Raw genomic sequence first — 113,379 nt, forward strand, 5'->3', positions numbered from 1 at the left:
GGCTGGGTGTGGAAGTGCGGCAACGCATGAAGCTTACCAGTACTAATCGTTCGATTGGCTTGATCGTTCCCATTGCTCATGCTCATCTCTAGATGAGCTAACGCGCCAAAAGGCGCGACGGCCTTTGGCCTTGCGGAGCTAACGCTCCGACACTGCCCAAAGCACCGTAAAGACGTGTTCAAAACAAAACGAAGCATAACGCTTCACCAGCTTCTCATTCGGTTTGCGTCCGCTAGACGCAAATCTTGCGCTTTGCCGACCTGGTGGTTCTGGCGGGGTGGCTGCACCCGTTCCCATTCCGAACACGGCCGTGAAACGCCCCAGCGCCGATGGTACTTCGTCTTAAGACGCGGGAGAGTAGGTCGCTGCCAGGTCTGCAAAACGCAAGATAAATTCCGAAACAAAACATCTTCTCGACACAAAACTCGGCCAAGCCGAAACGCAAGGGCCGCCAACAAGCGGCCCTTTTGTTTAGGTAAAATCGAGACAGACAACGGGATTTTGCTAAAGCAAAACCCGGAAGAGCGGATAAATCCCAAGGGGATTTACCGCGATGGCGCGGGGTGGAGCAGCCCGGTAGCTCGTCAGGCTCATAACCTGAAGGCCGCAGGTTCAAATCCTGCCCCCGCAACCAAATCATAAAAATAGCCCGCCAGACCGAGAGGTCGGCGGGCTTTTTTGCGTTCGGGCTTAATCAGACAACGCTAACCCGAATGTGTGCCCGAAACAAAGGCCAGGAAAACACGAACCTTCAAAGCTAGGTGAACGTGCGAACCGTAAACCCCATAAACATGCGTCAACGGTAACGACCAACCCGTCAGGACAGCAACAAGCGCGCCAGACGATAAATCCTCCCCAACGTAACCCCGCGGGATCACGCTCAAGCCTAAGCCACAAAGCAAAGCGTCCCGCACCGCAAGGCTTGATCCGACACGGTAACGACCATCGAAAACTTCGCCCTTCGTTCAATTCGTGCTTGCAGCTCTAGTCACTAGAGGTCGTAGCCTTGCGTCACGATATGCAAGGAGCAGGTCATGGCAGGCAATATTCGCGAAAACCGCTACAGGGTCGAGGGCATGGATTGTGCATCCTGCGCATCGAAGATCGACACCGCCGTCCGGCGCATGCCGGGTGTCGAGGATGTCACGGTCTCCGTTGCCGCGGGCACGATGACGGTCAAGCATGTCGACGATGAGGAGCTCGCCGGGAACATCGTCGGCAAGGTCGGAAAGCTTGGCTACCGGCTGCATCCGATCGCCGCCCACCAGAAGCCGCCGGTTGCGCCCATTCATACTTGCTTGGGCGATCACGACCATGATCATTCCCACGATCACGATCACGATCACGATCACGATCACGATCACGATCACGATCACGATCATGGGCATGGGCATGATCACGCCAAACATACGCATGCGGACCACGGTCATGATCGTACCGGCAACAGCAATGCTGTTCGCCCGGCTCCGTCGGCACCGGTGAATAGCCATGCCCACGAACATGGCCCGACGAATGGTCCATGGTGGCGGTCTGGCAAGGGTCGCCTGACGATCGCTTGCGCTCTGGCGCTCGCCGCCGCCTACGGTCTCGGCCACCTCGTCCCCGCCACGGAGCCCTGGATCTTCACGCTCGCCATGCTGGTCGGCCTCGTGCCGATCGCCCGGCGGTCCTTTGCCGCGGCGACCTCCGGAACGCCGTTTTCGATCGAGATGCTGATGACGATTGCAGCTGTGGGTGCCGTCTTCATCGGCGCGACCGAAGAAGCTGCGATGGTCGTGCTGCTCTTCCTCATCGGCGAGCTGCTCGAAGGCGTCGCCGCGGGAAAGGCGCGGGCGAGTATCCAGTCGCTGACCGCGCTTGTGCCGAAATCGGCCTATCTCGAGCACGACGGCCGCGTCGATGAAGTGCCGGCCGAAAGCCTGGCGGCCGGCTCCGTCATCCTGGTGCGTCCCGGCGACCGCGTCCCGGCGGACGGCATCATTCTTTCGGGGGAAAGCGCCGTCGACGAGGCACCGGTTACCGGCGAAAGCACGCCGGTGCACAAGGCGGTGGATGACGCGCTTGTCGCCGGAACGGTAAATGGCGACGGCGCCTTGCGGGTGCGCGTGACGGCTGCCGCCTCCGACAACACGATTGCCCGCATCGTCCGGCTGGTCGAAGAGGCACAGGAAAGCAAGGCGCCGACCGAGCGCTTCATCGATCGCTTTTCGCGCTACTACACACCCGGCGTCGTCGCCGTCGCAGCGCTCGTCGCGATCCTGCCGCCGCTGCTGGGTGGTGGCGACTGGAATGCGTGGATCTACAAGGGCCTGGCGATCCTGTTGATCGGTTGCCCCTGCGCGCTGGTGATTTCGACACCGGCAGCCATTGCCGCCAGCCTTTCGGCCGGCGCAAGGCGGGGCTTGCTTTTGAAGGGCGGCGCCGTTCTGGAAAATGTCGGCAAGATTACCGCCGCCGCCTTCGACAAGACCGGCACGCTGACGGAAGGCAAGCCCCGGGTTACCGATATCGTCGGTTTCGGACGCGGCGAGAATGAGGTGCTGGGCTTGGCCGCAGCGCTCGAGCAGGGATCGAGCCATCCGCTGGCGCGGGCGATCCTGCAGCGCGCCGGCGAGTTGAAGGTGCACGTCGCGGGCATTGCAACCGTTAAGGCCATCGGCGGCAAGGGCCTGGAAGGTATTGTCGGCACTGCCGCCGTGTTCCTCGGATCTCCCCAGGCTGCCAACGACCACGTGCCGATGTCGCCCGAACAGACCGCCCGCATCGCGGCGCTGAACGACGAGGGCAAGACGGTTTCGGTGCTGGTTGCCGACAAGGAGATCGTCGGTGCGATCGCCATGCGCGACGAGCCGCGCCCGGATGCCGCCGCAGGCATCAAGGCGCTGACCGACGCCGGTATCCGTGTGGTCATGCTGACCGGCGACAACCGCCGCACGGCCGAGGCGATCGGCCGGCAATTCGGCATGGAGGTACGTGCCGAGTTGCTGCCGGAGGACAAGCAGCGCATCGTCGGCGAATTGAAGACATCCGGCTTCAATGTCGCCAAGATCGGAGATGGCATCAACGATGCGCCGGCGCTAGCTGCGGCCGATGTCGGCATCGCCATGGGTGGCGGGACGGACGTTGCATTGGAGACGGCCGACGCGGCCGTGCTGCACGGCAGGGTTGGAGACGTCGCGGCAATGGTCGACCTTTCCCGTTCTACAATGCGAAACATTTTCCAGAATATCGCTATTGCGCTCGGGTTGAAGGCCGTTTTCCTCGTCACCACCATCATTGGCATCACCGGCCTGTGGCCGGCCATCCTGGCCGATACCGGCGCCACGGTGCTTGTGACTATGAACGCACTGCGCCTGTTGCGGCCTGTCAAAACGGCTTGAAGCGACAGCATAAAATTGAACCGGCGGCATCGAATGCCGCCGGTTTTTTGGTGCGGCGACCATTGATCTGCCTGTGTATATTCACGCTGGACTCTCATCAGCGATCCGGTGAGAGTATAAGGAGATCTCGATTGAGGGCTTCCGTGCCGGGAAATCGATGATAAACTTATACCAAATGGTAAAAAAATCGCCGGCACGGTTTCTGGGAAGAAGACCGAAGCGGGCCAGTTTGGGGATCGCAAGGCCAATATGGACAGTATTGCCATCGAACTGCGTGGGATCGACAAGAGTTTCGGTCCGGTTCACGCCAACAAGAACATCAATCTGAAAGTCCGCAAGGGTACGATCCACGGCGTCATCGGCGAAAACGGTGCGGGTAAATCGACCCTGATGTCGATCCTCTACGGCTTCTACCAGGCCGATAGCGGCGAAATCCACGTGGATGGCAAACAGGTTACGATCCGCGACCCGAATGCCGCGATCGCCGCCGGCATCGGCATGGTGCACCAGCATTTCATGCTGGTCGAGAACTTCACGGTGCTCGAAAACATCATGCTCGGCGCGGAAGAAAGCCAGATCCTCAACAAGGGCATTGCCAAGGCGCGCGACGAGCTGAAACGACTGGAGCGCGAATACGCCCTCGAGGTCAATCCGGACGCGGTGATCGAGGAATTGCCGGTCGGTCTGCAGCAACGCGTCGAGATCCTCAAGGCGCTCTACCGCCGCGCCGACATCCTGATCCTCGATGAGCCGACCGGCGTGTTGACGCCGGCCGAGGCCGACCATCTTTTCCGCGTTCTCGAACAGCTGAAGAGCCAGGGCAAGACCATCATTCTCATCACGCATAAGCTGCGCGAAATCATGGCGATCACCGACGAAGTCTCGGTGATGCGGCGCGGCGAGATGGTTGCGACGCGCACGACCGCGGAAACCTCGGTCGAGGAACTCGCCGAACTGATGGTCGGCCGCCGCGTGCTGCTGCGCGTCGAAAAGGGTGAGGCCAAGCCTGGCGACGTCAAGCTTTCCGTCAACGGCCTGACCGTCAAGGACGGCCGCGGCGTGACCATGGTCGACAATGTCTCGTTCAACTTGCGCGCCGGCGAGATCGTCGGCATCGCTGGCGTCGCCGGCAATGGCCAGTCGGAATTGCTGGAGGCGATCTCCGGTATCCGCCGCGCCGTTTCCGGCGAGGTGCTGCTCAACGGCAAGCCGATCAACGTCACCGGCCACGTCGACCCCAAGGACCTGCGTGATCGCGGTCTCGCCCACGTGCCGGAAGACCGGCATCATGTCGGCCTGGTACTGAAGTTCGAGGAATGCGAAAACGCCATCCTCGGCTATCACCACGACAAGCGTTACCTCAACGGCGTGTTCCTGAACGTCGATGCCATCCGCAAGGATGCCGAGCAGCGGATCGCCGAATACGACATCCGTCCGCCGAACGCCCGGTTGAAGACCGCCAATTTCTCCGGCGGCAATCAGCAGAAGATCGTTCTTGCCCGCGAGATGGAGCGGAGCCCGGACGTGCTGATCATTGGCCAACCGACCCGCGGCGTCGATGTCGGCGCCATCGAATTCATCCACAAACGGATCATCGAGATGCGCGATCAGGGCAAGGCTGTCCTGCTTGTTTCCGTCGAACTCGATGAAATCCGCGCCCTGTCGGACCGTATCCTGGTCATGTTTGCCGGCCGTGTGGTCGGCGAACGCGATCCCGACGCGACCGAGGGCGAGCTGGGCCTGTTGATGGCCGGCGTCGAAGGCCGCAAGGAGGCCGCAGAATGAGCAATCCCTATGCAAAGCTTCCGGGTTGGGTCGAATACGGCCTCATCCCGCTGGTCAATCTCGCCGTCGCCTTTCTCGTCGCCGGCCTCGTGGTTCTGCTCGTCGGCGAAAACCCGCTCGAGGCGGCCTATCACCTGATCAATGGTGCCTTCGGCCGCGGCGAATATATCGGCTTCACGCTCTACTACGCCACCACCTTCATCTTCACCGGCCTTGCGGTAGCAGTCGCCTTCCACGCCGGCCTTTTCAACATCGGCGGCGAAGGCCAGGCGTATGTCGGCGGCATCGGCGTCGCGCTCGCCTGCCTCTGGCTCGACCAGACGATGCCATGGTTCGTGGTCTTTCCGCTGGCGATCATCGGTTCGGCCTTCTTCGGCGCCGCCTGGGCGTTCTTGCCGGGCTGGCTTCAGGCCAAGCGTGGCAGCCACATCGTCATCACCACCATCATGTTCAATTTCATCGCCTCGAGCCTGATGGTCTACCTGCTGACCCGGGTGTTGAAGCCGCTCGGCTCGATGTCGCCGCAGACGCGCACCTTTGCCGAGGGTGGCCAGCTTCCCAAGCTCGATTGGCTCTTATCGATCTTCGGGCTCGATATTGGGACCGCACCGTTCAACGTCTCGTTCCTACTGGCGCTTGTCGCCGCCTTCGGTGTGTGGCTGTTGATCTGGCGCACCAAGCTCGGCTACGAGATGCGCACCATGGGCCACAGCCCGTCGGCCGCGCGCTATGCCGGCATGAGCGAGAGCCGCATCACCGTCATCACCATGATGATCTCGGGCGCGCTGGCCGGAATGATGGCACTCAACCCGATCATGGGGGAGCAGGGCCGCATGCAGCTCGATTTCGTCCAGGGGGCAGGCTTCGTCGGCATCGCTGTTGCCCTCATGGGCCGCTCGCATCCGGCAGGCATCATCCCCGCGGCGGTGCTCTTCGGCGTTCTCTACCAGGGCGGCGCGGAGATCTCGTTCGAAATGCCGTCGATCTCGCGCGACATGATCGTCATCATCCAGGGTCTCGTCATTCTGTTTGCCGGCGCCCTTGAAAACATGTTCCGGCCGGCGATTGCCCGGTTGTTTGCCACATCCAGCCGGCGCGCCGCGGTCGTTGCCCAGACCAAGGGAGCTTGAGCCATGGATTTCTTCCACGTCATCGTCGTGCTCCTCGAGTCCACCATCCGCGTCTCCGTTCCGCTGATTTTCGCGGCGCTTGCCGGGCTCTTCACCGAGCGTGCCGGTATCTTCGATATCGGCCTTGAAGGCAAAATGCTCGGCGCCGCCTTTGCCGCCGGCGCGGTCGCGGCCATCACCCAGTCCGTCTGGCTTGGGCTGCTCGCCGCCATCCTGATCTCGGTTGCCCTGTCTCTGGTCCACGGCTATGCCTCGATCACCCAGCGCGGTAACCAGATCGTCTCCGGTGTCGCCATCAACTTCATCGTCGCCGGTTCCACGGTCATCTTGGGCGAAGCCTGGTTCCGTCAGGGCGGGCGTACGCCGGCACTGGCCGAAGGCGCCCGGTTCCAGACGATCAACTTTCCCTTCGCGGACACCATTCGCGAGGTTCCCTTCATCGGACCCATCTACGCCGATCTGCTGTCGGGGCATTTCATCCTGACCTATCTGGCCTTCGCCATGGTGCCGCTCAGCTGGTGGATCCTCTATCGCACCCGCTTCGGCCTTCGGTTGCGCGCCGTCGGCGAAAACCCGGGTGCCGTCGACACAGCCGGCATTTCGGTGATCTGGATGCGCTATCGCGCCGTCATCTGCTGCGGCATCCTGTGTGGCTTTGCCGGCGCCTACCTGTCGCTGGCGATGACCGCCGGCTTCGTCAAGGGCATGACAGCCGGCAAGGGCTACATTGCTCTTGCCGCGCTGATCTTTGCCAAGTGGCGGCCGTTCAACATCATGCTTGCCTGCCTGCTCTTCGGCTTCCTCGACGCGTTCGCGATCCGTCTGCAGGGCAACCCGCTGCCGCTGATCGGCCAGGTGCCGGTGCAGCTGATGCAGGCGCTACCCTATATTCTCACCGTCATCTTGCTTGCCGGCTTCATCGGCAAGGCCATTCCGCCGAAAGCCGGCGGTGTCCCATACGTGAAGGAGCGGTAAGACCATGGAAAACGAGCTCTTCGAGGCCGCCCGCGAGGCGATGGCCAAGGCGCACGCCCCCTATTCCAAGTTTCCAGTGGGTGCCGCGATCCGTGCTGAAGACGGCCAGATCTACACCGGCGCCAACATCGAAAACCTGTCGTTTCCGGAGGGGTGGTGCGCCGAAACCACGGCCATCAGCCACATGGTCATGGCCGGCCAGCGCAAGATCATGGAAGTTGCCGTGATTGCCGAGAAGCTGGCGCTCTGCCCGCCTTGCGGCGGCTGCCGGCAGCGGCTTGCGGAATTCTCCGGCGCCAGTACCCGGATCTATCTCTGCGACGAGACGGGCGTGAAGAAGACGCTCGCTCTGTCGGATCTGCTGCCGCACAGCTTCGAGACCGAGATCCTCGGATGAGCAGCGCTGCGGAATTTCTGCGGGACAGGCTCGGTGGCCTGTCTCCACGCTATGGCATTGTCCTCGGGTCCGGACTTGGCACACTTGTCGAAGCAGTCAGTGGCGCGACCCGCATTTCCTACGCCGACATTCCCAGTTTCCCCGTCAGCAGCGTTTCCGGCCATGCCGGCGAGCTCGTCGCAGGTTTGCTTGGCGATGTTCCGGTCGTGATGCTGTCCGGCCGGGTGCACTACTACGAGAGTGGTGACGCCAACGCCATGCGCGTGCCGCTCCAAACCCTGAAGGACCTCGGCGTCGAAAACCTGCTGCTCACCAACTCCGCGGGCTCGCTCAGGGACGATCTGCCGCCCGGATCGGTCATGCGGATTTCAGACCACATCAATTTTTCCGGCTACAATCCGCTGATCGGCGTCGAAAGCGACGATCGTTTCGTCGGCATGACCAGTGCCTACGACGCCGCGCTTGCCACGCGCATGCAGGCCGCAGCCGAAAGGTTGGGAATTCCTCTGCAGGCCGGTGTCTACATGTGGTTCTCCGGGCCTAGCTTCGAAACGCCGGCGGAAATTCGCATGGCGCGCGTGCTCGGAGCCGATGCCGTGGGCATGTCGACCGTGCCGGAAGTCATTCTGGCGCGGTTCATGGGCCTCAAGGTTGCGGCAGCCTCGGTCATCACCAATTTCGGCGCCGGCATGACCGGTGGCGAACTCAGCCATCACGAGACCAAGGACATGGCCCCCGTCGGCGGCAAGCGCCTAGCGGCCATTCTCAAGGAGATGATTTCCTCGGACGCGGTGGCCAGCTGAGCATGCTTCCCCAGGAGATCATCCGTCGCAAGCGAAATGGCGAGAGCCTCGAAGCGGCAGACATTGCAGGCTTTGTCCGTGGTCTTTCCGATGGCTCGATCTCGGAGGGGCAGGTCGCGGCTTTGGCGATGGCCATCTGGTTTTCGGGCATGAGCCGTGACGAGACGGTAGCGTTGACGCTGGCGATGCGCGATTCCGGTGAAACGCTCGACTGGAGCCATGTCGGTCGCCCCATCGTCGACAAGCACTCGACCGGCGGTGTCGGCGACAACGTCTCGCTGATGCTCGCTCCGATCGTGGCCGCATGCGGCCTGGCCGTGCCGATGATTTCGGGACGGGGCCTGGGACACACGGGCGGTACGCTCGACAAGCTCGAATCCATACCCGGCTATGATATCCAGCCATCGGCCGCAGTGTTTCGAAGGACGGTGGACGAGATCGGTTGCGCCATCATTGGCCAGACCGCCAATCTGGCACCGGCCGACAAACGGCTCTACGCCATCCGCGACGTCACCGCGACCGTCGATTCGGTTCCGTTGATTACGGCCTCGATCCTGTCGAAGAAGCTTGCCGCCGGCCTGCAATCGCTGGTGCTCGACGTCAAGGTCGGCAATGGCTCGTTCATGAGCGATGCCGGCGAGGCGGAGGTTCTGGCGCGATCGCTGGTCGATGTCGCCAATGGTGCTGGCGTGCGCACCTCGGCGCTGCTGACGGACATGAACGAACCCTTAGCCGATGCCGCAGGCAACGCGCTTGAAATCTGGAACTGCCTTGGCTTCCTCAAGGGCGAGAAGAGCGGCACCCGCCTCGAAGCCGTGGTCATGGCATTTGCCGCCGAAATGCTGGTCGCGGCGGGCGTCGCCGCAACTCCGGTTGAGGGCGAGGCGCTAGCCCGCGCGGCGCTTGAAAAGGGTGCGGCCCTCGATCGGTTCGCCAGGATGGTGCATGCGCTCGGTGGTCCCACGGATTTCGTTGCTCGGCCGGGACAGTATCTTGCAGCGGCTCCGGTCATCCTGCCCGTGGCAGCCGAAAGTGACGGCTATCTCCAGTCCTGCCGGACCCGCGATCTCGGCATGGCGGTCATCGCGCTGGGTGGCGGACGGGCGCATCCGAACGATCAGATTGATCATCGCGTCGGTTTTTCCGCGCTGAAACCGCTGGGAACGTGGGTCGCCAAGGGCGAGCCGATCGCTTTTGTCCATGCGGTGGACGAGGATGCGGCAAAGCGGGCGCAGCAAGAGATCCGGTCAATCTATACGATCACCGACATGCAGCCGGAGCAGCGTGCGCCTGTCCTTTCAAGGATCACCTGACCAGGTGCAGAGCGCCGTCTTCGACGCGATAGGATGATAACCGGCTGAGGAAGCTCATGCCCACCAGCATTCCGGAAAGCGACTTGTCGGGCAGCACGAAGGCGTCGACGTCGCGCAGGGATATGCCACCGATTTCAACCCGGTTCAGTTTCGTCCGTGCTGCATCGACCTCCCCATTGGCCGTTCCCACCCGAACGTCGAATGTGAGCGTCGCCGGCGAAAAGCCGAGCCTGCGCGCGGTCGAGACATTGATCGCGATGGTGCTGGCGCCGGTATCGACCATGCCGCGTTCGGTGCGGCCGTTGATGCGGAAGGCGCCGAAGAAGTGGCCCGAGCGGTCGGCTTCAAGCACCACGCCTTTTCCAGCAGTATATTTTGCAGTCGTTGCTGGAACGACGCTGCTTGCCGCCGTCTCGCCTGTATCGGCGGGTTTGGAGCTTGAGAGATAGGAACTCGCAAGGTCTGGAATGACCAGGGCCGCAACCGCGATGCCGCCGGCAAATGTCAGCAGACGTCCGAACAATGGCCTGGCCTCCCGTGCTTTGGGCCGCACACATGCGTCCCGATCGAGCGTTCAGTAGAACAGGGGAAGGGCTAATAGGGCACAAAAAAACCGCCGGTTTGCCGGCGGTTTTTGGTCAAGTCTTCGCTCTGGTTAAGAAACGGAAAATTACTTCGTTCCGTACATGCGGTCGCCGGCATCGCCGAGCCCGGGCATGATGTAGCCGAGTTCGTTCAGATGGCTGTCGATCGATGCCGTGAAGATCGGCACATCCGGGTGTGCGGCCTGGAAGTTGCGGATGCCTTCTGGCGCTGCGAGCAGGCAGAGGAAGCGTAGGTTCTTCGCGCCGCGTTCCTTCAGCTTGTCGATCGCCGCGATCGAGGAGTTGCCGGTCGCAAGCATCGGATCGACGACGATGATCAGCCGCTCGGACAGGCTTTCGGGTGCCTTGAAGAAATACTCCACCGCTTCCAATGTATCGTGGTCGCGATAGACGCCGATATGGGAAACGCGGGCCGAAGGCACCAGTTCGAGCATGCCTTCCAGCAGACCGTTGCCGGCGCGCAGGATCGAAGCGAAGACAAGCTTCTTGCCTTCCAGCACCGGCGCGTCGATCTCCTGCATCGGCGTCTCGATGCGCTCCATCGTCAGTTCCAGATCGCGCGTTACCTCGTAGCAGAGCAGCGTCGAGATTTCCCGAAGCAGTCGCCGAAAACCCGCGGTCGAGGTTTCCTTCTTGCGCATGATGGTCAGCTTGTGTTGCACAAGCGGATGATCGATCACTGTTACGCCGTCCATGGCCACCTTCCCGGAAGTTTCTGTATCCGCCCTTTTTCCATGGATTGCTCCGCGGCCGCAAGGGCGTTGGGCGGCTCGTTGTGTTCATCCCCAGCCGCGCCATCCATCTTGGCCCGGCGCGGGCTTGGATCAGACCAGCGCAAGCAATTTCCGGCGTGTCGCCTCGTCGACGAAAGCCGCCTCGATAGCAGTCCTGGTCATGTCGTTGATGTCGTCGTCGGTGAACCCCATCACCGCCGAGGCGATGTCGTATTCCTGGGCAAGCGAGGTGTGGAAGAAGGGCGGGTCGTCGGAATTGAGCGTCACCCGAACGCCGGCCTCGTGCAGGGCTCGCAGGGGATGCGCGGCAAAATCCGGGAAGACCTGAAGCGAGATGTTGGATCCGGGGCAGACTTCCAGAACGACACCCTCGTCGGCGATCCGCTTGACGAGATCCGCATCCTCGATCGCGCGCACGCCGTGGCTGATGCGCGACGGCCTGACATGGTCGAGCGCATCGCGCACGCTGAAGGCGCCGGATAGCTCGCCGGCGTGGATCGTCAGGCCAAGGCCGGCATCGCGGGCGATATCGAAGGCTCGGGCAAAATCGGCGACGCTGTGCATGCGTTCCTCGCCCGCCAGATTGAAGCCGGTGACCAGAGCATGCTCTCTTTTGGCGGCAAACTCGGCCGTCTTGACCACCGATTCCGGGCCAAGATGGCGGATGCCGGTGATCAGCATGCGGGATTCGATCCCGGTTCTCGCCTTGGCGGCCTCCATGCCGGCAGCAAGGCCCTCGAGATAGGCGTCGGCGCCAAGCCCGATGGTGTTGCCGTGATCCGGCGAAACGATGATCTCGCTGTAGATTGTTCCGGCTTCCGCCAGTTCCGTGAGATAGGTTTCGGCAAGAAGCGCATAGTCTTCCTGCGAGCGAAACAGCGAGGCGACGCTGTCGTAGCATTTCACGAAGCTGGTAAAGTCCGCCCAGACATAGGCGCGATCAGTGATGATCTCGCTGGTGTCGAGCCCGTATTTTTCTGCCTGTAGCAGTGCCAGCTCCGGCGGTGTCGCGCCCTCGATGTGGCAGTGCAGTTCCGCCTTCTTCAGATGTGCGGTCAAATGAGGCTTCTCCCGTGTAGGCCCGGTGCGATCCCGAGATGTCTGGCGACCGTTTCGCCGATATGCGCGAAGGTGTTGGCAACGCCGAGAGAGCGGCTGCGTACGGCCGGGCCGAACATCAGCACCGGCACGCGCTCGCGTGTATGGTCCGTGCCGCGCCAGGTCGGATCGCAGCCGTGATCGGCCGTCAGGATGACGATATCGCCGGGTTTCAGCTTCCGGTCGAGATCGGGCAGCCGCGCGTCGAAGGCTTCAAGGGCTGCCGCATAACCGGCGACATCGCGGCGATGGCCGAAAAGCATGTCGAAATCGACGAAGTTGGTGAAGACGAGGTCGCCATCCTCCGCCTCGTCGATTGCAGCCAGGCTCGCGTCGAACAGCGCCATGTTGCCGTCGGCCTTGGTCAGCTTCGTCACGCCCTGGTGGGCGAAGATATCGCCGATCTTGCCGATCGCATGCACCGTACGCCCCGCTTGCGCCAGACGGTCGAGAACCGTCGGCTCCGGCGGCAGCACCGAGTAGTCGCGCCGGTTGCCGGTGCGGGTGAAAGTCTGCGCGCTGTGGCCGATGAAGGGGCGGGCGATGACGCGGCCGATATTGTAGTCGTCAAGCAGACGACGAACGGCCTGGCAGAACTCCAGCAGGCGTTCCAAGCCGAAAGTGTGCTCGTGGGCAGCAATCTGGAACACGCTGTCCGAGGAGGTGTAGCAGATCGGCTTGCCCGTGCGCATATGCTCCTCGCCGAGGCGGGCGATGATATCTGTGCCGGAAGCGTGGCAATTGCCGAGAATGCCGGGGATATTGCCCTCGCGACAGATCGCCTCGACCAACTCCGCGGGGAAAGCGTCGCCCTCGGCCGAAAAATAGCCCCAGTCGAACATGACGGGCGTTCCCGCGATCTCCCAATGGCCGGATGGCGTATCCTTGCCGCGCGAGACTTCGCTGGCAGCGCCATAGGCGCCGTAGACCCGGCCCGGCACCGGCATGCCTGCGGGCACACGGCCTGTGGCCAATTTCGCCGCGTGCACGAGCCCGAGTGCAGACATGTTGGGAAGATTGAGCGGCCCTTCGCGCAAGCCTGCGCGATCCGCCGCTCCGGTCGCGCAGAATTCGGCGATGTGGCCAAGCGTGTCCGCGCCCAGGTCGCCATAGGTCTCCGCATCCGGCGCACCGCCTATGCCGAAGGAATCGAGGACAAAGAGAAACGCGCGCGCCATGAACTATCCGGTAAGCCGGAGCGCGGGGCAAAGCCTACGGTCCGTTGCTGCAACGAGCGCGGACGCAGATGCCGCCAGCGCAATCCCGAAGGAATAGCGCCGGCGAAGTCGCATTGCAATTGGGTTCGCCTCTGCATGTTTCCTTAAGTCGTCGCCGATTCAAGGAACGAACATGCAGCAATTCAAAGTCCTACAGCGCTCTTTGCGCGTCTGAGAAGACGCGCGGCGCTGTAGGCTGCGATCAGCAGTCGGGGCACTTTATGATTTCGGCCTGGCGTGAGCGGAAATAGGCGGTCTTGGACAAATCCACCGTGTTGTTGCTGGAGGCGAGGCTCTGCGCGAACAACAGCACGCCATGCTTTACGACGAGTTCCGTTCGAATGACGAAGGCTTTGGTCCCAGTAAACTGGGCCGGAACGGTCGTGCTCGAATTTGCAGCGTAAGGCACTGCGCCATTCTGATCGCGCGACCAGATGACGGTCCCCTGGTTTGCTTCGTTGACCTCGATGCCTGAGATCTTGAGCGTGAAGTTGGAGCCCTCATAGGGCGCCAGGATGCTTCTTACAACATTCGACATGTTGTCGAGGTAGGTCTTGTTGACGTCGGGTTGCTGAGAAACCAGGTCGGCAACGGCGCTTGAGGCGCGCGCGGCCTTGCCTGCCACGGTGAAGCCCAGGGACAATTCGAATGCGCCGACGTAAATCATGATCAACAGCGGCGTGACGATGGCAAACTCGACGCCGCCGAGACCGCCGCGATCCTTTAGCAGTGAGCGAAAGCTCGAGAAGCTGGGGCGGACTGCCGATATCCAATGCATCGCTAAAATCCTCACGACGCGCCTCATTCGCTTTCGGTGCGGAAAGTGGTTGTCGAAACCATGAGATAGTCTTTCGGCATGCTCGCACCCGCAGGGCGCAGGTTGGTCACAAAGGGCCTGACGACGTCGGTGATCACGCTCCAGCGGTAGTATGCCCGCATGACATTGAAGGACCCCGGTCCACCTGGAGCGAACTTCAGGTCCGCCGTATTGAGATCAGACGACGATGAGACGCCCGTGCGTGGGATAAACACCGGGAATTGGGTGAGGTCCGTGACGCTTCGAACGTCGATGTAGAGCTTCGAGGCCAAGGTGGCCTCAGTCGCCGAGCATTTCATCAACACGGCAATCTCGTCGCAGAAGGCCTGGCGAAACTTGGCCTCGTCCATGTCCGTCGCCGGCTTGCCACGCTTGAAGGTAATCTCGCCGGTGCGGATCTTTCGGGCCATCGTCTCCGTTGCGTTTGCAAGGAGCTGGTCGCCATAGAAGGCGACGAAGGTTTCGATGGAAGCGAAAATCACCAGGAAAAACGGCAGTGCCAACATCGCGAACTCGATGCTCGCAGTACCCTTCCTGTCGCGGCCTAAGCGCGCCAAAATGCCTCGTGAAGGCTTTGCGCCTTTTTGGGGCTGCAGTGTTTCCTGCCCGATGCTCATCGCGCCGTCCCATCATGTTACGTCTGACGGAGAGGCAAAATAGGGAGCAACTGTTGATATTTCGTTTGCGATGATCGCGGGTATTTTAACGAATTTCCAACGTTTTGCGGAGGTTGCTCAGTTCCCGCTACTTGCAGTTTTGCGCTCTACATGTCGCTCACAACTTGGCGTACAGGAGAGTACTGTGCGCGATGTCTGCCGATAGACGCGCACAGTGTTGGCCTCGTCGATCGACACGAGAATTTGTTCATCGACGATGGCGTTTCCGTCCTGATCGAGAATGACGAGATTGGTCGTTCCGAAGCTGCGGCCGGTAATGACGATCGTGCGGGCGTCGGCGACGGTGGCATCCGCAACCTCAGCATTGCCGATGATGACCTTGCTCACAGGCCTGTCGAGTTTGAGCACGCGCGCGTGGTCCATATAGACGCGCATCATGTTGTCCTGCGCATTTGCGGTCGAAAGCGCTATGAGCGAAAGCATGCCGAAGATCGCAAGCGTCGGCATGGCGGTCCGGTTGGCCGCGAAGGGCAAAATCATGACAGGTCCCCGAGATGGTATTCCTCCCATCATCCGCACTCTTGGTGAATGAATCGTTAAGTCGAGGTCGTGTGCGTCAGGCAGGCACATTTGTCATTCGTTTACCCAAAAATCAGCGGTTGGCCGTTAATCTTTTGGTAGCTGTCTTCCTTAAGCCGTTAGCAATTCGCCAGGACTAGGTTGAGCTCATCCGATCAACGGCAACAGTTGGCGGACGTGCTGAACAACAAACGTGAAGTAGGAGAATCATCATGAAGAAGATTTTTGCCCGTCTGATGAAGGACGAGTCCGGCGCAACCGCCATCGAATACGGCCTGATCGCCGCTCTGATCTCCGTTGCCCTCATCGGCGGCGCGACGACGCTCGGTGGAAACCTCAACACTCTGTTTACGGACCTGAGCACCAAGATGGGAACGGCCGAAGGCAAGTTCTGAGTGCACGCAGCCTTCGAGTGCAATACTGGAGAGCCACTCCCACGGGGTGGCTTTCTTGTTTTTGACGGAAGCCGTCCAAAGCCGCATAATGCCCTAGGTTGCACCATCAGTCAGACAGGAGAAATCCATGCCAATGGCAGCTGTCTTTGTCGTTTTGCCTCTCTGCCTGGCTTATGCTGCGATCAGTGACGTGTTGACGATGACGATACCCAATCGTATTTCGGTCCTGTTGATCGTTGCTTTCCTCGCAACTGCGCCCCTGGTCGGTCTGGATCTGCGAGACATTGGGATTCACTTGGCTGCCGGCGGAGCCGTGTTTGGCGTCTGTTTTGTTCTGTTTGCACTTAACGTTATGGGTGGAGGGGACGCCAAGCTGTTGACATCAGTCGCAGTCTGGTTTGGTCTTGGTGGTTCGCTCGTCGCGTTTCTCGTCTATGTGGCTTTCTTTGGAGGTCTTCTGACGATAGCCATCTTGCTGCTCAGGATGCAGGAGAGCAGGATATTGGCGATTGGGATTCCAGTCCCGCGTCTGCTGTTCACGGCCAAGAAAATCCCTTACGGCGTTGCAATTGCCATCGGGGGACTGGTCGCCTATCCGGGGTCGCCGCTGGTGCTCAAGGCGCTTTCCCAGCTAAGCAGTTGACGCAGCCTAGTACCCATGCGGGGCGATCTCTGTAAGGCAGCCGTTAACTGTAGCTGTAAGCGATCTGTTAACCATAATTACACCAATTCCTGATCAATCTGATCCCGGCATATCTGCGGGGCACAGAAACGATCATGAAACCGGTTCGCATCATCATACTGACGGTGGCCGTCGCGTCGGCGGCGATGGCCGGGTTGTTGGCGATGAAGCTGACCCGCGGCCCTGCCCAGCTCACGGCCGAGCCCGTCATCGAGCGGGCTCCGACCGTCAATGTCCTCGTTGCCAGCAAGAGCTTGCCCGTCGGATCGCGGCTGGGTGGAGACGCCGTCCACTGGATGGCCTGGCCCAAGGACGGCGTTGTCGATGGCCTCATCACCGAAGAACACCGCCCATCGGCGATCGAAGACCTGACCGGCGCCGTCGTTCGGCTGCCGATTTTCAATGGCGAGCCGGTGCGCAGCGAGAAGGTTGCCGACTCCTCCAGTCGAATCATGTCGTCGCTCCTGCCTTCCGGCAAGCGCGCGGTTGCGACGGAAATTACCGTAGCGACAGGCGCCGGCGGTTTCATCCTGCCGAACGACCGGGTCGACGTCATCATGGTCCGCAAATCAGACAACGATGTTTTCCTGACGGAAACGGTGCTCAGCAACGTCCGCGTTCTGGCGATCGACCAGCAGGTCGAGGAGAAGGACGATGGCTCCAAATCCGTGGTCGGCACCACCGCGACCCTGGAGCTGACCCCTGACCAATCAAAGGTCATGACCGTCGCCCAACAGATGGCTGAGCGTATCTCGCTCGCCCTTCGCAGCGTCGCGGATGCGCAGGAGCCCGATACGAACGCCGCGGATTATCTTTTGAGTGGTGATGGCCAGCCCAGCATTCAGGTCATCAAGTCGGGCTCCATCGTCAAGGGCGACGGTTCAAGCCAGGGCCAGCAACAATGAGCGATCGAGTGGAGCACAAGGTGAAGCGGATCGGAAACAAGTTTCGGGCGTCTGTTGTGGCGTGCCTGTCGTTTTGCCTGACATTTTCGGGCATGGCGCTGCCAACGCTTCCGTCCGCCCATGCGGCTTCCTCCTCGGTCGTCAGAGTCGTCGAAAGCGGGCCGGGGGCGAAGAAGAAGGTCAGCCTGGGGCTGAACAAGGCCGTTGTCGTCGATCTGCCAGCCGATGCCCACGATATTCTCGTCGCCGACCCATCGCTCGCCGATGCCGTTACGCGCACATCCAGGCGGATCTATCTCTTTGGCAAATCCGTGGGGCAGACCAACATTTTCATCTTCGGGCCGAACGGCGAGGAGATCGTCAGTCTTGACGTCGAGGTCGAGCGCGACATCGCCAACCTGCAATCCAATCTGCGCCGCTTCATTCCAGATGCCGAAATCAACGTCGAAATCATCTCCGACAACATCGTCCTGACGGGCAACGTGCGCACACCACTCGATTCGACGCGCGCCGTCGACCTCGCCAAGGCCTTCCTCCAAGGCGGTGAAGCGACGACACGCAACATCACGGCGCAGGGCAACAATGGTGATGCCGATATCTTTGCCGAGGATCGACAAGTCTCGCAGATCGTCAACCTCTTGACCATCGATGGCGATGATCAGGTCACCCTGAAGGTGACAGTTGCCGAGGTCAGCCGCCAGGTCCTCAAGCAACTTGGCTTCAACGGCAGCGTCCGCGATGGCGACAGCGGCATCGGATTCCGCAACCCCGCCAACCTCGGAGACGCCATAGGTCTCGGCGCAAACGCGCTCATCAAAGGCTCGATCGGCGGAACGACGATCGCAAGCTACATCAATGCGATGGAGCAGGCCGGCGTGATGCGCACGCTGGCCGAGCCGAGCTTGACCGCGATTTCGGGTCAAGAGGCGAAATTCTACGTTGGCGGCGAGTTTCGGCTACCCGGCATGCAAGAGGTCGAATGGGACGCCACCACCAAACTGAACAAGGTCAAACGCGAGGTCAACGACGTCGAATACGGCATTCGCCTGAACTTCAAGCCGGTTGTTCTCGGCCCTGGCAGGATCAGTCTGCAGGTCCAGACCGAAGTGTCGGAGCCGACCTATGAAGGCAGTGTCGTTACCGGCAACGGCTCCAACGACATCCCAGGCAACACCTTCCTCGGCCTCCGCAGACGCGAGGCATCGACCAGCGTCGAGCTCCCCTCGGGCGGTTCGATCGTCATCGCCGGTTTGGTGCAGGACAATATCCGTCAGGCCATGTCAGGCGTCCCAGGCGCCTCGAAGATCCCGATCCTCGGAACGCTGTTCCGCAGCAAGGACTTCGTCCGCAACGAGACCGAACTCGTCATCATCGCAACACCCTATCTCGTGCGGCCTGTGGCCAGAAGCGCGATCTCCAGGCCTGATGACAATTTCAATGCAGCCAATGATTGGGACAGCTTCTTCCTTGGTCGGGTGAACCGGATCTACGGGCGCCCGGAGGCATCCGCTCCGGCTGGCCGCTACCACGGCAATGTAGGCTTCATCTACAAATAGGCTGGGTCATGCAAACGCGAAGCAGCTTCCACGAGAATTCTGAAAGGCCGAGTGCCATGCCCCTCAACAGAACCGGAATGCCCGCCCGTCATTTGCGGCATGCTGCAATCCTCGTCGTTGCCGCGGGGCTGCTTGCCGGCTGCGGCACCAAGGACAATCTTGCAACGGGCTCCATCCCGGATGACTACCGCACCCGCCACCCGATCGTGCTTGCCGAAGGTGAGCGTACGATCGATATCCCGATCGCCTCCGGCGATCGCCGGCTGACGCAGGGCACGCGCGACGTCATCAGCGGCTTTGCGGCCGACTATCGCAATTCGTCCACCGGTGTCGTCCAGATCATGCTGCCGCGCGGTTCGGCAAACAGCCACGCAGCGCAGGCCATGCGCAAGGAGATCCGCAGCGTTCTCGTTGCCGCAGGCGTTCCCGCCAAGCGGCTGATCGAGGCCGGCTACGAGGCCGGTCCGATGGGCGACGCTGCGCCTGTGCGCATAAGCTATGTGGCGATCACCGCCCAGACGACCCCCTGTGGTGAATGGCCTGAGGATGTTGCGCTCAACACGATCCAGAACCGCAACTACTACAATTTCGGCTGCGCATCGCAATCCAACCTGGCGGCCCAGATTTCCAATCCGACCGATCTGCTCGGCCCGCGCCAGATGTCGCCGATCGATGCGGAGCAGCGCGGCCAGGTCATCAAGGACTGGCGCGGAACCGAAAAGAGTGACGGACCCGTCATCATCGTCAATTGATATCGTTGGGATCATCAGATGAGCACCATTGAGTACAGGATCGAAACGGGCGCCGCGGCCGGCGACCTCGCCTTCGATACCGTGCAGCCGGGTGACCTCGAGCAGGTCCGCCCGCTGCCGCGCATCTCGATCCACGCGTTTTGCGAAACCGAGGCGATGCAGCGACTGATGGAGCGTTGCGGCCAGGATCGCCGTATGGCGAAGGTCAGCTTGCGCATCAACAACGGCGGCATCGATGCTGCGGCCAACATGTTTGCGAGCGTGTCGACGCCGAACCTGATCATTCTGGAAACATCGGCCGATCCCCGGTTCCTGCTGAGCGAGCTTGCGCCGCTGGCTGCGGTCTGCGATCCGACCACCAAGGTGATCCTCGTCGGAAAATACAACGATATCGGGCTTTATCGCGAGCTCATCCGCAACGGTATTTCGGAATACATGGTCGCGCCCGTGGCAATGCCGGAGGTTCTGTCCGCGGTCGCATCGATTTTCGTCGATCCCGACGCCGAGCCATTGGGACGCAGCCTGGCGTTTATCGGCGCCAAGGGCGGCAGCGGTTCGTCTGCCATCGCGCACAATTGTGCCTGGGGCATTTCGAATCTCTTTTCGACGGAGACCATCCTCGCCGATCTCGACTTGCCCTACGGCACAGCCAACATCGATTTCGATCAAGATCCCCCGCAGGGCATATCGGAGGCGGTTTTCGCGCCCGAGCGGCTCGACGAAGTCTTTCTCGATCGGCTTCTGACCAAATGCTCCGACCATCTTTCGTTGCTTGCGGCGCCATCGATGCTGGATCGCGCCTATGACTTCGAGGGCGGCGCCTTTCATCCGATCCTTGAGATCCTGCAACGCAGCGCGCCGGTTTCGGTGCTCGACATCCCGCATATGTGGACGGATTGGACGCGCTCGGTGCTGGGCGAAGCCGATGAAATCGTCATTACCGCTGTGCCGGATCTCGCAAGCCTTCGCAACACGAAGAACCTGCTCGATGCCTTGAAGAAAATTCGGCCGAACGACAAGCAACCCCACCTCGTCTTGAACCAGGTGGGCATGCCGAAACGTCCGGAGATCGCGGTGAACGAATTCTGCGAATCGCTGGAAATCGAAGCGGCAGCCATCATTTCGTTCGATGCTGTCCTGTTTGGCAATGCATCGAACAGCGGCCGCATGATCGCGGAGATCGACAAGAAGTCGGCGGCAGCCGAGACCTTCTCCCAGCTCGCGCATCTGCTCACAGGCCGCGCGTCGATGAAGAAGGCGCGGCGCGGCGGTCTCGGCAAGATGCTTGCGGCGCTCGGCAGAAAATAGACGGCGCAGAGAACGGACGGATCAGGAACATGTTCGGCAAACGCGGAAACGAAGGCTCTAGCAAGGGCGGCACAACAGGTGCTGCGATGCCGCCGATCGCCCCGATCACGCAAACGGCGGTGATCGAACGCGTCGCGGTGCCGGTGCTTGCCGACTCGCAACCATCCGCCTCACGCCCGCAATCTCCAGCTCCGGCACAAAGAAAGCGGCCCGCGCGCACCGAGGACTACTACGATACGAAATCACAGGTCTTCTCGGCTCTGATCGACACGATCGATCTGTCGCAGCTGGCCAAGCTCGATACGGAAAGCGCTCGCGAGGAAATTCGCGATATCGTCAACGACATCATCACGATCAAGAATTTCGCGATGTCGATTTCCGAGCAGGAAGAGCTGCTCGACGATATCTGCAACGACGTCCTTGGCTATGGACCGCTGGAACCGCTGCTCGCGCGCGACGACATCGCCGACATCATGGTCAACGGTGCCGGCCAAACCTTCATCGAAGTCGGCGGCAAGACCATCGAGTCTGAAGTTCGATTCCGCGACAACGCCCAGCTTCTCTCGATCTGCCAGCGGATCGTGGGGCAGGTGGGTCGGCGCGTCGACGAATCGAGCCCGATCTGCGACGCGCGCCTTCCCGACGGCTCGCGCGTCAACGTCATCGCGCCGCCGCTCGCCATCGACGGCACCGCGCTGACCATCCGCAAATTCAAGAAGGACAAGCTGAAGCTCGATCAGCTGGTGAAATTCGGGGCGATCACACCGGAAGGTGCCGTCCTTCTTCAAATCATCGGCCGCGTTCGCTGTAACATCGTCATTTCCGGCGGCACCGGTTCGGGCAAGACGACGCTCTTGAACTGCTTGACCGGCTTCATCGATCTCGACGAACGGGTCATCACCTGCGAAGACACGGCCGAACTGCAATTGCAGCAGCCGCACGTGGTTCGTCTCGAAACCCGGCCGCCGAATATCGAAGGCGAGGGTGAGATCACCATGCGGGATCTCATCAAGAACTGCCTGCGCATGCGGCCCGAGCGCATCATCGTCGGCGAAGTGCGTGGGCCTGAGGTGTTCGACCTTCTGCAGGCGATGAACACCGGTCATGACGGCTCCATGGGCACGATCCACGCCAATACGCCGCGCGAATGCCTCGCCCGCATGGAATCGATGATCGCCATGGGCGGCTTCACGCTGCCGGCCAAGACTGTCCGCGAGATCATATCCGGGTCCATCGACGTCATCATCCAGGCGGCGCGCCTGCGCGATGGTTCGCGCCGAATCACCCACATCACGGAAGTGGTCGGCATGGAAGGCGACGTCATCATCACGCAGGACCTGATGCGTTACGAAATCGAAGGCGAAGATGCCAACGGCCGCATTATCGGCCGCCACGTCTCGACCGGCATCGGGCGTCCGCATTTTTGGGACCGCGCCCGCTACTTCAACGAAGACAAGCGCCTGGCGGCGACACTCGACGCCATGGACAAGGGCTAGGATCCGCGATGTTCGGCATAGGCCTTCCCGTCCTCGCCTTGGCTGCCCTGGTCGCGATATCGGCCTCAGCGCTGGCGTATGGCGTGATGTATTCGCGCATCGAAAGCGAGAAGAAGACGGAAGGTCGCGTGCGCAGAGTGAGCGCGGCCGAAACAGATCGGGTCAAGGTCAAGGCCGCCCGCGATCGCGTCAACGAGATGTCGAAGCGGCGCAAGTCGGTCCAGGATTCGCTGAAGGAACTCGAGAAGAAGCAGCAGGAAAAATCGGCGAAAGCCGCGCCCTCGATGAAGGCCCGGCTGGCGCAGGCGAATCTGACGATCTCGCTGGCCAAGTTTTATGTTTTCAGCGCGCTGTTCGGTCTCTTTGCAGCCTTTGTCGCGTTGATCCTGGGTGCTGGTCTGGCCATAGCCGCGGGCATCGGCGTCATTGTCGCCGCAGGCCTGCCGCGTTGGCTGGTCAACTTCCTGATCAAGCGCCGTTGCAAGAAGTTCCTTGAAGAGTTCCCGAACGCGCTCGACATCATGGTTCGGTCGATCAAGTCCGGCCTGCCTTTGAACGACGCGCTGCGCCTCATCGCCAATGACGGGCAGGAACCGGTAAAGAGCGAATTCCGCAGGGTGGTGGAATCGCAGCAGGTCGGGCTGAGTGTCACCGAAGCCTGCGCCCGCATGATCAATCACATGCCGTTGTCGGAGGTCAATTTCTTCGCGATCGTGATCGGCATTCAGGCTCAGGCTGGCGGCAACCTGTCCGAAGCGCTTGGCAACCTGTCGAAGGTCCTGCGAGAGCGCAAGAAGATGAAGGCCAAGGTCAATGCCCTGTCGATGGAAGCCAAGGCTTCGGCCTGGATCATCGGTGCCTTGCCGTTCATCGTGTCGACCCTCGTCTATCTGACATCGCCTGACTACATGATGATCCTGTTCACCGATCAGCGCGGGCACCTGATCATCGGGGCCGGTCTCGTCTGGATGAGCATCGGCATCCTGATGATGCGCAATATGATCAACTTCGACATCTGAGGAAAAATTATGGGCGAAGGATTGGTCAAGACGTTCACGGATCCCAACATCATTCTTGCCGTTCTCGTCTCGTTTGCAGTGCTGGCGACCTTCTATTCGCTGGTGGTGCCATTCTTCGAGCGCGGAGATCTCGGCAAGCGGATGAAATCAGTGGCCACCGAGCGTGAGCAGATACGCGCGCGGGAACGCGCCCGCCTCGCCACGGAGGTCTCGAACAGCAAGGCCAGTTTGCGCGGACAGAACAACACGTCCGTTCGCCAGGTCGTCGAGCGGCTGAACCTGCGCAAGGCCCTCGTCGACGACAATACCGTCAACCGTCTCAAGACTGCGGGCTATCGCTCGCAGAATGCGCTCAACACGTTCCTTTTCGCGCGGTTCTGTCTTCCGTTCCTGTTTCTGGTCATCGCGATCGTCTACATCTTCGTGCTCGGCAATTTCGCCGAAAAGCCTTTCATGATGCGGTTCGCATTCGCCATCGGATTTGCCTATGTCGGGTTCTATGCGCCGAACATCTTTGTCGCCAACGCCATCGCCAAGCGACAGCATTCCATCCGTCGCGCCTGGCCGGATGCGCTGGACCTCCTCTTGATCTGCGTTGAATCCGGCGTGTCGATGGAGCTCGGCATGCGCCGCGTCGCCGACGAAATCGCCTCCCAGTCTCCGGCCCTGGCGGAGGAACTGGTGCTGACGACGGCCGAGCTTTCGTTTCTGCCCGAGCGTCGTGTTGCGCTTGAAAACCTTGGACAGCGCACAGGCCTTGATGACGTCAAGTCGGTGGTACAGGCGCTGATCCAGGCGGATCGCTATGGAACGCCGATCGCGCAGGCGCTGCGCGTGTTGGCGCAGGAAAGCCGCGACCAGCGCATGAACGCGGCGGAAAAGAAGGCGGCCGCATTGCCGCCCAAGCTCACCGTGCCGATGATCCTGTTCTTCCTGCCGGTTCTCGTCGCCGTCATCCTCGGTCCGGCCGGCATCCAGGTCGCCGACAAATTCTGACATCCCGGGCCGTCGGTAACGCAAGGGAATGGCGGGGGCAGGTGCAGCGCGCCAGGGCACTTTGAGTGCGTCAGCCGGCGATTTGGCGGCTGCCAACTGGCAAAGCTCAGTTGGTGTTCACGTCGTCCGCCTTGGCAAGCTGCTTCCATGCGCCCTGCTGTGACAGCATGGAGCGCAGATACGTTACATTTGCCTCGGCCTGCTCGCCGGACAGTTCCTGGCGGGCGATCGTTTCGGCCTCTTGAAAGCGTCCCTGCAGGCCCACGGCGAGCGCCAGGTTTTGCCGTACGCTGCTGTCGGCGCCCGGTTGGCCCGTTGCCGATTTCAGGTAGGTTTCGGCCGTGCGCAGGTCCTTGGTCAGAAGATAGGACATGCCGAGGTTGGAAAGCACGGAGGGTTCGTTGGGCCTGAGTTCCAGCGCTTCGCGGTAGCGCAGGCGCGCTTCCTGCGAGCGGCCGAGCTGGTCGAGGATTGCGCCTTCTGCCGATTTCAGCTTCCAGTCCGGCCGATCCGGCGTCTGGGCGCGGCTGATCGTGTTCAATGCCTGTTCCAGCTGGCCTGCGGCTGCCTGCGCCTTGCCGTAGGCGCCGAGAACTTCGCGGTCCTGCGGGTGGTTGATCGCGACCTGCTGCATGACGGCGAGGGCCTGTTCGTTGCGTCCGGTCATACGCAGGAGGTTGGCGTAGTTGAGCCCCGCCTCGCGATCCCTGGGGTTCTTCTCATAGGCCTGGCCGATGCTTTCGGCCGCCTGCGACAGCTCCGATGCGGTCATCGATTGGGCGGGCTTCGACGTGCGCGAGATGGAACCGGTCGTCAGTTCCTTCTTCGGCTGGTTGGCGCAACCGGCGACAGACAGCGCGACGATCGCGATCGCGGCGCCTTGTATAAGACGGGTGACATTTCGGGAAGAGATCGTGTGTTTGGCCATAGGCGGTGTCCCCAGCATGCATTCGCGCACCAGAACTCCAAACAACATCGGCGCAACTTTCACTCCAGCAATAATCTGTTAACCCTAACAGAGCGTTAATTGCGCGAATCCATCTCTGTCAGCCGAGGACTTCCATGGCCCCCTATCAGTTCATCGAACGGCCGTCGCCGTTCAACACCAGCGCCGGCAAGACGCTGCCGATCTTCGCGGTCACGCCGGCGCATATCGAAACGGGAGCCATCGATCCGATCGCGCTTGATTGGGCCCGCAAGGCCGGCTTCAAGGCCGAATCGGGTGCCGTGCTTCTGATCCCGTCTTCCGATGGCCATCTCGGCGGCGCGCTCTTCGGTCTGGGCAGTAACCCGTCCGAGGCGCCGTTCCTGACCGGCAAGCTCGCGCGCGCCCTCCCGGCCGGCAATTGGCATATCGAAACAGCCCCACTGACAGCCAACCGGCTGGCACTCGGCTATGGCCTCGGCTCCTATCGCTTCGAGCGCTACAAGTCGGCCAAGGGCGAGCCGCCGACTTTGCTGATCCCGACCGATGCCGATGCAACCGACATCAAGCGCCAGCTCGCAGGCGTCTTTCTTGCCCGCGACCTCATCAACACGCCGACCAACGACATGGGACCGGAAGCGCTGGAAGCATCGTTCCGTGCGCTTGCGGCGCACTACAAGGCGGATGTGTCGGTGATCTCGGGCGAAGCCCTGCTGACGCAGAATTTCCCGCTCGTGCACACCGTCGGCCGGGCCAGCGCCGAAGCGCCCCGTCTTCTCGAGCTGCGCTGGGGCAAGAAGGGCCACAAGAAGGTAACGCTGGTCGGCAAGGGCGTCTGCTTCGACACCGGCGGCCTCGACATCAAGCCCGCGTCCTCTATGCTTCTGATGAAGAAAGACATGGGTGGTGCCGCCAACGTCATGGGCCTGGCGCTGATGATCATGGACGCAAAGCTCAAGGTCGATCTGCGGGTCATTATCCCCGTCGTCGAGAACTCGATCTCAGCCAATGCCTTCCGCCCCGGCGATATCTACCGCAGCCGCAAGGGTCTTACGGTGCAGATCGACAACACCGACGCTGAAGGCCGGCTCATCCTTGCCGATGCGCTCGCCTATGCCGACGAGGAAAAAAACGATCTTCTCGTCGATATGGCGACGCTGACCGGTGCCGCCCGCGTCGCGCTCGGTCCCGACCTGCCGCCGTTCTTCACCGACGACGCCGAACTGGCGCACGATCTGTCCGAGGCGAGCCTCGGCGTCGACGATCCGATGTGGCGCATGCCCTTGCACATGGGCTACGACAAGGACGTCTCCGCGCGTATTGCCGATCTGACGAATGCGCCTTCGGGTGGCATGGCAGGGTCGATCACCGCCGCTCTCTTCCTCAAGCGCTTCGTCACCAACACCAAGAGTTGGGTGCATTTCGATATCTTCGGATGGGCGCAGTCCGAGCGGCCGCATTCGCCGGTTGGCGGAGAGGCCCAGGCTATTCGCGCGCTCTACCAGCACATCCGGCAGATCGCCAGGTAACACGCTGATGTGGACGACCGGCGCTGACACGCGCCGGTCGTCAAAAAGAAACGCTTGCGTAACGGTCCGCGGCTATGGTGGCAAACCACCGCAGCACCGGGCGTCCCTCAGAAGCGCAGTGGTCGCTGTAGCCCTTTGACCGCCTGCATGCATCCTCAAGCCCAATCCGGCTGAGGCATGTGCGGCTGCGCAGGAGTTGCCATTGCCGGTCGAGCTTACGCCCTCCCAGGCCCTTGGGCTCTGGCACACGGTTTCGCTGGAGCAGGTTCGGGTCGACGGCCGCGATCTGACGCTGCGCCAGATGGCGATCCTGTTGCAGATCTATCTCGTGCCGCCGCCTCACACCGTTCGTGGCCTTGCCGCAACGCTCGGCGTCACCAAGCCGGTTATCACCAGGGCGCTCGACACCATGGGTGCCCTCGGTCTCGTCGATCGCGTCCGTGATGAGCGTGATCGACGCAACGTCGTCATCAAAAGGACAGTCGACGGTGCTCTTTATCTTGAAAAATTCGGCGATCTGATCATTGATCAGGGCCGCAAACAGCCTAAGTGAGTTGACATGTCGACACTTCCCGATCGCCGCCTGAATGCCTATCGAGCCGACCTCGCAGAAAACCGCCTTCGCGGTGTCGTCGACGCCGAGCGCTATGTCGAGGGAAGCGTTGCCCGTGTCTCGGTGCCGGTGACGCCGCTCCGCGCAAAGCCCGATCTTGCCTGCGGAACCGATACCGAACTGCTGCTCGGCGAATCGGTTCGTGTGCTCGATACCAACGAGAGCTGGTGCTGGGTGAAGGCCGATCTCGACGGCTATGTCGGCTACCTTCCGGAATATTGCCTGGCACCCGTGGTCAAAAGCCCGACGCACATCGTCTCGGCACCGCGCACCTTCGTCTATTCCGGTCATGACCTGCGCTTTCCGACCGTCTACCCGCTGTCGATGGGCAGCCGCCTGACCGTCGTCGACGAGCGCGAGACCCGCGGCACCCGTTATTTCCTGCTCGACGGCGGCCAGGCGGTGATCGCCAATCATTGCATCGAGGTCGGCAGCGTCGTGTCGGGAGACTATGTCTCGGTCGCAGCCCGCTTTGTCGAAACCCCCTATCTGTGGGGCGGTCGCTCCGGGTTCGGCATCGATTGCTCCGGTCTGGTGCAACTGTCGATGATGATGGTCGGCAAGCTTGCGCCGCGCGATTCCGACATGCAGGCGGCCGGCTTGGGAACGCCGATTGCACGTGAAGAGTTGAGGCGCGGTGACCTCGTCTTCTGGAAGGGACATGTCGCGTTGATGGAAGACGACGAGACGCTGATCCACGCCAATGGCCATACGATGACCGTTGCGCGCGAGGGCCTGGAAGCGTCGATCGAGCGCATCGGCTGGCTCTACGAACAGCCGACGGGCTATCGCCGCCCCTGATGATTCAACGGCTCAGTAGCCGGCTAATTTGTCGACGACGTGCTGCAGCGGTTGCCCGCTTTCGAGGCGGGCGATCTGCTGTTCGACGTGGCGGAACAGCGCCTTGACGTCCGAGGACGCGGCGACATGCGGCGTCACATAGACATTCGGCATCTGCCAGAAACGGCTGACCGGCGAAAGCGGCTCCTGCTCGAAGACATCGAGGGATGCCGCGTGGAGAAGGCCCGCGTCCAGTGAATTCAGGATATCGGCTTCGTTCTGGCTGCCGCCGCGGCCGCCGTTGATGAAGACCGGGGCGCCAAAGGGGCCGTTGCGGCTCAGCTTGGCAAAAAGCCCCGCGTTGAAGATGCCCCGGGTCTCAGGCGTCAGCGGTAGCAGGCCGACCAGGAAATCGGTACGTGCCAGGAAGGCATCCAGTTCGTCGCCGCCAAAGGTCTCGATGCCCTCGACGGCCTTCTTGCTGCGTGACCAACCGACGACCTTGAAGCCCAGGACCGAAAGCTTGCGGGCCGCATCCTGGCCGAGCACGCCCATTCCCATGATGCCGACGGTAACATCCGCCGCTTCGGGCTGGGAGAGATCGCGCCATTCCCGCCTTTCGGCAAGCGCTTCATAGGTCCGGTGCTGGCGCAGATGCATCAGGCATTGCATCGCCACCCATTCGCTCATGCGGGTCGTCAGGCTGCGATCGACGAAGCGCACCAACGGTACTTCCGGCAATCCGGGCAAGGTCAGCACATGGTCGACGCCGGCGCCGCCGGAGAAAACCACCTTGAGATCGGGCGCCCTGTCAAAAAGGTCGGGAGCCGATTTCCACACCACGGCGTAGTCGATACCGGAGAGGTCACGATCGTCATGGACGGCGTCGGCGCGGTTGATCACCTCACGATCCGGGAAAGCGCCTTTGAGCGCCGTTTCCACTTCTTCCGGAATGAACTTCAGATCGACGATGACAGGGCTTTTTGCGGGCATGGCGGGAGCTCTACTGGCGGATGGCGGTGAGATTGACGGCTTCGAGGTTGAAAGCGGCGGCCATCAGGGCCTTGGTGTAGTCCTCCTGCGGCGCATTGAAGATGCGTTCCGCCGGACCTTGCTCGACGACCTTGCCCATGCGCATGACGATCATCTCGTTGGCCAGCGCCCGTACCACCTTGAGGTCATGGCTGATGAAGAGATAGGCGAGGTCGTGCTTTTGCTGCAGGTCTCGCAAGAGATCGACCACCTGCGCCTGAACGCTCATGTCGAGCGCCGATGTCGGTTCGTCCAGCATCACGAATTTCGGTTTCAGCACCATCGCACGCGCAATCGCGACGCGTTGGCGTTGACCACCGGAGAATTCGTGCGGATAGCGCCAGCGCGTGGCGGCATCGAGACCCACTTCCTCGAGTGCCGCGGAAACGCGGGCATCGCGCTCGTCGTCCGACAATGCCCGCTCGTGGATTTTCAGCCCCTCGGCGATGATATCGGCAACAGACATGCGCGGGCTCAGCGAACCGTAGGGGTCCTGGAACACCACCTGCATCCGGTTTCGAAGCGGCCGCATTTCGCGGAAACTATAGGCATTGATGTCCTTGCCGACGAAGGCGATGCGCCCCTTGGACGAGATCAGCCGCGTCAGCGCCAGACCGAGTGTCGTCTTGCCGGAACCGGATTCGCCGACGACGCCGAGCGTCTGGCCGGCGCGCAGTTGCAAGTCGATACCGTCGACCGCCTTCACATGGTCAACGACCTTGCGCAGGAACCCGGCCTTGATCGGAAACCACACCTTCACATCATCAGCTTCCATGACGATCGGCTTCGAGGGATCGGAAGCCGGTGGGTTGCCCCTCGGTTCGGAAGCGAGCAGGTGGCGGGTATAGGCATGCTGCGGATTGGCGAAGATCTCGGCGGTCGGCCCGGTCTCTACGATCTTGCCCTTGGTCATCACGCAGACGCGATCGGCGATCTTGCGCACGATGCCGAGGTCATGGGTGATGAACAGCATCGACATGCCGTGCTCGTCCTTGAGTTTCTTGAGCAACTCGAGGATTTGCGCCTGCACCGTGACGTCGAGCGCGGTTGTCGGCTCGTCAGCGATCAGCAGTTCCGGCCGGTTTGCGAGCGCCATGGCGATCATCACCCGCTGGCGTTGGCCGCCGGAAAGCTCGTGCGGGTAGGCGCCAAGCCGCTTCTCCGGTTCACGGATCCCGACCTGGTTCAGCAGTTCGAGAATGCGCGTACGGGCAGCGGCGCCTTCGAGCCCCTGGTGCAACTCGAGGATCTCGCCGATCTGGCGCTCGATCGGATGCAGCGGGTTGAGCGACGTCATCGGCTCCTGGAAGATCATCGTGATGTCGTTGCCGCGCACCTGGCGCAGTTCCGCATCGCTGGCCTTGAGCAGGTCCTTGCCGTTGAACCGGATCTCCCCGCCCGGATGGCTTGCCGAGGGATAGGGCAAAAGCTTCAGGATCGAGTTCGCCGACACGGATTTGCCGGAGCCGGACTCGCCGACGAGCGCAACGGTCTCGCCGCGCTTGATGTCGAAGGAAATGCTGTCGACCGCAATCGAGGTGTTGCCGCCCTGGTGGAAGGCTACCGACAGGTCGCGGACGGAGAGAATGGGATCGATCATCGTCGCGCTCACCGGAATGTCTTTCTCGGGTCGAAGGCATCGCGGGTCGCTTCGCCGACGAAGATCAGCAGCGACAGCATCACCGACATGACGCAAAAGGCTGTCAGACCGAGCCAGGGGGCCTGCAGGTTGGATTTGCCCTGGGCGATCATCTCGCCGAGGGACGGCGAGCCCGGCGGCATGCCGAAGCCGAGGAAATCGAGCGAGGTCAGCGTGGTGATCGAGCCGGACAGAATAAATGGCAGGAAGGTGAGCGTCGCCACCATCGCGTTCGGCAACAGGTGCCGGTACATGATCGTGCCGTTACCGACGCCAAGCGCACGGGCCGCATTTACATACTCGAAGTTTCGCGCCCGCAGGAACTCGGCGCGCACCACGCCGACGAAGCCGACCCAGGAGAAGAGCAGCATGATGCCAAGCAGGATGAAGAAGCCGGGCGGCAGGATCGCGGCGATGATCAAGAGGATGTAGAGCACCGGCATCGACGACCAGATCTCGATGAAGCGCTGCATCAGGAGGTCGGTCCAGCCGCCGAAATAACCCTGCACGGCACCGGCCGTCACGCCGATGACCGCCGAGGCGATGGTCAGCACCAGGCCGAACAGAACCGAGATTCGGAAGCCGTAGATCATGCGCGCCGTCACGTCGCGCGCCTGGTCGTCGGTGCCGAGCCAGTTGAGGTTGCCGGCAATGCAGTTGCGATCAGTCGAACCTTCCGGATAGGCCGAGCAGCGTTCGTCCTTGCTCATCAGCCAGAAGGGTTTGGTCGGCGCCGAGTGCGGAATATTCGAGTTGACCGTCTGGTAGGAGTAGCGGATCGGCGGCCAGACCATCCAGCCGTTGGCCTCGATCTCGTCGCGGATGAAATCCGAGCGGAAGTCGGTCTCGGCAAGGAAGCCGCCGAACTTCTCTTCCGGATAATCTACCACCGCGGGAAACAGGATCTCGCCCTTGTAGGAGGCGATGATCGGCCGATCGTTGGCGATGAATTCGGCAAAGAGGCTGAGCACGAACAGCAGCAGGAAAATCCAGAGCGACCAGTAGCCGCGCCGGTTCGCCTTGAAATTCTGCCATCGCCGCTTGTTCACCGGTGATAGCCAGCCGCGTGGCGGAGAGGCAGCCTGGGCTGGCGCAGTGGTGACAGTGCTCATCACACGTCCCTCCGCTCGAAGTCGATACGCGGATCGACCCAGGTATAGATCAGGTCGGAGAGCAGGCTGACGAGCAGGCCCATCAGCGAGAAGATGAACAGCGTTGCAAAGACGATCGGATAGTCGCGTTTGACGACGGAATCATAGCCGAGCCGGCCAAGCCCATCGAGCGAGAAGATGTATTCGATCAGCAGCGAGCCGGTGAAGAAGGCCGAGATGAAGGCGCTCGGGAAACCGGCGATGATGATCAGCATCGCATTGCGGAAGACATGGCCGTAGAGCACCTGGCGGTCGTTAAGCCCCTTGGCGCGCGCCGTCGTCACATACTGTTTCTTGATCTCGTCGATGAACGAATTCTTGGTGAGAAGCGTCGTCGTCGCAAAAGCCGAGAGCAGCAGCGTGATCAAAGGCAGCGTCATGTGCCAGAAATAGTCGAGGATCTTCTGCCACCAGGGCAGATCCCAGAAGTTGTCCGAGACGATGCCGCGCAGCGGGAACCAGTCGAGGAACGATCCGCCGGCAAAGACGACGATCAAGAGGATGCCGAAAAGGAAGCTCGGAACCGCATAGCCGACGATGATGATACCGGATGTCCAGATGTCGAAGGTCGAACCATCAGACACCGCCTTCTTGATGCCGAGCGGTATAGAGATGGCGTAGGAAAACAAGAGAATCCAGAGGCCGAGCGAGATCGAGACCGGCATCTTTTCCTTGATGAGGTCGATCACCGAAGTGTTGCGGAAGAAGCTCTCGCCGAAGTCGAAGCGGATGTAGTTCCACATCATCGTGCCGAAGCGTTCGAGCGGCGGCTTGTCGAAGCCGAACTGCTTTTCGAGCTTGGCGATGAATTCCGGGTCAAGCCCCTGGGCGCCGCGGTACTGGCCGCCCTGGTCGCCACCGGCCTGCATCAGGTCGCCGCTGCTGCCGCTGAGCCGATCGGAGCCGCCGGCGTTCGTCAGGTCCGAGATCACCTGCTCTACCGGTCCGCCCGGCGCAAACTGAATGACGGTGAAGGAAATCGCCATGATGCCGACGATCGTCGGGATCATCAGAAGCAGGCGACGCAGAATATACGCACCCATCAGGCCAGCCTCTCGATCGACGTGTTGCCGGTGGCCCGGACCCGCGAAGCGTCGGCGTGCGCCCTATGGTGTTTCAATCCTCACGTCTCCTTGCGGCTTTCAGGCCCAAGCCGGGCCTATATTCGTTTTCAGTGATTCGTTTTTCTGCATTTGGAATCGAGACGGCTTCCGAGTGCAAGGGCTTCATTTGGCCGTGGCGTTTTTCGACCACCAGGCGTCCGGGAAACCGGTGCCGTAGTAGGGCAGCTCCTTAAGGTGGGCGAGGTGGTTCCAGTAGGCGACGCGAATTGCCTTGGAGTAGAACAGCGGCACGACGTAGTGATGGGCGAGCAGGACGCGGTCGAGCGCCCGGGTCGTCGCAACCAGCTCTTCGCGGTTGGGCGCGAAGATGATCCTGCGGATCAGCTCGTCTATCGCCGGATCGGCAATGCCCGCATAGTTTCTCGATCCCGTCTGGTTGACCGAGCTTGAACCCCAGTAATCGATCTGTTCGTTGCCGGGCACCAGTGTCTGGCCCCAGATGCCGTAGATCATGTCATAGTCGAAGCTTCTGACGCGATTGGTGTATTGCGAATCGTCGACGGTGCGGATGCGGGCGTCGATGCCGATTTTCTTGGCACTGTTGATGAACGGCGTGACCGTGCGCTCGTAGGACGGATTGGCGAGAAGCAGCTCGAAAGCGAAGGGTTCGCCGGTCTTGGTGTTGACCAGGCGGTTCCCCTTGAGCTCGTAGCCCGCCTCCTTGAACAGGTCGAGCGCTTTGCGCAAGTTGGTGCGCACCTTCTGCGGGTCGCCATTGATGGGGTTGGTATAGGGCGTGGTGAAGACTTCGGGCGGAACCTTGTCCTTCAGCTCCTCCAGGATCGCCTTCTCGCGACCTTCGGGAAGTTTGGAGGACGCAAGTTCGCTGCCCCAGAAATAGCTGTCGACGCGCTGATAGGCGTTATAGGCGAGATTGCGGTTGAGATCCTCGAAGTCGAAGGCGTAGTTCAGCGCCTCGCGCACCCGCTGATCCTTGAACTTGTCGCGGCGCATGTTCGGCACGAAGGCTTGCATGACGCCCATTGCGCGCAGCGGATTCTCGATCTCCTCGCGGATGACGCGGCCGTCCTTCATGGCGGGAAAGTCATAGGCCTGTGCCCAATGGCTGGCGCTCTGATCTCGGTAGAAATCGACGTTGCCGGAGCGAAAGGCTTCGAACTCCACATTTCTGTCGCTGAAAAACGCATAGTTGATCGTGCGAAAATTGTACTGGCCGACATTCACATTGAGGTTCTTGCCCCAATAGTCGTCCCTCAGTTCGAAGCGGATCGAGCCACCCGGCTGGAACGAGGCGATCTTGTAGGGCCCCGAGCCCATCACGGGTTCCAGCGTCGTTCGCGAGATATCGCGCTTGTTGCCCTTTTCGTCCGGCCCTTCCCACCAGTGCTTTGGAACGATGGAGAGCTGGCCGAGAATATTCGGAAGCTCGTGATTGTTCTTCTCGTCGAAGCGGAAGGTGACGTCGCGCTCGCCTGTCTTTTCCGCAGCAACCACGTGGCGATAATAGTTGGACAGAAGCGGGTTGTGTTCCTTCACCATGTTGAGGGAGAAGATGACGTCTTCAGGCGTCACCGGCGTGCCGTCCGCCCACTTGGCCTCCGCGCGCAGGCGAAACGTGGCTGATGAGATGTCGTCGGGATAGGAGACGCCCTCGGCAAGCAGGCCGTAGGACGTGGTGATTTCGTCTTCGGCGGATTTCAGCAGCGTATCGAAAACCAGCGACGCAACGCCGGTCGCTGCCTCGCCCTTGGAAAGGATAGTGTTGAAAGTATCGAACGTGCCGTTTTCCGACAGCCGCAGTTCGCCGCCTTTCGGAGCATCCGGATTGACGTAATCGAAGCGGGCAAAGCCATCAGCGTATTTGAGCTTGCCGATCGACGACGTGCCATGACGCCAGACTGGCTGCTCTTGCGCATTCGCTGCAGGGGTAAGGAGAAGAAGTGCCGCTGTCAGCAGCGAGGCCGCCAGGCCAGGTTTCACGGTCCTGCAGAAGTTTGGCATCCAGCCGGTACCCCTTATATTTCAATGTTCTTTTGCGAGAGAATAGGCGAAATCGGGCCAAATGACAGGCGCCGCCGCAAATCAGGCGAAATTTTTGCGTCACATCCCGGTGATCCGCAAGGCTGAGGCAAAGGCGGCACCTTAGGATCAGGGGATATCGGGCATATCGCACCCATTGCCGGTGCGGTTCGCCGTTGGGGAATGAACGGAACGGAATTGGACATGGTTGCTGCAATACGACGCTGTGGCTCGGCGCTTTTGGCGCTTTTGGTTGGAACGAGCGTCTTGATCGCCGATGTTGCCAGCGCAGAAGACACGCCGGCCAAGGCGCTTTTCGGCGCCAAATCACTGCCGGCGCAGATGGCGCCCTCGTCCTATGGTTTCTATGCCAAGGGTTGCCTTGCCGGCGGCGTGGCGATCCCGACGGATGGCCCGACCTGGCAGGCGATGCGACTGTCGCGCAATCGTCGCTGGGGCCATCCGCAGATGATCGCGCTGATCGAACAATTCTCCCATGACGCTGCGGAAAAGGTCGGCTGGCCCGGTCTGTTGCTCGGCGATATCTCGCAGCCGCGCGGCGGCCCCATGTTGTCCGGTCACGCCTCGCATCAGATCGGTCTCGATGCCGATATCTGGCTGACGCCGATGCCGCAAAGGACGCTGACAGGCCGCGAGCGCGAAGACATTTCCGCGACATCCATGCTGCAGAAGAACAAGTTTCTGACCGTCGATCCGTCGATCTGGACGCCGTCGCATGCGCGGTTGATCATGCTGGCAGCAAGCTACCCTCAGGTCGAGCGGGTCTTCGTCAATCCGGCCATCAAGAAGAAGCTCTGCGACACCTGGAGCGGCGACCGCTCGGCGCTCGGCAAGGTCAGGCCGATCTACGGCCACGACTACCATTTCCATATCCGCATCAGGTGCCCTGAGGGGTCGTCGACCTGCAAGGATCAGGCGGCCGTTCCGGCCGGCGATGGCTGCGACAAGTCGCTGGCCTGGTGGTTTACCGACGAGCCCTGGGCAAAGCCGAAAAAGAAGCCTGGCGAAAAGCCGGTGAAGCCCCGCCTGACGACCATGGCCGACCTGCCGAAGGCATGCACCTTGGTGCTGAACGGACCGTCACCGGCCTCCGAGCAGGATGCGACCTACGGCATGGCCTATCGTGCCGCGGCGCCAGCGCCTGCCGAGCAAGGCATCGAGCAGGTTATCGGCAATGCCGCAAGCGATTTGCCGCCATCGGACGTGCCGGTGCCGCTGCCGCGTCCGACATTGCAATAGGCGTCCTGGCTTGCGGCTTTTCAATCCCGCTGTGCTCATGTATACGGCCATCAAATCGATTTAAATCCGGTGGCGAGGATACGGCATGGCGGATCGGAAATGCGTTGCCCTGATCGCTCACGATCAGAAGAAGGACGATCTTGCCATCTTCGCCAAGGCCAACGAAGCGGTCTTTGCGCAGTGGAAGATCGTCGCCACCGGGACGACCGGTGGTCGCGTTCTCGACGTCTGCCCTGGTCTCGATGTCACGCGGCTGAAAAGTGGCCCGCTCGGCGGCGACCAGCAGATCGGCGCCATGATCGCAACCGGCGATGTCCAGCTGCTGATCTTCTTCGTCGATCCGCTGACGGCGATGCCGCATGATGTCGACGTCAAGGCGCTGATGCGACTTGCGATCGTCTACGATATTCCGATGGCGCTCAATCGCGCCACGGCCGAGCAGTTGATCGACTTCAACCACAACTGATAGAGAATTTTCGAAACCTCACGGCGACGATCAGGATGGACAGTGCGATGCCCGGTGCGAGTGACAACAGCTTTTCCTTTCCGATCCTGATCGGCGATATCGGCGGCACGAATGCGCGCTTTGCCTTGCTGCTCGATGCTTTCGCTGAGCCGAAGCAACTGCCGCCGATCAAGACAGGCGATTTCGAGACGATCGAGGAAGCGCTGCAGAAGAGCATCCTCGACAAGACGTCCGTTCAGCCGCGTTCGGCAATCCTCGCCGTCGCCGGACCGATCAAGGGCGATGAAATCCCGCTGACCAATGCGGGCTGGGTCATTCGCCCGAAGGACATGCTGACCAGTCTTGGCCTTGAGGATGTTCTGATCATCAACGATTTCGAGGCGCAGGCACTGGCCGTTGCTGCTCCGGCGGCTGAAGATCTGGTGCAGATCGGCGGGGGTAGCGTTCGTCCTCTGACCTCCCGCGTCGTTCTAGGCCCAGGGACCGGGCTCGGGGTGGGCGGCCTGGTGTTTGCACAGCACACCTGGTTTCCGGTTCCAGGCGAAGGCGGTCACGTCGATATCGGTCCGCGCACGGAGCGCGACTTCCAGATCTGGCCTTTCCTCGAGCCGATCGAAGGGCGCATGGCCGGCGAGCAGATCCTCTGCGGCCGCGGCATCATGAACCTCTATCGCGCCGTTTGCGCCGCCAATGGCGACGAGCCGGTGATGAAGGATCCGGCCGAGGTTACGACAAGCGCGCTCTCCGGCAACGACGCTGCTGCCGTCGAGACCATATCGTTGTTTTCGACCTATCTCGGCCGCGTGGCCGGCGACATGGCGCTGATCTTCATGGCCCGCGGCGGTGTGTTCCTGGCCGGAGGCATTTCGCAGAAGATCTTGCCAGCGCTGCAAAAACCGGAATTCCGCGCCGCCTTCGAAGACAAGGCGCCGCACTCCGCCTTGATGAAGACAATTCCGACCTTCGCGGTCATCCATCCGATGGCGGCACTTTCCGGTTTGGCCGCTTTCGCGCGCACGCCCAGAGACTTCGGTGTTGCAACAGAGGGACGGCGCTGGAGAAGCTGAAGCGGCCGAGCCGCGCAAAGACTCGCCAAAGCCGCACCAAACCACTATAGAGCCCGGGAAAGGTAGCGTCGGCGTCCGACGCACCGCACAGGCTCAGGGAAGACAGGCTTTTTGAGCGCTATCGATAAAAAACAGCACGCTGTCGATTCCGACACCATCAGCGGAATCCTGAAGCGGGTCATTGCAGAAAACGGTCGCGATCACATCCGCGGCTATCTCTTTGCCATTGCCTGCCTGGCCGTCGTCGCTGCGACGACCGGCTTTACCGCCTCGATCATGGAGACGGTGATCAATGAGGCTTTCGCGAACAAGAACGCGGGCATCGTGCTGCTGGTCTGCGGCTCGATCTTCGGCGCTTTCGTCTTGCGCGGGTTTGCCACCTACGGCCAGGCCGTCGCCTTGTCGAAGATCGGCAACAATATCGTCGCCCGCTATCAGAAGCGGCTTTATGCGCATCTGATGGCGCTCAGCGTCGGCTATTTCAGCGAGCAACGATCGGCGCAGCTTGCGGCCCAGATCAGCCAGAACGTCAGCGGCATCCGCGACGTGCTCAATCTGACGGTCACCTCGATCGCCCGCGATCTGTTGACCCTGATCGGTCTGATCGGCGTGATGTTCTTCAAGGACTGGCTGCTGTCGATCATCGTCTTTGTGACGGCGCCGCCTTTGCTTCTGGGCCTGCGGTATGTCTCCAAGCGGCTGCGCTCTGCGACCCGCGAAGCCATCGATGTGAACAGCCGTGTCCTTGGTGCGATGCAGGAGACGATCCAGGGGATTTCAATCGTCAAGGCCTTCACGATGGAAGGCGAACTGCGCAGCAAGGTCGACGCGATCGTCGATCGCGCCGAAAATCGTGCCAACCGCATTGCCCGCCTGAGCGAACGCACGGCGCCGATGACCGAGACCTTTGCCGGCTTGGCCATCTCCAGCGTGCTTGCCTATTCCGCATTCCGCGCAATCTACAACGATGTTCCGCCAGGTGCCTTCTTCGCCTTCGTCGTTGCCCTGTTGATGGCTTACGACCCGGCGCGGCGGCTGGCCCGTCTTCAGGTGTCGATGGAGCGCGCTGCGGTCAACGCCCGCATGGTCTACGAGATTCTCGATACCGTTCCGCATCAGCGCGACAAGCCGGGCGCAAAGGAACTCACCTTTGATGGCGCAACCGTCGAGCTGCGCGATGTGCGTTTCCGCTACGCCAACGGCGACGAAATCCTTAAGGGCGTCAGCTTCGTCGCCGAAGGCGGCAAGACCACAGCTCTCGTTGGCCCATCTGGGGCCGGAAAGTCGACGGTCATCAGCCTCGTTCCACGGTTCTACGATCCGGCCTCCGGCCAGATCCTGATCGACGGGCAGGATATTGCCGACGTAACCAAGCAGTCGCTGCGCAACGGCATCGCCTACGTCTCGCAACAGCCTTACCTTTTCGAAGGCTCGATCCGCGACAACATCCGTTACGGCCGCCCGGACGCAACGGATGTGGAAATTGAGGAAGCCGCGCGTCTCGCCTATGCGCATGATTTTATTCTCACCCAACCGCAGGGTTATGACACCCCAGTTGGTGAGAACGGGGTCACGATGTCTGGTGGCCAGAGGCAGCGGCTCTCGATCGCCCGCGCACTCGTGCGCAATGCGCCGGTCCTTTTGCTCGACGAGGCGACGTCGGCGCTGGATACCGAGTCTGAGGCAGCCGTGCAGAAGGCGCTCGACGAGGCAATGCGCGGACGCACGGTGATCGTCATCGCCCACCGGCTTTCGACTGTTGTCAATGCCGACAAGATCATCGTCATGAAAGATGGCCTCGTCGTCGAGGAAGGCACGCACGAGGACCTGTCGCGCCGACAGAACGGCCTCTACGCGCGCCTGCACAATCTCCAGGGCAAGGTCCCACAGGCGTCGGTCGACGCCGAAATCTAAACATGAGCAGGAAGGAAAATCGCCGATGAGCACAACGGAGATGAAGCTTGTGGTCGTCGGCGCGGCCGGTCGCATGGGCCAGACGCTGATCCGTATGGTTCATGGCATGGATGGCGTCCGCCTGCATGCGGCGGTGGAGCGTCCGGGTTCGCCTTTCATCGGCCGTGACGCCGGCGAGATCGCCGGTCTCGGTCCGATCGGCATCGCGGTCACCGACAAGCCGCTCGAAGCCTTCGTCGAAGCCGAAGGCGTGCTCGACTTCACCTCGCCTGCCGGCACCGTCGAATTCGCCGGCCTCGCCGCGCAGGCACGCATCGTGCACGTCATCGGCACCACCGGCTGTGGAGCGGACGACGACGCGAAAATCCGTGCCGCCGCGCGTCATGCCCGCATCGTCAAGTCAGGCAATATGAGCCTCGGCGTCAATCTTCTCGGTGTGCTGACCGAGAAAGCGGCGCGCGCGCTCGGGCCTGCTGGCTGGGACATCGAGATCCTCGAGATGCATCACAAGCATAAGGTGGATGCCCCGTCCGGCACAGCGCTGCTCCTCGGCGAAGCGGCGGCGAAGGGGCGCAGCATTGCGCTGTCGGAAAATTCCGTGCGCGTGCGCGACGGCCACACCGGCGCCCGCCCGCAGGGCGCGATCGGTTTTGCGACGCTGCGCGGCGGCTCGGTGATCGGTGAACACTCGGTCATTCTCGCCGGCGAAGGCGAGCAAGTGACCTTATCCCACAGCGCCACCGACCGCTCGATTTTCGCACGCGGTGCGGTGACCGCAGCGCTCTGGGCGCGGGACCAGAAACCCGGCTTCTACTCCATGCTCGATGTTCTCGGGCTCGACTGACACCATCTCTATCATCTCAAGGGGAAATCATATGAGCGGCACCCTCGTCCTCGTCCGGCATGGCCAGAGCGACTGGAACCTGAAGAACCTGTTCACCGGCTGGCGTGATCCTGACCTGACCGAGTTGGGCGTCGAAGAGGCCAAGGCCGGTGGCCAGGCGCTCGCCGACTACGGCATCAAGTTCGACATCGCCTTTACCTCGTCGCTGATCCGCGCCCAGCGCACCTGCCAGTTTGTGCTCGATGCGGTCGGCCAGCCGTCGCTCGAAACCATCCGCGATCAGGCGCTGAACGAGCGCGACTATGGCGATCTGTCCGGTCTCAACAAGGATGACGCTCGCGAAAAATGGGGCGAAGAGCAGGTGCATATCTGGCGCCGCTCCTACGATATCCCGCCGCCGGGCGGCGAAAGCCTGCGCGACACCGGCGCCCGCGTATGGCCCTATTACCTGACGGAAATCCTGCCGCGCGTGCTGGCCGGTGAGAAGGTGCTCGTCGCAGCACATGGCAACTCGCTGCGCTCGCTGGTCATGGTTCTCGACCGTTTGACGAAGGAAGAGATCCTGAAGCTCAACCTCGCGACCGGGGTGCCGATGGTCTACAAGCTCAACGCCAATTCGACCGTCGCTTCCAAGGAAGTGCTCGGCGACATGTCGGCTGCACACTGAGGCGAACGCGTCCGAAACAACAATGAAGGGGGCGCCTGTCGCCCCTTTTTCGTTTTCAGGCCTTGCCCGCTTCCCAGCCTAGGATCGCGCGCTTGCGAGTCAACCCCCAGTGATAGCCGGTGAGGGCGCCGCTTTTGCCGACCGCCCGGTGGCAGGGAACGACGAAGGAGATCGGGTTGGCGCCGACTGCGGCGCCGACGGCGCGCGAGGCGGTCGGCTGACCTATATCGCCGGCGATGGTCGAATAGGTGGTCGCGCGTCCGAGCGGGATCTTCAACAGCGCCTGCCAGACGCGGATCTGGAAATCGGTGCCGATCAGGAAGATCCGCAGAGGCTGGTCGGCGCACCAGCGTTCCGGATCGAAAATGCGGGCCGCATATTGCGCCGTCGCCGCGCTGTCTTCGACGTAAGCGGCGTTCGGCCAGCGATGCGCCATGTCTTCGAAACTCTCCTGCTCGCCGCCGCCATCGGCAAAGGCAAGGCCGGCCAGGCCGCGGTCGGTGATCATCACCAGCGCCGTGCCAAAGGGGGAAGGGTGGTAGCCGTAACGGATGGTAAGACCGGCGCCACGCGCCTTCCACTCACCCGGCGACATCGCCTCATGGGTGACGAAGAGGTCATGCAACCGGCTCGGACCGGATAGCCCGACCTCGATGCTGGTTTCCAGAAGCGGCATGTCTTCCTGGCGCAACAGCCGCTTGGCATGGTCGAGCGTGACCGCCTGCAGAAAGGCCTTCGGGGAAAGCCCGGCCCAGCGGGTAAAGACCTTCTGCAATTGCGTCGGCGATTGCTTCAGCCTGTGAGCGATCGCGTCGAGCGAAGGCTGCTCGCGATACTCTTCGGTGAGCATTTCGATCACGCTTCTCACCGTGTCGTAATCGGTGCCCTTGGGCGTGATGTCGGCGGGGAGGGTTGTCGCTATGTTCATCGGTCATCTCCTGTCGTGACACAGGTAACCATGCCGGCAGTGTCGTTACCACCCGAAACTTGATCGGGTTTCGTCAGCGGCGGCGCACGGTGGCAAGCGCGCCGGAAAACGCGGTGGCGAAGGTTTCACGGTCGTCGCGGTTGAGGAAGGAGCCGACATCGGTTCGGTTCCCGCCGTCGCTGACGCTCATCGAGACGATGCCGATCTCCTGGTGTCGCGCGATGTTGAAGCGCGCCCAGAACGGGTTGAAGCGATGCTCGGTCATCCGGCCCGATGGCGTGAATTTGCGTACCGAAACGTCGGTACGCGAAACGCGTACCTCTTCGCGGGCGCGGGCAGAGCGGTAGTTCAGCCAGAAGGCACCGAACAGCAGCGCAAAATCCAGCCCGAAGAAGAACACGATAGGCCAGGCGCCGATCACCATGAACACGACTGCATGCACCAGGCTGAGCAGCCCGGCGATCAGGAAAAACACTTTGAACCCCTTGAAGCCGAGCGAGCGGTAGGGGGTCAATTCGGCGCTGAACACCGGCTCTTCGCCGGCAAACTTCTCGTCGTTGCCATCAGTCATGACCATTGACTATAGATGCATCATGAAAAACGTGAAGCCGAAATTGCCGGGCAAGCCCGCGAAAAAGAAGCCGGCCTCGAGCCGCCGCACGCCACGGACGACGGGCCTCTACAGCCGTGAGGAAATCTCCGAGATCTTCCGGCGCTTCTCGATCCAGCGTCCGGAGCCGAAGGGGGAACTCGAGCACGTCAATCCCTTCACTCTGGTGGTGGCCGTCGCCCTGTCGGCGCAGGCGACGGACGCCGGCGTCAACCGGGCGACGCGGGCGCTCTTTGCCATTGCCGACACGCCGGAAAAGATGCTGGCGCTCGGCGAGGAGAAGGTCCGTGACCACATCAAGACCATCGGGCTTTTCCGCAACAAGGCGAGGAACGTCATCGCGCTCAGTGAAAAGCTGATCACTGATTTCGGTGGCGAGGTGCCGCGCACGCGCGAGGAGCTGGTGACGTTGCCGGGCGTCGGGCGAAAGACCGCCAATGTTGTTCTCTCGATGGCCTTCGGCCAGGCGACGATCGCCGTCGACACCCACATCCTGCGCATTGCAAACCGGCTCTGTCTGGCGCCGGGCAAGACCCCGGACGAGGTTGAAGCAAAGCTCTCGCGCATCATTCCCGACGAATATCTCTACCACGCGCATCACTGGCTGATCCTGCATGGCCGCTATTGCTGCAAGGCGCGCAAACCGGAATGTGAGCGCTGCGTCATTGCCGATATCTGCAAGTCGCCGGAAAAGACCTGTGACATCCCGGCGCCGCTGGTTGAGCTGCCGCAACAGGTTCTGCCGGTTGCGGGCTGATGTGGACTGCCCGAAAGCCTGCGACGCGCGCGATCGGGTGGGGTCCGGCTCAGGCGGAGATCAATCGATCGATCAAGTGACCGATCGCTTCGACGTAGCGTTGCGTCGAAGCCCCATCGGCAATTTCCAGCGCGGCTCGATCGAACGCAGCTGAGAGCAGCGTCGCCGTTGCCGACAATGCGGCCGGCTCGAAGACGTCCGGCGCCATCGCTGCCGCCAGACCCTCTTCGAGCGTTCTCTGGGCATTGGCCGCGTCGATCGCGGCCATCGTCCGCATGCCCAGTACGGCCGGGCCGTCGAGAAGCAGAATGCGTAGCCTGCCGGGCTCCGCCATCGCCTCGAAATAGATTCTTGCGCCTGTCATGAGCGCCTCGCGGGGCGTCAGGCCGTCGATTGTCGCTGCTTCGATCCTTGCAGCGACTGCGCGTGCTTCGCGCTCGGCGACGGCACGAAAGAGCGATTTCTTGTCTTCGAAGTGGTGATACAGGGCGCCGCGCGTCAGGCCGGCTGCAGCGACAATGTCCGGCGTCGACGTCTCCGCATATCCCCTCGCGACAAAGAGGCCGTGCGCAGCATCGATGATCGCGGCACGGGTCGTATCGGAGCGTTGGCGATTGGAGCGGCGAGAAGATTCAATTTGCATACATTCAGCCTGCATGTTAGTTAGAAAAATACATGCAGATTGTATGATAATGCAGGCGTGAGGAAAAGCCATGAAATCGACGAGCTACTATCCGGTCATCATGACATCAGACGTTGCGGCAACCGCGGCATTCTACATCGAAAACTTTCGCTTCCAGGCCCTGTTCACCAGCGATTGGTACGTGCACCTGCAGTCGAGCGAATCCGAAACGGTCAATTTGGCCGTTCTCGATTATCGCCATGAAACGATCCCGGAAGAAGGTCGGGCGCCCGTCCGCGGCCTGCTCCTCAACTTCGAGGTCGAGGATCCCGATGCGGTCTATGCCGACTGCCAGACAGCAGGCCTGCCGATCCTGAAGGCGATTTGCGACGAGGATTTCGGCCAGCGCCATTTCATCACGGCTGATCCCAACGGCGTTCTGATCGACGTCATCAAGCCGATCCCGCCGAGTGCGGAGTTTGCGGCCGCCTATGACGCAAGCGCGCTTCCAGCGGAATGATCGCGGCGAGCGCGTGTTTTGTCTTCCAAATGGCTGGAAAACCGCTATTAACGAACACCGGCCATTAGGGAAACTGGACGGAGTTCATGACAAAATACGACGTGCTGACGATCGGCAATGCGATCGTGGATATCATTGCGCGCTGCGATGACGGCTTTCTGAGCGAAAACGGCATCATCAAGGGCGCGATGAACCTCATCGATGCCGACCGGGCCGAGCTGTTGTACTCGCGCATGGGCCCTGCCGTCGAAGCTTCGGGCGGCAGTGCTGGCAATACCGCAGCCGGCGTCGCCAGCCTTGGTGGACGTGCCGCCTATTTCGGCAAGACAACCAACGACCAACTCGGCGAGATCTTCGCGCACGACATTCGCGCCCAGGGCGTCTATTTCCAGACCAAGCCGCTCGAAACCGTGCCTCCGACGGCGCGCTCGATGATCTTCGTGACCGAGGACGGCGAGCGCTCGATGAACACCTATCTCGGCGCCTGCGTCGAGCTTGGTCCGGAGGACGTGGAAGCCGACGTCGTCGCGCAGGCCAAGGTCACCTACTTCGAAGGCTACCTCTGGGATCCGCCGCGCGCCAAGGATGCGATCCGTGAGGCCGCCAAGATCGCCCATGAAAACGGTCGCGAAACGGCAATGACGCTGTCGGACAGTTTCTGCGTCCACCGCTACCGCGACGAGTTTCTCGAGCTGATGCGTTCCGGCACCGTCGACATCGTTTTTGCCAACAAGCAGGAAGCGCTCGCACTCTACGAGACCGAGGACTTCGACCTGGCGCTGGAAAAGCTGTCGAAGGACTGCAAGCTTGCCGCCGTCACCTTGAGTGAAGAAGGCTCCGTCGTCGTGCGTGGCGCGGAACGGGTCCGCGTCGGTGCGACGCCGCTCGCCCAGGTGGTCGATACGACGGGCGCTGGCGATCTTTACGCCGCCGGTTTTCTCCACGGATACACCACCGGTCGGTCGCTCGAGGATTGCAGCAAGCTCGGCAATCTCGCAGCCGGCATCGTCATCGGCCACATTGGCCCGCGGCCGATGGTCTCGCTTGCCGCCGCTGCCAAGCAGGCCGAGCTCGCCTGAGGCGAGCCTGGCTTTCTTTCAAAGTGCAAAGAGGGCGCAGCCTTTACTTGAAGGCTTCGCCCGGATAGGCGCCCCAGATCTCGCTCTGGACGATCCAGCCGTCGACACCCTGGGTTTCGATGTGGCACCAGTCACCGTTGCATTCGCCCACGCGGATGACCACGCCGGGCTCCATCCGGGCGACGATCGCCGAGGTGCTCTGTGGCTCGCGCCGAAGGTTAACGAACACGCCTTCGCCCTTGCCGCGCATCCATGGCGCGGTGACGGCGGTACGGTCACCCGACAGAAGCGCCTGGTTCACCCAGCCTTCGGTGCCGTCGGCATCGCGGATGCGGCGCCAGTTATCGTATTCCTGAATGATTTCCACCGGAACGCCGGGTCTGAGGTAACGGAACGCCACCGCGTAGTCGACGCTCGGGCCGATGCGCAGGTTGACGCTCTTGGCTTTCAGGCTGACGAATCGCGGCAGCGGTAATCCGCTGGCTCCCTTGGCGGCCTGGGCGTGGGCGCCCGAAGCAGTGATGAGCGCGCCGGTGAGGGCGGCGATCAACGCGAACGAGAGTTTGGAAATGACGTGACGCATGACGAAGCTCATTTTCCGTGGCAACTTGAAGGCGCAGTTCACTCAGGGCGCTTGGCCGGGGCGTAAATCGCGGGGACGACGCAGCGAGTTTTGTTTGTCTTCCCGACCGGGTCTGGTAGAAATTGCGGCTACAGGGAGTAAGTATCGCCCAACTTGGTTAAGGACCCGTCAACGAGGCCCATCGCAGCAATGACAAGCAAGAAGAAGCCCAAGGTCTACATCACCCGGAAACTGCCGGACATCGTCGAAACCCGCATGCGCGAGCTGTTCGACGCCGAGCTCAACATCGATGATACGCCCCGCAGCCAGCCGGAGCTTGTGGCGGCGGTCAAGCGCGCCGACGTGCTCGTGCCGACGGTCACCGACCGCATCGACGCTGCGCTGATCGAGCAGGCCGGACCGCAACTGAAGCTGATCGCGAGCTTCTCCAATGGTGTCGACAACATCGACGTGGATGCGGCCGCCCGCAAGGGCATCACCGTCACCAACACGCCCAATGTCTTGACCGAGGACACCGCCGACATGGCGATGGCGCTGATCCTCGCCGTGCCGCGACGGCTCGCGGAAGGTGCGCAGATCCTCACCGACCGCAAGGGCGAATGGGCCGGCTGGTCGCCGACCTGGATGCTTGGCAGACGCATAGCCGGCAAGCGCATCGGCATCGTCGGCATGGGCCGCATCGGCACCGCGGTTGCGCGCCGTGCCAAGGCCTTCGGACTGTCGATCCACTATCACAACCGTCACAGGGTCAAGGCCGAGACCGAAGAGATGCTCGAGGCGACCTACTGGGACAGCCTCGACCAGATGCTTGCCCGCGTCGACATCGTCTCGGTCAATTGCCCTTCGACGCCGGCGACCTATCATCTGCTTTCGGCCCGCCGCCTAGCGCTGATGCGCCCGGAAAGCTACATCGTCAACACCGCCCGCGGCGGCATCATCGACGAGACGGCGCTGATCAAGTGCCTGCGCGAAGGCAAGATCGCCGGTGCCGGCCTCGATGTTTTCGAGAACGAACCCGTGGTCAATCCCAAACTGATCAAGCTTGCCGGCGAGGGCAAGGTCGTGTTGCTGCCGCATATGAGTTCGGCGACGCTCGAGGGCCGTATAGACATGGGCGACAAGGTGGTGATCAACATCCGTACCTTCTTCGACGGTCACCGGCCGCCGGACCGGGTTCTGCCCGGCCGCGACTGATCCGCGGCCGATCAAAGCGCCTTGCGCATCTCGATGGTGGTCGGGCGGGCAAAGCCCGGATGCGCCGTCCTGCCGGTTTCGATGAAGCCCCAGGCGGCGAAGGTCCGGTGGTTTTCGATGAGCTCGATGCGCGTCTGCAGCCTCAGGGCGGAAAGGTTGCGGCTGCGTGCTGCCTCTTCGGCCTTTGCCAGCAACAGCCGGCCGACGCCCTGGCCCCGGTATGCTGCGGCGACCGCAAGCTTGCCGACATAAAGGCAATCGGGCTCCGGCTTGCAGAAGATGCAGCCGGCCAGCTCGGCTCCATCGAGGGCGATCAATCCGATTTCTGCTGAAGCTTTCTGCTTCAGACCTGCGACCGTCAGCGCATGGGCTGACGACGGCGGGTCGATCCGCCCGTCCATGAAGGCAAAAGCTTTCAGGATCAGGTCCAGCAATTCCCCGTAGCGATCGAAGGTCGCGTCGATCCCGATGATCTGCATCAGCCCGCCCGCCCTTGCGTGCGCCGGCGGTAACGGATGGTGCTGAACTGCGCCGAGAGCGCATCATACATCAGCAGCCGGCCGACGAGAGGTTCGCCGAACCCCGCGATCACCTTGATGGCTTCCATAGCCTGCATTGTTCCAATGACGCCGGTGAGCGCGCCGATAATGCCGGCCTCCGCGCAGGAGGGCACGACGCCCGCAGGCGGCTTCTCGGGAAAGAGATCGCGGTAGGAAGGGTTGGGGGCGCCATCCTTGTCCAGCCGATAGGGCATCAGCACGGTGAGCGACCCGTCGAAACGGCCGACCGCACCGGTGACGAGCGGTACGCCGATGGCAGCCGCCGTATCGGCTGCAAGATAGCGCGTGTCGAAATTGTCCGAGCCGTCGATCACCAGGTCGTATTGGGCAAACAGCGTCTCGGCGTTGTCGGCGGCAAGGCGAAACCCATGCGTTTCGACCGTCACATGCGGATTGAGCGCGCCGATCGCTGCCGTGGCGCTTTCGACCTTCGCCTGGCCGATATCGGCAGTGCGGTGGATCACCTGCCGCTGCAGGTTCGACAGCGACACCACATCATCATCGACGATACCGAGTGTGCCGATGCCGGCGGCCGCCAGGTACTGCAGCACGGGGGCGCCGAGCCCCCCGGCACCGATGACCAGAACGCGCGCGGCCTTCAGCTTCTGCTGCCCCGCACCGCCAAGTTCCGGCAGGATGATGTGGCGCGCATAGCGGGCGATTTCCGATGGGTCGAGGCTGGTATTGGTCATGAGCGGACACTTTCCATCATCGGCTCCATCATCCAGAAACGCTTCCGTGCTCCACGGTCAGGAACCGGCCGCGCTCGCCGAGCGCATCGAACATTGCACGGTCCGTTCCGGTCATGAAGGCCTGGCCGCCGAGCCCGTCGACGAGATCGAACAAGGCGGCGCGGCGGCCCATGTCCAGATGGGCGGCGATCTCGTCGAGCAGCAGGATGGGGGCGTGGCCGGTCATGTCGCCGACAAGGCGCGCATGGGCGAGCACCAGGCCGACGAGCAGTGCCTTTTGTTCGCCGGTTGAGCAGCGCTCGGCCTCCATATCCTTCTCGCGGTGGCGGATCAACAGGTCGCTGCGATGCGGTCCATCGAGCGTCCGGCCGGCGGCCGCATCGCGCGGCCGGCCCTCGCGCAACATGGTGAGATACTGCTCTTCAAGGTCGAAGGCCGGCCTGTGGCTATCATTGTCGAAGAAGCCGGAGAGCGCCAGGCGCGCGGACGGAAAGACGCTGTCGCCGGTGTTTCTTTCGACCAGCGCGGTCAGCAGACCCAGCATTTCCTGCCGGGCCAGCGCCATCGACACGCCGAGCCCGGCCATTTCCTTTTCGATGGCGGTGAGCCAGGCGGGATCAGGGCGAAATTCGCTCAAGAGCCGATTGCGGCTGCGCATGGCGCGATCGAATTCGCTGGCGCGTCGGCCGTGCTCCGGGTCGAGAGAAAGCACAAGCCGGTCAAGGAAGCGGCGGCGATCGGCCGACGGGCCGGTGAAAAGCCCGTCCATGGCCGGCGTCAGCCATAGCACGCGCAGATGGTCGGTCAGTTCATCGACCATGCTCGCCGCGGTACCGTTCAGCCGCAGCCGCCGCGATTGCCCCTCATTCGTGCCGGCCGTGCCGGTGCCGATCTCGACCGGGCCTTCCATGCCCACCACTTCGGCAAAGACCGAAAAGCCGTCGCTGGCGCCGACGCGGGCAACATCGGCATAGGCGGCACGCCGGAGGCCCCGGCCGGGCGACAGAAAAGACACCGCTTCCATCAGATTGGTCTTGCCGGCGCCGTTCTCGCCGGTCAGCACGATATGCCGCTGGTCGAGCGCCAGCGACAGCGCCGCATAATTGCGGAACTCGCTGAGCTTCAGACGATTGAGAAAGACCTTCTGTGGCATTTCGGGTCCGGATCCGACGTCCGCGCCAGCAACAGCGCGTCTGGAGGACGCGCAGGGACGCTGTAACACTTTAAACGCGCTGCATAATTCTTGGCCTAAACCGATGCCGATTTAAGAAATTATGCAGTAGGACGAAAGCGCCCGCCAAGGCAAGGCGAAAGGCGGCATCAACCCTTCGAGGCAAAAACGCTCGATAACGGCGGGGAAAGCCTTACGATCCCTGCGTTTCAGCGCTTTTCTTGATCGCTTGCGTACAATATGACAGCCGCATGACAATCCACGAACGGATACATTTGTGATGCTGGCTTGGTTCCGCAAACTCCTTCCCCGCGAAGACCGCTTCTTTGATCTCTTCGCCCATCATTCGCGCACCGTCGTCGGTGCCGCCGAAGCGCTCGAAAAGCTTCTGGCCGGCGGCAGCGACCTCGAAAAGCATTGCGACCGCATCGTCGCGCTTGAAGACGAGGCTGATAACATTACCCGCGACGTGCTGCTGGCAGTGCGCCGCTCCTTCATCACGCCGTTCGATCGTGGCGACATCAAGGATCTCATCCAGTCGATGGATGATGCCATCGACATGATGCACAAGACGGTCAAGACCATCCGGCTGTTCGAACAGAAGACCTTCGATCCGGGCATGCAGGAAATGGGCACCATCGTCGTTCAGGCGGCGCATCTGATCGCCGAGGCCATTCCGCTGCTCGATCGCATTGGCGCCAACCATGGCCGGCTCATCGCCATTGCCGAAGAGGTCACGCGCATCGAAGGCCGGTCCGACGAGCTTCATGACCAGGGCCTCAAGGATCTCTTCCGCCGCCATGGCGCCAACAACGCGATGGCCTATATCATCGGCAGCGAGATCTATGGCGAACTCGAAAAGGTCGTCGACCGCTTCGAGGATGTTGCCAACGAGATCAGCGGCATCGTGATCGAGAACGTCTGATGGACGCGACGCTCGCTTTGCCGTTGCTGGTCGCGCTGATCGCGATTGCGCTGTTCTTCGACTTTCTCAACGGGCTGCATGACGCCGCCAACTCGATCGCGACGATCGTTTCGACCCGGGTGCTCAGGCCGCAATACGCCGTCATGTGGGCGGCGTTCTTCAACTTCATCGCCTTCCTGTTCTTCGGGCTGCATGTGGCCGAGACGCTCGGGAAGGGCATCATCGATCCGAGCATCGTCACGCCGCTGGTGATCTTCGCGGCGCTGATGGGCGCGATCTTCTGGAACATTGCGACCTGGATCTTCGGCATCCCGTCAAGCTCCTCGCATGCGCTGATCGGCGGTCTCGTCGGCGCCGGCCTGGCGCGCACCGGCGGGGACGCCATCGTCTGGACCGGTCTTCTGAAGACCGTCGGCGCCATCTTCATGTCGCCGATGATCGGCTTCTTCCTGGCGCTGATGTTGATCCTCATCGTTTCCTGGATTTTCGTGCGCCAGACGCCGTTTGCGGTCGACCGTAAATTCCGCGTGATGCAGTTCATCTCGGCCTCGCTCTATTCGCTCGGCCACGGCGGCAACGACGCGCAGAAGACCATGGGCATCATCGCCGTGCTCCTGTTCTCGCAGGGCTATCTCGGTTCCGAGTTCTACGTGCCGTTCTGGGTGGTGATCACCTGCCAGGCGGCTATCGCGCTCGGAACGCTGTTCGGCGGCTGGCGCATCGTGCACACGATGGGCTCGAAGATCACCAAGCTCAATCCGATGCAGGGCTTTTGCGCCGAAACCGGCGGTGCCATCACGCTGTTTGCCGCCACCTGGCTCGGCATTCCGGTATCGACCACCCACACGATCACCGGTGCCATCATCGGCGTCGGCGCCGCCAAGCGCGTTTCGGCTGTGCGCTGGGGCCTTGCCGGCAACATCGTCATCGCCTGGTTCGTGACCATGCCGGCCGCTGCGGCGATCTCGGCGCTCACCTACTTCGCGGTTGCTCTGTTTTTGTGATCCCATCGGCCCCCGGCTCATTGCCGGGGGCGGCTCCCATTCGAATTCGAGACACGTCAGTCGCTGACGCGTGGGGCCAGGCTATCCTGGCCATTTTGATGCAGCGTCAGGCTTGCGGCGCGAGCGCCGGCCCCAACCTTGAAGGTCATCTGCGCATCGACCGATTTTGCAAAGAAGCGGTGCTCCGCCTCGGCGAAAAGTTCGATCGGTCCCTGACCCGTTGCCTGCGCAAACAGCCTGTTGCCATCGCGAAAGACCGTCAGATCGAAACCGGGCGCCAGCCGAAAGGTGCCGAGATAGGCATCGTAGGTCGCCGGGTCGACCGTGATGGCGATGCGCTGAACCGGGGCGTGTGCCAGGGGGCTTTCCCGGTCGAGCAGGTGCTCACCGATGTCGTCGACGCCGATTTCTGTCGAGGTGTTCGACAGGACCACCACGCCGACGCCTGTCGATGGACGGAAGCCGACGAAGGAGCGGTAACCGCCGGTGCCGCCATTGTGCCAGACGATCTGCCTGTCGCCTTGCCCTGAGATTACCCAACCGAGCGCCTGCTCGGCGGTGCCGTCACCCAATGGCTGCCGATTGCGCAGCATCGCTGAAAACGCGGGCGCCAGGGTCGAGGGTTTCTTGCCCATCGCCGCCTGGAGGAAGATCAGCAGATCGTTGGCCGTCGAGCGCAACGCTCCCGCGCCCTGTAGCGCTCCAAGGTCCCAATCGCTTGTCGGCTCCAGGCCAGCATCGTGGCCGGTTGCGCGCCGCCCCTGCCATTCGGGAAGCGCGGTGATTGCGGTATCGGCCATGCCGAGCGGGACAGTGATGCGCTCGCTGACGAGCGCCTCGTAGGACTGGCCCGACTGCAATGCGAGCAAATGGCCAAGCAGGCCGTAGCCGAGGTTGGAATACTCGTGCTCACCGCCGGGCGGCCGGGTCGGCTGATGACTGGAAAGGAAGGCGTAAAGCTTGGCGACGCCATAGTCGGCATAGGGATCGTTGTCGTCGGCCGGCACCAGATTACCCGGCAATCGCGGCAAGCCGGACATGTGCGTCGCCAGGTGTTTGAGCGTGATCGGCTTGCCATCGGTTGCCTGCCTCAGGACAACGCTTTCCGGCAGCAGCTGCGAAACCGGCGTGTCGAGCTGGACGCCGCCGCGTTCGACCGTGTCGGCAAGCGCGAGTGCAGTGAAGACCTTCGTCACCGAGCCGATCTCGAACACGGTGTTGCCATCGGGCGGACGCGCGTCGTCCTTCTCCAGGCGGCCGTGCGCCACGACCCGCTTTCCCTCGGCATCGATAATGCCGACGACGATGCCGACCGACTGTTTCTGCGCGTCGATACGCGCGGCTAGTATTTCCAGGATTTCGTCATCGGTTGCGGAAAGAGGGGCTGCCTGTGCGGTTGTGCCGAGCGTCATGAGTGTGATCCAGGTGAGGAGGACGTGTCGCATGGAGGGGAGATAAGCATCCCATTTTCGGTTGCAAGACGCATTCGGCCGATAGCAACCCTCGGTCGTCGAGAGTTGGTCAAGACTTCGTCGAGAAACCGCCAGCTTTGGGGCAGCGCCACACAGTCGCGGCCGAAACCCTGCCGTTTCACGGATCCCAATGCGGCGGATCGCCAAAAGCCTTCTTCAGATGCTCGGCGATTGCCCTGAGTTTCGCCGAGGATCGCCGGCCTTCGGGGTGGGCCATGTAGATGAACTCCGGTTCCGGGCGAAACCCGATATCGATCTCGCGCAAACGGCCATCGCGGACGGCGGGGCCGCAGAGGAAGGCCGGTAGCAGCGCTATACCAAGCCCGGAGACGGCGGCATCGTGGATCATGTCGCCGTTGTTGATCCTGAGCGCCATGCGGGCGCGGATGACGGTCGAGCCAGTCGGCCCCTCGAACCGCCAGTCGGAGGCGCCGCGGTTGGTATAGAAGATGCCGCGGTGATCGTTGAGTTCGGCCAGCGAGGCCGGCGTGCCGTGGCGCTCGAGATAGCCGGGGGAGGCAACCAGCAGGCGCCGGCTCTTGGCGAGTTTCCACACGACCAGTCGTGAATCGGCGATGACGCCGTGGCGCACGATCGCATCAAACCCCTCGGAGGCGACGTCGACCCGGCGGTCGTCGAGGTCGAGCGTCAGTTCGATCTCGGGATGCGCGGCCAGAAAGGGGTAGAGCGCCGGTCCGAGATGCCGGTGCCCGAAGCTGACGGGGGCGGCGATCCGGAGCGGCCCCGTCAGCGTTCCCCTGCGCTCGGCCAGATCGCTGGCGGCGGCCTGGACCTCGCTGACGATCCGCACCGCGCGCTCGCGAAAGGCGATGCCATCTTCGGTCAGCGTCAGCTTGCGCGTGGTGCGATGCAGGAGCGTTGCGTTCAGGCTGCGTTCCAGTTCGGAAACCCGTTCACTGATCACCGATTTCGACAACCGCAGCCGACGCGCCGCCTCGCTGATCGAGCCGGCCTCCGCAACCGCGACAAAGGCGGCGATTCCTTCGATTTTCAGCATCGTTCGGTTTTCCCGAATTCGAGTTCCATCATTGGCAGACTAATCCGAACGGAAATCTTCGGCCATATCTATCGGCATCGAAGGACAGCGGTCGATGCAAAGACGATCGGTCCAAACCCAACGCAACAAAAGGAAATCCATCATGTCACGTCTGCAAAACAAGAACGCGTTGATTACCGGCGGCACCAGCGGCATCGGCCTCGAGACGGCGCGCCAGTTCATCGCCGAGGGGGCAAGGGTCGCCGTTACCGGCACCAATCCGGTGAACATTGCCGAAGCGCGCAGGGTGCTCGGCGAAGATGTTCTCATCATCGAGGCCGATGCCGGCAACGCCGCCAACCAGGCCGCTGTTGCGGAGCAGGTGAAAGCCGCCTTCGGCCATCTCGACATTCTCTTCGTCAACGCCGGCATCGCCAGGCTCCAGCCGATTGAAAGCTGGGATGAAGCAAGCTTCGACCGGTCGCTTGACATCAACGTCAAGGGTCCGTTCTTCCTGATCCAGGCGCTGTTGCCGATTTTTTCCAAGCCGGCCTCGATCGTGCTCAATACCTCGATCAACGCCCATATCGGCATGCCGACCTCCAGCGTCTATGCACTCAGCAAGGCCGCCTTGCTGTCGCTTGCCAAGACCCTTTCCGGCGAACTGATCGGCCGTGGCATTCGCGTCAATGCCGTCAGCCCCGGACCGATCAAGACGCCGTTGCATGACGGTCACGGCGCGACGCCGGCGGAAAACAAGGAGATTGTCGCATCGATCGCCGCGCAGATCCCGCTCGGCCGCTTTGGCGACGCAAGCGAGATCGCCAAGGCAATCGTCTTTCTCGCCTCCGACGAGGCCGCGTTTACCGTCGGTGCCGAACTGATCATCGACGGTGGCATGGCCACGCTCTGATTGCTGCTTGATGCCACCGCCCGCCGTTCGGCGTCGGGCGGTGGCGAAGTCCATCCCTGGCCTCCGCCTCCGGCGTTGGCATCGGTCACCGAGAAGAGTATATTTTTTTATTCTAATAAATCGCCGGGCATTGGAAGAGAAGGAAGCAGATTTCACACCGATCAGATCCGGGAGGAGACGATGTCGAGTGTCAGATGGACGATAAAGGGTCGTGAATTCATTCACTGCAATTGCGCCTATGGCTGCCCCTGTCAGTTCAATGCGCTACCGACCCACGGCAACTGCTGCGCCGTCGGCGGGATCGAGATCGAGACCGGTCATCACGGCGAAACGCGCCTCGACGGCTTGCGATGCGGACTGATCGCGGCCTGGCCGGGCGCAATTCACGAGGGCAAAGGGGCGGTCGTGCCGATCGTCGATATCCGCGCCACTCCGGCGCAACGGGAGTCGTTGCTGCGCATCATGAGCGGCCAGGATACCGAGCCGGGCGCGACCTTCTTCCAGGTGTTCGCCACCACATTTGAAACCTTTCACGACCCGGTCTTTGCCGAGATCGATTTCGATGTCGACGTGAGCGCCCGTACGGCGCGGCTGAACGTGCCCGGCTGGATCGAGGCGCGCGGCGAGCCGATCCTGAACCCGGTAACCGGAAGCCCGCATCAGGCGCGCATCAACCTGCCGCAGGGCTTCGAATACGATATCTGCGAAGTCGGGCGCGGATGGGCCGATACGAAGGGGCCGCTGGCACTGTCGATCCCCGATTCGCACGCGCATTTCGCCAGCATGCATCTGACCGAAAGCGGTGTGGTTCACTGACGCCCATGGCCGACACCGCGCTCGAAACGCTTCTCAGGCGCGACCGGGTGATCGTCGTGATCGCGCTGTTGGCACTGACCGGGGTTACCTGGCTCTATATCCTCTGGCTGGCAGCCGGAATGGATACTATGGCGGTCATGCCCGCCTCGGGCGATGCCATGGGCGGGGACATGGCCATGGATATGACCGCGGGCGGCGACATGGGCATGACGCCGGATGCCATGGCGTCGATGGCCGATACGACCCTCCGTCCGTGGAGTGCCTCGACCTTCGCCTATGCCTTCGTCATGTGGGCGGTGATGATGATCGGCATGATGACGCCTTCGGCGGCGCCCATGATCCTGCTCTATGCCCGTGTCGGGCGGCAGGCGGCACGCGACAACAAGCCATTCGCCGCCACCGGCTTTTTTGCCGGCGGCTATCTTTCCGCCTGGGTCCTGTTTGCCGCCCTGGCAACATCAGGGCAATGGCTGCTGGAGGAAGCGCTGCTGCTGACGCCGATGCTGGCGAGCGCCAGCCGCATTCTGAGCGCTGTCATCCTGATTTCGGTCGGGCTGTTTCAATGGACGCCGTTGAAGGACGCCTGCCTGAGGCAGTGCCAGGCACCGTTCCTGTTCATCCAGAACCATGGCGGCTTTCGCCGCGATGCCGGCGGCGCTTTCCGGCTCGGTCTGCTGCACGGTCTTTATTGTGTCGGTTGCTGCTGGGCGCTGATGGCGCTTTTGTTCATCGGCGGCGTGATGAACGTGCTCTGGATCGCGGCGATCGCCATTTTTGTGCTTGCCGAAAAAATCCTGCCCGGCGGCCGCACGCTGTCTCGCGCCGCAGGCGTCGTGATCGTCATGGCCGGGCTTTGGCAGCTTGCGGCCATGACATAATCCTGGAGGCGACCGCTGAGCGTCAGTCGCTCAGCGTGTCGAAGAAATCCTTCATCCGGGCAAAGAAGCCGGCGGATTCCGGATTGTTGTCCTTCGACGAGATCTGCTCGAATTCCTGCAGCAGTTCGCGCTGGCGCTTGGTCAGCTTCTGCGGTGTCTCGATCTGCATCTGGATGTAGAGATCGCCGGTCTGGCTGGAGCGCAGCACCGGCATGCCCTTGCCCTTCAGGCGGAACTGCTTACCGGCCTGGGTGCCTTCCGGGACGGTGACGCGCGACTTGGTGCCGTCGAGCGTGGTGACGTCGAACTTGCCGCCGAGGGCCGCCGTCGTCATCGAGATCGGCACGCTGCAATAGAGATCGGCGCCATCGCGCTGGTAGAACTCATGCGGCTTGACCGAGAGGAAGATGTAGAGATCGCCCGCCGGTCCGCCGCGCACGCCGGCTTCCCCTTCGCCGGAGAGGCGAATGCGCGTGCCGTCTTCGATGCCGGCCGGGATGTTGACGGAGAGGGTGCGCTCTTCAGTGACGCGGCCATGGCCGTGGCACTTGGTGCAGGGGTCGGTGATCGTCTGGCCGCGGCCGCCGCAGGTCGGGCAGGTGCGTTCGATCGAGAAGAAGCCCTGGGCGGCGCGCACGCGACCGGAGCCCTGACAGGTGCCGCAGGTCTTCGGGCTGGTGCCGGGCTTGGCGCCCGACCCGGTGCAGACGTCGCAGGTGATCGAGGTCGGAACCCGGATCTGTGCGGTCTTGCCGGAATAGGCTTCTTCCAGCGAGATTTCCATGTTGTAGCGCAGATCGGCGCCGCGCTCGCGGCCGCCCGATGAACGCCGCTGGCGTCCGCCACCCATCATCTCGCCGAAGATGTCTTCGAAGATGTCGGAGAAACCGCCGGCGCCACCGGCGCCACCGCCAAAGCCGTTGCCCATGCCGCCCTGCTCGAAGGCGGCGTGGCCGTAGCGATCGTAGGCCGCGCGCTTCTGCGGATCCTTGAGCGTCTCGTAGGCTTCGTTGATTTCCTTGAAGGTCTTTTCCGAGGCGGCGTCGCCGGGGTTCTTGTCCGGATGATACTTCATCGCCAGTTTGCGGAAGGCGCTCTTCAGCTCCTTCTCATCCGCGGTCTTGGCAACGCCAAGCGTTTCGTAAAGATCACGTTTCATTCTTCAAAGATTGTCCTGTTGACAAGGCGTGCCAGCGCGGGGGCCCGGCGGCTGCCTGGTTACCTTGCCACAGGATTTAGTAAACCTTGAAGCGCGATACCATAGCCCATCGAGCTGCAGATGCGGTTTTTTGTCGGAAAAATGACGTTTCTGCCGGTTCCGTGCCTCGCTGGTGCCATTCGTTGCCATTCCAGCCCGCGACGTTGTCCCATGGCGGCCGTCTCAGAAGCGTGGGTCCGTTGCCGCCCGTCCGTGGAAAAGCCGTTCGGCGCGAGCCTCCGGGGGGATAAAGAGCAACAAAAAAGCCCGAGTCACCCCGGGCTTTTCCGTCTCTAGAAGAGGGCGACTTAGGCCGAACGCTTGCGGTCGTCTTCGTCGTTGACTTCTTCGTAGTCCGCATCGACGACATCGCCGTCGCGGGCTGCGTCAGCGGCGGCGTCCGCATGGGCGGCGTCCGTCTGCTGGGCCTCATAGATCGCCTGACCAAGCTTCATGGACACTTCCATCAGCGTGTTGGTCTTGGCCTTGATGTCTTCGGCGTCCGGCTCGGAAGCCTCGACGGCGGTCTTCAGCGCGGCAATCGCGTCGGAGATCGCGTTGCGGTCGGTTTCCGAAACCTTGTCGCCATAGTCCTTCAGCGACTTTTCCGAAGAATGGATCAGGCTTTCCGCCTGGTTCTTCGCTTCCACGCCTTCGCGGCGCTTCTTGTCGGTTTCGGCATTGGCTTCCGCGTCCTTGACCATCTTCTCGATGTCGGCGTCGGACAGGCCACCGGATGCCTGGATGCGGATCTGGTGCTCCTTGCCCGTGCCCTTGTCCTTGGCCGAGACCTGGACGATGCCGTTGGCGTCGATGTCGAAGGTCACTTCGATCTGCGGCATGCCGCGCGGTGCCGGCGGAATGCCGACGAGATCGAACTGGCCGAGCAGCTTGTTGTCGGCTGCCATTTCGCGTTCGCCCTGGGAGACGCGGATCGTCACGGCCGACTGGTTGTCGTCGGCGGTCGAGAAGGTCTGCGACTTCTTGGTCGGGATCGTCGTGTTGCGTTCGATCAGGCGGGTGAAGACGCCACCAAGCGTTTCGATGCCGAGCGACAGCGGGGTCACGTCGAGCAGCAGAACGTCCTTGACGTCGCCCTGCAGAACGCCGGCCTGGATCGCAGCGCCCATGGCGACGACTTCATCCGGGTTCACGCCCTTGTGCGGCTCCTTGCCGAACAGCTGCTTGACGGTTTCCTGCACCTTCGGCATGCGGCTCATGCCGCCGACGAGAACGACTTCGTCGATCTCGGCCGCCGAAACGCCGGCATCCTTGAGGGCTGCCTTGCAAGGCGCAACGGTGCGCTGGATCAGGTCGTCGACGAGCGCTTCGAACTTGGCGCGGGTCAGCTTCATCGTCAGGTGCTTCGGACCGGAAGCGTCGGCCGTGATGAACGGCAGGTTGATTTCGGTCTGCTGCGACGAGGACAGCTCGATCTTGGCCTTTTCGGCAGCTTCCTTCAGGCGCTGAAGAGCGAGCTTGTCGTTCTTCAGGTCGATGCCCTGTTCCTTCTTGAATTCGCCGGCGAGGTACTGGACCAGACGCATGTCGAAGTCTTCGCCGCCGAGGAAGGTGTCGCCGTTGGTCGACTTCACTTCGAAGACGCCGTCGCCGATTTCGAGAACCGAGATATCGAAGGTGCCGCCGCCAAGGTCATAAACGGCGATCGTCTTGCCGTCCTTCTTGTCGAGGCCGTAGGCAAGCGCTGCAGCCGTCGGCTCGTTGATGATGCGCAGCACTTCGAGACCGGCGATCTTGCCGGCATCCTTGGTTGCCTGGCGCTGAGCGTCGTTGAAGTAGGCCGGAACGGTGATGACGGCCTTCTCGACCTTTTCACCGAGGTAGGATTCAGCCGTTTCCTTCATCTTCTGAAGGATCATGGCGGAGATCTGCGACGGCGAGTAGGCCGTGCCGTGTGCTTCGACCCAGGCATCGCCATTGTCGGCCTTGGTGATCTTGTAAGGAACCATGTCCTTGTCTTTTTGCGTGGTCGGATCCTGGAAGGTCCGGCCGATCAGGCGCTTGATCGCAAAAAGCGTGTTTTCCGGGTTGGTGACCGCCTGGCGCTTGGCCGGCTGGCCAACGAGACGTTCGCCGTCTTCGCTGAATGCAACCATCGAGGGGGTCGTGCGCGCGCCCTCGGCATTTTCAATGACCTTCGCATCTTTTCCGTCCATGACGGCGACGCAGGAGTTGGTCGTTCCCAAGTCAATACCAATAACTTTAGCCATGTCGTTCTCTCCTTGCAGCGGACTGTCGGAACCCGGTCAGGCATTCGTGAGACAGCCCCTAACGGGATGGTCTTTGGATTTCTTCGCAGCGTTGGCTGCGCCGATGCGGCGTATATAAGGACCGGCGTTTCGGACTGCAAGGCATTGTGCGGGGCGATTGAGGGCAAAAGCAAGCCTGCGATTGGCCTATAGCGGACAATCGGCATTTCGCCGACGGCCGGGACTACCCCAAAGCGGTGCGACGGCGCCGTTTGCGCCGCCTCAACCGCCTGTCAGGATATCGAAAAGTGTCGTGCGCTTGGTGGCGCCGGTGGTTTCGCCGACATCGGCCGGCGGTACCAAACCGCCGTTGCCTTCGGGCAAGGGGCGGGTCTGCTGGACGGCCATCGAACCGTCGACGCCAACAGGCGGTGCCGGAAAGGCGTTCGGATCGCCGGAAAGAACATCTCCGGTCGGGGCCGGCGGTGTGCCGCCGTCGTCGAAGACCGGCTGCACCCCGGTGGTGCCGAACAGCGGCGAGGGAGAAAGCCCTTCATGCGCGGTCACCATGAAGTCGTGCCACGCCTTGGCGGGCAGGCCGCCGCCGGTGACCTTCTTCATCGACTTGCCGTCGTCATTGCCGAACCAGACGCCGGTCGTGAGGTTCGAGGTATAGCCGACGAAAAGCGCGTCGCGGAAAGATTGCGTGGTGCCGGTCTTGCCGGCCGCTTCCCAGCCCTTCAGCTGCGCCTTCTTGCCGGTGCCGTTGGTCAGCACCCGGACCATCATCTGGTTCATTTCGCTGACGATGGCCGGGTCGAGCACGCGCGGCGGGTTGTCGTAGGTGTTTTCGTAAAGCACCGTGCCGTCGGCTTTCGAAATCCGGCGAATGACATGCGGCGTCGCCTTGAAGCCGCCGTTCATGAACGGCGCATAGGCCGAGGTCAGCTCGACCAGGCTGACTTCCGAGGTGCCGAGCGCAATCGAGGCATTGGCCTGCATCTCGGAATCGATGCCGAGGCGGTGCGCCACCTTGACCACGTTCTGAGGGCCGACCTCCATCACCAGCTGCGCGGCGATGGTGTTCAGCGAGTTTGCGAGCGCGTCGGCGAGCGTGACCTCGCCGCGGTATTTCTGGTCGTAATTTTCAGGTGTCCAGTTGCCGATCCTGACCGGGCCGTCATTTCGAATCGACATCGGCGTGCGGCCGATCTCAAGCGCTGCCGCATAGACGAAGGGTTTGAAGGCCGAGCCCGGCTGGCGCTTGGCCTTGGAAGCGCGGTCGAACTGGCTTTCGGCATAATCCTTGCCGCCGACGAGCGCGCGGATGGCGCCGGTGCCGTCGATCGACACCAGGGCTGCCTGCGAGGCGTCGAGCTTCTTGCCGTCGGCGTCAAGCGTAGCGCTGATCGCCTCTTCCGCCTTCTTTTCCAGATTGAGGTCGATCGTCGTGTCGACGATCAGGTCTTCCTTGATCTCGCCGATCATGCCGGGAAGCTGGTCCATCACCATATCGGCGACATAGTGCTCGGCGCCCGACCAATAGCTCTTGGCCTTGGTCGGCGCCTGCGACATCGCCGTCTTGATCTCGCTGTCGGTGACGAAGCCTTCCTCGCGCATGGCGCCCAGAACGACCTGGGCGCGCTCTTCTGCCGCCTTTGGATCACGGGCCGGCGACAGGCGCGAAGGTGCCTTCAGCAGGCCGGCCAGCAGAGCCGCTTCGCCGAGGTTTACATCGCGCGCCGACTTGTTGAAGTAGCGCCGAGACGCCGCCTCGACGCCATAGGCATTCGAGCCGAAGAACACCCGGTTGAGATACATCGCCAGGATCTGGTCCTTGGAATATTTCTGCTCCAGCCAGAAGGCGAGCAGCACTTCCTGCACCTTGCGTTCAAGCGTGCGCTCCGGCGACAGGAACAGGTTCTTGGCCAGCTGCTGGGTCAGCGTCGAGCCGCCCTGGACCATCCGGCCGGTGGTGACATTGGTGAGCATGGCGCGCGCCAGGCCGAGCGGATCGACGCCGAAATGCGAATAGAACCGGCGGTCCTCGATGGCGATCACCGCCTGAGGAATGTAGGGCGACATGTTTTCGAGCGACAGCGCTTCGCCGCCTGTCGTGCCGCGATTGGCAATGTTGTCGCCATTGACGGCGAGAATCTTGACGTTGGGCGGACGCTCGGGGATCGACCAGCTCTCGGCGTTCGGCATGCGCGCGCCGTAGTAGAGCACGAGGCCGCCGACGCCCATCGCGCCCCAGATGCCGAGCACGATGCACCAGTAAAACAACGTACGCACGAGGCCGATGAAACCGCCGCCATTGCCGGAGCCGCGTCGCGATCCGCCACGTTTGCTGCGCTGCGTCTTCTTCTTGGGCGCGGGAGCCGATTTTCCACGGGTCGGCTTGCGGCCGCCGCCGGTCACGCGATCGCTGGCCTCGATGCGAAAATCGTCATCATCGTCGTCGGCATTGCCGCCGAACGAGGGCTCGATCCGTTGTCCTGACTTGCCGCTTGCTGCCATGCCGTTTGGATTTACCCCTCATGCCGCATCGCGGGTGCCCAGTCGTTTTGCCCCAGCGGCAAACGCAATCTCAAGGGCGGGGAAGTTGATCGATCGACCCGCCACGGCGATGCGGTGAACTTTAAATGCGGCAATTTAAGGGGGGGTTAAAAACGAGATTGTAAAATATGCATGCTCTTCAACAGCTTGCCGGATCTGGTGTTACGGAGCGTTGCCGCTTCGTTCGCGCAATACCGCCAGCCCTGGCGCCGCGGGCCGTGTGGGCAGGCGAGACGCTTGGAATCGGGTCTCAAAACCGATCGCGTCACGCCACCACGCTGAGGCTCTTGCGGTCCAGACGTCTGCGCCTTTGCAGGCGTCATCCATTGGTCCACGCATTCCTTGGCGCACGCCATATCGACGGCCGCGGACGCTTTGGAGACCGACCGACACGAAGATCCGGTCTTGGGCCTGTCGATACCGGGCTATTCAGCGGTCTTTTCGTCCTGAACGATACGATCGGTCTTTTTCAACAGCACCGTCTCTTCGGAGGTCGACTGGCTTTCCGTCGTGATGCTGGCGGTCGTTGTTGCCGTATCGATCGCTGCGTTGGTCCTGGCGTGATAGGCGCATTCCGCAACTGCCATGGGGGCGGACAGGCCGATGGCGACTATGGCCACTAGAAGCGTCTTCATGAACTTCTCCTTCTCGCTCGCAGAAAAATTCTAACCCCCGGTGCGATTTGCCCGAAATCACGATTTTGTTTGGGTCGTTGTGTCGGGTGCAGGAATTGGATTGCAGGCAGTTGTTCCGCCGTCGCGTTTTGCCGGCTCGCTGCTGGCGGTCGCCTCGCCTCCAGGGCCGGCTGCCTCTGTCTTGCGCCGAAATCATCAGGAAAATTGTGCGGCGCAGCAAATCCACTCTTGAAATATTGCGACGCATGATTATTATAACACTTATCGAAGCGCTGCACCTCCTCCCGCGGCGCCCGATGCGGATCGGTGGCACTCCTCCTCCCAGTCGCCGGTCAAGTTTGAGAGCCCCGCGCACCTCCTCCCGCGCGGGGCTCTTTTCATGTCCGGACATCACTGAAGCCCCGATGAAGTCTTCTGAATGTCGGCGCAGATTTAACTGGTCCTGCGGGCCTTCCGGGTGTATCGGCGCGGACATGGGCTCCAAGGCAAACGGCTATATCTACGCGCTGCTGGCTATCGTCATCTTTGCGATCCAGGACGGCATCTCCAAACATCTGGGCAGTATCTATCCGCCGGTCTTCGTGGCGATGATCCGCTATTGGGCCTTTGCCCTGTTTGCCGTCGTTCTCGCCGTCCGCGCAACCGGCGGACTCAAGGTGACGGCCACGACCAAAAGACCGCTGCTGCAGGTGCTGCGCGGCCTGCTGTTGCCGTTGCAGATCGTCATGGTGATCACCTCGTTCACGCTGGTGGGACTGGCGCATTCGCAGGCAATCCTTGCGGCGACACCTCTGTTCGTTGCCCTTCTGTCGATGCCGCTTCTCGGCGAGCGTGTCGGCTGGCGCCGATGGCTGGCGATCTCGGTCGGGCTTATCGGCGTTCTCCTGATCCTGAAACCCGCTGAGGGCCTGTTCGAGACAGCGTTCCTGTTGCCTTTGGCGGCAGCCCTTGTCTTTGCCCTCTATGTCATCGTCACCCGGCTGGTCAGTCGAGACGATCGCGCGATGACGAGCTTCTTCTATAGCGGCATCGTCGGCGCCCTGGCGATCAGCCTTGTCGGTCCGTTTTTCTGGGCGACGTTGTCGCCGCCGGACTGGGGCTGGATGCTGCTCCTGTGCCTCACCGGAACCTCCAGCCACTACTTCCTCATCCGCGCCTATGATGTGCTGGACGCGGTCGCCGTGCAGCCGCTGACTTACCTCCAACTGGTCTTCGCGTCGGTCATGGGCGTCAGCATTTTCGGCGAGACGCTGACCACCAACATGATTGCCGGCTCGGTGCTGGTGGTGGCAGCCGGCATCTTCACGGTCTGGCGCGAGCGCATCGTTGCCCGCCGCAAGGCGGGCCTGCCGCCGGCCTGACCGGCGATATCGATATTTTGGCGAATCCTGCTATGGCTTCGCCTTGATGTTGTGCTCGGTTGGCTGCCCCGAAAGCCGATGAGGAGGAATGCCCATGAAGTTTCCGTCCGCTGCCGCGCTTGCCTTTTCGACGCTCGCCGCCGTGAATTCCGAAGCTCTGGCGCAAGACAGCGTCGCCTATGTCGACGATCGCTCTGATGGTGCCGCTGTCGTCCGGTCGCTCTACAACGCCATCAATCGCAAGGAATATGCGCGCGCCTTCGGCTATTTCGGCGAGACGAAGCCCGCCGGCGGGTACAAGGCTTTCATGCGCGGCTACGAGCGGACGGTTTCTGTCGAAGTGAAGCTCGGCAAGGTCAAGACCGAGGCCGGCGCCGGCAGCATCTACTCGGCGGTGCCGGTCGCGGTGAAATCGATCGAGAAACGCGCGCGCGTCCGGTTCTTCGCTGGCTGCTATGTGACGCGGATCATCAATCCGTCGCTGCAGGTGCCGCCGTTCACGCCCTATCAGATCGAAGCTGCACGCTTGAAGGAAGTGAAGGGGCCGCTCGAAGCGGCGCTTCCGTCCGTCTGCAACGCACCGTGACGACCCCTCGTCCAGACCTTACTGAATGGGGCCGCGCCGCTCTGCGAGGAACCGCGACCGTTCGAACACCAGGATGACGCCAAGCGCCATGATGAACGGAATGACCAGGTAGAGGATCCGGAAGATCGCAAGGGCCGCCAGCACGTCGGCCGGGTCCATTTCCGGAAGGGCTGCGATGAAGACCAGCTCCAGCACGCCAAGCCCGCCCGGCGCGTGCGAAAGCAGTGCTGCCGAGAAAGACGCCAGAAAAATCCCCAGGATGACGATGAAACCCGGATTGCCGGCTTCCGGCAGGGCGAAATAGATGATCCCGGCCGCACCGATCAGCTCGACAGGCGCGATCACCAACTGCCGCAGCACGATGGCGGGTTTCGGATAATGCAGCTGGAACCAGCGCGTGCGGATCGAGGGGAAGCCGACGAGGCTGCCGATGACATAGAGCGCGATGACGATCAGGATCAGCACGCCTGTCGTCAACGACATTTCGACCGGCAGGAATTCGGCGAACCGTTCGATGATTTCCGGTTTCACCAGAAGCACGATCGCCGACAGCATCAGGGTCCCGAGCGCGAAGGTGAACGAGCAGAAGGCGACGAGCACGCCGACTTCTCCCGGCGTCAGCCCCTTCGATCGGTAGGCCCGATAGCGCACGACAGCGCCGGAAAAGACGGAGGCGCCGAGATTGTGCGAGAGAGCGTAGGTGGTGAACGAGCAGACCGTGATGAACCACAGCGAGATGCGGTGACCGAGGTGATCGAGCGCCAGCTTGTCGTAGCCGGCAAGCGCGGCATAGGCGACCAGTGTGGCGCCGATCGCCAGAAGCCAGCTTTTCAGGGAAATCGCCTTGAAGCTGGCGAGGAAATCGTCCAGCGAGAGACCGCTCAGCTCGTGATAGAGCGCATGCACCGAAAAGATGATCGCCGCCAGCCCGACGATGGGCCAGAAATACGCGCGCAGCCTGCTCATACCGGCGTCGCGATCGCTACTACAAACCTGGCCGAAGGCTCTGACGACGGCGTCGCAACCATCTCTGGACGCATCTGTTCATGAAAGCAGCCACCATCGCGGCTCCAGTTCTTCACAGTTTCGCGCCCAGAACGCGACGTCTCGGTCCTTACACTTGCCAATGATCCAATTTCCCATTCTGATTTGTTTTGCAAAAGGGAAGCACCTGAGGCCGGTGAGGTCAAGGATCGATGCCCCGGCAGAGGCGGGTGTTTGGTCAAGAAATCGCGAAGACGACACGGTAAAGCGGAGTGGGCTGATGCAGAAGGACGAGGAAAAGCCGATCGAACCGGTCTTCCGCAACGGAACCGTGACCGTCGTCGGTGTGGTGCTGTCGTTTTCGCTGGGCTTTCTCACCCAATGGGCGGCCAATCCGGTGCCATGGAATATGGGCGATCTTCCCGCCGTCATTCTTTTGGCGATCGGCATCCTCCTGCAGATGCACGCGCTATGGGATTTTCTCCAATTGCGCTCGCTGCAGCCGAAGGTCTACGATCAGGCGACGCGCATTTTCTTCATTGGCGTGGTGGTCACAGGCAGCGGCGTACTCGCAGCGCTGGTTGCCGATTTTGTCGTGTTGATCTCGACAGCTGCGTGACCGTGGTGGCGGGCATGCCGCGCGCCATATTTGGCGCGCGGCGCTGTCATATCACGCGGCAAGCGCGTTCAGGATGCGGATCCACGAGCGAATGCCCTTGTGATAGGACTGCAGCTCATACTTTTCATTGGGCGAATGGATGCGGTCGTCCGAAAGGCCGAAGCCGACGAGCAGCGATTCCATGCCGAGCATCTTCTGGAAGTCGCCGACGATCGGGATCGAGCCGCCCATGCCGATGACCACGGCCGGCTTCGGCCATTCGTCGGAGAGGGCAAGCTTCGCCGTGTTGAGCAGGCTCGAATCGTAGGGCAGCTGGATCGCCGGCGAACCGCCGTGGGCGTGGAACTCGACCGTGCAATCGGCGGGCACCTTCGAGCGCACATAGGCGCGGAAGGCCTCGCGGATCTTTTCCGGGTTCTGGTTGCCGACCAGGCGGAAGGAGACCTTGGCGGAAGCCTCGGCGGCGATCACCGTCTTGAAGCCTTCGCCGGTATAGCCGCCGGTGATGCCATTGATCTCGGCGGTCGGGCGCGCCCAGGTCAGTTCGAGAACCGAGCGGTTCTTTTCACCCGACGGGATCGAAAGGCCGATTTCACCGAGGAACTTTTCGGCCGTCTGGCCGAGCGTCTCCCATCCGGCCTTGATCTGGGCCGGGGTTTCCTCGACGCCTTCGTAAAAGCCTTCAAGGGTCACGCGGCTGTCTTCGTCGTGAAGCCCGGCGAGGATGCCGGTGAGGATGCGGATCGGGTTGGCGGCAGCACCACCGAAGTAGCCGGAATGCAGGTCGCGATCAGCCGCCTTGATGACGACTTCTTCGCCGACGAGACCGCGCAAGCCGGCCGAGATCGCCGGCGTGTCCCGGTCCCACATGCTCGTATCGCAAACAAGTGCATAGTCGGCTTTGAGTTCGGCCGCATTGGCTTCGAGGAAGGGTTTCAGAGACGGCGAGCCGGACTCTTCCTCCCCTTCGAACAGGATGGTGATGCGGCAGGGCAGCGACCCGTGAACGTCCTTGTAGGCGCGTGCGGCCTCGACGAAGGTCAGCAGCTGGCCCTTGTCGTCGGCGGTGCCGCGGCCGGTGATGACCTTGCGACCGGGCTCGAGCTCCTTGAGACCAGGCTCGAACGGATCGGTATCCCAGAGATTCAGGGGATCGACCGGCTGGACGTCGTAATGTCCGTAGAACAGCACATGTGGCGCATCGGCGGTGGCGCCGGCGTGGTGGGCGACAACCATCGGATGTCCGGGGGTGTCGCGGACAGAGGCGGTGAAGCCCAGACCGTTCAATTCGGCGACCAGCCATTCGGCGGCCTTGCGGCAATCGGCCTTGAAGGCCGGATCGGTCGAGATCGACTTGATGCGCACAAGGTCGAAAAGCCTGTCCAGGCTCTTCGGCAGGTTGGCGTCTGCGCGCTCGAGAATGGGGGTGATATCTGCCATCATGCATATCCTTGCTTCAAGTTTTGCCGGAACCTACTGCATGACGTCGCAAATCGGAATCGATTTCGCGAGCGAAATCACGCAGCCGTTCAACGGGCGGCAGCGACTCTGGCGTGTCCGAATGAACTCGCTCAGGTTGTTTAAAGCCTCAGGCAGGTGGATTTAAGCCAAATTTTTTGATGGGACGATCAGAGGCGCGGCTTCGTCACGCGGTGTTGGCGTCGCGCGCGGCATGGGCTAGCGCCATGCGCATGTACTCGAGCATCAGTTCGCGTTCGAACTGCCTGAGACCGGACAGCAAGGACTGATCCGCGGCAAGCGCCGCCTCCTTGGCAGCGGCTTCGATTTCTCTCGCCCTCTCGGTCAGGAAGATCTGCTGCGAGCGTTTATCCTGCGGATGTTTGCGCCGGACGATGAGCCCGTCGCGCTCCATCCGCGCCAGCGTGTTGGCCATCGTCGCCTGTTCGATGTCGAGCTTGTCGAGAAGCTGCTTCTGGGTCAGGCCTTCCTCCGCCCATAATTCCAGAAGGACGGGAAACTGCCCGGGCGCGAAGCCGAGCTTCTGACCGCGCTCCTGGAGCGCACGCGAGAAACTTTTGGCCAGCAGGCTGGCCAGGTAGGTCGCAGATTCCATACGATTGAAGGCCATACGCTCATGGGTACGCCCGATGGGGCACGAAGACAAGTTACAAAGCAGGCGATGGACTTGAGAAAGCCTTGTCTCACAACGATTTGACCCGACAAACGAGAAACCGCCACGGCGCGGAGGCGGCGCCGTGGCGGTTCTCTGAAAACGGGACAAAGGCCCGGAGAGGGGGATAAGGCCTTTGTCCTCATCTGGTGCGGGCGGGGGACAGGCCAATCACCAGAAGACGGCATCACTCGGTGCCGTTGAGTAAGATTTGAGGAGTCAAATGTGGCTTTTCAAGGATTGGGCCAAGGAATCGCACATTACAAATGCGTAACGTTTCCGTGAAGCTTTGGGCCGCATCCAAAGGCTTTTCCACGGCGCGCCGAAACCGAACATGACGCGCGACCGCCATCGTCATCATGGCCCCGACCACCACGCAGCGCACCGTTGTGCTCGGCTGCCTCGTCGCAGTCGGAGATAGGTGCCGCATGCCCAATTCTCAAGCCTGCAGATCGGTCCGCGTCCAGCCGTCGGGGCGGTCGAACGACAGATGGTTCGTGCAAGGGGTGGACCTTGTCGGATCCCTCGCAACAATGGGGTGAGAATGTCGCGGGCGTGGAAAACCGCAATGGACGTTTGGCTCACCCCGCGCTATCCATTGCCGATGAAAAACGGTGATCACCTCTTCCTCGTCGACGGCTCCGGATTCATCTTCCGGGCGTTCCACGCCATCCCGCCGCTAAACCGCAAATCCGATGGCCTTCCGGTCAATGCGGTGTCCGGTTTCTGCAACATGCTGTGGAAGCTGCTGACCGATGCGCGCGACACGTCGGTCGGTGTGACGCCGACACATTTCGCCGTCATTTTCGACTATTCCTCGAAGACGTTCCGCAACGAACTCTACGATCTCTACAAGGCCAATCGCTCGGCGCCGCCGGAGGATCTCATCCCGCAATTCGGGCTGATCCGCCACGCCACGCGCGCCTTCAACCTGCCGTGCATCGAGAAGGAAGGCTTCGAGGCCGACGATCTGATCGCCACCTACACGCGCCTTGCCGAACAGGCCGGCGCCAGCGTCACCATCATCTCCTCCGACAAGGACCTGATGCAGTTGGTGACGCCGAACGTGTCGATGTACGACAGCATGAAGGACAAGCAGATCTCGATCCCCGAAGTGATCGAGAAATGGGGCGTGCCGCCGGAGAAGATGATCGACCTCCAGGCGATGACCGGCGATTCCACCGACAACGTGCCCGGCATTCCCGGCATCGGCCCGAAGACGGCTGCCCAATTGCTGGAAGAATACGGCGACCTCGACACGCTCTTGGCGCGTGCCGGCGAGATCAAGCAGGCCAAGCGCCGCGAAAACATCATCGCCAATGCCGACCTCGCCCGCCTGTCGCGACAGCTGGTGACGCTGCGCACCGACACGCCGCTCGACGTTCCGCTCGAGGACTTTCAGCTCGAACCGCAGGATGGGCCGCGTCTCGTCGCCTTCCTGAAGGCGATGGAGTTCACCACGCTCACCCGTCGTGTCGCTGCTGCCACCGACACGGATGCCGATGCAGTCGAGCCGGCCACGGTGCCGGTCGAGTGGGGCGCGGATGCGCGCGGGCCGGATCTCGACAAGGCCTCGGCCGCCCCGGGGCCCTCAAGCACCGGAGATGCAGCACCTGCGGGCGAGGGCGTCTCAACAGGCGAGGCCGGCGAAGCGACGCCCGAGGCGCTCGCGCAGTCGCGTGCAGCGCTTTTTGCCAGCGCTGCGATCGACCACGCGCGCTACGTCGCGATCCGCGATGTGGCCACGCTCGACGCCTGGATTGCCGATGCCAGGGATGCGGGCCTCGTTGCCTTCGATACCGAAACCACGTCGCTCGATGCCATGCAGGCCGAGCTTGTCGGCTTCTCGCTGGCGCTTGCCGACTATGCCAAGGACCCCGCGGGAACCGTGATCCGCGCGGCTTACGTGCCGCTGATCCACAAGACCGGCGTCGGCGATCTTCTCGGCGGCGGCCATGCGGAAAACCAGATCCCGGTGCGTGACGCGCTGAGCCGGCTGAAGGTGCTGCTCGAAGACCCGTCGGTGCTGAAGGTCGCGCAGAACCTGAAATACGATTACCTGATCATGAAGCGACACGGCATCACCGTGAAGGGCTTCGACGACACCATGCTGATGTCCTATGTCGTCGATGCCGGCAACGGCACGCACGGGATGGACGCGCTGTCGGAACGCTGGCTCGGCCACAAGCCGATCGCCTACAAGGACATGACCGGCAGCGGCAAATCGTCGGTGACCTTCGATTATGTCGATATCGATCGCGCCACCGCCTATGCCGCCGAGGACGCCGACGTCACCCTGCGCCTCTGGCACGTGCTGAAGCCACGGCTTGCGGCCAAGGGGCTGGTGCGTGTCTATGAACGGCTGGAGCGGCCGCTGGTGCCGGTGCTGGCGCATATGGAAGAGCGCGGCATCACCATCGACCGCCAGATCCTGTCGCGCCTCTCGGGCGAACTGGCGCAAGGCGCTGCCGCACTCGAAGACGAGATCTACAAGCTGGCCGGCGAAACATTTACCGTCGGCTCGCCGAAGCAGCTCGGCGATATCCTCTTTGGCAAGATGGGGTTGCCCGGTGGTTCGAAGACCAAGACCGGCCAATGGTCGACCTCGGCGCAGGTGCTGGAGGACCTCGCGGCCGAAGGCCACGAGCTGCCGCGCAAGATCGTCGACTGGCGCCAGATGACAAAGCTGAAGTCGACCTATACCGACGCCCTGCCGGGCTTCGTCCATCCGGACACCAAGCGCGTCCACACCTCCTATGCGCTGGCGGCGACGACCACGGGACGGCTGTCCTCGTCCGACCCAAACCTGCAGAACATCCCGGTGCGCACCGCCGAAGGCCGCAAGATCCGCACCGCGTTCATCGCCACGCCCGGACACAAGCTGGTTTCGGCCGACTACAGCCAGATCGAGCTGCGCGTGCTTGCCCATGTCGCCGACATCCCGCAGCTGCGCCAGGCCTTTGCCGATGGCGTCGACATTCACGCCATGACCGCCTCGGAGATGTTCGGCGTTCCCGTCGAGGGCATGCCGAGCGAAATCCGCAGAAGGGCCAAAGCCATCAACTTCGGCATCATCTACGGCATTTCCGCCTTCGGTCTGGCCAACCAGTTGTCGATCGAGCGGTCGGAGGCCAGCGACTACATCAAGAAGTATTTCGAGCGCTTCCCCGGCATTCGCGACTACATGGAAAACACCAAGGCCTTTGCCCGCGAGCACGGTTATGTCGAAACGATCTTCGGCAGGCGCGCGCACTATCCCGACATCCGCTCGTCGATCCCCTCGCATCGCGCCTTCAACGAGCGCGCTTCGATCAACGCGCCGATCCAGGGCTCTGCCGCCGACATCATCCGCCGCGCCATGGTCAAGATCGAGCCGGCGCTGAGCGAGGCGAAGCTTTCTGCCCGCATGCTGCTGCAGGTGCACGACGAACTGATCTTCGAGGTCGAGGATGCGGAGGTCGAGCGCACCATTCCGATCGTCGTCTCGGTGATGGAGAACGCGGCGATGCCGGCGCTCGACATGCGCGTGCCGCTCAAGGTCGACGCCCGCGCCGCGATGAACTGGGACGAAGCGCACTGAGGTTTTTCTGAGGGATTCCATCAGAAAGCTTGCATCGACATCTGCTGTTATTCTTGCAGAAGGCGGCCACGACGGCCGCCTTTTGTCTGTCCTGATATCACGATGAAAGAAAGCGCATTCGCCTGCCACGTCGGGCGTTGCGGCTTTCGTGCTCTGCCCCTACGCAGCAATCGGCAAGGGCGCCAGCGCGCCCGGCAGAGCCGCTGATCGGAGGGGACCATGGCCACCAACACATTTATCCTTGTGCTGTCCTGTGACGACAAGCCGGGCATCGTTGCCGCTGTGACGACGGAACTGGCCGGCCTTGGCGCCAACATTGCCGAAAGCAGCCAGTTCTGGGATCGGCACACCAACAGCTTCTTCATGCGCATCGCCTTCCAGGCACCCGAGGGCATGGCAGGGGACGACGTCGAGCGGGCGCTGCAACCGGCCATCGACCGGTTCCAGATGCGCACCACGCTGACGGAAGTCGCGCGCAGGCCGAGGATCGTCATCCTCGTCTCGAAGTTCGACCACGCGCTTCTGCATCTGCTCTATCAGATCCGCGTCGGCTGGCTGAACGCCGAGGTCGTTGCCATCGTTTCCAATCACGAGGACAGCCGGCGGACGGCCGACCTTGAAGCAGTGCCCTATCACTATTGGCCGGTAACCAAGACCAACAAGGCGGAGCAGGAGGAGAAGCTGCTGCATCTCGTGCAGGAGGCCGGCGCCGACCTGGTGATCCTGGCGCGCTACATGCAGGTCTTTTCCGACACCTTGTCGAAGCGCCTTTATGGCAAGGCGATCAACATTCATCACTCGTTCCTGCCGTCGTTCAAGGGGGCAAAACCCTATCACCAGGCCCACGAGCGCGGCGTCAAGCTGATCGGCGCCACGGCCCATTACGTCACCCCCGATCTCGACGAAGGGCCGATCATCGAGCAGGAGACCGAACGCGTCAGCCACGCGTTGACGGCGGATGATTTCGTCGCGAGCGGCCGCGACATCGAGAGCCGAGTACTCGCGCGTGCCGTCAAGCTGCACCTGGAGCGGCGTGTCATGCTCAACGGTCACAAAACGGTGGTGTTCAGCTAAGGGGTGCCGGCGGGGTGCGGGCGGCGCGAGGCGTGCGAAAGCTGGAAAACAGTCGCCTCAACCCATCGCGTCCCTCCGCAACAATGTCAAAGCTGCGGCCGAAAAGCAGCCACTGGGTACAGAGGCCCAGCATCATCCAGTGAAGCGTGCGGGTCGCCGACGTCGGCGTCCAGCTGTCGCGCATATAGCCGCTGGCAAGGGCACGGGCGAAGGCCAGCTCGAGCAGGGCATTGTGATGTTCGTCGAGTTCCCTGTGTCGCGTCAGGACCTCGCTCATATCGCCGTCGTAGTTGGTGCGCAGCATGATGGTGAGGATGCGCTGGCGTTGCTCGTCGGCGGCCAGAATATCGATCCAGGCGCCCATCGCATCCTCGACGATTGCCAGCGTATCGGCGGTCTCGGCCTCAATCTCCTGCGCGATCATGTCTTCCTGGGGCAGGGGGACTGCGTCATGCAGGGCCAGGAAAAGATCGGTCTTGTTGGAAAAGTGCCAGTAGATGGCGCCGCGGGTCACGCCCGCTTCCTTGGCCACGTCCTCCAGTGTCGTGTTGGAAACACCCTTTGCGTAGAACACACGTTCGGCAGCACTCAGGATCTTCTGCCGGGTTGCCTCCGCATCGGCTTTCGTTCGGCGCATTCATTCCTCCTTGCAGAACGGCCCGCCGAGAAGGCGGGCCGTCGATTGTCGTATTACTCGGCGGGTGTCGGGGTCTCGGCTGCAGCCGGTGTGGCTTCGGCCTTCTTGCGTCCGAACAGCTTCGTGACGAACACGAAGAACACCGGAACGAAGAAGATCGCCAGCACCGTTGCCGAGATCATGCCACCCATCACGCCGGTACCGATGGCGCGCTGGCTGCCCGAGCTTGCGCCCGTGGCGATCGCCAGCGGCAGAACGCCGAGCGTGAAGGCGAGCGACGTCATCAGGATCGGGCGGAAGCGCAGGTGCGCTGCCTCCAGCGTCGCATCGATCAGCGATTTGCCCTGCTCGCGCAGTTCCTTGGCAAATTCGATGATCAGGATGGCGTTCTTCGCCGACAACCCGATGATCGCGATCAGGCCGACCTTGAAGTACACGTCGTTCGGCATGTCGCGCATTGTCACGGCCAGAACCGAGCCGATGACCCCAAGCGGAACCACCATGATGACCGCGACCGGGATCGACCAGCTCTCATAGAGGGCTGCAAGGCACAGGAAGACCAGCAGGCACGACAGCGCGATCAGGAGAGGCGCCTGGGTACCGGACTGGATCTCCTGCAGAGACTGGCCGGTCCATTCGTAGCCGAAGCCCGCCGGCAACTGTCCGGCAAGCCGCTGCATCTCGGCGATCGCGTCACCGGATGAGAAGCCATGGGCCGCTTCGCCGCTGATGCGCACCGACGGGTAGCCGTTGTAGCCGATCGTCTGGGTCGATGCCTTGACCCACTCGACGGTCGCAAAGGCCGAGAGCGGAACCATGCCGCCATTGGCGTTGCGAACGTTGAGGTTCAACAGATCCGCCGTCTGCATGCGCTGACCCTCGTCCGCCTGCACCGTCACGCGCTGCATGCGGCCGGCATTCGGGAAGTCGTTGACATAGGACGAGCCGAGGTTGGTCGAGATCGTCGAGTTGATGTCGGCAAACGTCACGCCGAAGGTATTGGCCTTTTCGCGGTCGATTGTCACGCTGACCTGAGCCGCATCGGGCATGCCTTCGAAGCGAACGCCGGTGACGATCTTGCTCTGAGCCGCAAGGCCGAGAAGCTGGTCGCGGGCCTGCGAGAGCGCCGCTTCGCCGAGACCGCCGCGATCCTGCAGGCGGAAGGAGAATCCGCCTGTGGTGCCGAGGCCCTGGATCGCCGGCGGCGACAGCGCAAAGCTGATCGCATCCTTGATCTGGCTCATCGCCATCGTCGCGCGCATGGCGATCGATTGCGCGGCGTTGTCGGCGTCGCGTTCCTTCCAGTCCTTCAGCGTCACGAAGGCGAGAGCTGCGTTCTGTCCGGTGCCGAAGAAGGAGAAGCCGTTGATCGCGATGATGCGTTCGACAGCCGGCTCCTGGCCGAAGATCTTTTCGGCCTGCTCCACCACCTCGGTCGTACGGTTGCCCGTCGCTTCGGAGGGCAGCTGCATCATGACGATCACGAAACCCTGGTCTTCGTCCGGAAGGAACGACGACGGCAGCTTCATGAACAGCCAGCCGAGACCGGCGAGGACCGCGAGGTAGACGACCATGTAGCGACCGGTCCGGTGGACCATGTGCTTCACGATGCCGCTATAGCCATGCGACGTCTTGTCGAACGAGCGGTTGAACCAGCCGAAGAAGCCGCGCTTGGCGTGGTGGTGGCCCTTGGGAACCTGCTTCAGGAAGCTGGCGCAGAGTGCAGGCGTCAGCGACAGCGCAAGCAGCGCCGAGAACAGGATCGACACGACCATCGTCAGCGAGAACTGGCGATAGATCACACCGACGGCGCCTGGGAAGAAGGCCATCGGAATGAACACCGAAGCCAGAACCAGCGTGATGCCGATGACGGCGCCGGTGATCTGCTTCATCGCCTTGCGGGTCGCCTGTTTCGGCGTCAGCCCCTCTTCGGACATGATGCGTTCGACGTTCTCGACGACGATGATCGCATCGTCGACGAGAATGCCGATCGCCAGCACCATGCCGAACATGGTGAGCACGTTGATAGAGAAGCCCATCGCCAGCATGACCGCACAGGTGCCGAGCAGGGCGACCGGCACGACGAGCGTCGGGATGATGGTGTAGCGGATGTTCTGCAGGAACAGGAACATCACGATGAAGACGAGCGCAACCGCTTCGACCAGCGTCGACAGCACCTTCTCGATGGAGACGGCGACGAACGGCGAGGTGTCGTAGGGAACCGAATATTCGAGGCCCTGCGGGAAGAACTTCGACAGTTCGTCCATGCGCTCCTTGATCGCGGCAGACGTCGACATGGCGTTGCCGCTCGGCGACAGCTGCACGGCGATAGCCGCGGACGGCTTGCCGTTCAGGCGGGTCGAGAAGGCGTAGCTTTCGCCGCCGATTTCGACGCGTGCGACATCGCGCAGGCGGACGGAGGAGCCGTCCGGATTGGCGCGAAGCACGATCGCTCCGAATTCCTCGGCGCTCGACAGTTGGCCCTTGACGACGACCGGAGCACTGATCTGCTGCGTGATCGGGTTCGGCTGCGCGCCGATCGAGCCGGATGCGATCTGGGCGTTCTGTGCCTGGATGGCGTTCGTCACGTCGGCGGCGGTCAGGTTGAGGCCGAGCATCTTGTCCGGATCGAGCCAGATGCGCATCGAGCGTTCGGTCGCAAACAGCTGCGCACGGCCGACGCCGGGCACGCGCTGGACCTCGTTCAGCACGTTGCGGCTGAGATAGTCGCCGAGACCGATGGCATCCATCGAGCCGTCGGTCGAGGTGAGTGCGACGATCATCAGAAAGCCGGAACCGGCTTCATCGACCTGCACGCCCTGGCGCTTGACCGAATCGGGCAGGCGCGGTTCGACGCGGCGAACCCGGTTCTGGATGTCGACGGCCGCCTGTCCCGGATCTGTACCGGGCGCAAAGGTGGCGCTGATATCGACCGAGCCGGAGGCGCTGGAGGTCGATTCGAAATAGAGCAGGCCTTCGACGCCGTTCAGCTCGTTTTCGATCAGCCGGGTGACGCTCTGATAGGTGTCCTGGGAGGAGGCACCGGGATAGCTGGTGTTGATGGAGATCTGTGGCGGTGCGACATCAGGATATTGCGATACCGGCAGAAGCGGTATCGCAATGATGCCGGCGATCATGATGAAGATCGCCACCACCCAGGCAAAAATCGGCCTGTCGATGAAAAAACTGGGCATTAATCAGCACTCACTTTGTGGCTTCAGCGGGCTTTTCGTCAGCCGCCGCGGTCGTCTGCGCTGCTTCGGCCGCAGGCTTGGCGTTCGGGTCCCAGTCGGTCGGCTCCACTGGTGCGCCGGGGCCGATCTTCTGGAAGCCTTCGACGATGACCTTTTCGCCGGGCTTCAGGCCTGACGTCACCTGCCAGCGGGTTCCGACGGTGCGTCCAAGCGTAACGTTGCGGAACTCGACCTTCTTGTCGGCGTCGACGACGTAGACCTGAGACTGGCCGGCATTGTTGCGCTGGACAGCCTGCTGCGGCACGGTGATCGCGTCCTTTTCGACGCCCTGCTGGACCAGCACGCGGACATACATGCCCGGAAGCAGGTCGCCGTCGGGGTTGGGGAATTCGCCGCGCAGCGTCACCTGGCCGGTCGTCGCATCGACGGCGGCTTCGGAGAACAGCAGCTTGCCCTTGTGTTCGTACGGCGTGCCGTCGTCGAGGATCAGCTGAACCTCGGCCACCTGCTCGCCGCTCAACATCTTGCCGTCTTCGAGCGCCTTGCGCAGGCGGATGAGATCGGTCGCCGACTGGGTAAAGTCGGCATAAAGCGGATCGAGCTGCTGGATCGTGGCGAGGTTTTCCGAGCTGTTGGCGCTGACCAGCGCACCCTCGGTGATCAGCGCGCGGCCGATCTGGCCGCTGATCGGCGCGGTCACGTTGGCATATTGCAGGTCGAGCTTGGCAGCAGCCAGACCGGCCTGAGCGATGGCCACATCGGCAGCTGCTGCAGCGAGCAGGGCGGATGCATCGTCGAACTGCTGTGCGGCAACGACGTTGGCCTTCTTCAACGCTTCCTGGCGGGCAGCCTTCTGCTCGGCCTGGAGGCGCACGGCCTCGGCGCGGCGCAACGTCGCCTCGGCCTTCTCGACCTGGACCTGGAAGGGAGCCGGGTCGATGCGGTAGAGCACGTCGCCTTCCTTCACCTTGGTGCCCTGCTGGAAGACGCGTTCGACGACGATGCCGGAGACGCGCGGACGAACCTCGGCGACGCGCGTCGCGGTGATGCGGCCCGGCAACTCGTTGGTGATCGGCAGGGTCTCGGATGCGGTCGTGAAGACGGCGACAGCCGATGGCGGGAAGGCGGGAGCGGCCTGTTCTTCTTGTTTCTGGCAGCCGGAAAGCAAAATCACGGTTGCCAAGGCGGCGGCCAGTGTCGGTCGGTTCATGCGCATAGCGATGTCCATATTCGGTGACCGTGCGCAGCCAGCGTGGGTCGCAGGGCTGCGCGGTCCGGAAGTGAAGGGAAGCAGGACCGGCATCAGGAAGGGAAAATACCGGAACGCTAATATACAAACACAAATGTATGTTAATTTGCGCCGCAGTGCAACACCGGGATGCGGCGCGTTGAATCCACGAAAAGAATCAACCGCCGCAGCGCTTTCGGCACCACGGCGGCTTGATATCACCAAGCTGTGATCCGGCTCTGTCGCCGGATTTGTCGTCTCAGGCGAGTACGCGGTCGTCGGCGCCGAAACGGTGCATGCTGCCGACCATCGGCGTCGCATAGACGATATCGTCCGGGGCGTAGCGATGTTCGCCGAACAGGCGAACGGTGATCAGGCCCACCTGCTCGGACTCGAGGTAGACGATGGTGTCTGCGCCCAGATGCTCGACATGCACGACCTTGCCCTTCCAGTCGCCGCTCTCGCGTGACAGGCCAAGATGTTCCGGGCGGATACCGATCGTCTTGGCGGTTTTGTCGCCGAGCCGGGCGCCGTCGATGAAGTTCATCTGCGGCGAGCCGATGAAGCCGGCGACGAAGACATTGGCCGGTCGGTTGTAGAGATCCATCGGCGAGCCGATCTGTTCGATCTGGCCGGCATTGAGCACCACGATCTTGTCGGCCAGCGTCATCGCTTCGACTTGGTCGTGGGTCACGTAGATCATCGTGGCCTTGAGACTGCGGTGCAGCCGGGCGATCTCGAGCCGGGTGTTGACGCGCAAGGCCGCGTCGAGGTTCGACAGTGGTTCGTCGAAGAGGAACAGTTTTGGTTCGCGCACGATGGCGCGGCCGATGGCGACGCGCTGGCGCTGGCCGCCGGAAAGCTCGGCCGGACGGCGGGCGAGATAGGGATCGAGCGACAGCATGCTTGCCGCCTTGCCGACCTTTTCCTCGATTTCGGCCTTGGGCTTGCCTGCCTGCTTCAGGCCGAGACCCATGTTGTCCTTCACCGTCAGGTGCGGATAGAGCGCATAGGACTGGAACACCATGGCGATGCCGCGCTTGGCGGGCGCCACGTGCCCGACTTCGACGCCGTCGATCTGGACGCTGCCGGAGGTCGCGTCCTCGAGGCCTGCGATTGTGCGCAGCAAGGTCGACTTGCCGCAGCCGGAAGGACCGACGAAGATGACGAACTCGCCGTCCTTCACTTCGAGGTCGATGCCCTTGAGAACCTCATGGCTTCCATAGGCCTTGCGGATGGATTTGAGTTGAAGTGATCCCACCTGATTGCCCCTCTTAAAGTTTGACCGGCTGGCCGCTGCGCACGCTCTCATCCGCCGCAAGGCAGATGCGCAACGACTGGACGGCGTCGTTCATGTGGCGGTCGAGATTGATGTCTTCGCGGATCGCCTTCAGCACATAGGCCTGTTCACGATCGCAGAGTTCCTGATGGCCGGGTTCGCCGTCCATGGTCAGGTCTTCGTCCGGCTTCAGGAAGCGGCCGTTGGGTCCGGTTTCCGCCGTGTGCACGCGAATGACCGACGTCTTGGTGTGCGTGTCGATGTCATCGGACTTGGCATTCGGGTCCATGACGATCGACACCGAGCCCTTTGGCGACATCACGTCCTTCACGAAGAAGGCGGTTTCGGAGATCATCGGACCCCAGCCGGCCTCATACCAGCCGGCCGAACCGTCTTCGAAGATCACCTGCAGGTGGCCGTAGTTGTACATGTCCTCCGCGATCTCGTCGGACAGACGCAGGCCCATGCCGCGCACTTCCACCGGCTTGGCGTCGGTGATCTGGCACATGACGTCGACATAGTGCACGCCGCAATCCACGATCGGCGGCGTCGTCTTCATCAACGACTTGTGGGTCTCCCAGGTCGGGCCGCTCGACTGCTGGTTCAGGTTCATGCGGAAGACGTAAGGACCGCCGAGCTTGCGGGCTTCGGCAATCAGCCGGATCCACGAGGGATGATGGCGCAGGATGTAGCCGATGATCAGCTTGCGGCCATGCGCCTTGGCTGCCGCGACGACGCGCTCTGCATCGGCGACCGTCGTTGCCAGCGGCTTCTCCACGAACACGTCGCAGCCGGCTTCGAAGGCGGCGACCGCATAGTCCGCATGGCTGTCGGAATAGGTACAGACCGAGCAGAGATCGGGCTTCAGTTCTGCGAGCGCCCTGTTGAAATCCGGATGGATTTCGTAGCCGCGAAGCTCTTCCGGAAGCTCGACCTTGGAACGATTGACCAGGCCGACGATCTCGAAGCCGGGATTGTTGTGGTAGGCGAGCGCATGGCTGCGCCCCATGTTGCCGAGACCCGCGACGAGGACCCGGACCGGTTTGCTTTCTGAACTCACTTGACTGCTCCTGCGGTGATGCCGCGGATCAGCTGCCGCGAGAAAATGACATAGAGGACGAGAACCGGAAGGATGGCGAGCGACAGGGCCGCAAGCACCGCATTCCAGTTGGTGACGAATTGGCCGATGAAGATCTGCGAGCCGAGGGTGACCGTCTTGGTGGCTTCCGCCGGCGCCAGGATCAGCGGGAACCACAGATCATTCCAGATCGGGATCATCGTGAACACGGCAACCGTTGCCATTGCCGGCCGGATGAGCGGCAGGACGAGGCGGAAGAAGATCGAGTATTCCGACAGCCCGTCAATGCGACCGGCGTTCTTCAGGTCGTCGGAAACCGTGCGCATGAACTCCGACAGGATGAACACGGCAAGCGGCAACCCCTGCGCCGTATAGACGAGGATCAGCGCCGTCAGCGTGTTGACGAGGTTGGCCGCTACCATGCCCTGGAGGATGGCGACGGTGCCGAGCCGGATCGGGATCATGATGCCGATCGCGAGATAGAGCCCCATCAGCGTGTTGCCGCGGAAGCGGTACTCGGAGAGCGCAAAGGCGGCCATGGCGCCGAACAGGAGCACCAGCGCGATCGCGACGATCGTGACGATGAAGCTGTTCTGGAAGTATGTGGCGAAGTCGCCCTGGCCGAGAACCGTCTGGTAGCCGATCAGACTGAAGGTCTGGGGTGTCGGGACCGACAGCGGCGCCCGGAAGATGGCATTTCGATCCTTGAACGAGTTGATGACCGTCAGGAACACCGGAAACAGCGAGATCAAAGTATAGGCGATCAGTGCTGCGTGGACGAAGCCGGTGCGGAAAATGGAGTGGCGTGCTTGCATCTCGGCCTCCCTTAGAACTGATAGCGGCGCATGCGGCGCTGGATGACGAAGAGGTAGAGCGACACTCCGGCAAGGATGATCAGGAACATCACCGTCGCGATCGTCGCTCCCATCGAGCGGTCGCCGAGCTGCAGCTGGAAGCCGAAGAAGGTCCGATAGAGCAGCGTGCCGAGAATGTCGGTCGAACCATCAGGACCGGCTAGCGCCCCCTGTACGGTGTAGACCAGGTCGAAGGCGTTGAAGTTGCCGACGAAGGTCAGGATCGAGATGATGCCGATTGCCGGGAGGATCAGCGGCAGCTTGATCTTCCAGAACTGGCTCCAGCCGGTGACGCCGTCGCATTCGGCAGCCTCGATCACTTCATCGGGAATATTGAGCAGCGCGGCATAGATCAGCATCATCGGGATGCCGACATATTGCCAGACCGAGATGAGCGACACGGCGATGAGTGCCGAGCCGGGCTTGCCGAGCCAGGGGGCAAACATCGACTTCAGGCCGACGAGATCGAGCATCCAGGGCGCCACGCCCCAGATCGGCGACAGGATCAGCTTCCAGATGAAGCCGACGATAACGAAGGAGAGCAGCGTCGGCAGGAAGATCGCCGTTCTGTAGAAGGTCACGAAACGCAGCTTCGGGATCGACAGCATGGCTGCCAGCGCGACGCCGATCGGGTTCTGCACGCACATGTGTATGATGAAGAAGATGACGTTGTTTTTCAGCGCGTTCCAGAAATCATGTGCCCAGCGTTCGTCACCGAACAACACCTGGAAGTTCGCCAGGCCGACAAAGGTCGGCTGGCCGTCGACCATGTTGAACAGCGAAAGGCGCAGCGTCTCGATCAGCGGCAGGATCATGACCGCGGAATAGACCAGCAGGGCCGGCAGCAGAAAGACGAGGATGTGCCAGCGTTTCGGCCGTCTCGCGGTCGGCTGTCCCTCTTGCAGTGAAGTGGCGTTGCTCATGGATCGTACCCGCTTGTTCGACCGGTTCCCTCAGGGATCATGATGCGTGTCGACGCCACGCGGCCGGTCTTGCCGCATAACGCCTGCCCCGATCCGGGCTCATGACGAAGGTTAAGGCTATCGCGTTCTTTTGCAAACGACTGCGTCGGGGACCTCCCCATCACGGGGAGGTCGATGACGCTGCGGCTGGGGGAGTGCCTTCTTGGGCAATGTCCTCCCGCCCGGCCCTTGCTGCACCTTTCCTCGGATCCTGCGGATCTGAGAATGACAACGTGCAGCAATTCAAAGTGCTACGGCGACGGTAGCGCGTCTCAACAGACGCTTGGCGCCGTAGGGCCGACCCTCCCCGTGAAGGGAGGGAACCAGTTGCGCTTACTTTGCCGGCTTGTACCAGCCGTCGAGACCCTTCTGCAGCTTTTCTGCGGCCACCTCAGGCGTATCCGTGCCGTTGATGACGTTTGCAGATTCGACCCAGGTCTCGTTTTCGAGGTTCGGCGTGCCGCGCGACAGGATCTGGTAGGTCGAGCGGATCGTCGGCTTGCACTTTTCGCGCCAGGAAACGAATTCCTGAGCGAGCGGATCGGCCATCTTCACGGCGGTCGAGTTCAGGCTGAAGAAACCCGGCAGCGAATTGGCGTAGATGTCGGCGAATTCCGGCGACGAGATCCAGGTCAGGAGCTTCTTGGCTTCTTCGGCATGTTCGCTCTTGGCGTTGAGGCCGACGCCGATGTCGTTGTGGTCGGAGATGTAGCAAGCGTCGCCGGCGTTCTTAACCGGAGGCGGGAAGGCGCCCATCTTGAACTGGGCCTGGGTGTTGAACAGGCCGATTTCCCACGAGCCGGCGGGGTAGATCGCAGCGCGGCCGAGCGTGAACAGGTTCTGGCTGTCCGGGTAGGTCTGGGCTTCGAAACCGTCGCCGAGGTAGTCCTTCCACTTGGCCAGAACCTTGTAGGGCTCGACCCAGGCGGCGTCGGTCAGCTTCTGCTCGCCCTTGATCAGCGCAGCGCGGCCTTCTTCACCCTTCCAGTAGGTCGGGCCGATGTTCTGGTAGCCCATGGTCGCGGCTTCCCAGAGATCCTTGGTGCCCATGGCCATCGGGATGTAGTTGCCGTCGGCCTTGATCTTGTCGAGAGCCGCGAAGAATTCCGCTTCCGTCGTCGGGATCTGGATGCCGAGCTGGTCGAAGGCGTCCTTGTTGTAGATGAAGCCGTGGATGACCGAAGCCATCGGCACGCAGAAGGTGGCCGAGCCGTCGTCCGTCGTCCAGGCGGACTTAGCGACCGGCGAGAAGTTCTCCATGCCCGGAAGTGCGGTCAGGTCGGCCAGGTGCTTCTTGTTGTAGAGTTCCAGCGAGGCGTCGAACGGGCGGCAGGTGATGAGGTCGCCAGCCGAACCGGCGTCGAGCTTGGCGTTCAGTGCCGCGTTGTATTCGGTCGGGGCGGTCGGAGCGAACTTGACCTTGATACCCGGATGTTTGGCTTCAAACGCCGGGATCAGCTTTTCCTGCCAGATCGCCAGGTCGTCGTTGCGCCAGCTTTCGATCGTCAGCGTCACGTCTTCGGCGTGGGCCAGGCCGGCCGAGCCGAGAATGCTCGACGCGAGCAGCAGGCCCTTCAGTGTCGTACGGGTCATTTAGCTTCTCCCTCTTATATGCGCCGTTCTGGCGCGGTTTGAATCCCAGGTTCTTGTCAGGCCGAGACGATGTCGATCGCCCGGCGCAGATTCTGCTTGGTCTGGTTGAGCGTCGCTTCGGCTGCCGCCACGTCCTTCGCCCCCGAGGCGAGCAGGATGGCGATCTTGACCGAGCCGGATGCGGCATTGATCAGCCGTCCGGCCTCGGACGCGCTGACGCCGGTAATGTCGGTGACGATCCGCACCGCCCGGCCATGCAGTTTGATGTTGTCGGCACGCAGATTGACCATGTGGCCATCGAGCACGTGGCCGAGTTGGATGCCGACCAGCGTCGAGAACATGTTGAAGGCGATCTTCTGCGCCGTGCCCGCACCCATGCGGGTCGAGCCGGAAACGACTTCCGGCGGCGTCTGCAGCAGGATGGCGACATCTGCGTCCTCGAAGAGGGCGGCACCAGGATTGTTGGCGACGGCGATCACCTTGGCGCCCAGCTTGCGCGCCTCGTCGGCTGCGGCCAGCGCATAGGGTGTCGAGCCGCTGGCCGACACCGAGACCAGACAGTCGCCCGCAGAGATGCCAGCCTTGCGCACGTCTTCGCGCGCCAGATCCATGTCGTCTTCGTAGCCACCGGCGAGGTCGCTGAGGCTGGCAGCACCACCTGCAAGCAGAATGACGATCTGGTCCTGCGGGATACCATAGGTGCCGGGGAGTTCCAGCGCATCGGCCATGGCCATCAGGCCTGAGCTGCCGGCGCCGGCATAGGCGAGGCGGTGTCCGGCGCCAAGCGCTTCTGCGGCCAGGGACGCAGCAGTGGAAATCTGCTCGATCGCAGCGTCGACGACCTTTGCTGCCGCCTGCTGCCCGGATGCGAGCAGCCGAAGCGCCAGCGCCGGATGCATGACATCCAGGCCTTTGGCATTGTCGTGACGCTCCTCGGTCTTCACTGAAGGCATAGGTTGTGTCTCCTCTGGGCGAATTAATGCCAAAAAAATACCAATTGTCTAGGAGAATTTACATTTTGAAGCCAGAAAAAAGCAATCGCTGAAATTATCCATTGTTATTCAGTGTGTTATTTCAAAATTGACTGTCGAGACCAATTCGCGCTTGGTTATTGGTATTTTTTTGGTATCTTCAACGGGCGGAGGTGCTCATGCCAAACTACCTGATTGGAATCGATGGCGGCGGAACAAGCTGTCGGGCGGCTGTGGCTGCGGGGGATGGTCGTATTCTCGGTCGCGGCAAGGCTGGTGCCGCCAATATCCTGACGGATCCCGAAACGGCGCTCGCCAATATCGCCGGCGCTGCGCGCGCTGCGTTCGAAGAAGCCGGTCTTGATCCCGCGGGTATAACGCAGGCGCGGGCGCTTGTCGGCGTCGCGGGACATAACGTCGGCGATGCGGTTCACTATGTGAAGCGCCGCCTGCCGTTTGCCGCGGCCGACATCGAATCGGATGGCCTGATCGCCCTGCAGGGCGCGCTCGGCGACGAAGACGGCGCCGTCGCCATTCTCGGCACCGGCAGCATCTACATCCTGCGCCGCGGCGACACGATCAGCTATGTCGGCGGCTGGGGCTTCACGATCGGCGACCATGGCAGCGGTGCACGCATCGGTCATGCCCTCCTGCAGGAAAGCCTGCTTGCGTTCGACGGCATTCACGAGGCATCGCCTGTCACCGATAGCGTCATGGCTGAATTCAAGAATGATCCGAGCAATGTCGTCGATTTCGCGCGCCTGGCAAAGCCGGGCGAGTTCGGCCGCTATGCCCCGCGTGTCTTTGAAGCTGCGCAGGCGGGCGATCCCGTCGCCGTGCGTTTGCTGAAGACGGCGGCAGTCACGGTCGACGAAGCGCTTGACGTCGTGGTTGCTCGCGGAGGGCGGAAGCTCTGCCTTCTCGGCGGTCTCGCGCCGCTCTACCGTCCATGGCTTGCCGAGCGCCACCAGCCGCTTTTCGTCGAAGCCGAGGCCGACGCCCTGACCGGCGCCGTGGCGCTCGCCGCACAGCGCTTCGGCTCCCGCAAGGAGGTTGGCGCATGACCGACCATCTCGCCGCCATTCTGCCGCTCGAAGGCCTGCAGGCGGGCGGCTCCGGGCCGCTCTATCTCAAGCTGCGCCAATCCCTCGAAGACGCGATCCAGTCGGGCAAGCTCAATCATGGCGACGCCTTGCCGCCGGAGCGCGATCTGGCGGACTACGCCAATATCAGCCGCGTTACCGTTCGCAAGGCGGTCGACGATCTCGTACGCGACGGCTTGCTGGTGCGGCGCCACGGCTCCGGCACCTTTGTCGTCAAGCCGGTCTCCAAGGTGCAACAGTCACTGTCGCGGCTGACCTCTTTTACCGAGGACATGGCGCGCCGTGGCTTGAACACCCATGCCCGTTGGCTCGAACGTGGCCTCTACCATCCGTCGCCGGACGAGATGATGGCGCTGGGCCTGCCGGCCGATGCGCTGGTGGCAAGGCTCGGGCGTCTGCGTATCGCCGACGAAATGCCGCTGGCGATCGAGCGTGCGAGCATCTCGGCCGAATTCTTGCCGGATCCGCAGGCCGTCACGTCGTCGCTCTACACAGCGCTCGACAAGACCCGCTCGCGGCCGGTGCGCGCCGTCCAGCGCATCTCCGCCTGCAACATCAAGGATCCGGATGCCTCCATGCTCGGCGTCGCCGTGGGCTCTGCCGGCCTTTCCATCGAACGCGTCTCTTATCTCGCATCGGGACGCGTCGTCGAATTCACCCGCTCGCTCTACCGGGGCGACGCCTATGATTTTGTCGCGGAACTGACCCTGTCGGAATCTTGACCGACGGAACCGCCAAGATAAGGAATTGACCATGCAGACCAACATGCGCCGAGAAATCGACGAGATCCCTGAGGCAGCCCAGCGCCTGCTGGAGCGCTCCGCCGACCAGCTCAAGGCAGCGGGCTCCGCCTTGCGCGCCAAGGACCCGGCCTTCCTGGTAACGATCGCCCGCGGCTCGTCCGACCATGCGGCGCTGTTCCTGAAATATGCCATCGAGCTGCAGGCCGGTCGCCCGGTCGCCTCGCTCGGGCCGTCGTTGGCTTCGATCTATGGTGCCAAGCTGAAACTCGGTGGCGCGGCCGCGATTGCCATTTCGCAATCGGGGAAAAGCCCTGACATCGTCGCGATGGCGCAGGCGGCAACCGATGCCGGTGCCGTATCGATCGCGCTCACCAACACTCTGCCCTCGCCGATCTCGAAGGCCTGCACCCATCCGCTCGACATTCTCGCCGGCCCGGAAATCGCCGTTGCCGCGACCAAGTCCTACGTCAACTCCATCGTCGCCGGCCTTGCCGTTCTCGGCGAATGGACCGGCGACGCTGCGTTGCAGCGCGCCGTGGCCGATCTGCCGAACCAGTTCGCCAAGGCGGTGAAGCTTGACTGGCACGAGTTTGCCGCCGATCTCGGCGAGGCGGAATCGCTCTACGTGCTCGGCCGCGGCCCGGCACTGGCGATCGCCAGCGAGGCGGCGCTGAAGTTCAAGGAGACCTCCGGCATGCATGCCGAAGCCTATTCGGCAGCCGAAGTGTTGCACGGGCCGGTCGCGCTTGTCGGCGCCAAGTTCCCGGTGCTGACGCTTGCCGCGCGCGATGCGGCCGAAGGCTCCGTCGCCGAGATCGCCGACGGCATGGCCGAGAAGGGTGCTGTGGTGCATGTGACGTCGAGCCGCGCCGGCAAGGCAAAGCGCCTGCCTTTCGTCGAGACGGGACACCCGATCACCGACGCGCTGACCCTGATCCTGCCGTTCTACGGCTTCGTCGAAGCCTGGTCGCGCTCGCGCGGCCTCAACCCCGATGCCCCGGCCAGCCTCAAGAAGGTAACGGAGACGAGATGACCGAGAAGAAGGCAATCATCGGCGCCCGCCTGTTCGATGGCATCGAATGGCACGATGGCGCCGCCCTCCTGATCGAGGCCGGCCGCGTCAAGGCCATCGTGGCCGCCGGTGATGTGCCGGCGGATGCCGCAGTCATCGACACGCATGGTCTGCTGCTGGTGCCTGGCTTCATCGATCTGCAGGTCAATGGCGGCGGCGGCGCATTGCTCAACGCAGAGCCGACGTTGGACGGCATTCGCCAGATCTGTTCGGCGCACGCGAAGTTCGGCACCACGGCACTGTTGCCGACGCTGATCACCGACACGCGCGAGGTGCGCGCCGCAACGATTGCCGCCGGCCTTCAGGCGAAGGCGGCTGGCGTGCCGGGCTTCCTCGGCCTGCATCTGGAAGGTCCGCACCTCTCGGTCGCGCGCAAGGGCGCGCATGATCCGGCGCTGATCCGCCCGATGGATGATGCCGACCTGAAGGAGATGCTCGACTGCGCCAGGGCGCTCGGTGTGCTCATGGTCACCGTCGCGCCGGAAAACGCCACGAAGGAGCAGGTGCGCGCGCTGGCCGACGCCGGCGCCGTCGTCAGCCTCGGCCATACGGATGTCGGCTATGAGACCGCCGTCGCCTACGCCAAGGCGGGGGCGAAGACGGTGACGCATCTCTTCAACGCCATGAGCGGCCTTGGCCACCGCGAGCCGGGCGTCGTCGGTGCAGCGCTTGCGACCGGAACTCTGCATGCGGGCCTGATCGCCGACGGCTACCATGTCGACCCGGCCTCTATGGGTGTGGCGCTGCGCGCCAAGATGGGTCCCGGCCAGATCTTCCTGGTCACCGATGCGATGTCGCCGATCGGGACGGACATGACGAGCTTCGAGCTCAACGGCCGCGAGATCCTGCGCCACGGCGGCCGTCTGACGTTGGCAGACGGCACACTTGCCGGCGCCGATATCGACATGCTGTCGTCGGTGCGCTTCGTGCACGAGAAGCTTGGGCTTCCGCTCGAGGAAGCTCTTCGCATGGCATCGGCCTATCCCGCCGACGCCATGGGTCTCTCCTCGCACAAGGGCCGCCTGCTGCCCGGCGCGGACGCAGACTTCGTGCTGCTGACGCCTGAGCTCGCCATGGGATCGACCTGGATCGGCGGCGACAAGGTCTACGCTGCCTGATTAACGACGAAAAAAATGAGCGTCTCCGTCGAGGCGCAAAATCAGAAAGGCCCGACGATCAGAGGCGATCGTCGGGCCTTTTCATTGGTGTTGCGGTGCGTCGTGACGCCCTTGAGCGCCGGCAGCCCTACCGCGAAAGCCGCGCCTTCATCGCCCGAACGGTTGCCACATCCGTGCGACGCCGATCCTCGGCCACGAATCCCATGCTGACCAGGCGTGGATCGTGAGCCGGCTCACGGATCGAGCAGGACGAATGCACTTCGCTGACCGACAGGTTTTCAAGCAACGCGTCTACGGTATTGAGCGTCACGCCCGAGCCCGGCATGATCGAAAGACGCCCGGCGGCGAGCGCCACAAGCTCCGCAAGCTTTTCGATCGCCTGCGGCGCGCTTCTGGCGCCGCCTGATGTCAGGATCCGCTCGAAGCCGAGCTCGACTGCCAGTTCGATCGCGTCCTTGAAATCCGGCACCAGGTCGAAGGCGCGGTGGAGCGTGAGGCCGAGGCCGGCGGCGTGACCCGTCAGCTTTCGGAGCATCGGAGCATCCAATTGGCCATCGGCGAGCGAAGCGCCAAGCACGACACCGGCAAGCCCGGCTTCGCGCACCGCATCGATATCGCGGCGCATCATGTCGAGATCGCCGGCGCCGAAAACGAAGTCGCCCGGCCGCGGTCGGATCATGACATAGACGGGCACCCGTGGCGGCCCGGCGAGCGCCATCAATCCGGCCGTCGGCGTCAGCCCGCCGACGGAGAGCGCTGCGCAGAGCTCGATCCGGTCGGCTCCGCCCTCGACTGCCGCCGCAAGCCCGTCGGCGTCGTCGACGCAAACCTCGAGACCAATTCCGCTCATGCTTTTTCTCCTCCAAGGCCGAGCAGGGCGGCGCCGATCAGCCCCGGCTCGACCTGACATTCGCCGCGCACGACCAGCGGCCGCTTGAATTGCCGCAGAATCCGGCTACGAACCGCCTTGTCGATCTCCTCCAGCAACGGCTCGACATTGGAAAGTCCGCCGCCGACCGGCACGATGGTCGCGCCCGTCGTGTTGATGACCACTGCCAGCGGCGAACTGACGAGGTCGACAAGGATCTCGACGGTGCGCTTCGCCTCCGTATCGCCCTTCAGCCATGCCTCGATGATCTCGTGGCTCGACAGGGTCTTGCGGTGTACGGTTTCGTGCAGCCGTTCGAGCCCGCGCGCGCCGCCGACGGTGTCGACGCAGCGCTTCTGGCCGCAGCCACAGGCATAGGCGGGGATGGCAACGGGCGGCTCTCCGGCTTCCGCGGCAAGAGCAGGACCGTGTCCCCATTCACCGGCAAAGCCACCGTCGGCGTTGATCAGCTCGCCACCGACCACCAGTCCGCCGCCGACGCCGGTGCCGAGGATGGCTCCGAAGACGATGCGATGGCCGCGCCCGGCGCCGGCGCCGGCTTCCGCAAGCGCGAAACAATCGGCGTCATTGGCGATCTTGACCGGCAGGTGCAGTTCACGCTCGAGTTCTGCAACCAGCTCGCGGCCGTCGATGCAGGGGATGTTGGCGCATTTGATCCGCCGCGTTTCCGGATCGATGACGCCGGTAATCGAGATCGCCACACATTCCGGATGGCCGCCGGCCTCGTCGAGCACCGATTCGAGTACCTGGACGAACTGGCGAAAATTGTTGAGCGGTGTCGCGCGGCGCGGCAGCGGAAAAATCCGGTCGCGCGCATGCACGATCGCGCCCTTGATCGCCGATCCGCCGATATCGAAACAGACGATCATGCCTCTCCCCGGATCACCGTTTCGGCGGCAAGGGCAATCGACAGCAGCCGGTCGTCCTGATGGTGCGGCGCCGCCAGTTGCAGCCCGACGGGCATTTCTCCGGCGCCGGTGCCGCAGGGGATCGAGATGCCGCAGAAATCGAGGAAATTGCCGATGAGCGTGTTGCGCAGCGTCCTGGCATTGGTCTTGAAGAACAGCTCGTCGTCGGCGAGCAGCGGTGCCACCGGCGGCGCGACATGGGGTAGCGTCGGATGGACGATGAGTTCGCCCGGCTTCAGGCTCTCGACCGTTTCGTGGATCAACTGGTCGCGGGCGTCGAGAAGCGCGATGTAGTCGGGCATGGTGATCTTCTCGCCAAGCCTGGTGCGGGCGACGACCCGCGGGTCGATGCGTTCGGCCTGCGGGCCCGCCAGGCGCTCCCGGTGCAGCGCGTAAGCCTCGGCGGTGACCAGCGCGCCGTGGCGGGCCATCAGGTCGAACACCGCCTTGAACGTCGGGAAGGGGCGGCGCGTGACCGTGGCGCCCGCTTTTTCCAGCCGTTTGATCGCGTCCTCGAAGGCTTCGACGACTTCGCTCTCCGCCTCGTCGAAGACGATGGTTTCGGGGATGACGATCTTAAGGTCGGCGATCTCGCCGCGGCGCACCACCGGTGCGGTCAATCCATGCATGGCGGCGTCGAGCCAGACCGCGTCCTGCACCGTATGGCAGAGGGGGCCGAGCGAATCGAGGCTTTCGGCAAGCGGAAACACGCCCTTCATCGAATAGCGGCCGCGTGTTGCCTTGTAGCCGACGATGCCGGTCATTGCCGCCGGGATGCGCACGGACCCGCCGGTGTCGGTGCCGATTGCCGCCGGCACGAGGCCGGCCGCGACGGCTGCCGCCGAGCCGGACGAGGAGCCGCCCGGAATGCGCTCAACATCGGTCGACGCCGGATTGTGCGGCGTGCCGTAGTGCGGATTGATGCCGAGTCCGGAAAAGGCGAACTCGCTCATATTGGTCCGCCCGACGCTGACCATGCCGGCACCGGCAACCGCTGCGACCACCGCGGCATCGCTGCCGGCGGGCGGTGTGTCGCGCAGAACAGCCGAGCCGGCGGTGGTCACGCTGCCCTTGACGTCGAAGAGGTCCTTCCAGGCGACCGGAAGACCGTCGAGCAGGCCAAGCGACCGGCCGGCTCGGAGCCGAGTCGAGGCGGCTGACGCTTCCTTCAGTGCGCGCTCGCGGGTGAGGCCGACGAAGACCGCCTGGTCGCCATGCGCTTCGATGCCGGCAAGCGTTTCCTCGGCAAGCGTGACCGGGTCGAGTTTGCCGTCCTGGACGAGTACCGAAAGCCCGGCGAGCGTTTTCTGTCTGGTCATTGTCTCCCCTTGTCCGCCTGCCACCTGTGGGCCGCTGGTCGTTCCGGTCGACCCGCGCGCGCAGGTCCTTGTTCGAAAGCTCTTGTTCTTGCGCATGTCGTCATAGCAAGACCTCCGCGCGCATTTGCGCGACATGCTCTACCATATCGCTCCCCATGGCGTTTGCCATGGTTCGTCCGTCTTCGCCCGCAGGAATTTTGCCGAAAGCGGGTGATGCCGGCCTTCCTGCCTTGTCGATGCGAGCGCTTCTGCCTACATGCCTCATCGAACCCTGCCCGGCACTGGAGAGATTTGATGATTTTGGACGCGGCGCGGCTTTCTCTCGCCAATCTCTTTGCACCGGAGACCCGCTCGGTGTTCTGGAAGGTCCTCGGATTGACGCTTCTCGCGCTCGCAGCACTGTGGTTCTGCCTGCGCGAACTGTTCATATGGCTCGCCTTGCCGTGGCTCGATGCCTTGATGCCCGGTACACCCGCATGGGCCGGCTGGCTCACCTTCGTGCTGGGCATCTTCGCGAGCCTCGGTCTGGCGCTGGCGTTGGCCCTGCTTCTGGCGCCGGTGACAGCGCTGATCGCCGGCCTGTTCCTCGATGATGTGGCCGAAGTGGTGGAAGCGCGCGATTATCCGAACGAGCCTGCCGGCAGGCCCCTGCCGCTCGGCGAGGCGATGGTCGGCTCCGCAAAGTTCCTCGGCGTCGTCATCCTCGGCAATATTCTGGCACTGTTCCTGCTGCTCGTGCCCGGCGTCAACCTGATCGCCTTCTTCCTCGTCAACGGCTACCTGCTCGGCCGCGAGTTCTTCGAATTTGCCGCCATGCGCTACCGGTCGCCGGCCGAGGCGCGGCTCTTCCGGGCCAAGCACCGCTCGACCGTGTTTCTGGCCGGCTTGCTTCTTGCCGCCTTCCTTGCTGTTCCGTTCCTCAACCTGCTGACGCCGCTTTTTGCCGCCGGCATGATGGTGCATCTCCACAAGAAGCTGTCGGCCAGCGATCCGGGATTTTCGCTCACAAGCGGATCCACGGCGAGCGCCTGACGCGCAATCTGCTTGACAGCGCCCATTCGCTGGCCAATCTGCCGGCAAATCCACATGATGTCGTGCGCCCAGGTGGCGGGGACCGGACGGAGCAGCTGTAATGAACAATGCCGAAGACCGGATCACCCGGCTCGAAGAGACGGTGGCCCACCAGGCCAAGACGATCGAGGAGCTCTCCGATCAGCTCGCCGAGCAATGGAAGGTCGTGGAGCAGACGCGGGCAAAACTCGACCGGCTGACGGAACGCTTTCTCAGCCTCGAGGAGCAATCGCTCGACGCGCCGCCGATCACCCGCCCGCCACATTACTGAGGCCCAACACAGCGCAGCAAATGAAAAAGGCCGCCGTTCTTGCGAACGGCGGCCTTTCTTATTTGAAGGCGGAAGCCCTTAGTAGGGGCAGGCTTCGTCGCTCATGTAGTCGTGAACCTGGACCTTGCCGGCGATGATTTCGGCTTTGACCTTTTCGACCGCGTCGAGCATTTCCGGGGTGATCAGGGCCTTGTTGTTGTCGTCGAGCGCGTAGCCGACGCCATCTTCCTTGAGGCCGAGGTTGGAAATGCCGAACTCGAACTTGTCGTTCTTGGCAGCGGTGAAGGCTTCGTAGACGGCGACGTCGACACGCTTCAGCATCGAGGTCAGAACCTTACCCGGCTGCAGGCCGTTCTGGTTGGAGTCGACGCCGATGCCGAGCTTGCCGGCATCTGCCGCTGCCTGCAGAACGCCGACGCCGGTGCCGCCGGCGGCGTGGTAGACCACGTCCGACCCCTGGTCCATCTGCGACTTGGCGATTTCGCCGCCCTTGACCGGGTCGTTCCAGGCGTCAGGCGTCGTGCCGGTGTAGGCTTCGAGAACCTTCACGTCAGCGCCGGTCGACTTTGCGCCGCCGACATAGCCGCAGGCGAACTTGTGGATGAGCGGAACGTCCATGCCGCCGATGAAGCTCACGGTCTTCGACTTCGACGCAAGACCGGCGAGCACGCCGACGAGGTAGGAGCCTTCCTGTTCCTTGAACACGATCGACTTCACGTTCGGCTTGTCGAGCACCATGTCGATGATCGCGAACTTGGTGTCGGGATATTCGGCGGCGATCTTTTCGAGCGGTGCGGCCCAGTTGAAGCCGGCCATGACGATCGGGTTGTTGCCGTCGCTGGCGAAGCGGCGGAGCGCCTGCTCGCGTTGTGCGTCGTTGGCGATTTCGAACTCGCGGTATTCGACGCCCGATTCTGTCTTGAATTTTTCGGCGCCGTTAAAGGCCGCTTCGTTGAACGACTTGTCGAACTTGCCGCCCAGATCGTAAATGATGGCCGGCTTGATGTCGGCGGCCAGAGCCGTCGCGGACATCATGGAAAAGGCAAAGAGACCGAGAATTGTTTTTTTCATCGTGCAGCCCTGTTGTCGCTATTGATCTTTATCGGGTCCTCCCGCGGGCCCCTGATGGAGCCTGTCTGCGGAACCCACCCCTCTCGCGGGGGCTAGGGTGGCGGCATCCTTGCACGGTCGCGGCAAAAAAACACCCAAAATTTTTCAGATGGTAAAAATGTCGACCAACATTCACAGGCATCGTTAAAATGCCGGTTCCCTTAGCCTTTTAGGGTCCGAGGGTGGCGCCGGTGCGCCGGCCGCGCGGTTTAACAGCCCAACGCAGCTCGCGCAAAAGTGTGCATCGGTCTTGCGACATCAACCTGCACAAAATGAAGGCTGAAGCGCAGCAGTCGAGTTGGGGGGGGCGCGATGTGCCCTAGCCGCCGATCGGGCAGCTGACGCCGGTGCCGCGCAGGCCGCAATAACCATCAGGGTTCTTCGCCAGATACTGCTGATGGTAGTCCTCGGCAAAGTACAACGGTCCGGCCATTTCGATCTCCGTGGTAATCTTGCCGGTATGACCTGACATTTTCAGCGCCGCCTGGAAGGCGTCGCGTGCGTCCTTCGCCGCTTTCAGCTGCGCATCGTCATAGACATAGATGGCGGAGCGATAGGTCGTGCCGATATCGTTGCCCTGGCGCATGCCCTGGGTCGGGTCGTGCTCCTCGAAGAAGGTCTTGAGCAGGCGCGACAGGGCAACCACCTTCGGGTCGTAGACGACCAGAACCACTTCGGTGTGGCCGGTCAACCCCGTGGTGGTTTCCTGATAGGTTGGGTTCGGGGTCAGCCCGCCGGAATAGCCGGCCGCGGTGACGTAAACGCCAGGGATGTTCCACAAGAGCCGCTCGGCCCCCCAGAAGCAACCCATGCCGAGCAGGATCTTCTCGGCGCCTTCGGGGTAGGGGCCTTGGAGCGGGTGTCCCGAGACGAAATGGGCGGCGGCGGTCGCAATGGCGTCCTCGCGCCCGCGCAGCGCCGTCTGCGCGTCCGGCATGATGGTCTTCTTGTTGAACATGTCGATCAGGAACATCGTCAAACTCCTTGTCGTCGAGGCGGGTGAGCGCCCTGCGATGATCACGCAGCGAAACGGCCGGCCGCCGGCCGCTTCTTGTATCCGGCCATCCACAATAGGAGGGCGAGAAGCGCGAGCACCGCAAAAGCGGGCTGGGTCAAAAGCCAGTGCAGAGACGAGTGCCAGAGCGTGGCTCCGGTATCGGTGCGCTGCGCAAACTGCACCCAACTGGCGGTGTCGGCGCCGAGCGCTTCGAGATCGTCGCCAAGGGACGTCATCACCAGTTCGGATGCGGCGACAGACTGTATCGCATCGACCGCACCGGCAAGGACGGCTGCAAGCAGGACAACAAAGCTTGCCAGTCTCAGCACGAAACGCATCGATCCCTCGTTTCACAAATTCTGCCTGCCAGTCAGACCCGTCACCCCGTCTTCCGGTCGCCTTCGCGGGCGGTGCCGATGAAGTCCGGGAACGTGATATTCCGAGATGGCTCAGCGTTCAGGCGACGCGCCAAACAACGCTGCCGCAAGAGATAAGGCCGGTCGGCGGCAAGCGCAATGGCGAGCTTGGCCTGCCAAGTTATACAAGATGTCAACAATCTGTCAGAAAGCAGTTGATCCCACGCAAATCATCGGTATATATCCCGCCCGTCCGCCGGTTCGCGCCGGATGACATGAAGGGCCGCGGCCCTTCCCATCCAGCCGCATGACCATCGGCTGTTGACGGATGGACAGGTGGCCGAGTGGTTGAAGGCGCACGCCTGGAACGCGTGTATACGTGAAAGCGTATCGAGGGTTCGAATCCCTCTCTGTCCGCCATCACCTCTTCCCAAGACTTTTTATAGATACTCGCAAGGCCGTGATCTGCGGGCTTTTTGCATTGTGGTTCCTATCGGCTCCCATCGCTACCGCCGAGACCCGACGAAAAGCGGGTACGAATGCGGGTAGCGGGCGCATGAGTGCTTGTTCGCAACACCGCCAACAGGCGCAGAGAGGGCGACTCGTGTCTTGCGACTGCAAAGACTTGTTTCTGCAAATCTCCTCAATGGGATCACCCGAACCAGTCGATAAACGGGACGATCGCGTCGAAGCTCCGCTGGATCGGCGTCTTTGCCGCCTGTCGATATTTGAAGGCATGTGATGGGGGGCGCAACGGCAATCACTCGTACAGCTAAACATGGCGCGCTGAAGTGTACCGCGGTTTCCGATAACGACATGCGTAAAAAACTGGAACATAAAGGGGGCGCAAAGCGAATCTGTAAAGATCGCGGCGCGCTTGTCTTATGACGATCTTCGCTTCTTGTCAGAAAAAGAAGCGCCGGCGAGGGCGGCCCCACTTGCCGGCGATGGGGGACGGATCGTGCACGCGCAGGCCGTTTGACGGGCCGGGAGTTTGTTTCAAATCAATGACAGGCCGGGCCTGCTTTTGTACGATTTCAACGTGCGAAAACTGCCGTCGCGACGTGCGCTTTCCGTTGATCAAGTCTTAGTGCCCAAGGGGGTGAAACACGCGGCAGTCGTCAACATCGTCACGACGATCGCAAAGCTCGCGCCCCTTACCAATCTCCTCATCCAGGTGTTCCTGGTGCTGAGTTTCTTTTCCAAGAGCGCCGACCGGTTCTTCTAGTTGGGTTGGCGGATGGTGCGGGCCGGTGCCGCTGGGTCGGGAAAATCTCAGGATCGCTGCAGATGCCTTGCACGGAAGGGTAGACATGACCGTCGAGATCGAGCGAAAATTCCTGATTGCGAACGAGGGCTGGCGGACACAAGGCTGCCCAGGGGTGCTGCTTCGGCAAGGCTATTTCGTGGCGATGAAGAACAGGATTGTTCGTGTCCGCACGAGCGGCGGAATGCGCTGTGCCGAAACCGGCCGCTATCGCCGGGAAGAGTTCGAATCCCTTGTCGGGAGGCCGAAGAGATGCTCGCGCATGCTTTGGGTGTGATCGAGAAAACGCGATACGAAATCGAGTTTCAAGGCGCATACTGGGAAATCGACGTTTTTGCCGGAGCCTATCTCGGGTTGGAGACGGCGGAAATCGAGCTTGCAGACCCCGATCATTGGCTTTTGATGCCGCCTTGGCTTGGGCCGGAGATAAGCGGGAACCCGCATTATTCAAATCGTGGCCTGGCCCTTAAGTCGGCCCGATCGGCGCTCAGGCTTCGTGAGGTCGGGTGAGGCGGCATGGCCGCGTCGGCCCTTCGATGATCCCTAAGATTGAATTTCGTCTCAAGTCAGGAAATGGAGCCAAGAACATGGAAAAGAAAGAGATTGATCCTAACGCGGCGCCGATCAGTGCCAAGGATCTGCGCATGCAGATGCTGCAACGCGAAATGGATGAAATGGACAAGGAACGCAAGCTAAGGTCAATTGAGGAGCAGAAGCTCTCCAAGTTCACCGACGAGTTCCTTCATGATCACGTAACGCCTGAGGAAATCGCTGTTGTGCGTCGGCTGGTCACCAATGCCGTGCGTGACGGAAAGTTCGAGGCGCTGGTCTACAGCTTCCCTTCGGACCTCTGCTCGGATAGTGGTCGTGCCATCAATAGCGCTGACAAGGACTGGCCTCAAACTCTCCAGGGCAAGGCCAAGGAATTCTTCGAGCGCTACCAGCAGTTCGGCAAACCTCAGGGCTATAAATTGAAGGCGATGATCATCAATTTCCCAGGCGGGGTCCCTGGAGATGTTGGATTTTTCCTGAACTGGGCGCCCGACGACACCAAGTAGCTCGTCGGAAACCAACATCTGTGCTGGAGGCCAGTCACACGGCCGCGTTCGTTCCATCTTTTTGACGCAGGCCGGTTCCTGGAACCTGACACTTACTGGGATATCGGGCCATCGAGAGAAAACGCGTGATAGCAATCTTCGATGCTTGCGAAGATCATCGGTCTGCCGATTTCCTCGATGAGGCCCGATCGCTCAAGCATCTCCAGGGCATCGGTGTGCAGCTCGGCAAGACCGAGGGCAACTCCGCGGTCGGTCATATAGGCTCGGACCTCGTGCAGCATGATCGCTGCGCTGCTGTCGATCTGGGGAATTGCGCTCGCGTCGATCACGAACCAGCGGGTATCCTCTGGCAGATCGTCCACAAGAGCGCGCAGCTTTTCGGCGATGTAGTCGGTATTGAAGAAGAGCAGGCTGCCCTGGATCATGCAGACTGTCAGTCCCTCGACGGCGAGCGCGTCTGGAGCGCGGTGAAGCTTGAAAAAGCCGTCGCGCCCCGGGATGCGCCCAAGGATCGCGTATCGTGGAAACATGCTTTTCTGCAAGAGATAGACCAAGGTTGCCGCGATCGCGATGACAACACCGTTTAGCACGCCGAGGCCGATCGGTCCCCACATCGCGATTAGAGCGAAAACGAACTCCATCCTGCTGATGCGCCAAGTTTGTCTTAGGGCGTCTGTATCGATGAGGCTCAGCGCCGTCGCGGCAAGAATGGCTCCGAGCGCCGGGATCGGCAGGATCCGCAGCCAGTCGCCAAGAAAAACAATGGTAGCCAGGAGGCCGGCGGCGGCAACGAGGCCGGCAATCTGGGACTTGCCCCCCACCAGCAAGTTCACGGCAGTTCGTGAGTCCGAAGCCGTGACGGGAAACGCACCAAACAGGCCCGCCGCGATGTTCGCCGCGCCAAACCCGGACAATTCACGATTCGGATCGACGCGCTCACCCGTTTGCGCCGAAAAGCTTCTGGCGGCGATGATCCCGGACCCGAAGCTCACAAGGAAGATTGCCGCTGCGCCAAGAAGCAGCGGCTGCAAGGAAATTCCGGCCAAGGATGGGATGGCAAGCGGCGGAATACTGCCGGGTATGTCGCCGACGACAGCAATGCCGAGAGCCTCGAAGTCGAACATCGCCGAGAGTGTGGTGGCGAGCACGACGACGATGATCGGGCCCGGGATCGGGGATCGGAATATGCGTGCGGCCTGCAATAGCGCGAAGGCCGAGACGGCAAGCGCAAGAGACGGTAGATGGATGGCGTCGAGTTTGCCAAGCAATTCGAAGACGGGTCCGATCAGGCCGTCCGATCCGATCTTCAAACCCGTCACGCGCCCGATCTGTCCCACCAGAATGGAAAGGGATATCCCCGCGAAAAAACCGGTGAGGATCGGCCGCGACAGGAAGGTGGCGAGAATGCCGAGGCGTGCCAGACGCGCTGCAAGGCAAAGCCCGCCGACGATCATGGCAAGCAGAGCCGCAACGGTCGTCCTGCTTGCCGTGAGGCCAGGATCGGCAAAGAGCGTTGTGAGCACGGCAGCGAGCACCGTCATGGTTCCAGCGTCCGGGCCGACGATCAGTTTGCGCGACGGTCCGAAAAGGGCATAAGCAACGAGAGGTGCGATGCTGGCATAGAGGCCCGTTTCCGGGGGCAAACCCGCCAGAGCCGGATAAGCGATGGCGCTTGGCAGGCCGACCGCTGCAATCGCAAGGCCGGCGGACACGTCGCTCTTGAGCCACATGGACCTGTAGCCGGAGAGGCCGGAAATCAGGGGTATGTAGGAAGCGACAGAGGACATGCCTCAGAATACTCGCTTCGCAGTTCGAGGCATTGATCGCAGTCAATCCGTAACAGGGAGATTTCGCCACAGTCCGGCCAAGGCGAGCGCTGGCGGACGGCGGCGTTGAGGTAGGTTCTCGTATCATACTAGGGCGCATTCCCCGGTGGTGTAGGATAGGCCACACGTGAACACTGCCCATCTGGACGCAGTTAGCTGTTGTCCCTTGCACGGAGTGGAGAGGCGGCATGAATGATCGACCGACTGAGGACGCCGATACGCGGGCGTCGGGATCGGACGGCATGTCGATGGAGGCCCGCGTCACCATCTTTGCCCGATTGGCCGTTGTCGGCCTCTTCGCCTATCTATCCCTGACGTTGATAGCGCCGTTTGCCATCATCATTTTGTGGGCGGCCGTCTTGGCGGTCGCACTTAATCCCGCCTATCAGCGGATAAGCAGATGGCTTGGCAACAGGCGAAAACTTGCGGCGTTCGTTCTGACCATCGCCTGCCTGGTGCTGATCGTCGGCCCGCTTGCAGGCATCGCCGTCAGCTTCGTCGAGCTTTCACAGGCCGTATTGACGCGGTTGTCTTCCGGCGCTTCGTTTGTTCCCGTTCCGCCGGAAGCCGTAAAAAGCTGGCCCATCGTCGGTGAGCGCGCTTACGAAACATGGCTGCTGGCTGCCAACAACATCGAGGCACTCTTGATCCGGTTCGAGCCACACCTGCTTCAAGCCGGCACCTCGTTTCTGGCCAAGCTGGCGCGCTTTGGAGCAGACCTTGTCGGCTTTGTTTTTTCGGTCCTTGTCGCCGGGTTCCTGTTCGGATTTGCCGAGCGACTGTCGGAAAATCTCCAGACGTTCGCAGATCGGATTGGTGGCGAGCGGGGTATCGGCTTCGTCCGGCTCGCAGCAGCAACCATTCGCAACGTTGCGCGTGGCGTCCTCGGGATCGCGTTGTTGCAGGCCATCCTTTGCGCGCTTGTCCTCGGTCTTTTCGGGGTGCCGGCGCCAGGGGCGATCGCGTTTGCGGTTCTGGTGGCCTGCATCGTTCAGATCGGACCGTTGCTCGTCATACTGCCGGTGGTGATCTGGGCATTCTGGCATTTTACCCTCGGCACCGCGATTGCATTGACCCTGGCATTGCTGCCTCTCGTCATCATCGACAACGTCATGAAACCGATCCTCGTGGCGAAGGGGCTGTCGACACCCACGCTCGTCATTTTGCTGGGAGTCGTCGGGGGTACGATTTCCTATGGTTTGATCGGCCTTTTCCTCGGTCCTATCGTCCTCAGTGTTTTCTACGACTTGCTGATCGTCTGGATGCGGGCCGACCGCGCTACGTGACCAACACGACCGCGCGGATCGGGTGCGGCGGTGGCCTTGATCAGAAGAGGTTGGGGACGAGGTTTCTCGGGGCGTCCGGTTCCACATAGTCGTCAGGGCGCTTCTGCCTCTTGCCGAGAGCCGGCGGCTGATATTTCACGCGCTCGTAAGGTATGGATTTGAGAAGGTGGCTGATGCAGTTGATCCTCGCCTCCTTCTTGTCGTCCGACGGCACGATCCACCAGGGCGCGTGCTGACTGTCCGTCATTCGAATCATCTCGTCATAGGCACGCGTGTAGTCCCACCACCGACGATAGGATTCGAGATCCATCGGGCTCAACTTCCATTGGCGTAGCGGGTCATCGATGCGCTGGCGGAACCGTCGCTCCTGTTCGTCCTCGCTGACAGTCAGGAAATACTTTAGAAGCGTGACGCCGCTTTCAACGATGGCGGCCTCGAACCGGGGAGCAAGTTCAAGAAACCGTCGCGCCTGTTTGTCCGTACAGTACCCCATGACGCGCTCGACGCCGGGGCGGTTGTACCAGCTACGGTCGAAAATGACGATCTCTCCGGCTGCCGGCAGATGAGCGATGTAGCGTTGCATGTAAACTTGCGACTTTTCGCGGTCGGTCGGCGCCGGAAGGGCAACGACCCGGAAAACGCGCGGACTGACACGTTCGGTTATGCGCCTGATGGTGCCGCCCTTTCCGGCTGCATCCCGGCCCTCGAAGATGATGACAATTCGCGCACCCGCTTTCTTGACCCATGCCTGGAGGTGCGCGAGCTCTACTTGAAGGCGGGCCATCTCCTTTTCATACCGCTTGCGCCGTGCCTTCCGTCCCTTGTTTTTCTTCGTTCCTTCCTCGGCTGGTTCCAGCAGGGCTTCGTCGTCCTCGGATCTGTTCATGGCCTCCCACTCCTCTCGTTAGACAAAAAAGCGACTAAAAATTGCGCTGCGAACAGCCGCGCATTTGATGTCCGCGGGGGTGCGTCAGGGCGTACCGGAGCTCCACATCCCGCCTTCAAATCGGCGGATACCGCCATCCAACAATCGGCCTATTCAAGCGGCATGCGTGTACGCCCCGGCTCTGTAGAAAACGATGGCGCCAAGGCATCACTCGACGGAACGAGGTCGATCGGCGTCGGCAATCTTGTCGTTGTCAGGCGGTTTCAATTGTAACGCCAATCCGCCTGTCGTTCGTTGATCGCAATCAAAAGGACCGTGCTTCTTTTGCAGGCGCAAGGTGTGCGAGATGGCGGACAGCGGAACCTTGGTATGTTCGCGTATCTTACGCCTTGCGAAACTGCAGGTGTACTATCATTGGCAACGAGGCAATCGATTAGGCCAAGCCCCCTGGCTGCCGGCAAGGCAGCCACGATGTGGAGATTTCCGAAACGGCATTTCGAGTTCACACCCAACTGTGTCGAGGTCACATGACTGCCGCAATTGCAATCGCCATGCGAACGGACAAGCAGGAAGTATCTCCACTCGCGATTTTTGCGAACGGGCAGACCATTTATTCAGACGGAGAGAAATGCGATTGGGCCTATCGCGTCGCATTCGGCGCGGTGAGCCTCTATAGGGTGCTTGCGTGCGGCAGGCGGCAGATTGTTTCTTTCCACCTTGCGGGCGAGTGGTTCGGAATCGAACAGGGGCGCCGGCGCCAGTTCACCGCGGAAGCCATCGGACCGACAGGGATCCTATGTGCAAATCTCGCAGCGGATCAGTGCTCGGCCTTGTTGCCCGCTGTGCTGGACGCTCTGTGGTCGGCTCGAGAACATCAACTGGTCATAAGCCGGCAGAGTTCGCATGAGAGGGTTGCTGCGTTTCTTCTGGAAATATCCGAGCGCACCCAGGACAAGCGCAGATTCGACCTACCGATGCCGCGGGCTGATATCGCCGACTACCTCGGTTTGACAATTGAATCCGTGTCTCGGGCAATCACGAGGTTGAAGTGCAGCAATGCAATCAGGCTGGTTGGCCCAAGGGGCGTCGAGATTCTCGACAGGGATCGGTTGAGATCGTTCTGCGACTAGAGTCTGTCGCGCAAAACCGTGCCACGGTTTTGCGATAACGACATGCGTCAAAGCAGGAACTTAAGACGCGTCCAGCGAATCTGAAATATCCGCGACGCGCTTCAGGTCAGAAATTGGTTCAATTCGTCGGCGAGGCTGACGATCAGTTCTTCGAACTCGCGGCGGCGCTCTTCGCGAACATCCGCCTCGAAAGTATCGATCGTGGCCAAAGCCCTCTCGGCCAGCGCCAAATCTTCGCAAAGCCCCCTGAAGCTTTCGCTGCCCAACATGAGTTGTCTGATCCTGAGCGGCTTGTCCGGGAACCGCCTCAAAGCCGCTTGCAGACCGTCATTCTTCAGGCCGCCCCTGGATTGCGTTTCCATGGCCCCCTCCAGAACCGAGAGCTTTCGCGTCAATACCATCTTACGGCGGAGCTTTGAGTTTGAAAGGTATGTTACGCGACCATACGCCAGACGTGCCAAGCCATGACTACCTTTGTCGTCGCACCGGTCGATGCCAGTTGCGGTTCGGGCGCATGCTATGTGAACCCGCTGCCAATGCCCGCCCATTCCGTGCAGGCGACTGACATCACCAACTGCGATGACGCTATCGCGGGACAGGCCCGCCCCCTGAATTTGCTTCCGGGCCAGGGGGGATCGAAACGCCCGCTTGCCGCAGGCCTTCGAGAATATGGCGCTGGTCTTCGGGTCGTCTTACTCGAAGAGCAACTTCATTTCGTATGTCCGTCAGAAAGGAGGGTGCGTGTGTCTCAAGCCACCGGCGCTCGCGAACCGCCGCTTCCATTTTTCTCAACTTCCCGAGAATGGCCAAGAGGATCACATGGTAGATTGGATTGGCCTGCAGGTCTGCCATCTGTACCCAACGCTCCGCTGCGCCATAGTCGTGCCTCATGTAGCGGCACACCGCCATTGCCGCCTCGAAATATCCAACTGGTCCAGGGTTCAACGATAGCGTCTTGGAAACAAGCTCGCAGCCCTGATCCCATTGGCCGGACAATGCCAGCCGGAAGCCATATTCTCCGACGAGCTCAGTATCGTTGGGATTGAGCGCAGTCGCCCGGGCACCGACGGCGAGCGCGGCGTCCACGTGGCCGCGGAAGAACAGCACAAGCATTTGCGCCTGGAGGCCTCTTACATTCTGCGGGTCGTGTTCGACCGCATGTGCTGCTGCTTGTGAGGCCAGGTCCAGAGAGACGTTCGAGGTGCGGCTCGCGCGATACCTAAATCGCATTTCGTCAAGATATGTGAGCGACAGGAGTGCCCATGCGGTCGCGTAATTCGGATAATGCTTCGTCGCTTGTTCAAGGCAATTCTGGACAGAATGGTGCGTCTGCGAATTCAGGTCGCTGCGATAGCTGTAGTATGAGAGCGTACAGGCATAAGCTTCCCAACTGTCCGGTATCGCTGTTGTCATTTGCTGGGCATTGGCCTGGAAGAGAATACCGTATGGCTGCGCGATTGCCGTCGCAACCGATGCGGCTACCTTCTCCTGAAGCCTGATGATTTTCTCAACCAACAAGCTTTCATCGTAGTTTTCGGCCCAAATCACAGCACCGTCGGATTGACGCAGCACCCGCACACTCAGCCTCAGTTGCTGGCCTTCGATCCGTACCCTTCCTTCCAGCGCGAAGGTAGACGCGGCATCTGCGACCGCGCCGACGCGCCGTTCATTTGCGATGACGGTGATTTCCTTGAACTTTGCGATGTTGCGAACGACCTCGTCCCCGAGGCCGCGCGTGATCATCGCGGAATTCCCAACGGCCGTCAGATCTTCAAACGTTCTGACAATCAGCGTTGGCTGTGCCGGCTGAGACGCGTCGACACCCACATGCCGAGACCAAAGCGTCGGCACAGCGAGGCCAGCAATGCAGCCGAGCAGTGCAGCGACGATCAGGCCGATGGCGGTGTGTTTAGGGTAATGAAGCGTGGCTGGGCTCAGGGCGGGGTAGGGCGGGGCGTTCGTCGCGTTCGCGTTGGCGATTGCATGTCGACTGAAGCTGGGCGCGTAGCCTCCTTTGGGTATGGTAATCCGGACTGGGTCCTCGATCCCGCAGACAAGGTAGTAGCGCTCAAGCGCGCGACGAACGCGCCCCGCCTCGATCCTTACGACCGGATCGAACTGCGCGTTGAATGATGTGTTTCGGCCAAACACAGTCGTCGCGATCGAGTATGCCTTGATCCGTTCCGCCCGACCTGCCAGCGCCTCATGAACGACATATGACAAGAAATTGCGCGCACGCTCAGGCACGTCGAATTCCGGGCTACGCCGGATACGATCCAATTGCTCCAGGATCTCGTCGCTTGTGGGGTCGAAGGTTCCCTCGCCTTCAATCCCCTGTTCCACGTCCGCCATGTAGCCCCCTATGCCACAGAAGCCGGCTTGTACGTCGTGAAAGCTGATCGCGGTGCACGCTTCTCAAAATTGTACTACCTGCCCGCGTGAACGTCCATTCGCAATGCATAATACTTGTGGTTGGGCGTGCAACGGACCGAATCCGTATCCGCGGGAGGATTCTCGTCAGTTGGTCGTCAACATTGGTTGACGCCCCGCCTCCCGTCAACTAATGTTGACGGCATGATTGATCCCGACGCCTTTCAGCTCTCTGACGATCCTGCAGAAACGCTTGCCACCGTTGTCGCTCTCAGACGGCTGGCAGATAGCCTGGAGCGCCAGGCCGTCGCAGCGGCTTTGGAAAAGGGATGGTCATGGGCGAGGATTGCGCAAGGTCTCGGCATCTCCAAACAGGCGGCGCACAAGCGCTTGTCGGATCTCGCCACAGGCAACGACTGATAGGATATCTCCATGTTTAGCCGTATCAAACAGCGTTTCAACGACATGGGCACGATCAAGGCACTTTGCGAGCGTGCCGAATTTCATGCCTTGCAAGACCAGCAGCGCGAGCCGGGAGCCGAGCACTTTCTGTTGTCTGCTCTCGATCTTCCGGATGGCACGGCGCGCCGCGCATTTGCGCGGGTGGGTGCCGACGCGTCCGATCTGCGGCAAGCCATTGCGCGCCAATACGCCGAGGCGCTTCGTCCACTGGGTCTCGATCCCCGGCTTGCCGAACGGCTCGCGCAGGGGCAGGAACCGTTGCCGCGCAAAGGTGGAACCTATGCGGCAGCGCCCTCGGGTGAAAATGTCATGCAAGCATTGGCTGCCGACCGGGCAAGCCACCGACCGTTGCTCGGTGCCGATGTGGTGGCAAGGGTTGTGGATCTTCGTGAAGGCGTCGCGGCGCGCGCCCTACGCATGATGGGCGTCGATCCCGATGCACTGAAAGCCGCAGCCGAGGCCGAAGGTGATGCCTTTCGCCAAGCTTCGAAACACTGATCCGACAGCCACGGATCTCGATGGCGGCAGCGCCGTTGCAGCCAGCATGCGGAAGGGGCTGGTGAGGTGGTCGTCGAGGTCGGCGGTAACCTCTGAGGCAAAATCCGCACCGTCTTCACTGCCCCTCAGTGACACCAGCCCGCTCCGCTTGCCGAAGCATCGCTTTCGAGAAACGCGATCGATGGCAAGCCGGACGGGCACAGATGGAACACAGGGTCCCATAAGGCGGGGCAGCCGGCTGCTTCCCTTTAAGGGGGCGATGTCCGCCCTGGCAGTGGGGGCGCTGCTTCACTCTTCGAGCTGATTACGGGGGAGGATACTTATCCATTGCGCTAAGTATTTGATCGTGATACTTAGCCTTATGGAACAGTATTCGGATCCGCTCGACGGAATTTTTCAGGCGCTGGCAGACCCGACGCGCCGTGCCGTGCTCGCAAGGCTCGGCAGCGGCCCGGCCAGCATCAGCGATCTGGCAGGGCCTTTCGACATGGCGCTGCCGTCGTTCATGAAACACATCCATTTTCTCGAAGGCAGCGGCCTGATCCGCACGGAGAAGCAGGGCCGGGTGCGCACCTGCACCATCGACAAGAACCGGTTCGCGGCCATCGAAGCGTGGATGTCGGCGCAGCGCCTCCTTTGGGAAGGTCGCAACGACCGGCTTGAGCACTTCGTGATGGCAGCGCAAAACAAGGAGAAATGACATGATCCGATCTCCCGATCCCGATCTCGACCTGACGATAGCGCGCCTGATCAAGGCGCCGCGTTCGATGATCTGGAATGCCTGGACCGATCCCGCGCGCTTCGAGCAATGGTGGGTGCCGGCGCCGGCCAGATGCCGGGTGGTGGATATGGATCTTCGGCCGGGCGGCGCCTTCGTCACCCGGATCAGCGAAGGCGGCGGCGCATTCGCCCCGCATCTGGACGCATGCTTCCTCGCAGTCGACGATCACGAGCGCATCGTCTTCACCAATTCGCTGGTCGTGGGATGGCGCCCCGCCGAGAACCCTTTCATGACGGCCATCATCACGCTCAAGGATCATGCAGACGGCACGGACTATGCCGCCCACGTCATGCACAGGAGCAATGCCGACCGGACCATGCACGAGGAAATGGGCTTTTACGACGGCTGGGGCACGGTGATCGGGCAGCTCGCCGGCCTCGTCGAGGGCAAGGTCCAATAGGGGAGGCGGGTATGCGCAAGATTGTCCTGCAGATGATGACGACGCTCAATGGACGCCTCGACGATCCGCTCGCCTGGATGGGCACCGTCGGCGAAGACCAGTACCGGGCGATCGATCGGCTCTATGCCACCTACGACACCGTGCTCGTCGGCCGCGTGACCTACGAAGAGATGGCAGCCTATTGGCCGGGTGCCCTTTTGGAAGACGTCGGAACCGAAACCAATCGCAAGATGGCGCGCCGGATGAACGACTATAGCAAGCTGGTCTTTTCGCGCTCGGGGTCCGAGATGCTGACCGAATGGAACAATGTCGATCAGGTTGTTGTCGCCGATGACGATGCGCTTGCCGCCTATCTCCTTCAGCTGAAGGCGCAGCCGGGCGGGGATATCCACCTCGCGGGCGGTGCGAGCCTGGCCCGGACTGTTATTGGCCTTGGTGTCGTCGATACCTTCCACTTCTTCGTCTACCCCGTTTCCTCTCCGGGCGTCGCCTGGTTTTCCGGGCTTGCGCGACGATATGATCTGCAACTGATGGGCACGGACACCTATGCGAACGGTGTGGTCGGGCTCCACTATGAACCGCTCCGCTGGCAGAACGCGGAGCGGGCCGGCAACTTTTCCGAGCTGCTCGTCTAGCTGCTTGCCGGCTGTTCGGGCCGCGACACAGCGGTCGCGGGCCGAGTGGTGATCAGCCGCCGCATTCCAGCGCCACCTTCAGCCGGTCATAGGTCGGGGCCAGGGCCCGCAAGCTGGCGGCCGCATCGGTATCCTTTCGCGCCACCAGTGGATGCTGCAGCGCGCCGATGAGCCGGGCCTGGTCGTCGGCGATGCGTGCGGCCTGGTGGTAACCGGCTCGTGCAAGGCAGGCGGCGGCGTCGGCGGCGCGGCGCGCGCCGACGCGGACGGCGAAGTGGATCATGTGCGCCCTCAGTCCCTTGTCGCAAGCGGTCTCGATGCGGTCGGCGAGCATTTCGGCGGCTTCCGCATTGCCAAGGGTTCTCGGGGGAACGGGCCGGTCCGTTTCCATCGACAACCAGTGGATGGCGGCTGGGACCGACGCCTGTATGGTTTCGATCTCCGACATCTCGGCGACACGGACAAAGTCGGTCCGCATCGTGTAGGCATCACCGTAGCTCAACGTGTCGGCGCGCCATGCGGCCATGAAGTTGGCAAGCGGCAGGCGCGCATAGGGGTGACCCTGCGGATCGTGCATCAGCACGCTGTCCTCGTCCATCTCGAGCACCACGACGTAGTGGTCGGCATCGATCGGTCCGCTCATTCCCGGCTGGTGGCGCAGATGCCCCATCTCGACCGGGCCAATCCACACTGGCCCATCCTTGAGGGCTGCGCGCAGGCGGGAAAGCGCGTCGTCTGCATCGCCACCCTTGCTCAAGATGGATGTCCAGCCGAGAGCTGCAAGCGCGCCCTCGAATCCGGCTTCTGGATCCCAGCCATAGGGGTCGAAGAAAGGCAGGGTGCCGCCGATGAGTTGCATGCCGAACGGGCTGCCGGTGGCAAATTCGATCACCGCGGTGGAGGGTGCCTGTGCGCCAAACATCATGGCAAACGAGTTGGCGTAGCAATAGGGGCCGGAGCCCGTATAGGCGAAATGCATCATGGTCGTCTGTCCTGTTCGTCGTCCGTGAAGTCAGGTGATGGGGTAGGCGACATCGAAGGTAGCGCCGTCGCTTCCGGGGTAGATTTCGTAGGGGCTGCCCATGCAATGGATGTCGCTTCGCGCGTCGAGCCAGCTCTCGATGGCGTCGTAGACGCGCAAGATCAGCGGAAAGTTCTCGCAAGCCGCCGGTACGGGCAGAAAGACCTCGCGCCGTTTCGCCTGAAAGCGGATGCGCAGATCTTCGACAGGCTCGAGGCTGCCTTCATAGGCAATCGCCACCTCCACCAGTCCCTCGCTGTCGCGGCTGACGGTCTCGTGGAAATGCACGGTCATGGCACCGCCGTCGGCGATGCCGCAACTGCGGAGGTATCCACGGATATCCGCTTCGGCGCTTGCCACGAAACCATCAAGCGCCTCGATAGTGAGGTGCCGCTGGCAGGAGATCAGCTTGCTGGCCCCAACCTCGCGCACGGCAATTCTCGAGATCAACTGGGCGTCACGGCCGTCGCTCTGGCGTGCGATGGCATCGACGAGCTCGGTCTGTTCAGCCAGGCGCTCGCCTTGGGCTTCGAGCCAGGACCGCAATTCGACCAGCCGGCTGTCCGCATCGAGTTTTATCAATTGGGCGACGCGCGCGACCGGAAGGCCAAGTCTGCGCAGCCGCGCAATCAGCCGCGCCCGGGCGGCCTGCTCCGGCGCATAGTAGCGGTAGCCGGTCGCCGGATCGGTATAGGCGGGCACGAGAATGCCCTGCTCGGCATAGAGCCGCAGCGCCTTCGGAGACAGTCGCGTGGCCGCACCGAATCGGCCGGCAAGAAGATAAGATTCGCTCATGGATCCGACTGTGGGGCTCGCCCCAGGGGCAAGGTCAAGAGGCATTCTTGGTCGATGTGCTTGTCTCTGACCGGCGCCCGTTTTTGCGTCATTGGGTGCGGGCGGAGGAGGGAGTGGCGCAGGGCGTTGCGATATGGCCGGAACGCCCTGCGGCGGTTTCAAGGGATCAGGCTTCCGCTGGCCGTTGCCGTGTCAAGCGACCGAGAGCGATCAGCGTGCAGATCGCCATGATTGATGAATAGCCGGCTAATGGAAAAGCGGTGTCGCCCCCGAGCAGCACCACGGCCACAGTGCCGAGCACTCCGACGATCAGGCTTTGGATGCAGAAGTAGAGCGCGACGGCCGTTCCCGCCACGTGGCCGAAGGCCTGCAGCGCGCCATTGGCGGTGACCGAGCCGGTGAAAACGATGCCGACGGCAATGACCCACATCGGAGGCACGAAGCTCCAGAACGACGGGGCGCCCACGCTCTCTCCGACGACCAGCAGCACCGCGCCGAGAATGAGTAGCCCCATCCCGCGGGCAAGACTGCCGGCGATGCCCCAGAGCCCCACGAAACGCTTGGCAAAGCGGGTGGTGACGATCATCACCATCGCTGCTGTTGCAAAGATAAGGCTGAAGCCGAGTTCTGAGTAGGCCGCCCGATCGATGAGTACGCGCGGTGCCGTCGAGAAGAACACGAAGAACGAACCCATCGCCGCGCTGAAGCCGAGCGTATAGGTCCAGAACGTTCCGTCCATGAGGATCGGACCGAAAGCCCGTCTTTGGCTTTCGGCGCCGATAGGTCGAGTTTCCTGCCATCGCAGCATGGCGTTCGCCGTCGCGACGGTCGCGAGAATGCCAAGCGTGACGAAGATCGCTCTCCAGCCGAAATGGCTGGCCAGAAGCGCGCCGGCGATCGGCCCAAGGGCCGGGACGAAGGCGAGCATCGCGCCGAAGAGCCCGTAGATGGTCGCGCCCTCCGGCCGCTCCGCATAGACGTCGCGGACCGTCGCAAAGGTGGCGACAAGGGCGGCCGACGCGCCAATCGCCTGCAGCAGGCGCAGCGCGAGGAAAGCCGGAGCGGTCGCGGTTGCGGCCATCAGCAGCGAGGCGGCCGCAAACAGCAGTGCTCCGGCGATCAGCACCGGACGCCGGCCAATGCGGTCGGAAATAGGCCCGAAGACGATCTGGCCGAGGCCGAGAACGATCATGTAGAGGCTCAGGCTCAGCTGGATGATATAAGGCGTGGTGCCGAGAATGCTGGGCATGGCAGGCACGATGGGAAGGTAGATATCCATCGCCAGCGAGGCGAGGATGTCGAAGGGCGCCATCAGCAGCAACGCTGCCGGCACCGAATAGGTCCAGGTTGGTGATATATGATTGGGCACGATGGAACATCCGCTCAAATGAATGACATTCGGCGGCACTCTGCCTTGGTATTGGTGGTGTGAAATGACCGGACAGACGCCGCAACAACGATTGAAGTGTTGTTGCGGCTTACCTGGTTGCTGACTCGGTGGTCCCCATTCCGGTCTCCAAAGAAATCCTGCGCGCTTTGGTTGGCGCTTGACCCGTTTACCAGCCAAGGCAGCAAACGACAACTATCTGCTGTCTCGGCGCTATGATCACGGCCGCGCCTCGCGTTCAGAAGAAGGCGCCAGTCATGCTCCAGCGCTTTGATTCCAAAGCAATGATCGCCCTCGAGTGAAACGACCTGAAACCGGGATGCACTGCTGACGTTCGCCCGGGCGCGGGGATTATGTCTGTTGGCCGGGCTTCACCGTCAGGCGGTTCTCGACGGTCGTGACACCGATCACCGATCTTGCCGCATCGCCGGCGCAGGCCACGTCGGACTCGCTGTGAACCTGACCCGACAGCACGATCATTTCGCCAAGCGCAAGCACCGCCATATCGGTGGTATCGATGAAGGTGGCGTAGCGAATGAAGCGCAGGACCTTGCCCGCCAGATCGTCATCTCTCAGATGAGGATCGTCGTCCTGGTGGGAATAGATGGGCTTCTCA

Annotated in this window: 107 protein-coding genes, 2 tRNA genes, 1 rRNA gene and 1 pseudogene (1 of these 111 only partly in view); 58 read left to right on the plus strand and 53 right to left on the minus strand. The window is 62.1% G+C overall.

Annotated features, from left to right (window positions below; genetic code table 11):
• Nucleotides 1–259 precede the first annotated feature (259 nt).
• Both rrf and HT585_RS00015 read left to right on the plus strand, forming a co-directional pair.
• Nucleotides 260–374, plus strand: a 5S ribosomal RNA gene (gene rrf / locus HT585_RS00010).
• A 183-nt stretch (nt 375–557) separates the two neighbouring features.
• A tRNA-Met gene (locus HT585_RS00015) sits at nt 558–634 on the plus strand.
• 70 nt (nt 635–704) lie between these two features.
• Here HT585_RS00015 and HT585_RS32215 read toward each other — a convergent pair.
• A pseudogene (locus HT585_RS32215) lies at nt 705–935 on the minus strand (LysR substrate-binding domain-containing protein); the annotation flags it as partial.
• A 99-nt stretch (nt 936–1,034) separates the two neighbouring features.
• Here HT585_RS32215 and HT585_RS00025 point away from each other — a divergent pair.
• From HT585_RS00025 to deoA, 7 genes are all read left to right on the plus strand, one after another.
• Complete coding sequence (locus HT585_RS00025) at nt 1,035–3,380, plus strand: heavy metal translocating P-type ATPase (protein WP_176351064.1); 2,346 nt, start codon at nt 1,035–1,037, stop codon at nt 3,378–3,380.
• Between the two features lie 249 nt (nt 3,381–3,629).
• The gene (locus HT585_RS00030; RefSeq protein WP_176351065.1) at nt 3,630–5,165 is read left to right on the plus strand and encodes an ABC transporter ATP-binding protein; all 1,536 of its coding nucleotides are present in this window, start codon (nt 3,630–3,632) and stop codon (nt 5,163–5,165) included.
• Complete coding sequence (locus HT585_RS00035; protein WP_176351066.1) at nt 5,162–6,295, plus strand: ABC transporter permease; 1,134 nt, start codon at nt 5,162–5,164, stop codon at nt 6,293–6,295. Before HT585_RS00030 ends, HT585_RS00035 begins: the two co-directional genes overlap by 4 nt.
• A 3-nt stretch (nt 6,296–6,298) precedes the next feature.
• Nucleotides 6,299–7,270, plus strand: a complete 972-nt coding sequence (locus HT585_RS00040) for an ABC transporter permease (protein WP_077499548.1) — start codon at nt 6,299–6,301, stop codon at nt 7,268–7,270.
• 4 nt (nt 7,271–7,274) lie between these two features.
• Nucleotides 7,275–7,667: a cytidine deaminase gene (locus HT585_RS00045; RefSeq protein WP_077499546.1), complete on the plus strand. Its 393-nt coding sequence runs from the start codon at nt 7,275–7,277 to the stop codon at nt 7,665–7,667.
• Nucleotides 7,664–8,470, plus strand: a complete 807-nt coding sequence (locus HT585_RS00050) for a purine-nucleoside phosphorylase (RefSeq protein ID WP_176351067.1) — start codon at nt 7,664–7,666, stop codon at nt 8,468–8,470. The genes HT585_RS00045 and HT585_RS00050 overlap by 4 nt, the downstream gene beginning before the upstream one ends.
• The gene (deoA, locus tag HT585_RS00055; protein ID WP_176352136.1) at nt 8,467–9,783 is read left to right on the plus strand and encodes a thymidine phosphorylase; all 1,317 of its coding nucleotides are present in this window, start codon (nt 8,467–8,469) and stop codon (nt 9,781–9,783) included. Before HT585_RS00050 ends, deoA begins: the two co-directional genes overlap by 4 nt.
• Here deoA and HT585_RS00060 read toward each other — a convergent pair.
• The 7 genes from HT585_RS00060 to HT585_RS00090 all read right to left on the minus strand — a co-directional run bounded on the left by HT585_RS00060 (nt 9,776) and on the right by HT585_RS00090 (nt 15,411).
• Entirely contained in the window at nt 9,776–10,306 is a 531-nt protein-coding gene (locus HT585_RS00060; RefSeq protein WP_176351068.1) for a TIGR02281 family clan AA aspartic protease, read from the minus strand. The genes deoA and HT585_RS00060 overlap by 8 nt on opposite strands.
• 147 nt (nt 10,307–10,453) lie before the next feature.
• Nucleotides 10,454–11,083, minus strand: a complete 630-nt coding sequence (upp, locus tag HT585_RS00065) for a uracil phosphoribosyltransferase (protein ID WP_077499538.1) — start codon at nt 11,081–11,083, stop codon at nt 10,454–10,456.
• 129 nt (nt 11,084–11,212) lie between these two features.
• Nucleotides 11,213–12,181, minus strand: a complete 969-nt coding sequence (locus HT585_RS00070) for an adenosine deaminase (protein ID WP_176351069.1) — start codon at nt 12,179–12,181, stop codon at nt 11,213–11,215.
• Nucleotides 12,178–13,398 carry a phosphopentomutase gene (locus HT585_RS00075; protein ID WP_176351070.1) on the minus strand — a complete coding sequence of 407 codons (1,221 nt, stop codon included), beginning with the start codon at nt 13,396–13,398 and terminating at the stop codon, nt 12,178–12,180. Before HT585_RS00075 ends, HT585_RS00070 begins: the two co-directional genes overlap by 4 nt.
• Nucleotides 13,399–13,639: 241 nt before the next feature.
• Entirely contained in the window at nt 13,640–14,215 is a 576-nt protein-coding gene (locus HT585_RS00080; protein ID WP_176351071.1) for a TadE/TadG family type IV pilus assembly protein, read from the minus strand.
• 23 nt (nt 14,216–14,238) lie between these two features.
• The gene (locus HT585_RS00085; RefSeq protein WP_176351072.1) at nt 14,239–14,871 is read right to left on the minus strand and encodes a TadE/TadG family type IV pilus assembly protein; all 633 of its coding nucleotides are present in this window, start codon (nt 14,869–14,871) and stop codon (nt 14,239–14,241) included.
• A 117-nt stretch (nt 14,872–14,988) separates the two neighbouring features.
• Nucleotides 14,989–15,411, minus strand: a complete 423-nt coding sequence (locus HT585_RS00090; protein ID WP_176351073.1) for a pilus assembly protein N-terminal domain-containing protein — start codon at nt 15,409–15,411, stop codon at nt 14,989–14,991.
• A 251-nt stretch (nt 15,412–15,662) separates the two neighbouring features.
• Between HT585_RS00090 and HT585_RS00095 the strand changes: the two genes are divergently transcribed.
• The 9 genes from HT585_RS00095 to HT585_RS00135 all read left to right on the plus strand — a co-directional run bounded on the left by HT585_RS00095 (nt 15,663) and on the right by HT585_RS00135 (nt 24,559).
• Complete coding sequence (locus HT585_RS00095; RefSeq protein WP_176351074.1) at nt 15,663–15,845, plus strand: Flp family type IVb pilin; 183 nt, start codon at nt 15,663–15,665, stop codon at nt 15,843–15,845.
• A 127-nt stretch (nt 15,846–15,972) separates the two neighbouring features.
• Nucleotides 15,973–16,488: an A24 family peptidase gene (locus HT585_RS00100; protein WP_176351075.1), complete on the plus strand. Its 516-nt coding sequence runs from the start codon at nt 15,973–15,975 to the stop codon at nt 16,486–16,488.
• A gap of 134 nt (nt 16,489–16,622) precedes the next feature.
• Nucleotides 16,623–17,432: a Flp pilus assembly protein CpaB gene (gene cpaB / locus HT585_RS00105; protein WP_176351076.1), complete on the plus strand. Its 810-nt coding sequence runs from the start codon at nt 16,623–16,625 to the stop codon at nt 17,430–17,432.
• A 20-nt stretch (nt 17,433–17,452) separates the two neighbouring features.
• Complete coding sequence (locus HT585_RS00110; protein WP_176352137.1) at nt 17,453–18,988, plus strand: pilus assembly protein N-terminal domain-containing protein; 1,536 nt, start codon at nt 17,453–17,455, stop codon at nt 18,986–18,988.
• A gap of 77 nt (nt 18,989–19,065) precedes the next feature.
• Nucleotides 19,066–19,740: a CpaD family pilus assembly protein gene (locus HT585_RS00115; protein ID WP_246707573.1), complete on the plus strand. Its 675-nt coding sequence runs from the start codon at nt 19,066–19,068 to the stop codon at nt 19,738–19,740.
• A gap of 18 nt (nt 19,741–19,758) precedes the next feature.
• Complete coding sequence (locus tag HT585_RS00120) at nt 19,759–21,048, plus strand: CpaE/TadZ family protein (RefSeq protein WP_176351078.1); 1,290 nt, start codon at nt 19,759–19,761, stop codon at nt 21,046–21,048.
• Nucleotides 21,049–21,077: 29 nt separating this feature from the next.
• On the plus strand, nt 21,078–22,544 hold the full coding sequence (locus HT585_RS00125) for a TadA family conjugal transfer-associated ATPase (RefSeq protein WP_176351079.1): 1,467 nt from the start codon (nt 21,078–21,080) through the stop codon (nt 22,542–22,544).
• An 8-nt stretch (nt 22,545–22,552) separates the two neighbouring features.
• Complete coding sequence (locus HT585_RS00130; protein ID WP_176351080.1) at nt 22,553–23,563, plus strand: type II secretion system F family protein; 1,011 nt, start codon at nt 22,553–22,555, stop codon at nt 23,561–23,563.
• Nucleotides 23,564–23,572: 9 nt separating this feature from the next.
• Nucleotides 23,573–24,559: a type II secretion system F family protein gene (locus tag HT585_RS00135; protein WP_176351081.1), complete on the plus strand. Its 987-nt coding sequence runs from the start codon at nt 23,573–23,575 to the stop codon at nt 24,557–24,559.
• A 106-nt stretch (nt 24,560–24,665) separates the two neighbouring features.
• On the opposite strand, the gene HT585_RS00140 is transcribed toward HT585_RS00135, so the two are convergent.
• Entirely contained in the window at nt 24,666–25,487 is an 822-nt protein-coding gene (locus HT585_RS00140; protein ID WP_176351082.1) for a tetratricopeptide repeat protein, read from the minus strand.
• A gap of 134 nt (nt 25,488–25,621) precedes the next feature.
• On the opposite strand from HT585_RS00140, the gene HT585_RS00145 reads away from it, so the two are divergent.
• The 3 genes from HT585_RS00145 to HT585_RS00155 all read left to right on the plus strand — a co-directional run bounded on the left by HT585_RS00145 (nt 25,622) and on the right by HT585_RS00155 (nt 28,427).
• Nucleotides 25,622–27,013 (plus strand): leucyl aminopeptidase family protein, encoded by a 1,392-nt coding sequence (locus HT585_RS00145; protein WP_176351083.1) that lies wholly within the window; start codon nt 25,622–25,624, stop codon nt 27,011–27,013.
• A 202-nt stretch (nt 27,014–27,215) separates the two neighbouring features.
• Nucleotides 27,216–27,566, plus strand: coding sequence for a MarR family transcriptional regulator (locus HT585_RS00150; protein WP_115418815.1), 351 nt, complete (start codon nt 27,216–27,218; stop codon nt 27,564–27,566).
• Nucleotides 27,567–27,572: 6 nt separating this feature from the next.
• A complete protein-coding gene (locus HT585_RS00155; RefSeq protein WP_176351084.1) occupies nt 27,573–28,427 on the plus strand; it encodes a C40 family peptidase in 855 nt (284 codons plus the stop codon).
• 12 nt (nt 28,428–28,439) lie between these two features.
• Here the strand turns inward: HT585_RS00155 and HT585_RS00160 are convergent, their stop codons facing one another.
• The 5 genes from HT585_RS00160 to HT585_RS00180 form a co-directional block, all read right to left on the minus strand.
• Entirely contained in the window at nt 28,440–29,399 is a 960-nt protein-coding gene (locus tag HT585_RS00160) for a 2-hydroxyacid dehydrogenase (protein WP_176351085.1), read from the minus strand.
• 10 nt (nt 29,400–29,409) lie between these two features.
• The gene (locus HT585_RS00165) at nt 29,410–31,038 is read right to left on the minus strand and encodes an ABC transporter ATP-binding protein (RefSeq protein WP_176352138.1); all 1,629 of its coding nucleotides are present in this window, start codon (nt 31,036–31,038) and stop codon (nt 29,410–29,412) included.
• An 8-nt stretch (nt 31,039–31,046) separates the two neighbouring features.
• The gene (locus tag HT585_RS00170; protein WP_176351086.1) at nt 31,047–32,189 is read right to left on the minus strand and encodes an ABC transporter permease; all 1,143 of its coding nucleotides are present in this window, start codon (nt 32,187–32,189) and stop codon (nt 31,047–31,049) included.
• Entirely contained in the window at nt 32,189–33,271 is a 1,083-nt protein-coding gene (locus HT585_RS00175) for a microcin C ABC transporter permease YejB (RefSeq protein ID WP_176351087.1), read from the minus strand. The genes HT585_RS00170 and HT585_RS00175 overlap by 1 nt, the downstream gene beginning before the upstream one ends.
• 183 nt (nt 33,272–33,454) lie before the next feature.
• Entirely contained in the window at nt 33,455–35,314 is a 1,860-nt protein-coding gene (locus tag HT585_RS00180; RefSeq protein ID WP_176351088.1) for an extracellular solute-binding protein, read from the minus strand.
• 222 nt (nt 35,315–35,536) lie between these two features.
• Between HT585_RS00180 and mepA the strand changes: the two genes are divergently transcribed.
• The 6 genes from mepA (at nt 35,537) to HT585_RS00210 (ending at nt 41,550) form a co-directional block, all read left to right on the plus strand.
• The gene (gene mepA, locus HT585_RS00185; RefSeq protein WP_176351089.1) at nt 35,537–36,592 is read left to right on the plus strand and encodes a penicillin-insensitive murein endopeptidase; all 1,056 of its coding nucleotides are present in this window, start codon (nt 35,537–35,539) and stop codon (nt 36,590–36,592) included.
• Between the two features lie 85 nt (nt 36,593–36,677).
• A complete protein-coding gene (locus HT585_RS00190) occupies nt 36,678–37,058 on the plus strand; it encodes a methylglyoxal synthase (protein WP_176351090.1) in 381 nt (126 codons plus the stop codon).
• Nucleotides 37,059–37,105: 47 nt separating this feature from the next.
• Nucleotides 37,106–38,125 carry a glucokinase gene (locus HT585_RS00195; protein WP_176351091.1) on the plus strand — a complete coding sequence of 340 codons (1,020 nt, stop codon included), beginning with the start codon at nt 37,106–37,108 and terminating at the stop codon, nt 38,123–38,125.
• Between the two features lie 111 nt (nt 38,126–38,236).
• Nucleotides 38,237–40,039, plus strand: a complete 1,803-nt coding sequence (locus HT585_RS00200; RefSeq protein ID WP_176351092.1) for an ABC transporter ATP-binding protein — start codon at nt 38,237–38,239, stop codon at nt 40,037–40,039.
• A gap of 25 nt (nt 40,040–40,064) precedes the next feature.
• Nucleotides 40,065–40,883, plus strand: a complete 819-nt coding sequence (dapB, locus tag HT585_RS00205) for a 4-hydroxy-tetrahydrodipicolinate reductase (RefSeq protein WP_176351093.1) — start codon at nt 40,065–40,067, stop codon at nt 40,881–40,883.
• Between the two features lie 31 nt (nt 40,884–40,914).
• Complete coding sequence (locus HT585_RS00210) at nt 40,915–41,550, plus strand: 2,3-bisphosphoglycerate-dependent phosphoglycerate mutase (RefSeq protein ID WP_176351094.1); 636 nt, start codon at nt 40,915–40,917, stop codon at nt 41,548–41,550.
• Nucleotides 41,551–41,605: 55 nt separating this feature from the next.
• Here the strand turns inward: HT585_RS00210 and HT585_RS00215 are convergent, their stop codons facing one another.
• Nucleotides 41,606–42,478 carry a methylated-DNA--[protein]-cysteine S-methyltransferase gene (locus HT585_RS00215; protein WP_176351095.1) on the minus strand — a complete coding sequence of 291 codons (873 nt, stop codon included), beginning with the start codon at nt 42,476–42,478 and terminating at the stop codon, nt 41,606–41,608.
• A 73-nt stretch (nt 42,479–42,551) separates the two neighbouring features.
• On the minus strand, nt 42,552–43,049 hold the full coding sequence (locus tag HT585_RS00220; RefSeq protein WP_176351096.1) for a DUF2244 domain-containing protein: 498 nt from the start codon (nt 43,047–43,049) through the stop codon (nt 42,552–42,554).
• Nucleotides 43,050–43,071: 22 nt separating this feature from the next.
• Here HT585_RS00220 and nth point away from each other — a divergent pair, with 22 nt between their 5' ends.
• On the plus strand, nt 43,072–43,845 hold the full coding sequence (nth, locus tag HT585_RS00225) for an endonuclease III (RefSeq protein ID WP_176351097.1): 774 nt from the start codon (nt 43,072–43,074) through the stop codon (nt 43,843–43,845).
• A gap of 49 nt (nt 43,846–43,894) precedes the next feature.
• Here the strand turns inward: nth and HT585_RS00230 are convergent, their stop codons facing one another.
• Nucleotides 43,895–44,488 carry a TetR/AcrR family transcriptional regulator gene (locus HT585_RS00230; RefSeq protein ID WP_176351098.1) on the minus strand — a complete coding sequence of 198 codons (594 nt, stop codon included), beginning with the start codon at nt 44,486–44,488 and terminating at the stop codon, nt 43,895–43,897.
• 70 nt (nt 44,489–44,558) lie between these two features.
• Here HT585_RS00230 and HT585_RS00235 point away from each other — a divergent pair, with 70 nt between their 5' ends.
• Nucleotides 44,559–44,987: a VOC family protein gene (locus tag HT585_RS00235; RefSeq protein WP_176351099.1), complete on the plus strand. Its 429-nt coding sequence runs from the start codon at nt 44,559–44,561 to the stop codon at nt 44,985–44,987.
• A gap of 86 nt (nt 44,988–45,073) precedes the next feature.
• On the plus strand, nt 45,074–46,066 hold the full coding sequence (locus HT585_RS00240) for an adenosine kinase (RefSeq protein ID WP_176351100.1): 993 nt from the start codon (nt 45,074–45,076) through the stop codon (nt 46,064–46,066).
• A gap of 43 nt (nt 46,067–46,109) precedes the next feature.
• On the opposite strand, the gene HT585_RS00245 is transcribed toward HT585_RS00240, so the two are convergent.
• The gene (locus HT585_RS00245; protein WP_425513707.1) at nt 46,110–46,649 is read right to left on the minus strand and encodes an SH3 domain-containing protein; all 540 of its coding nucleotides are present in this window, start codon (nt 46,647–46,649) and stop codon (nt 46,110–46,112) included.
• Between the two features lie 189 nt (nt 46,650–46,838).
• On the opposite strand from HT585_RS00245, the gene HT585_RS00250 reads away from it, so the two are divergent.
• The gene (locus HT585_RS00250) at nt 46,839–47,843 is read left to right on the plus strand and encodes a 2-hydroxyacid dehydrogenase (protein ID WP_025425420.1); all 1,005 of its coding nucleotides are present in this window, start codon (nt 46,839–46,841) and stop codon (nt 47,841–47,843) included.
• Nucleotides 47,844–47,854: 11 nt separating this feature from the next.
• On the opposite strand, the gene HT585_RS00255 is transcribed toward HT585_RS00250, so the two are convergent.
• The 3 genes from HT585_RS00255 to recF are packed head-to-tail and all read right to left on the minus strand — an operon-like array spanning nt 47,855 to nt 50,248.
• Nucleotides 47,855–48,322 carry a GNAT family N-acetyltransferase gene (locus tag HT585_RS00255; RefSeq protein WP_176351102.1) on the minus strand — a complete coding sequence of 156 codons (468 nt, stop codon included), beginning with the start codon at nt 48,320–48,322 and terminating at the stop codon, nt 47,855–47,857.
• Complete coding sequence (locus HT585_RS00260) at nt 48,322–49,095, minus strand: molybdopterin-synthase adenylyltransferase MoeB (protein WP_176351103.1); 774 nt, start codon at nt 49,093–49,095, stop codon at nt 48,322–48,324. Before HT585_RS00260 ends, HT585_RS00255 begins: the two co-directional genes overlap by 1 nt.
• 28 nt (nt 49,096–49,123) lie before the next feature.
• Entirely contained in the window at nt 49,124–50,248 is a 1,125-nt protein-coding gene (recF, locus tag HT585_RS00265; RefSeq protein WP_176351104.1) for a DNA replication/repair protein RecF, read from the minus strand.
• Nucleotides 50,249–50,546: 298 nt separating this feature from the next.
• Here recF and HT585_RS00270 point away from each other — a divergent pair, with 298 nt between their 5' ends.
• Both HT585_RS00270 and HT585_RS00275 read left to right on the plus strand, forming a co-directional pair.
• Nucleotides 50,547–51,191: a DUF47 domain-containing protein gene (locus HT585_RS00270; RefSeq protein ID WP_176351105.1), complete on the plus strand. Its 645-nt coding sequence runs from the start codon at nt 50,547–50,549 to the stop codon at nt 51,189–51,191.
• Nucleotides 51,191–52,195, plus strand: a complete 1,005-nt coding sequence (locus HT585_RS00275; RefSeq protein WP_077499467.1) for an inorganic phosphate transporter — start codon at nt 51,191–51,193, stop codon at nt 52,193–52,195. Before HT585_RS00270 ends, HT585_RS00275 begins: the two co-directional genes overlap by 1 nt.
• Nucleotides 52,196–52,251: 56 nt before the next feature.
• Here the strand turns inward: HT585_RS00275 and HT585_RS00280 are convergent, their stop codons facing one another.
• On the minus strand, nt 52,252–53,607 hold the full coding sequence (locus HT585_RS00280; RefSeq protein WP_176351106.1) for a serine hydrolase: 1,356 nt from the start codon (nt 53,605–53,607) through the stop codon (nt 52,252–52,254).
• Between the two features lie 178 nt (nt 53,608–53,785).
• Nucleotides 53,786–54,685, minus strand: a complete 900-nt coding sequence (locus HT585_RS00285; RefSeq protein WP_176351107.1) for a LysR family transcriptional regulator — start codon at nt 54,683–54,685, stop codon at nt 53,786–53,788.
• A 142-nt stretch (nt 54,686–54,827) separates the two neighbouring features.
• On the opposite strand from HT585_RS00285, the gene HT585_RS00290 reads away from it, so the two are divergent.
• From HT585_RS00290 to HT585_RS00300, 3 genes are all read left to right on the plus strand, one after another.
• Nucleotides 54,828–55,577: an SDR family oxidoreductase gene (locus tag HT585_RS00290; RefSeq protein WP_176351108.1), complete on the plus strand. Its 750-nt coding sequence runs from the start codon at nt 54,828–54,830 to the stop codon at nt 55,575–55,577.
• A gap of 180 nt (nt 55,578–55,757) precedes the next feature.
• A complete protein-coding gene (locus HT585_RS00295) occupies nt 55,758–56,393 on the plus strand; it encodes a DUF1326 domain-containing protein (RefSeq protein WP_176351109.1) in 636 nt (211 codons plus the stop codon).
• Nucleotides 56,394–56,398: 5 nt separating this feature from the next.
• Nucleotides 56,399–57,271, plus strand: coding sequence for a DUF2182 domain-containing protein (locus tag HT585_RS00300; RefSeq protein WP_176351110.1), 873 nt, complete (start codon nt 56,399–56,401; stop codon nt 57,269–57,271).
• Nucleotides 57,272–57,293: 22 nt separating this feature from the next.
• Here the strand turns inward: HT585_RS00300 and dnaJ are convergent, their stop codons facing one another.
• The 4 genes from dnaJ to HT585_RS00320 form a co-directional block, all read right to left on the minus strand.
• The gene (gene dnaJ / locus HT585_RS00305; protein WP_077499455.1) at nt 57,294–58,430 is read right to left on the minus strand and encodes a molecular chaperone DnaJ; all 1,137 of its coding nucleotides are present in this window, start codon (nt 58,428–58,430) and stop codon (nt 57,294–57,296) included.
• 347 nt (nt 58,431–58,777) lie between these two features.
• Nucleotides 58,778–60,700, minus strand: coding sequence for a molecular chaperone DnaK (dnaK, locus tag HT585_RS00310; protein ID WP_176351111.1), 1,923 nt, complete (start codon nt 60,698–60,700; stop codon nt 58,778–58,780).
• A 261-nt stretch (nt 60,701–60,961) separates the two neighbouring features.
• Complete coding sequence (locus HT585_RS00315) at nt 60,962–63,199, minus strand: transglycosylase domain-containing protein (protein ID WP_176351112.1); 2,238 nt, start codon at nt 63,197–63,199, stop codon at nt 60,962–60,964.
• Nucleotides 63,200–63,663: 464 nt separating this feature from the next.
• Entirely contained in the window at nt 63,664–63,873 is a 210-nt protein-coding gene (locus HT585_RS00320) for a hypothetical protein (protein ID WP_176351113.1), read from the minus strand.
• A gap of 473 nt (nt 63,874–64,346) precedes the next feature.
• On the opposite strand from HT585_RS00320, the gene HT585_RS00325 reads away from it, so the two are divergent.
• Both HT585_RS00325 and HT585_RS00330 read left to right on the plus strand, forming a co-directional pair.
• Entirely contained in the window at nt 64,347–65,234 is an 888-nt protein-coding gene (locus HT585_RS00325; RefSeq protein ID WP_176351114.1) for a DMT family transporter, read from the plus strand.
• 94 nt (nt 65,235–65,328) lie between these two features.
• A complete protein-coding gene (locus HT585_RS00330; protein WP_176351115.1) occupies nt 65,329–65,820 on the plus strand; it encodes a hypothetical protein in 492 nt (163 codons plus the stop codon).
• An 18-nt stretch (nt 65,821–65,838) separates the two neighbouring features.
• Here HT585_RS00330 and HT585_RS00335 read toward each other — a convergent pair whose 3' ends face one another.
• On the minus strand, nt 65,839–66,786 hold the full coding sequence (locus tag HT585_RS00335; protein ID WP_176351116.1) for a lysylphosphatidylglycerol synthase transmembrane domain-containing protein: 948 nt from the start codon (nt 66,784–66,786) through the stop codon (nt 65,839–65,841).
• Between the two features lie 298 nt (nt 66,787–67,084).
• On the opposite strand from HT585_RS00335, the gene HT585_RS00340 reads away from it, so the two are divergent.
• Nucleotides 67,085–67,423 carry a hypothetical protein gene (locus HT585_RS00340; RefSeq protein ID WP_176351117.1) on the plus strand — a complete coding sequence of 113 codons (339 nt, stop codon included), beginning with the start codon at nt 67,085–67,087 and terminating at the stop codon, nt 67,421–67,423.
• 51 nt (nt 67,424–67,474) lie between these two features.
• Here the strand turns inward: HT585_RS00340 and HT585_RS00345 are convergent, their stop codons facing one another.
• Nucleotides 67,475–68,866, minus strand: coding sequence for a M20/M25/M40 family metallo-hydrolase (locus HT585_RS00345; protein WP_176351118.1), 1,392 nt, complete (start codon nt 68,864–68,866; stop codon nt 67,475–67,477).
• A 202-nt stretch (nt 68,867–69,068) separates the two neighbouring features.
• Nucleotides 69,069–69,512, minus strand: coding sequence for a MarR family winged helix-turn-helix transcriptional regulator (locus HT585_RS00350; protein ID WP_176351119.1), 444 nt, complete (start codon nt 69,510–69,512; stop codon nt 69,069–69,071).
• Between the two features lie 646 nt (nt 69,513–70,158).
• Between HT585_RS00350 and polA the strand changes: the two genes are divergently transcribed.
• Nucleotides 70,159–73,134, plus strand: a complete 2,976-nt coding sequence (gene polA, locus HT585_RS00355) for a DNA polymerase I (RefSeq protein WP_176352139.1) — start codon at nt 70,159–70,161, stop codon at nt 73,132–73,134.
• Between the two features lie 219 nt (nt 73,135–73,353).
• On the plus strand, nt 73,354–74,208 hold the full coding sequence (purU, locus tag HT585_RS00360; RefSeq protein WP_176351120.1) for a formyltetrahydrofolate deformylase: 855 nt from the start codon (nt 73,354–73,356) through the stop codon (nt 74,206–74,208).
• On the opposite strand, the gene HT585_RS00365 is transcribed toward purU, so the two are convergent.
• The 9 genes from HT585_RS00365 to HT585_RS00405 form a co-directional block, all read right to left on the minus strand.
• Nucleotides 74,201–74,845, minus strand: a complete 645-nt coding sequence (locus HT585_RS00365; RefSeq protein ID WP_176351121.1) for a TetR family transcriptional regulator — start codon at nt 74,843–74,845, stop codon at nt 74,201–74,203. The genes purU and HT585_RS00365 overlap by 8 nt on opposite strands.
• Before the next feature lie 53 nt (nt 74,846–74,898).
• A complete protein-coding gene (locus tag HT585_RS00370) occupies nt 74,899–78,039 on the minus strand; it encodes an efflux RND transporter permease subunit (RefSeq protein ID WP_176351122.1) in 3,141 nt (1,046 codons plus the stop codon).
• A 10-nt stretch (nt 78,040–78,049) separates the two neighbouring features.
• Nucleotides 78,050–79,255, minus strand: a complete 1,206-nt coding sequence (locus HT585_RS00375) for an efflux RND transporter periplasmic adaptor subunit (RefSeq protein ID WP_484840036.1) — start codon at nt 79,253–79,255, stop codon at nt 78,050–78,052.
• Nucleotides 79,256–79,526: 271 nt separating this feature from the next.
• A complete protein-coding gene (locus HT585_RS00380; protein ID WP_176351124.1) occupies nt 79,527–80,528 on the minus strand; it encodes an ATP-binding cassette domain-containing protein in 1,002 nt (333 codons plus the stop codon).
• 13 nt (nt 80,529–80,541) lie between these two features.
• The gene (locus tag HT585_RS00385) at nt 80,542–81,606 is read right to left on the minus strand and encodes a Gfo/Idh/MocA family oxidoreductase (RefSeq protein ID WP_176351125.1); all 1,065 of its coding nucleotides are present in this window, start codon (nt 81,604–81,606) and stop codon (nt 80,542–80,544) included.
• Nucleotides 81,603–82,439 (minus strand): carbohydrate ABC transporter permease, encoded by an 837-nt coding sequence (locus HT585_RS00390; protein ID WP_176351126.1) that lies wholly within the window; start codon nt 82,437–82,439, stop codon nt 81,603–81,605. The genes HT585_RS00385 and HT585_RS00390 overlap by 4 nt, the downstream gene beginning before the upstream one ends.
• A gap of 11 nt (nt 82,440–82,450) precedes the next feature.
• Complete coding sequence (locus HT585_RS00395) at nt 82,451–83,401, minus strand: carbohydrate ABC transporter permease (RefSeq protein ID WP_176351127.1); 951 nt, start codon at nt 83,399–83,401, stop codon at nt 82,451–82,453.
• Nucleotides 83,402–83,773: 372 nt separating this feature from the next.
• The gene (locus tag HT585_RS00400) at nt 83,774–85,033 is read right to left on the minus strand and encodes an ABC transporter substrate-binding protein (RefSeq protein WP_176351128.1); all 1,260 of its coding nucleotides are present in this window, start codon (nt 85,031–85,033) and stop codon (nt 83,774–83,776) included.
• A gap of 56 nt (nt 85,034–85,089) precedes the next feature.
• The gene (locus HT585_RS00405) at nt 85,090–85,986 is read right to left on the minus strand and encodes an N-acetylmuramic acid 6-phosphate etherase (RefSeq protein ID WP_176351129.1); all 897 of its coding nucleotides are present in this window, start codon (nt 85,984–85,986) and stop codon (nt 85,090–85,092) included.
• Between the two features lie 197 nt (nt 85,987–86,183).
• Here HT585_RS00405 and HT585_RS00410 point away from each other — a divergent pair, with 197 nt between their 5' ends.
• The 4 genes from HT585_RS00410 to nagA are packed head-to-tail and all read left to right on the plus strand — an operon-like array spanning nt 86,184 to nt 90,040.
• Nucleotides 86,184–87,068: a glucosamine kinase nucleotide-binding domain-containing protein gene (locus HT585_RS00410; protein WP_176351130.1), complete on the plus strand. Its 885-nt coding sequence runs from the start codon at nt 86,184–86,186 to the stop codon at nt 87,066–87,068.
• Nucleotides 87,065–87,829 carry a GntR family transcriptional regulator gene (locus HT585_RS00415; protein WP_176351131.1) on the plus strand — a complete coding sequence of 255 codons (765 nt, stop codon included), beginning with the start codon at nt 87,065–87,067 and terminating at the stop codon, nt 87,827–87,829. Before HT585_RS00410 ends, HT585_RS00415 begins: the two co-directional genes overlap by 4 nt.
• 31 nt (nt 87,830–87,860) lie before the next feature.
• Nucleotides 87,861–88,883, plus strand: coding sequence for an SIS domain-containing protein (locus HT585_RS00420; protein WP_176351132.1), 1,023 nt, complete (start codon nt 87,861–87,863; stop codon nt 88,881–88,883).
• On the plus strand, nt 88,880–90,040 hold the full coding sequence (gene nagA / locus HT585_RS00425; protein WP_176351133.1) for an N-acetylglucosamine-6-phosphate deacetylase: 1,161 nt from the start codon (nt 88,880–88,882) through the stop codon (nt 90,038–90,040). The genes HT585_RS00420 and nagA overlap by 4 nt, the downstream gene beginning before the upstream one ends.
• A gap of 127 nt (nt 90,041–90,167) precedes the next feature.
• Here the strand turns inward: nagA and HT585_RS00430 are convergent, their stop codons facing one another.
• The 3 genes from HT585_RS00430 to HT585_RS00440 are packed head-to-tail and all read right to left on the minus strand — an operon-like array spanning nt 90,168 to nt 93,156.
• A complete protein-coding gene (locus HT585_RS00430) occupies nt 90,168–90,890 on the minus strand; it encodes a copper homeostasis protein CutC (RefSeq protein WP_176351134.1) in 723 nt (240 codons plus the stop codon).
• Nucleotides 90,887–91,798 (minus strand): ROK family protein, encoded by a 912-nt coding sequence (locus HT585_RS00435; protein ID WP_176351135.1) that lies wholly within the window; start codon nt 91,796–91,798, stop codon nt 90,887–90,889. The genes HT585_RS00430 and HT585_RS00435 overlap by 4 nt, the downstream gene beginning before the upstream one ends.
• Entirely contained in the window at nt 91,795–93,156 is a 1,362-nt protein-coding gene (locus HT585_RS00440) for an amidase (RefSeq protein ID WP_176351136.1), read from the minus strand. The genes HT585_RS00435 and HT585_RS00440 overlap by 4 nt, the downstream gene beginning before the upstream one ends.
• 294 nt (nt 93,157–93,450) lie before the next feature.
• Here HT585_RS00440 and HT585_RS00445 point away from each other — a divergent pair, with 294 nt between their 5' ends.
• Together HT585_RS00445 and HT585_RS00450 are read left to right on the plus strand one after the other, a co-directional pair.
• The gene (locus HT585_RS00445) at nt 93,451–94,188 is read left to right on the plus strand and encodes a sulfate transporter family protein (protein WP_176351137.1); all 738 of its coding nucleotides are present in this window, start codon (nt 93,451–93,453) and stop codon (nt 94,186–94,188) included.
• Nucleotides 94,189–94,288: 100 nt separating this feature from the next.
• The gene (locus HT585_RS00450; RefSeq protein WP_077499404.1) at nt 94,289–94,498 is read left to right on the plus strand and encodes a SlyX family protein; all 210 of its coding nucleotides are present in this window, start codon (nt 94,289–94,291) and stop codon (nt 94,496–94,498) included.
• Between the two features lie 78 nt (nt 94,499–94,576).
• Here HT585_RS00450 and HT585_RS00455 read toward each other — a convergent pair whose 3' ends face one another.
• The 3 genes from HT585_RS00455 to HT585_RS00465 all read right to left on the minus strand — a co-directional run bounded on the left by HT585_RS00455 (nt 94,577) and on the right by HT585_RS00465 (nt 96,943).
• The gene (locus HT585_RS00455; RefSeq protein WP_112809329.1) at nt 94,577–95,569 is read right to left on the minus strand and encodes a BMP family lipoprotein; all 993 of its coding nucleotides are present in this window, start codon (nt 95,567–95,569) and stop codon (nt 94,577–94,579) included.
• Nucleotides 95,570–95,927: 358 nt separating this feature from the next.
• Nucleotides 95,928–96,581, minus strand: a complete 654-nt coding sequence (gene msrA, locus HT585_RS00460; RefSeq protein ID WP_176351138.1) for a peptide-methionine (S)-S-oxide reductase MsrA — start codon at nt 96,579–96,581, stop codon at nt 95,928–95,930.
• 44 nt (nt 96,582–96,625) lie between these two features.
• Nucleotides 96,626–96,943, minus strand: coding sequence for a hypothetical protein (locus tag HT585_RS00465; protein ID WP_176351139.1), 318 nt, complete (start codon nt 96,941–96,943; stop codon nt 96,626–96,628).
• Nucleotides 96,944–97,291: 348 nt separating this feature from the next.
• On the opposite strand from HT585_RS00465, the gene HT585_RS00470 reads away from it, so the two are divergent.
• The 4 genes from HT585_RS00470 (at nt 97,292) to HT585_RS00480 (ending at nt 99,286) form a co-directional block, all read left to right on the plus strand.
• Nucleotides 97,292–97,381, plus strand: a tRNA-Ser gene (locus HT585_RS00470).
• Nucleotides 97,382–98,063: 682 nt separating this feature from the next.
• A complete protein-coding gene (locus HT585_RS32040; protein WP_281410655.1) occupies nt 98,064–98,189 on the plus strand; it encodes a hypothetical protein in 126 nt (41 codons plus the stop codon).
• Between the two features lie 85 nt (nt 98,190–98,274).
• The gene (locus HT585_RS31640; RefSeq protein WP_246707543.1) at nt 98,275–98,505 is read left to right on the plus strand and encodes a CYTH domain-containing protein; all 231 of its coding nucleotides are present in this window, start codon (nt 98,275–98,277) and stop codon (nt 98,503–98,505) included.
• 310 nt (nt 98,506–98,815) lie between these two features.
• Complete coding sequence (locus HT585_RS00480; protein WP_176351140.1) at nt 98,816–99,286, plus strand: histidine kinase; 471 nt, start codon at nt 98,816–98,818, stop codon at nt 99,284–99,286.
• Nucleotides 99,287–99,378: 92 nt separating this feature from the next.
• Here HT585_RS00480 and HT585_RS00485 read toward each other — a convergent pair whose 3' ends face one another.
• Entirely contained in the window at nt 99,379–101,073 is a 1,695-nt protein-coding gene (locus HT585_RS00485) for a SulP family inorganic anion transporter (protein WP_176351141.1), read from the minus strand.
• A 227-nt stretch (nt 101,074–101,300) separates the two neighbouring features.
• Here HT585_RS00485 and HT585_RS00490 point away from each other — a divergent pair, with 227 nt between their 5' ends.
• Nucleotides 101,301–102,398 carry an AI-2E family transporter gene (locus tag HT585_RS00490; RefSeq protein WP_176351142.1) on the plus strand — a complete coding sequence of 366 codons (1,098 nt, stop codon included), beginning with the start codon at nt 101,301–101,303 and terminating at the stop codon, nt 102,396–102,398.
• Nucleotides 102,399–102,438: 40 nt separating this feature from the next.
• On the opposite strand, the gene ppk2 is transcribed toward HT585_RS00490, so the two are convergent.
• Complete coding sequence (gene ppk2 / locus HT585_RS00495) at nt 102,439–103,284, minus strand: polyphosphate kinase 2 (RefSeq protein WP_176351143.1); 846 nt, start codon at nt 103,282–103,284, stop codon at nt 102,439–102,441.
• 527 nt (nt 103,285–103,811) lie between these two features.
• Here ppk2 and HT585_RS00500 point away from each other — a divergent pair.
• Nucleotides 103,812–104,414 carry a helix-turn-helix domain-containing protein gene (locus HT585_RS00500; protein ID WP_176351144.1) on the plus strand — a complete coding sequence of 201 codons (603 nt, stop codon included), beginning with the start codon at nt 103,812–103,814 and terminating at the stop codon, nt 104,412–104,414.
• A 101-nt stretch (nt 104,415–104,515) separates the two neighbouring features.
• Here HT585_RS00500 and HT585_RS00505 read toward each other — a convergent pair whose 3' ends face one another.
• Both HT585_RS00505 and HT585_RS00510 read right to left on the minus strand, forming a co-directional pair.
• Entirely contained in the window at nt 104,516–104,875 is a 360-nt protein-coding gene (locus HT585_RS00505) for a hypothetical protein (RefSeq protein WP_343213881.1), read from the minus strand.
• Between the two features lie 124 nt (nt 104,876–104,999).
• The gene (locus HT585_RS00510) at nt 105,000–106,766 is read right to left on the minus strand and encodes a hypothetical protein (protein WP_176351145.1); all 1,767 of its coding nucleotides are present in this window, start codon (nt 106,764–106,766) and stop codon (nt 105,000–105,002) included.
• A 222-nt stretch (nt 106,767–106,988) separates the two neighbouring features.
• Between HT585_RS00510 and HT585_RS00515 the strand changes: the two genes are divergently transcribed.
• The 5 genes from HT585_RS00515 (at nt 106,989) to HT585_RS00535 (ending at nt 109,560) form a co-directional block, all read left to right on the plus strand.
• On the plus strand, nt 106,989–107,204 hold the full coding sequence (locus HT585_RS00515) for a helix-turn-helix domain-containing protein (RefSeq protein WP_176351146.1): 216 nt from the start codon (nt 106,989–106,991) through the stop codon (nt 107,202–107,204).
• Nucleotides 107,205–107,216: 12 nt separating this feature from the next.
• Complete coding sequence (locus HT585_RS00520) at nt 107,217–107,744, plus strand: Clp protease N-terminal domain-containing protein (protein ID WP_176351147.1); 528 nt, start codon at nt 107,217–107,219, stop codon at nt 107,742–107,744.
• Nucleotides 107,745–108,105: 361 nt separating this feature from the next.
• Nucleotides 108,106–108,444, plus strand: a complete 339-nt coding sequence (locus HT585_RS00525) for an ArsR/SmtB family transcription factor (protein WP_176351148.1) — start codon at nt 108,106–108,108, stop codon at nt 108,442–108,444.
• A 1-nt stretch (nt 108,445) separates the two neighbouring features.
• A complete protein-coding gene (locus tag HT585_RS00530) occupies nt 108,446–108,925 on the plus strand; it encodes an SRPBCC family protein (RefSeq protein WP_176351149.1) in 480 nt (159 codons plus the stop codon).
• A gap of 11 nt (nt 108,926–108,936) precedes the next feature.
• A complete protein-coding gene (locus HT585_RS00535) occupies nt 108,937–109,560 on the plus strand; it encodes a dihydrofolate reductase family protein (RefSeq protein WP_176351150.1) in 624 nt (207 codons plus the stop codon).
• A gap of 52 nt (nt 109,561–109,612) precedes the next feature.
• Here the strand turns inward: HT585_RS00535 and HT585_RS00540 are convergent, their stop codons facing one another.
• The 4 genes from HT585_RS00540 to HT585_RS00555 form a co-directional block, all read right to left on the minus strand.
• Nucleotides 109,613–110,542, minus strand: a complete 930-nt coding sequence (locus tag HT585_RS00540; protein WP_176351151.1) for a hypothetical protein — start codon at nt 110,540–110,542, stop codon at nt 109,613–109,615.
• A gap of 30 nt (nt 110,543–110,572) precedes the next feature.
• On the minus strand, nt 110,573–111,376 hold the full coding sequence (locus HT585_RS00545; protein WP_176351152.1) for a MerR family transcriptional regulator: 804 nt from the start codon (nt 111,374–111,376) through the stop codon (nt 110,573–110,575).
• Nucleotides 111,377–111,542: 166 nt separating this feature from the next.
• A complete protein-coding gene (gene cml / locus HT585_RS00550) occupies nt 111,543–112,733 on the minus strand; it encodes a CmlA/FloR family chloramphenicol efflux MFS transporter (RefSeq protein WP_343213940.1) in 1,191 nt (396 codons plus the stop codon).
• A 381-nt stretch (nt 112,734–113,114) separates the two neighbouring features.
• Nucleotides 113,115–113,379, minus strand: partial view of a BON domain-containing protein gene (locus HT585_RS00555; protein WP_176351154.1) — the 3' portion only. It continues 8 nt past the right edge of the window; the window shows 265 of its 273 coding nt (coding positions 9–273); its start codon lies beyond the right edge, outside the window — the gene reads right to left on this strand; the stop codon is at nt 113,115–113,117.

Source organism: Ensifer oleiphilus, assembly GCF_013371465.1.
Taxonomy (GTDB): domain Bacteria; phylum Pseudomonadota; class Alphaproteobacteria; order Rhizobiales; family Rhizobiaceae; genus Ensifer; species Ensifer oleiphilus.

Coding starts and splice junctions, on each gene's coding strand:
- HT585_RS00025 (WP_176351064.1), top strand. CDS start 1,035: ATGGCAGGCAATATTCGCGAAAACCGCTACAGGGTCGAGGGCATGGAT.
- HT585_RS00030 (WP_176351065.1), top strand. CDS start 3,630: ATGGACAGTATTGCCATCGAACTGCGTGGGATCGACAAGAGTTTCGGT.
- HT585_RS00035 (WP_176351066.1), top strand. CDS start 5,162: ATGAGCAATCCCTATGCAAAGCTTCCGGGTTGGGTCGAATACGGCCTC.
- HT585_RS00040 (WP_077499548.1), top strand. CDS start 6,299: ATGGATTTCTTCCACGTCATCGTCGTGCTCCTCGAGTCCACCATCCGC.
- HT585_RS00045 (WP_077499546.1), top strand. CDS start 7,275: ATGGAAAACGAGCTCTTCGAGGCCGCCCGCGAGGCGATGGCCAAGGCG.
- HT585_RS00050 (WP_176351067.1), top strand. CDS start 7,664: ATGAGCAGCGCTGCGGAATTTCTGCGGGACAGGCTCGGTGGCCTGTCT.
- upp (WP_077499538.1), bottom strand. CDS start 11,083: ATGGACGGCGTAACAGTGATCGATCATCCGCTTGTGCAACACAAGCTG.
- HT585_RS00075 (WP_176351070.1), bottom strand. CDS start 13,398: ATGGCGCGCGCGTTTCTCTTTGTCCTCGATTCCTTCGGCATAGGCGGT.
- HT585_RS00080 (WP_176351071.1), bottom strand. CDS start 14,215: ATGCATTGGATATCGGCAGTCCGCCCCAGCTTCTCGAGCTTTCGCTCA.
- HT585_RS00085 (WP_176351072.1), bottom strand. CDS start 14,871: ATGAGCATCGGGCAGGAAACACTGCAGCCCCAAAAAGGCGCAAAGCCT.
- HT585_RS00090 (WP_176351073.1), bottom strand. CDS start 15,411: ATGATTTTGCCCTTCGCGGCCAACCGGACCGCCATGCCGACGCTTGCG.
- HT585_RS00095 (WP_176351074.1), top strand. CDS start 15,663: ATGAAGAAGATTTTTGCCCGTCTGATGAAGGACGAGTCCGGCGCAACC.
- HT585_RS00100 (WP_176351075.1), top strand. CDS start 15,973: ATGCCAATGGCAGCTGTCTTTGTCGTTTTGCCTCTCTGCCTGGCTTAT.
- cpaB (WP_176351076.1), top strand. CDS start 16,623: ATGAAACCGGTTCGCATCATCATACTGACGGTGGCCGTCGCGTCGGCG.
- HT585_RS00115 (WP_246707573.1), top strand. CDS start 19,066: ATGCCCGCCCGTCATTTGCGGCATGCTGCAATCCTCGTCGTTGCCGCG.
- HT585_RS00120 (WP_176351078.1), top strand. CDS start 19,759: ATGAGCACCATTGAGTACAGGATCGAAACGGGCGCCGCGGCCGGCGAC.
- HT585_RS00125 (WP_176351079.1), top strand. CDS start 21,078: ATGTTCGGCAAACGCGGAAACGAAGGCTCTAGCAAGGGCGGCACAACA.
- HT585_RS00130 (WP_176351080.1), top strand. CDS start 22,553: ATGTTCGGCATAGGCCTTCCCGTCCTCGCCTTGGCTGCCCTGGTCGCG.
- HT585_RS00135 (WP_176351081.1), top strand. CDS start 23,573: ATGGGCGAAGGATTGGTCAAGACGTTCACGGATCCCAACATCATTCTT.
- HT585_RS00140 (WP_176351082.1), bottom strand. CDS start 25,487: ATGGCCAAACACACGATCTCTTCCCGAAATGTCACCCGTCTTATACAA.
- HT585_RS00145 (WP_176351083.1), top strand. CDS start 25,622: ATGGCCCCCTATCAGTTCATCGAACGGCCGTCGCCGTTCAACACCAGC.
- HT585_RS00155 (WP_176351084.1), top strand. CDS start 27,573: ATGTCGACACTTCCCGATCGCCGCCTGAATGCCTATCGAGCCGACCTC.
- HT585_RS00160 (WP_176351085.1), bottom strand. CDS start 29,399: ATGCCCGCAAAAAGCCCTGTCATCGTCGATCTGAAGTTCATTCCGGAA.
- HT585_RS00165 (WP_176352138.1), bottom strand. CDS start 31,038: ATGATCGATCCCATTCTCTCCGTCCGCGACCTGTCGGTAGCCTTCCAC.
- HT585_RS00170 (WP_176351086.1), bottom strand. CDS start 32,189: ATGAGCACTGTCACCACTGCGCCAGCCCAGGCTGCCTCTCCGCCACGC.
- HT585_RS00175 (WP_176351087.1), bottom strand. CDS start 33,271: ATGGGTGCGTATATTCTGCGTCGCCTGCTTCTGATGATCCCGACGATC.
- HT585_RS00180 (WP_176351088.1), bottom strand. CDS start 35,314: ATGCCAAACTTCTGCAGGACCGTGAAACCTGGCCTGGCGGCCTCGCTG.
- mepA (WP_176351089.1), top strand. CDS start 35,537: ATGGTTGCTGCAATACGACGCTGTGGCTCGGCGCTTTTGGCGCTTTTG.
- HT585_RS00190 (WP_176351090.1), top strand. CDS start 36,678: ATGGCGGATCGGAAATGCGTTGCCCTGATCGCTCACGATCAGAAGAAG.
- HT585_RS00195 (WP_176351091.1), top strand. CDS start 37,106: ATGCCCGGTGCGAGTGACAACAGCTTTTCCTTTCCGATCCTGATCGGC.
- dapB (WP_176351093.1), top strand. CDS start 40,065: ATGAGCACAACGGAGATGAAGCTTGTGGTCGTCGGCGCGGCCGGTCGC.
- HT585_RS00210 (WP_176351094.1), top strand. CDS start 40,915: ATGAGCGGCACCCTCGTCCTCGTCCGGCATGGCCAGAGCGACTGGAAC.
- HT585_RS00215 (WP_176351095.1), bottom strand. CDS start 42,478: ATGAACATAGCGACAACCCTCCCCGCCGACATCACGCCCAAGGGCACC.
- HT585_RS00220 (WP_176351096.1), bottom strand. CDS start 43,049: ATGACTGATGGCAACGACGAGAAGTTTGCCGGCGAAGAGCCGGTGTTC.
- nth (WP_176351097.1), top strand. CDS start 43,072: ATGAAAAACGTGAAGCCGAAATTGCCGGGCAAGCCCGCGAAAAAGAAG.
- HT585_RS00230 (WP_176351098.1), bottom strand. CDS start 44,488: ATGCAAATTGAATCTTCTCGCCGCTCCAATCGCCAACGCTCCGATACG.
- HT585_RS00235 (WP_176351099.1), top strand. CDS start 44,559: ATGAAATCGACGAGCTACTATCCGGTCATCATGACATCAGACGTTGCG.
- HT585_RS00240 (WP_176351100.1), top strand. CDS start 45,074: ATGACAAAATACGACGTGCTGACGATCGGCAATGCGATCGTGGATATC.
- HT585_RS00245 (WP_425513707.1), bottom strand. CDS start 46,649: ATGCGTCACGTCATTTCCAAACTCTCGTTCGCGTTGATCGCCGCCCTC.
- HT585_RS00250 (WP_025425420.1), top strand. CDS start 46,839: ATGACAAGCAAGAAGAAGCCCAAGGTCTACATCACCCGGAAACTGCCG.
- HT585_RS00255 (WP_176351102.1), bottom strand. CDS start 48,322: ATGCAGATCATCGGGATCGACGCGACCTTCGATCGCTACGGGGAATTG.
- HT585_RS00260 (WP_176351103.1), bottom strand. CDS start 49,095: ATGACCAATACCAGCCTCGACCCATCGGAAATCGCCCGCTATGCGCGC.
- recF (WP_176351104.1), bottom strand. CDS start 50,248: ATGCCACAGAAGGTCTTTCTCAATCGTCTGAAGCTCAGCGAGTTCCGC.
- HT585_RS00270 (WP_176351105.1), top strand. CDS start 50,547: ATGCTGGCTTGGTTCCGCAAACTCCTTCCCCGCGAAGACCGCTTCTTT.
- HT585_RS00275 (WP_077499467.1), top strand. CDS start 51,191: ATGGACGCGACGCTCGCTTTGCCGTTGCTGGTCGCGCTGATCGCGATT.
- HT585_RS00280 (WP_176351106.1), bottom strand. CDS start 53,607: ATGACGCTCGGCACAACCGCACAGGCAGCCCCTCTTTCCGCAACCGAT.
- HT585_RS00285 (WP_176351107.1), bottom strand. CDS start 54,685: ATGCTGAAAATCGAAGGAATCGCCGCCTTTGTCGCGGTTGCGGAGGCC.
- HT585_RS00290 (WP_176351108.1), top strand. CDS start 54,828: ATGTCACGTCTGCAAAACAAGAACGCGTTGATTACCGGCGGCACCAGC.
- HT585_RS00295 (WP_176351109.1), top strand. CDS start 55,758: ATGTCGAGTGTCAGATGGACGATAAAGGGTCGTGAATTCATTCACTGC.
- HT585_RS00300 (WP_176351110.1), top strand. CDS start 56,399: ATGGCCGACACCGCGCTCGAAACGCTTCTCAGGCGCGACCGGGTGATC.
- dnaJ (WP_077499455.1), bottom strand. CDS start 58,430: ATGAAACGTGATCTTTACGAAACGCTTGGCGTTGCCAAGACCGCGGAT.
- dnaK (WP_176351111.1), bottom strand. CDS start 60,700: ATGGCTAAAGTTATTGGTATTGACTTGGGAACGACCAACTCCTGCGTC.
- HT585_RS00315 (WP_176351112.1), bottom strand. CDS start 63,199: ATGGCAGCAAGCGGCAAGTCAGGACAACGGATCGAGCCCTCGTTCGGC.
- HT585_RS00320 (WP_176351113.1), bottom strand. CDS start 63,873: ATGAAGACGCTTCTAGTGGCCATAGTCGCCATCGGCCTGTCCGCCCCC.
- HT585_RS00325 (WP_176351114.1), top strand. CDS start 64,347: ATGGGCTCCAAGGCAAACGGCTATATCTACGCGCTGCTGGCTATCGTC.
- HT585_RS00330 (WP_176351115.1), top strand. CDS start 65,329: ATGAAGTTTCCGTCCGCTGCCGCGCTTGCCTTTTCGACGCTCGCCGCC.
- HT585_RS00335 (WP_176351116.1), bottom strand. CDS start 66,786: ATGAGCAGGCTGCGCGCGTATTTCTGGCCCATCGTCGGGCTGGCGGCG.
- HT585_RS00340 (WP_176351117.1), top strand. CDS start 67,085: ATGCAGAAGGACGAGGAAAAGCCGATCGAACCGGTCTTCCGCAACGGA.
- HT585_RS00345 (WP_176351118.1), bottom strand. CDS start 68,866: ATGATGGCAGATATCACCCCCATTCTCGAGCGCGCAGACGCCAACCTG.
- HT585_RS00350 (WP_176351119.1), bottom strand. CDS start 69,512: ATGGCCTTCAATCGTATGGAATCTGCGACCTACCTGGCCAGCCTGCTG.
- polA (WP_176352139.1), top strand. CDS start 70,159: ATGAAAAACGGTGATCACCTCTTCCTCGTCGACGGCTCCGGATTCATC.
- purU (WP_176351120.1), top strand. CDS start 73,354: ATGGCCACCAACACATTTATCCTTGTGCTGTCCTGTGACGACAAGCCG.
- HT585_RS00365 (WP_176351121.1), bottom strand. CDS start 74,845: ATGCGCCGAACGAAAGCCGATGCGGAGGCAACCCGGCAGAAGATCCTG.
- HT585_RS00370 (WP_176351122.1), bottom strand. CDS start 78,039: ATGCCCAGTTTTTTCATCGACAGGCCGATTTTTGCCTGGGTGGTGGCG.
- HT585_RS00375 (WP_484840036.1), bottom strand. CDS start 79,255: ATGCGCATGAACCGACCGACACTGGCCGCCGCCTTGGCAACCGTGATT.
- HT585_RS00390 (WP_176351126.1), bottom strand. CDS start 82,439: ATGCAAGCACGCCACTCCATTTTCCGCACCGGCTTCGTCCACGCAGCA.
- HT585_RS00395 (WP_176351127.1), bottom strand. CDS start 83,401: ATGAGCAACGCCACTTCACTGCAAGAGGGACAGCCGACCGCGAGACGG.
- HT585_RS00400 (WP_176351128.1), bottom strand. CDS start 85,033: ATGACCCGTACGACACTGAAGGGCCTGCTGCTCGCGTCGAGCATTCTC.
- HT585_RS00405 (WP_176351129.1), bottom strand. CDS start 85,986: ATGCCTTCAGTGAAGACCGAGGAGCGTCACGACAATGCCAAAGGCCTG.
- HT585_RS00410 (WP_176351130.1), top strand. CDS start 86,184: ATGCCAAACTACCTGATTGGAATCGATGGCGGCGGAACAAGCTGTCGG.
- HT585_RS00415 (WP_176351131.1), top strand. CDS start 87,065: ATGACCGACCATCTCGCCGCCATTCTGCCGCTCGAAGGCCTGCAGGCG.
- HT585_RS00420 (WP_176351132.1), top strand. CDS start 87,861: ATGCAGACCAACATGCGCCGAGAAATCGACGAGATCCCTGAGGCAGCC.
- nagA (WP_176351133.1), top strand. CDS start 88,880: ATGACCGAGAAGAAGGCAATCATCGGCGCCCGCCTGTTCGATGGCATC.
- HT585_RS00430 (WP_176351134.1), bottom strand. CDS start 90,890: ATGAGCGGAATTGGTCTCGAGGTTTGCGTCGACGACGCCGACGGGCTT.
- HT585_RS00435 (WP_176351135.1), bottom strand. CDS start 91,798: ATGATCGTCTGTTTCGATATCGGCGGATCGGCGATCAAGGGCGCGATC.
- HT585_RS00440 (WP_176351136.1), bottom strand. CDS start 93,156: ATGACCAGACAGAAAACGCTCGCCGGGCTTTCGGTACTCGTCCAGGAC.
- HT585_RS00445 (WP_176351137.1), top strand. CDS start 93,451: ATGATTTTGGACGCGGCGCGGCTTTCTCTCGCCAATCTCTTTGCACCG.
- HT585_RS00450 (WP_077499404.1), top strand. CDS start 94,289: ATGAACAATGCCGAAGACCGGATCACCCGGCTCGAAGAGACGGTGGCC.
- HT585_RS00455 (WP_112809329.1), bottom strand. CDS start 95,569: ATGAAAAAAACAATTCTCGGTCTCTTTGCCTTTTCCATGATGTCCGCG.
- msrA (WP_176351138.1), bottom strand. CDS start 96,581: ATGTTCCTGATCGACATGTTCAACAAGAAGACCATCATGCCGGACGCG.
- HT585_RS00465 (WP_176351139.1), bottom strand. CDS start 96,943: ATGCGTTTCGTGCTGAGACTGGCAAGCTTTGTTGTCCTGCTTGCAGCC.
- HT585_RS31640 (WP_246707543.1), top strand. CDS start 98,275: ATGACCGTCGAGATCGAGCGAAAATTCCTGATTGCGAACGAGGGCTGG.
- HT585_RS00480 (WP_176351140.1), top strand. CDS start 98,816: ATGGAAAAGAAAGAGATTGATCCTAACGCGGCGCCGATCAGTGCCAAG.
- HT585_RS00485 (WP_176351141.1), bottom strand. CDS start 101,073: ATGTCCTCTGTCGCTTCCTACATACCCCTGATTTCCGGCCTCTCCGGC.
- HT585_RS00490 (WP_176351142.1), top strand. CDS start 101,301: ATGAATGATCGACCGACTGAGGACGCCGATACGCGGGCGTCGGGATCG.
- ppk2 (WP_176351143.1), bottom strand. CDS start 103,284: ATGAACAGATCCGAGGACGACGAAGCCCTGCTGGAACCAGCCGAGGAA.
- HT585_RS00500 (WP_176351144.1), top strand. CDS start 103,812: ATGACTGCCGCAATTGCAATCGCCATGCGAACGGACAAGCAGGAAGTA.
- HT585_RS00510 (WP_176351145.1), bottom strand. CDS start 106,766: ATGGCGGACGTGGAACAGGGGATTGAAGGCGAGGGAACCTTCGACCCC.
- HT585_RS00515 (WP_176351146.1), top strand. CDS start 106,989: ATGATTGATCCCGACGCCTTTCAGCTCTCTGACGATCCTGCAGAAACG.
- HT585_RS00520 (WP_176351147.1), top strand. CDS start 107,217: ATGTTTAGCCGTATCAAACAGCGTTTCAACGACATGGGCACGATCAAG.
- HT585_RS00525 (WP_176351148.1), top strand. CDS start 108,106: ATGGAACAGTATTCGGATCCGCTCGACGGAATTTTTCAGGCGCTGGCA.
- HT585_RS00530 (WP_176351149.1), top strand. CDS start 108,446: ATGATCCGATCTCCCGATCCCGATCTCGACCTGACGATAGCGCGCCTG.
- HT585_RS00535 (WP_176351150.1), top strand. CDS start 108,937: ATGCGCAAGATTGTCCTGCAGATGATGACGACGCTCAATGGACGCCTC.
- HT585_RS00540 (WP_176351151.1), bottom strand. CDS start 110,542: ATGATGCATTTCGCCTATACGGGCTCCGGCCCCTATTGCTACGCCAAC.
- HT585_RS00545 (WP_176351152.1), bottom strand. CDS start 111,376: ATGAGCGAATCTTATCTTCTTGCCGGCCGATTCGGTGCGGCCACGCGA.